Source organism: Streptomyces sp. FXJ1.172 (assembly GCF_001636945.3).
Lineage (GTDB): Bacteria > Actinomycetota > Actinomycetes > Streptomycetales > Streptomycetaceae > Streptomyces.
In genome coordinates, this window is record NZ_CP119133.2 from 8,705,282 (window position 1) to 8,820,624 (window position 115,343).

General features: G+C 70.7%; 66 protein-coding genes and 6 pseudogenes (2 of these 72 running past the window's edge). 31 read left to right on the forward strand and 41 right to left on the reverse strand.

Going from position 1 to position 115,343, the window contains the following annotated elements; translation table 11 throughout:
* The 12 genes and pseudogenes from A6P39_RS39345 to A6P39_RS39390 form a co-directional block, all read right to left on the reverse strand.
* Window positions 1-2,203, reverse strand: the start of a protein-coding gene (locus A6P39_RS39345) for an SDR family NAD(P)-dependent oxidoreductase (protein WP_443053030.1). 3,518 nt of this gene lie to the left of the window's left edge; only the first 2,203 of its 5,721 coding nucleotides appear in the window; its start codon is at window positions 2,201-2,203; its stop codon lies beyond the left edge, outside the window.
* 33 nt (window positions 2,204-2,236) lie between these two features.
* Window positions 2,237-7,549 carry a type I polyketide synthase gene (locus A6P39_RS39350; protein WP_443053081.1) on the reverse strand — a complete coding sequence of 1,771 codons (5,313 nt, stop codon included), beginning with the start codon at window positions 7,547-7,549 and terminating at the stop codon, window positions 2,237-2,239.
* Between the two features lie 72 nt (window positions 7,550-7,621).
* Window positions 7,622-9,674 (reverse strand): annotated as a pseudogene (locus tag A6P39_RS45655) (SDR family NAD(P)-dependent oxidoreductase); the annotation flags it as partial.
* Window positions 9,669-13,262: pseudogene (locus A6P39_RS39360) on the reverse strand (type I polyketide synthase); the annotation flags it as partial. The pseudogenes A6P39_RS45655 and A6P39_RS39360, both read right to left, overlap by 6 nt.
* Before the next feature lie 44 nt (window positions 13,263-13,306).
* Complete coding sequence (locus A6P39_RS39365) at window positions 13,307-18,250, reverse strand: type I polyketide synthase (RefSeq protein ID WP_443053082.1); 4,944 nt, start codon at window positions 18,248-18,250, stop codon at window positions 13,307-13,309.
* Window positions 18,251-18,304: 54 nt separating this feature from the next.
* Window positions 18,305-21,631 (reverse strand): annotated as a pseudogene (locus A6P39_RS39370) (type I polyketide synthase); the annotation flags it as partial.
* Window positions 21,632-21,729: 98 nt separating this feature from the next.
* Entirely contained in the window at window positions 21,730-35,067 is a 13,338-nt protein-coding gene (locus tag A6P39_RS39375) for a type I polyketide synthase (protein WP_331454179.1), read from the reverse strand.
* A gap of 42 nt (window positions 35,068-35,109) precedes the next feature.
* A pseudogene (locus tag A6P39_RS45660) lies at window positions 35,110-35,496 on the reverse strand (polyketide synthase dehydratase domain-containing protein); the annotation flags it as partial.
* Window positions 35,497-35,665: 169 nt separating this feature from the next.
* Window positions 35,666-38,095, reverse strand: a pseudogene (locus A6P39_RS39380) (type I polyketide synthase); the annotation flags it as partial.
* Between the two features lie 87 nt (window positions 38,096-38,182).
* Window positions 38,183-47,335 carry an SDR family NAD(P)-dependent oxidoreductase gene (locus A6P39_RS39385; protein ID WP_443053083.1) on the reverse strand — a complete coding sequence of 3,051 codons (9,153 nt, stop codon included), beginning with the start codon at window positions 47,333-47,335 and terminating at the stop codon, window positions 38,183-38,185.
* A gap of 72 nt (window positions 47,336-47,407) precedes the next feature.
* Window positions 47,408-47,644, reverse strand: a pseudogene (locus A6P39_RS45665) (acyltransferase domain-containing protein); the annotation flags it as partial.
* Between the two features lie 37 nt (window positions 47,645-47,681).
* Complete coding sequence (locus tag A6P39_RS39390) at window positions 47,682-52,994, reverse strand: type I polyketide synthase (RefSeq protein WP_275883950.1); 5,313 nt, start codon at window positions 52,992-52,994, stop codon at window positions 47,682-47,684.
* Window positions 52,995-53,294: 300 nt separating this feature from the next.
* On the opposite strand from A6P39_RS39390, the gene A6P39_RS39395 reads away from it, so the two are divergent.
* Window positions 53,295-55,007 carry a 3-hydroxyacyl-CoA dehydrogenase family protein gene (locus tag A6P39_RS39395; protein ID WP_067038918.1) on the forward strand — a complete coding sequence of 571 codons (1,713 nt, stop codon included), beginning with the start codon at window positions 53,295-53,297 and terminating at the stop codon, window positions 55,005-55,007.
* A 112-nt stretch (window positions 55,008-55,119) separates the two neighbouring features.
* On the opposite strand, the gene ccrA is transcribed toward A6P39_RS39395, so the two are convergent.
* The 3 genes from ccrA to A6P39_RS39410 form a co-directional block, all read right to left on the reverse strand.
* Window positions 55,120-56,463 carry a crotonyl-CoA carboxylase/reductase gene (ccrA, locus tag A6P39_RS39400; protein ID WP_067038899.1) on the reverse strand — a complete coding sequence of 448 codons (1,344 nt, stop codon included), beginning with the start codon at window positions 56,461-56,463 and terminating at the stop codon, window positions 55,120-55,122.
* A 10-nt stretch (window positions 56,464-56,473) separates the two neighbouring features.
* The gene (locus A6P39_RS39405; RefSeq protein ID WP_079133057.1) at window positions 56,474-59,128 is read right to left on the reverse strand and encodes a helix-turn-helix transcriptional regulator; all 2,655 of its coding nucleotides are present in this window, start codon (window positions 59,126-59,128) and stop codon (window positions 56,474-56,476) included.
* Between the two features lie 631 nt (window positions 59,129-59,759).
* Complete coding sequence (locus A6P39_RS39410; protein WP_067038898.1) at window positions 59,760-60,245, reverse strand: GbsR/MarR family transcriptional regulator; 486 nt, start codon at window positions 60,243-60,245, stop codon at window positions 59,760-59,762.
* A 133-nt stretch (window positions 60,246-60,378) separates the two neighbouring features.
* On the opposite strand from A6P39_RS39410, the gene A6P39_RS39415 reads away from it, so the two are divergent.
* Window positions 60,379-61,935 carry an MFS transporter gene (locus A6P39_RS39415; RefSeq protein ID WP_107304187.1) on the forward strand — a complete coding sequence of 519 codons (1,557 nt, stop codon included), beginning with the start codon at window positions 60,379-60,381 and terminating at the stop codon, window positions 61,933-61,935.
* 153 nt (window positions 61,936-62,088) lie between these two features.
* Entirely contained in the window at window positions 62,089-62,841 is a 753-nt protein-coding gene (locus tag A6P39_RS39420) for a thioesterase II family protein (RefSeq protein ID WP_067038896.1), read from the forward strand.
* A gap of 20 nt (window positions 62,842-62,861) precedes the next feature.
* On the opposite strand, the gene A6P39_RS39425 is transcribed toward A6P39_RS39420, so the two are convergent.
* From A6P39_RS39425 to A6P39_RS39435, 3 genes are all read right to left on the reverse strand, one after another.
* Window positions 62,862-63,893 (reverse strand): 3-oxoacyl-ACP synthase III family protein, encoded by a 1,032-nt coding sequence (locus tag A6P39_RS39425; RefSeq protein WP_234378673.1) that lies wholly within the window; start codon window positions 63,891-63,893, stop codon window positions 62,862-62,864.
* Between the two features lie 303 nt (window positions 63,894-64,196).
* Window positions 64,197-64,547 carry an antibiotic biosynthesis monooxygenase family protein gene (locus A6P39_RS39430; protein WP_067038895.1) on the reverse strand — a complete coding sequence of 117 codons (351 nt, stop codon included), beginning with the start codon at window positions 64,545-64,547 and terminating at the stop codon, window positions 64,197-64,199.
* A gap of 114 nt (window positions 64,548-64,661) precedes the next feature.
* Window positions 64,662-65,108: a DUF1772 domain-containing protein gene (locus tag A6P39_RS39435; RefSeq protein WP_067038894.1), complete on the reverse strand. Its 447-nt coding sequence runs from the start codon at window positions 65,106-65,108 to the stop codon at window positions 64,662-64,664.
* Between the two features lie 90 nt (window positions 65,109-65,198).
* On the opposite strand from A6P39_RS39435, the gene A6P39_RS39440 reads away from it, so the two are divergent.
* Window positions 65,199-65,777: a TetR/AcrR family transcriptional regulator gene (locus A6P39_RS39440; RefSeq protein WP_067038893.1), complete on the forward strand. Its 579-nt coding sequence runs from the start codon at window positions 65,199-65,201 to the stop codon at window positions 65,775-65,777.
* Window positions 65,778-65,938: 161 nt separating this feature from the next.
* Here A6P39_RS39440 and A6P39_RS39445 read toward each other — a convergent pair whose 3' ends face one another.
* The 7 genes from A6P39_RS39445 to A6P39_RS39475 form a co-directional block, all read right to left on the reverse strand.
* The gene (locus A6P39_RS39445) at window positions 65,939-67,429 is read right to left on the reverse strand and encodes a CoA-acylating methylmalonate-semialdehyde dehydrogenase (protein ID WP_067038892.1); all 1,491 of its coding nucleotides are present in this window, start codon (window positions 67,427-67,429) and stop codon (window positions 65,939-65,941) included.
* Window positions 67,430-67,442: 13 nt separating this feature from the next.
* Complete coding sequence (gene iolD, locus A6P39_RS39450) at window positions 67,443-69,326, reverse strand: 3D-(3,5/4)-trihydroxycyclohexane-1,2-dione acylhydrolase (decyclizing) (RefSeq protein WP_067038891.1); 1,884 nt, start codon at window positions 69,324-69,326, stop codon at window positions 67,443-67,445.
* A complete protein-coding gene (locus A6P39_RS39455) occupies window positions 69,326-69,514 on the reverse strand; it encodes a hypothetical protein (RefSeq protein ID WP_067038890.1) in 189 nt (62 codons plus the stop codon). The genes iolD and A6P39_RS39455 overlap by 1 nt, the downstream gene beginning before the upstream one ends.
* Window positions 69,511-70,383, reverse strand: a complete 873-nt coding sequence (locus A6P39_RS39460) for a Cgl0159 family (beta/alpha)8-fold protein (protein WP_067038889.1) — start codon at window positions 70,381-70,383, stop codon at window positions 69,511-69,513. Before A6P39_RS39460 ends, A6P39_RS39455 begins: the two co-directional genes overlap by 4 nt.
* A 4-nt stretch (window positions 70,384-70,387) precedes the next feature.
* Complete coding sequence (gene iolC / locus A6P39_RS39465) at window positions 70,388-71,359, reverse strand: 5-dehydro-2-deoxygluconokinase (RefSeq protein ID WP_067038888.1); 972 nt, start codon at window positions 71,357-71,359, stop codon at window positions 70,388-70,390.
* A 501-nt stretch (window positions 71,360-71,860) separates the two neighbouring features.
* A complete protein-coding gene (locus A6P39_RS39470) occupies window positions 71,861-72,082 on the reverse strand; it encodes a ferredoxin (protein ID WP_067038886.1) in 222 nt (73 codons plus the stop codon).
* A gap of 8 nt (window positions 72,083-72,090) precedes the next feature.
* Entirely contained in the window at window positions 72,091-73,278 is a 1,188-nt protein-coding gene (locus tag A6P39_RS39475) for a cytochrome P450 (protein ID WP_067038885.1), read from the reverse strand.
* 136 nt (window positions 73,279-73,414) lie between these two features.
* Between A6P39_RS39475 and A6P39_RS39480 the strand changes: the two genes are divergently transcribed.
* Window positions 73,415-74,068 carry a TetR/AcrR family transcriptional regulator gene (locus A6P39_RS39480; RefSeq protein ID WP_331454180.1) on the forward strand — a complete coding sequence of 218 codons (654 nt, stop codon included), beginning with the start codon at window positions 73,415-73,417 and terminating at the stop codon, window positions 74,066-74,068.
* A gap of 190 nt (window positions 74,069-74,258) precedes the next feature.
* On the opposite strand, the gene A6P39_RS39485 is transcribed toward A6P39_RS39480, so the two are convergent.
* Window positions 74,259-74,816 carry a pyridoxamine 5'-phosphate oxidase family protein gene (locus tag A6P39_RS39485; protein WP_067038884.1) on the reverse strand — a complete coding sequence of 186 codons (558 nt, stop codon included), beginning with the start codon at window positions 74,814-74,816 and terminating at the stop codon, window positions 74,259-74,261.
* Window positions 74,817-75,191: 375 nt separating this feature from the next.
* Between A6P39_RS39485 and A6P39_RS39490 the strand changes: the two genes are divergently transcribed.
* Window positions 75,192-76,247, forward strand: coding sequence for an alpha/beta hydrolase (locus tag A6P39_RS39490; protein ID WP_067038883.1), 1,056 nt, complete (start codon window positions 75,192-75,194; stop codon window positions 76,245-76,247).
* A gap of 46 nt (window positions 76,248-76,293) precedes the next feature.
* Here A6P39_RS39490 and A6P39_RS39495 read toward each other — a convergent pair whose 3' ends face one another.
* Together A6P39_RS39495 and A6P39_RS39500 are read right to left on the reverse strand one after the other, a co-directional pair.
* Window positions 76,294-76,803: a GNAT family N-acetyltransferase gene (locus A6P39_RS39495; protein WP_067038882.1), complete on the reverse strand. Its 510-nt coding sequence runs from the start codon at window positions 76,801-76,803 to the stop codon at window positions 76,294-76,296.
* 69 nt (window positions 76,804-76,872) lie between these two features.
* Window positions 76,873-77,406 (reverse strand): GNAT family N-acetyltransferase, encoded by a 534-nt coding sequence (locus A6P39_RS39500; protein ID WP_067038914.1) that lies wholly within the window; start codon window positions 77,404-77,406, stop codon window positions 76,873-76,875.
* 47 nt (window positions 77,407-77,453) lie between these two features.
* Here A6P39_RS39500 and A6P39_RS39505 point away from each other — a divergent pair, with 47 nt between their 5' ends.
* The 4 genes from A6P39_RS39505 to A6P39_RS39520 all read left to right on the forward strand — a co-directional run bounded on the left by A6P39_RS39505 (window position 77,454) and on the right by A6P39_RS39520 (window position 80,883).
* The gene (locus A6P39_RS39505) at window positions 77,454-78,023 is read left to right on the forward strand and encodes a helix-turn-helix domain-containing protein (protein ID WP_067038881.1); all 570 of its coding nucleotides are present in this window, start codon (window positions 77,454-77,456) and stop codon (window positions 78,021-78,023) included.
* A gap of 91 nt (window positions 78,024-78,114) precedes the next feature.
* Window positions 78,115-78,612, forward strand: a complete 498-nt coding sequence (locus tag A6P39_RS39510) for a GNAT family N-acetyltransferase (protein WP_067038880.1) — start codon at window positions 78,115-78,117, stop codon at window positions 78,610-78,612.
* Between the two features lie 119 nt (window positions 78,613-78,731).
* A complete protein-coding gene (locus A6P39_RS39515; RefSeq protein WP_067038879.1) occupies window positions 78,732-79,373 on the forward strand; it encodes a methyltransferase family protein in 642 nt (213 codons plus the stop codon).
* A gap of 427 nt (window positions 79,374-79,800) precedes the next feature.
* Window positions 79,801-80,883 carry a S1 family peptidase gene (locus A6P39_RS39520; RefSeq protein WP_067038878.1) on the forward strand — a complete coding sequence of 361 codons (1,083 nt, stop codon included), beginning with the start codon at window positions 79,801-79,803 and terminating at the stop codon, window positions 80,881-80,883.
* 110 nt (window positions 80,884-80,993) lie between these two features.
* Here A6P39_RS39520 and A6P39_RS39525 read toward each other — a convergent pair whose 3' ends face one another.
* On the reverse strand, window positions 80,994-81,371 hold the full coding sequence (locus A6P39_RS39525; RefSeq protein WP_067038877.1) for a hypothetical protein: 378 nt from the start codon (window positions 81,369-81,371) through the stop codon (window positions 80,994-80,996).
* A 111-nt stretch (window positions 81,372-81,482) separates the two neighbouring features.
* Here A6P39_RS39525 and A6P39_RS39530 point away from each other — a divergent pair, with 111 nt between their 5' ends.
* The 8 genes from A6P39_RS39530 to A6P39_RS39565 all read left to right on the forward strand — a co-directional run bounded on the left by A6P39_RS39530 (window position 81,483) and on the right by A6P39_RS39565 (window position 86,830).
* A complete protein-coding gene (locus tag A6P39_RS39530; protein ID WP_067038876.1) occupies window positions 81,483-81,986 on the forward strand; it encodes an LURP-one-related/scramblase family protein in 504 nt (167 codons plus the stop codon).
* A 75-nt stretch (window positions 81,987-82,061) separates the two neighbouring features.
* On the forward strand, window positions 82,062-82,763 hold the full coding sequence (locus tag A6P39_RS39535; RefSeq protein ID WP_067038875.1) for a metal-dependent hydrolase: 702 nt from the start codon (window positions 82,062-82,064) through the stop codon (window positions 82,761-82,763).
* A gap of 377 nt (window positions 82,764-83,140) precedes the next feature.
* Complete coding sequence (locus A6P39_RS45670) at window positions 83,141-83,428, forward strand: CBS domain-containing protein (protein WP_443053084.1); 288 nt, start codon at window positions 83,141-83,143, stop codon at window positions 83,426-83,428.
* Window positions 83,362-83,547 carry a hypothetical protein gene (locus A6P39_RS39545; RefSeq protein ID WP_067038874.1) on the forward strand — a complete coding sequence of 62 codons (186 nt, stop codon included), beginning with the start codon at window positions 83,362-83,364 and terminating at the stop codon, window positions 83,545-83,547. The genes A6P39_RS45670 and A6P39_RS39545 overlap by 67 nt, the downstream gene beginning before the upstream one ends.
* 118 nt (window positions 83,548-83,665) lie before the next feature.
* The gene (locus tag A6P39_RS39550) at window positions 83,666-84,214 is read left to right on the forward strand and encodes a type 1 glutamine amidotransferase domain-containing protein (protein ID WP_067038873.1); all 549 of its coding nucleotides are present in this window, start codon (window positions 83,666-83,668) and stop codon (window positions 84,212-84,214) included.
* Window positions 84,215-84,613: 399 nt separating this feature from the next.
* The gene (locus A6P39_RS39555) at window positions 84,614-85,033 is read left to right on the forward strand and encodes a CBS domain-containing protein (RefSeq protein WP_067038872.1); all 420 of its coding nucleotides are present in this window, start codon (window positions 84,614-84,616) and stop codon (window positions 85,031-85,033) included.
* A gap of 27 nt (window positions 85,034-85,060) precedes the next feature.
* On the forward strand, window positions 85,061-85,876 hold the full coding sequence (locus A6P39_RS39560; RefSeq protein WP_067038871.1) for a UdgX family uracil-DNA binding protein: 816 nt from the start codon (window positions 85,061-85,063) through the stop codon (window positions 85,874-85,876).
* 171 nt (window positions 85,877-86,047) lie between these two features.
* Window positions 86,048-86,830 carry an Fpg/Nei family DNA glycosylase gene (locus A6P39_RS39565; RefSeq protein ID WP_067038870.1) on the forward strand — a complete coding sequence of 261 codons (783 nt, stop codon included), beginning with the start codon at window positions 86,048-86,050 and terminating at the stop codon, window positions 86,828-86,830.
* 53 nt (window positions 86,831-86,883) lie between these two features.
* Here the strand turns inward: A6P39_RS39565 and ku are convergent, their stop codons facing one another.
* Together ku and A6P39_RS39575 are read right to left on the reverse strand one after the other, a co-directional pair.
* On the reverse strand, window positions 86,884-87,885 hold the full coding sequence (ku, locus tag A6P39_RS39570) for a non-homologous end joining protein Ku (protein WP_067038869.1): 1,002 nt from the start codon (window positions 87,883-87,885) through the stop codon (window positions 86,884-86,886).
* A gap of 174 nt (window positions 87,886-88,059) precedes the next feature.
* Window positions 88,060-88,413, reverse strand: coding sequence for a hypothetical protein (locus A6P39_RS39575; RefSeq protein WP_079133052.1), 354 nt, complete (start codon window positions 88,411-88,413; stop codon window positions 88,060-88,062).
* A 187-nt stretch (window positions 88,414-88,600) separates the two neighbouring features.
* On the opposite strand from A6P39_RS39575, the gene A6P39_RS39580 reads away from it, so the two are divergent.
* The 5 genes from A6P39_RS39580 to A6P39_RS39600 all read left to right on the forward strand — a co-directional run bounded on the left by A6P39_RS39580 (window position 88,601) and on the right by A6P39_RS39600 (window position 92,959).
* On the forward strand, window positions 88,601-89,038 hold the full coding sequence (locus tag A6P39_RS39580; protein WP_067038867.1) for a TIGR03618 family F420-dependent PPOX class oxidoreductase: 438 nt from the start codon (window positions 88,601-88,603) through the stop codon (window positions 89,036-89,038).
* Between the two features lie 158 nt (window positions 89,039-89,196).
* Window positions 89,197-89,319 (forward strand): hypothetical protein, encoded by a 123-nt coding sequence (locus A6P39_RS39585; protein WP_267893275.1) that lies wholly within the window; start codon window positions 89,197-89,199, stop codon window positions 89,317-89,319.
* 121 nt (window positions 89,320-89,440) lie between these two features.
* Window positions 89,441-91,255: an ABC transporter ATP-binding protein gene (locus A6P39_RS39590; protein ID WP_234378671.1), complete on the forward strand. Its 1,815-nt coding sequence runs from the start codon at window positions 89,441-89,443 to the stop codon at window positions 91,253-91,255.
* Window positions 91,256-91,397: 142 nt separating this feature from the next.
* Window positions 91,398-91,817: a YciI family protein gene (locus A6P39_RS39595; protein ID WP_067038866.1), complete on the forward strand. Its 420-nt coding sequence runs from the start codon at window positions 91,398-91,400 to the stop codon at window positions 91,815-91,817.
* Window positions 91,814-92,959 carry an RNA polymerase sigma factor gene (locus A6P39_RS39600; protein WP_067038865.1) on the forward strand — a complete coding sequence of 382 codons (1,146 nt, stop codon included), beginning with the start codon at window positions 91,814-91,816 and terminating at the stop codon, window positions 92,957-92,959. Before A6P39_RS39595 ends, A6P39_RS39600 begins: the two co-directional genes overlap by 4 nt.
* A gap of 117 nt (window positions 92,960-93,076) precedes the next feature.
* Here the strand turns inward: A6P39_RS39600 and A6P39_RS39605 are convergent, their stop codons facing one another.
* From A6P39_RS39605 to A6P39_RS39615, 3 genes are all read right to left on the reverse strand, one after another.
* A complete protein-coding gene (locus A6P39_RS39605; RefSeq protein WP_067038864.1) occupies window positions 93,077-93,997 on the reverse strand; it encodes an RNA polymerase sigma-70 factor in 921 nt (306 codons plus the stop codon).
* Window positions 93,994-95,199: an NAD(P)/FAD-dependent oxidoreductase gene (locus tag A6P39_RS39610; protein WP_067038863.1), complete on the reverse strand. Its 1,206-nt coding sequence runs from the start codon at window positions 95,197-95,199 to the stop codon at window positions 93,994-93,996. The genes A6P39_RS39605 and A6P39_RS39610 overlap by 4 nt, the downstream gene beginning before the upstream one ends.
* A 259-nt stretch (window positions 95,200-95,458) precedes the next feature.
* Window positions 95,459-96,703, reverse strand: a complete 1,245-nt coding sequence (locus A6P39_RS39615) for an LmeA family phospholipid-binding protein (protein ID WP_067038862.1) — start codon at window positions 96,701-96,703, stop codon at window positions 95,459-95,461.
* 332 nt (window positions 96,704-97,035) lie between these two features.
* On the opposite strand from A6P39_RS39615, the gene A6P39_RS39620 reads away from it, so the two are divergent.
* Complete coding sequence (locus tag A6P39_RS39620; protein WP_234378670.1) at window positions 97,036-97,818, forward strand: DUF998 domain-containing protein; 783 nt, start codon at window positions 97,036-97,038, stop codon at window positions 97,816-97,818.
* A 78-nt stretch (window positions 97,819-97,896) separates the two neighbouring features.
* Entirely contained in the window at window positions 97,897-98,661 is a 765-nt protein-coding gene (locus A6P39_RS39625; RefSeq protein WP_067038860.1) for a PIG-L deacetylase family protein, read from the forward strand.
* Window positions 98,662-98,779: 118 nt separating this feature from the next.
* On the opposite strand, the gene A6P39_RS39630 is transcribed toward A6P39_RS39625, so the two are convergent.
* The 3 genes from A6P39_RS39630 to A6P39_RS39640 all read right to left on the reverse strand — a co-directional run bounded on the left by A6P39_RS39630 (window position 98,780) and on the right by A6P39_RS39640 (window position 102,588).
* Complete coding sequence (locus tag A6P39_RS39630) at window positions 98,780-99,601, reverse strand: MerR family transcriptional regulator (RefSeq protein ID WP_067038859.1); 822 nt, start codon at window positions 99,599-99,601, stop codon at window positions 98,780-98,782.
* 97 nt (window positions 99,602-99,698) lie between these two features.
* Window positions 99,699-101,723, reverse strand: coding sequence for a non-reducing end alpha-L-arabinofuranosidase family hydrolase (locus tag A6P39_RS39635; RefSeq protein ID WP_067038858.1), 2,025 nt, complete (start codon window positions 101,721-101,723; stop codon window positions 99,699-99,701).
* 145 nt (window positions 101,724-101,868) lie between these two features.
* Window positions 101,869-102,588 carry an IclR family transcriptional regulator gene (locus A6P39_RS39640; RefSeq protein WP_067038857.1) on the reverse strand — a complete coding sequence of 240 codons (720 nt, stop codon included), beginning with the start codon at window positions 102,586-102,588 and terminating at the stop codon, window positions 101,869-101,871.
* 290 nt (window positions 102,589-102,878) lie between these two features.
* On the opposite strand from A6P39_RS39640, the gene A6P39_RS39645 reads away from it, so the two are divergent.
* Both A6P39_RS39645 and A6P39_RS39650 read left to right on the forward strand, forming a co-directional pair.
* The gene (locus A6P39_RS39645; RefSeq protein WP_067038856.1) at window positions 102,879-103,526 is read left to right on the forward strand and encodes a helix-turn-helix transcriptional regulator; all 648 of its coding nucleotides are present in this window, start codon (window positions 102,879-102,881) and stop codon (window positions 103,524-103,526) included.
* A 59-nt stretch (window positions 103,527-103,585) separates the two neighbouring features.
* Window positions 103,586-104,749, forward strand: coding sequence for a DSD1 family PLP-dependent enzyme (locus A6P39_RS39650; RefSeq protein ID WP_067038855.1), 1,164 nt, complete (start codon window positions 103,586-103,588; stop codon window positions 104,747-104,749).
* 209 nt (window positions 104,750-104,958) lie between these two features.
* Here A6P39_RS39650 and A6P39_RS39655 read toward each other — a convergent pair whose 3' ends face one another.
* The gene (locus A6P39_RS39655) at window positions 104,959-105,942 is read right to left on the reverse strand and encodes an aldo/keto reductase (protein ID WP_067038854.1); all 984 of its coding nucleotides are present in this window, start codon (window positions 105,940-105,942) and stop codon (window positions 104,959-104,961) included.
* Between the two features lie 125 nt (window positions 105,943-106,067).
* Between A6P39_RS39655 and A6P39_RS39660 the strand changes: the two genes are divergently transcribed.
* From A6P39_RS39660 to A6P39_RS39670, 3 genes are all read left to right on the forward strand, one after another.
* Window positions 106,068-106,655 carry a TetR/AcrR family transcriptional regulator gene (locus A6P39_RS39660; RefSeq protein ID WP_067038853.1) on the forward strand — a complete coding sequence of 196 codons (588 nt, stop codon included), beginning with the start codon at window positions 106,068-106,070 and terminating at the stop codon, window positions 106,653-106,655.
* Window positions 106,656-106,745: 90 nt separating this feature from the next.
* Entirely contained in the window at window positions 106,746-107,867 is a 1,122-nt protein-coding gene (locus A6P39_RS39665; RefSeq protein ID WP_067038852.1) for an acyl-CoA dehydrogenase family protein, read from the forward strand.
* A gap of 90 nt (window positions 107,868-107,957) precedes the next feature.
* Window positions 107,958-108,518 (forward strand): nitroreductase family protein, encoded by a 561-nt coding sequence (locus A6P39_RS39670; RefSeq protein WP_067038851.1) that lies wholly within the window; start codon window positions 107,958-107,960, stop codon window positions 108,516-108,518.
* 99 nt (window positions 108,519-108,617) lie between these two features.
* On the opposite strand, the gene A6P39_RS39675 is transcribed toward A6P39_RS39670, so the two are convergent.
* Both A6P39_RS39675 and A6P39_RS39680 read right to left on the reverse strand, forming a co-directional pair.
* On the reverse strand, window positions 108,618-111,140 hold the full coding sequence (locus A6P39_RS39675) for a DEAD/DEAH box helicase (RefSeq protein ID WP_079133050.1): 2,523 nt from the start codon (window positions 111,138-111,140) through the stop codon (window positions 108,618-108,620).
* 104 nt (window positions 111,141-111,244) lie between these two features.
* A complete protein-coding gene (locus tag A6P39_RS39680; protein WP_067038850.1) occupies window positions 111,245-112,168 on the reverse strand; it encodes a GNAT family N-acetyltransferase in 924 nt (307 codons plus the stop codon).
* Window positions 112,169-112,512: 344 nt separating this feature from the next.
* Between A6P39_RS39680 and A6P39_RS39685 the strand changes: the two genes are divergently transcribed.
* The gene (locus tag A6P39_RS39685) at window positions 112,513-113,592 is read left to right on the forward strand and encodes a protein phosphatase 2C domain-containing protein (RefSeq protein ID WP_067038849.1); all 1,080 of its coding nucleotides are present in this window, start codon (window positions 112,513-112,515) and stop codon (window positions 113,590-113,592) included.
* A gap of 243 nt (window positions 113,593-113,835) precedes the next feature.
* Here the strand turns inward: A6P39_RS39685 and A6P39_RS39690 are convergent, their stop codons facing one another.
* Window positions 113,836-115,343: the 3' portion of a rhamnogalacturonan lyase B N-terminal domain-containing protein gene (locus tag A6P39_RS39690; RefSeq protein WP_067038848.1), read on the reverse strand. Its footprint extends 136 nt past the window's final position; the window shows 1,508 of its 1,644 coding nt (coding positions 137-1,644); the start codon falls outside the window, past its right edge — the gene reads right to left on this strand; its stop codon occupies window positions 113,836-113,838.

A 115,343-nucleotide genomic window follows, 5' to 3' on the forward strand; every position in this document is an offset into this window, starting at 1 on the left:
TGCCGCCTTTGCCGGCGAGCGGCAGGAGTGCTTGGGAGCGGAGGGCGACGATGCGTGCGGCGTCCTCGAGGGTGAGGGCTCCGGCGATGTGGGCGGCGGCGATTTCGCCTTGGGAGTGGCCGATGACGGCGTCGGGTTGGATGCCGTGGTGCTGCCAGAGGGCGGCGAGGGAGATCATGACGGCGAAGAGTGCGGGTTGGACGACGTCGACGCGGTCGAGGCCTGGGGCGTCGTCGGTGCCGCGCAACACGTCCGTCAGGGACCAGTCGACGTGGGGCGCGAGAGCGGTCTCGCATTGGGCGATGCGGGCTGCGAACACCGGTGCGGTGTCGAGGAGTTCGCGGCCCATGCCGATCCACTGCGAGCCCTGCCCCGGAAACACGAACACCGCCCCCGGCCCCTGATGGGCCGAGCCGGACACGACTTGCGGGGTGGCGTCCCCGGATGCCAGCGCCTCCAGGCCCTTTACGGCACCGGCGAGATCCTCGGCCAGGATCACACCACGGTGTTCCAGGGCAGCGCGTGTGGTGGCGAGGGCGCGGCCGATGCCGGCGAGGTCGGCGTCGGGAGCGGACGAGAGCCGCGAACGGAGCCGTGCCGCCTGGGCCCGTAGCGCCTCGGGGCTCTTGCCGGACAGCACCCACGGGACCGGCGCCGATCCATTCTCGACGTGCGGCGCTACGGCGGTCTCGTCCGTGGCCTGGCCCCTGGCCTCGTCCTCCTCGGGACGCGGTGCCTCCTCGAGGATCACATGGGCGTTGGTGCCGCTCATGCCGAAGGAGGAGACGCCGGCGCGGCGCGGGCGGTCCGACGCGGGCCAGGCAGCCGGTTCGGTGAGGAGGGAGATGCTGCCCGACGCCCAGTCGACATGGGGCGTGGGCTCGTCCAGGTGCAGGGTGCGGGGCAGGACGCCGTGCCGCATCGCGAGGACGGTCTTGATGAGGCCGGCCATGCCGGCGGCGGCCTGCGTGTGGCCGATGTTCGACTTCACCGAGCCGAGACGGAGCGGGCGTTCCGCAGGACGGTCCTGCCCGTACGTTGCCAACAGGGCCTGCGCCTCGATCGGATCACCGAGCGCGGTGCCCGTGCCGTGCGCCTCGACCATGTCGATGTCACCGGGTGTGAGGCGGGCGTTGGTGAGCGCCTGCCGGATGACGCGCTGCTGGGAGGGGCCGTTGGGAGCGGTCAGACCGTTGCTGGCGCCGTCCTGGTTGACGGCCGAGCCGCGGATCACCGCGAGGATCTCCCGGCCGTTGCGGCGCGCGTCCGAGAGGCGCTCCACGAGCAGGGCACCCACGCCCTCCGCGAAGCCGAAGCCGTCCGCCGCAGCCGAGAAGGGCTTGCAGCGGCCGTCGGCGGCCAGCCCACGCTGACGGCTGAACTCGATGAACGCCAACGGCGACGGCAGCACCGTCACCCCGGCGACGATCGCGAGCGAGCACTCACGGGCCCGCAGCGCCTGCTCGGCCCAGTGCAGGGCGACCAGCGAGGAGGAGCAGGCGGTGTCGACCGTGACCGCCGGCCCTTCCAGACCCAGGATGTACGAGACCCGGCCCGAGGCGACGCTGGCAGAGGTGCCGGTGCCCAGATACCCCTCCACGCCCTCGGGGGCGTCGGTCACCTGTGCGCCGTAGCCGGAGGCCACGTGGCCGACGAAGACGCCGGTACGGCTGCCGCGCAGGGACTGGGGGTTGATCCGGGCCCGCTCCAGCACCTCCCACGACGCCTCCAGGACCAGCCGCTGCTGCGGGTCCATGGCGAGCGCTTCCCGCGGCGAGATGCCGAACAGGCCGGCGTCGAAGTCACCGACGTCGTGCAGGAAGCCGCCCTCGCGCGCGTAGGACGTACCGGCACGGCCGGGATCCGTGTCGTACAGGGCGTCCAGGTCCCAGCCGCGATCCGTCGGCATCCCCGATATCGCGTCACGACCCTCGGAGACCAACTCCCAGAACTCCTCCGGGGAGTCGGCCCCACCCGGGAACCGGCAGGCCATGCCGACGATCGCGATCGGCTCGCTCTGCGCCTCCTGGGTCTCCCGCAGCCGCCGGCGCGTGTCGTGCAGATCCGTGGTGACCCACTTGAGATAGTCGCGGAGCCGTTCCTCGTTCGAGAGCGCGCCGTTGCGCGGCGCGGAGGTCTCGTGCGACACGAGGCTTTCGTTCGCGGCGGACTGTTCATTCGGCATGGCAACCCCCTTGGACACGTGAAAGACGGGCGGGCACAGACACTTGGACCCTCATGGGCGGCCGAACTCCTCGCGGATGAAGTCGAAGAGGTCGTCGTCCGACGCCGACCTGAGCTTCTCGGCGACGGACTCGCCCCCGGCCGGACCATCCCCGTCGGCCGGCCGGCGGGAGTCGTTCCACCGGGAGAGCAGATCCTGCAGCCGGTCGGCGATGACCCGGTGGTCCTCGTCGGCGGCGTCCAGGGCGAACAGGCCCGCCTCGACGCGGTCGAGATCGCTCTGGAGGACGGCCACGGCGTCCGCCTCGCCCAACGCCATCTCCGTACGCAGGAGTTCGACGACCGAGACCGGCGTCGGATGGTCGAAGACCAAGGTGGCCGGCAGTGGAAGGCCCGTCGCCGAGGTCATCCGGTTGCGGAACTCGACCGCCGTCAGGGAGTCGAACCCCAGCTCCTTGAAGGCGCGGGCACCGCCGACCGCCTCGGCCGAGCCGAGCCCCAGCACCGCGGCCGCGTGCGTGCGCACGAGATCCGACAGCACCCGATCGCCCTCGGCCTTGGGCAACGCGGCGATCCTCTCCCGCAGCGCGGCGGACGCGGCGGCGTTCTCGGCCGGCTGATCGGCTCCGGGCCGTACGACGGCCTCCGCCGCCTCCGGAATCTCGTCGAACAGCCGGCTGGGCCGGGGCGCCGTGAAGACCCGGGCGAAGCGCCGCCAGTCGACATCGGCGACCGCGAGCCGGTGCTCCCCGAGATCGAGAGCGTGCCGGAGCGCGAGGAAGGGCAACTCCCATGCGTCCGCGTCCGGTTCGGCCGTTCCGGCATCCCAGGGAACGTGGACGGCTGCCCTGCCCGCGGCGCGCAGGTTGTGCGCATGGGCGTCGAGACGGACGTCCGCCATCGCCTCGGCCGCGAGCCCGGCGGCGCCGACCGCGCCGGCGAACGACGAGAAGAAGACGAAGGTGGTGTCGTCGCCCACGGGAAGCGACGCGAACATGTGCGCTTCGCCCGCGAGGCCGAGCGCTTCGGTCAGGCCGTCAGGCGTCAGCTCGCGCAGCGCGAGGACTTCCCCTCGGGCGGCGATGTGCACGACGGTCCGTACGGGCGTGTCCGCCGATCCGATCTCCTCGACCACTTCGGGCGGCAACTCCGTCGTCGGGCCGCTGTGTTGGGCATCGGTCGTCGCGTCGACGACCCGTTCCGCGCCCTCACGCACCAGCCAGGCGCCGACCTGGTCGGCCAGGGGACCTGAGGCCCCGGTGATCACGGCGGTGCCCTGTGCGCTCCATACGCGCGTCGGTGTGCCGTCGGGCAGCGGAGCGCGCACCAGACGCCGGGCGAAGACCCCCGAGGCGCGGATCGCCAGCTGGTCCTCACCGCCGGGCTCGGCCAGGACGGCCGCCAGCGAGCGGACGATGTGCTCGTCCACCGAGGCCGTCGACACCGTCGGCACCGTCGACATGGGCGAGGTCTGCGAGGGCGGCGAGGTCACGGCTTCCGTCGCGCTCGGAAGGTCGATCAAGCCACCCCACAGGTCCGGATGTTCGAGAGCCGCCACCCGCCCCAGACCCCAGTTCCCGGACTGTGAAGGACTGATGACGCCATCGGGGGAGGCCGGGACGCAGACGGCACCGCGCGTCAGACACCACAACGAGACGTCCGCGCCGATATCGCCCAGAGCATGGAGCAGAACGAGGTTGCCCTGAGCGGGGAGGAACGAGAGCACGCCGCGGGCGCCCGAGTGGTCGCCGGCGATCGCCGTGATGCGGGCCGCCGGCTCACTGGCGTCGGGGGTCTGCGGATCAACGCTCACGACGATGACTTCGGCCCCCTGACCGGACAGGCCGTCCAGGAGCGAGCGTGTCCAGTCGTCTTCTCCCCGAGCCTCGTCGACCACCGCGATCCACGTGCCCAGCTCCGGTCCCGCCGCGGCCCCCGCCCGGATCGGGACCGGGAACCAGGAGACGGCATAGCGCAGGGCATCCACCGCGGAACGTTCGCGCTGCTTCCTGCGCCAGGCGGAGAGCCCCGGGAGCACCGCGCCCCACCGGTCCACCTCTTCGCCCCTGCTCCCGTTCCACTCCAGCGTGACCGCCAGAGCGTCCAGATCCTCCCGCTCGACCGCCGCCCAGAACCGGCTCTCCGGCACGTCCTCGACGGGGGCGACGGAGTGCGTGGTCCGCGATTCGAGCCAGTAGTGCTCGTGGTCGAAGGCGTACGTGGGGAGGTCGAGGGGGTGGTCGGCAGCGGAGGGCCAGGTGACCTGAGCGCCGTGGACCCACAGCTCGGCCAGGGCCGCGCGGAGAGCGTCCGGTTCGGGGGTGTTCTTGCGGAGGGCGGAGACGGTCAGGGTGTCCGGGAGCGTGGTGCGGGCGAGGGTGGTGAGGGTGGTGTCGGGGCCGAGTTCGAGGAGGCAGGTTACGCCGTGTTGGGTGAGGTGGTGGAGGCTGTCGGTGAAGCGGACGGGTTTGCGGATGTGGTGGGTCCAGTAGTCGGGGGAGGTGAGGTGGTCGGCGGTGTGTCCGGTGGTGTTGGAGATGACGGGGGTGTGGGCGGGTTGGTAGTCGATGGTGGCGGCGATGTGCCGGAATTCGTCGAGGATGGGTTCCATGTGGGGGGAGTGGAAGGCGTGGGAGACGTTGAGGTGGCTGGTTTTGCGGCCGAGGTCACGGAAGTGGTCGGCGATGGTTTCAGCTTTTTGTGTGTCGCCTGAGATGACGGTGGTGTCGGGTGAGTTGAGGGCGGCGATGGCCACGCCTGCTGTGAGGTGTTCGGTGATTTCGGTTTCGGTGGCCTGGATGGCGATCATGGTTCCGCCGGTGGGGGCGGTTTGCATGAGTCGTCCGCGGGCGGTGACCAGGCGGGCTGCGTCGGGCAGGGTCATGACGCCGGCTGCGTGGGCGGCGGTGAGTTCGCCGATGGAGTGGCCGAGGAGGTAGTCGGGTCGCAGGCCGTAGGTGTGGGTGACGAGTCGGTACAGGGCGGTTTCGAGGGCGAAGAGGGCGGGTTGTGCGTATTGCGTCTGCTGCAGCAGTTCTGCGTCGTCGCCGAAGAGTATGTTGCGCAGGGGGCGTGGCAGGTGTGGGTCCAGGGCGTGGAAGGTCTCGTCCAGTGCGGCGGCGAAGACGGGTTCGGTGTCGTACAGCTCCCGTCCCATGCCGGGTCGTTGGGATCCCTGTCCGGTGAACATGAACGCCACCCGCCCAGACCGCACACTCCCGCAGACGACCTGGGCGCTGTCCGCCCCGCTCGCCAGCAGGTCCAGCCCCTCCAGCAACTGCTCCCGCTCACCACCGAGCAGCACGGCCCGGTGCTCCAGTACCGAACGCCCGCGGATGAGGGCCGAACCCACGTCCGCTGGCACCAGATCGGCATGAGACTCGGCGAAGGAGCGCAGGCGCAGTGCCTGGGCGCGCAGTGCCTGGGGAGTCTTGGCGGAGAGTGTCCAGGGCACCTGCGACGGCCGCTCCGTGTGCTCGACGGGCTCCGCGTCGGGGGCGGCCTCCAGGATGACGTGGGCGTTGGTGCCGCTGATGCCGAAGGAGGAGACGCCGGCCCGGCGCGGACGTTCGCTCTCCGGCCAGGACCGCGCCTCGGTGAGCAGTGCCATTGATCCGCTGGACCAGTCGACGTGCGGGCTGGGTTCGTCGACGTGGAGGGTGGGAGGCAGGACGCCGTTCCGCATCGCCACGACCATCTTGATGACGCCCGCCACGCCGGCGGCACACTGCGTGTGCCCGATGTTGGACTTGACCGACCCCAGCCACAGGGGTCGGTCCTGCTCCCGTTCCTGACCGTAGGTGGCGAGGAGCGCCTGGGCCTCGATGGGGTCGCCGAGCGTCGTGCCCGTGCCGTGGGCCTCGACCGCGTCGACCTCGGCAGGCTCGAGGCGGGCATTGGCGAGCGCCTGCCGGATCACCCGCTGCTGGGAGGGCCCGTTGGGCGCGGTGAGGCCGTTGCTGGCGCCGTCCTGGTTGACGGCGGAGCCGCGTACGACGGCGAGGACCCGGTGCCCGTTGCGGCGGGCGTCGGAGAGGCGCTCCACGAGCAGTACACCGGCTCCTTCGGAGAATCCGGTGCCGTCGGCCGAGGCCGCGAACGCCTTGCAGCGGCCGTCCGGCGCGAGCCCCCGCTGCCTGCTGAACTCCATGAACACCTGTGGCGTCGCCATCACGGTCACCCCGCAGGCCAGCGCCAACGAGCACTCGCCGTTGCGCAGGGCCTGACCGGCCAGGTGCAGGGCGACGAGGGAGGAGGAGCAGGCGGTGTCGACCGTCACCGCCGGCCCCTCCAGACCGTAGGTGTAGGCGACGCGCCCGGAGATGACGCTGGTGGCGGCTCCGGTCATCGCATATCCCTCGGCTCCCTCCGGGAGGTCCCGGGCGCCACTGCCGTAACCGGAGGCGGAGGCACCCACGAAGACGCCCGTGTCACCGCCCCGCAGGGCGGCGGGGTCGATCCCGGCGCGCTCGAAGACCTCCCAGGAGGTCTCCAGGAGCAGCCGCTGCTGGGGGTCCATGGCGAGGGCCTCACGCGGCGAGATGCCGAACAGCAACGGGTCGAACTGCCCGGCGTCGTAAAGGAATCCGCCCTGGCTCGTGTACGACGTACCGGCCCGGCCGGGATCCGGATCGTAGAGGCGGGCCAGATCCCAGCCCCGGTCGGCCGGGAAGCCGGAGACGACGTCGAGGCCGTCCGCGACCACGCGCCACAGGTCCTCGGGCGAGCCGACTCCGCCGGGGAAGCGGCAGGCCATGCCGATGATGGCGATGGGTTCGTCGGTTGTGGTGGTGGTTGTGGGTGTTGTGGTGGTCGTGCTGTTGTGTGTGCCGGTGGTTTGTTGGTGGAGGTGGTGGGTGAGGGCGTTGGGGGTGGGGTGGTCGAAGGTGAGGGTGGCGGGGAGTTTGAGTCCGGTGGCGGTGGTGAGTCGGTTGCGGAGTTCGACGCTGGTGAGGGAGTCGAAGCCGAGGTCTTTGAAGGGTTGGTCGGGGTTGATGGTGTCGGGGGTGGTGTGGCCGAGGACGGTGGCGATGTTGGTGCGGACGAGGTCGAGGAGGAGGGCGGTCTGCTCTGCGGTGGAGCGGCCCGCCAGCTTCAGGGCCAGCTCCGAGCGCTCTCCCTGGACGGCGGATTCGGCCGTACGCCGGGACACTCCGCCCACCAACTGCCGCAGCAGCGCGGGAAGTACGCCGGAACCGCCGGCGTGGCGGCGCAGCGTGCCCGTGTCCAGGGCCATGGGGACCAGCAGCGGTTCGTCCATGGTTCGCGCGGTGTCGAAGAGCGCGAGCCCCTGCTCGCTGGGCATGGGCACCAGGCCGGTACGGCTCATCCGCGCCAGGTCGGTGTCCGCGAGACCGCCGGTCATCCCGCTGGCCGACTCCCACTGTCCCCAGGCGAGGCTGGTGGCGGGGAGCTGGTGGGCGTGGCGGTGCTGGGCGAGGGCGTCGAGGAAGGTGTTCGCGGCGGCGTAGTTGCCCTGGCCGGGGCCGCCGAGGACGCCGGCGGCGGAGGAGTAGAGCACGAAGGCGGACAGGTCGAGGTGGCGGGTGAGGTCGTGGAGGTGGAGGGCCGCGTCCACCTTGGGGCGCAGGACACCCTCGAAACGGTCGGGCGTCAGCGCCGGGACGGTGCCGTCGTCGAGGGTAAGCGCAGTGGATGACGGCGGTGAGGGGGTGGTCGGTGGGGATCTGGTCGAGGAGGTGGGTCAGGGCGGTGCGGTCGGCGGTGTCGCAGGTGGCGATGGTGACCTGTGCTCCGAGGTTCCTCAGTTTGTCGACGAGGTCGGTGGCGCCCGGGGCGTGTGGGCCCTGGCGGCTGGTGAGGAGCAGGTGGCGGGTGCCGTGGGTGGCGAGGTGGTGTGCGGTGAGGGCGCCGAGGGTGCCGGTGCCGCCGGTGATGAGGACGGTGCCGTCGGGGTTGAGGGGCTGGGGTATGCGCAGGACGATCTTGCCGGTGTGGCGGGCCTGGCTCATGTGCCGGAAGGTCTCCGGGGCACGCCGGATGTCCCGTACGTCGAGCGGCAGATGCTCGAGTGCCCCCTCCTCGAGGAGTTGGACGATCTCGCGGAGGATCTGCCCGAGGCGTTCGGGTCCGGCTTCCGGGAGGTCGAACGCCTGGTACGAGACTCCGGGCAGCTCGCGGATGTCGGTCTTGCCCATCTCGATGAACCGGCCGTCTGCCGCCAGGAGTTCGAGGGAGGCGTCGATGTATTCGCCGGTGAGGGAGTTGAGGACGACGTCGACCTCGCCGAACTGCTCGCGGAAGTCGAGGGTGCGGGAGGAAGCGATGTGGTCGTCGTCCAGGCCGAGGCCGCGCAGGGTGTCCCATTTGGCGGGGGCGGCGGTGCCGTAGACCTCGGCGCCCCACAGACGGGCGAGTTGCACGGCGGCCATGCCGACACCGCCGGCCGCGGCATGGACGAGCACGGACTCCCCGGCCCGCAGACCGGCCAGGTCACGCAACCCGTAGTACGCCGTCAGGAAGGCGACGGGCACGGCGGCGGCCTGCTCGAACGACCACCCGTCGGGAATGCGCGCGAGAACCCGCTGATCGACCACGGAAGTGGTGGCGAGAGACGCCGGAAGCATCCCCATGACGCGATCGCCGACCTTGAAGTCCGCGGTGCCCGGTCCGACTTCGCTGACGATCCCCGCCCCTTCGCTGCCCATGACTCCCGAGCCGGGGTACATGCCCAGCGCGAGCAGGACATCACGGAAGTTGAGTCCGGCGGCGCGGACGGAGACACGGACCTGACCCGGACCGGCCGGCTCCAGCACCTCGGGATGAGGCACGGCGGTCAGGTCGTCCAGCGTCCCGGTGCCTCGAGTGTCGAGACGCCATGCGAGCGTGCCGCCCGGCACCGAGACGGCGCTGGCCGGATCAGCGGGCAGCAGGCGCGGTACGAGTATCTCGCCTTCACGCAGAACCAGTTGGCTCTCGGCCGAAGCGAGCGCGGGCGCGAGGAGCGCGTAGGAGGCGTCGGCGTCGGTGTCGACAAGGACGAACCGGCCGGGGCTCTCGCTCTGCGCCGACCGCAACAGCCCCCACACGACCGACTGTTCCAGACCGGGCACGGCGTCCGAGCTGCGGGCCGCGACCGCGCCACGGGTGAGCACCACCAGAGGGGACACGTCGTCAGCCTGGTCCCGCGCCAGCCAGGCCTGTGCCGTGGCGAGCGCGTTACGGGCCAGCTCGTGAGCCGCCTCGGCCCTGTCGGCCGCGGAGACCTCGGGAAGGACGTACAGCACAGCGTCCGGCAGCGCGGTACCAGCCTCCACCGCCGCGTTCAGAGCGGCGAGGCCGGCGAAGGGCTGGACCGTGGCGTCGGCGTCCCGAAGCGCCGAGACCAGGCGGGCAGAGGGCTCGCCGAGCACCGCGTACGACCGCGGGAGCGGCTCGGTGCGGACATCCACCGGCTGCCACTCCAGCCGGTACAGCGAGTCGCCCGCGGCGGGCGAGCCGGGAGCGTCGGGAAGACGGTCCGCCGACACGGGCCGGGTGACGATCGCGTCGGCGGCGAGCACCGTACGCCCGGAAGTATCGGCGACCGTGAGCGTCAACGTGACGTCCTGACCAGAGGAGAGCGGGCTCCGGGCGACGCGCACGCGCAGAGCGGACGCGCCGACGGCGTGCAGTTCGACGCCGTTCCACGCGAACGGCATGCGCAGCCGTTCACCCTCGCCGTAGAAGTCACCGAAGCCCGCCGCGTGCAGGGCGGAATCCAGGAGCGCCGGGTGCAGGCCGTACCGGCCCGCCTCATCACGGACCTGCTCGGCCAGCGCGACCTCGGCACAGATCTCGTCACCGACTCGCCATGCGGCCCTGAGGCCCTGGAACGCGGGCCCGTAGCCGTAGCCGGTGGCCGCGGCGTCCGCGTAGAAGTCCGCCACGTCGACGGGCTCGGCACCGTCCGGCGGCCAGGAGACCGGCCCGGACTCGTGGGCGCCGCTCGCCGTCGCCAGGACGCCGCTCGCGTGCCGCGTCCAGGCGGCGGACTCGCGGCCTGCCGGACGCGCGTGCACAGAGAGGGTACGGCGGCCTTCGCCGTCGGCAGCCCCGACGCCGATCTGCAGATCCACCGCACCGCCGTGTGGCAGCACGAGCGGCATCTCGAGGGTGAGTTCCTCCAGCCGGCCGCAGTCGACCTCGTCCCCTGCGCGCAGCGCCAGCTCCACGAACGCCGTGCCGGGCAGGATGACGGTCCCCGCCACGGCGTGGTCCGCCAGCCACGGAACCCCGTCACTGGAGATACGTCCCGTCAACAACGCCCCGTCCTCGCCCGCAAGACTGACGGCGGCACCCAGCAGGGGGTGGTGGGTGGCCTCCAGCCCGACGGAGGCGACGTCGCCGGTCCCGCCACGGGCGGTGATCCAGTAGCGCTGGTGGTCGAAGGCGTACGTGGGGAGGCCGATCGGGCGGCCGGTGGTCCCGGGCCAGGTGACGTCGGTGCCCTGCACCCACAGCTCGGCGAGGGCCGCACGGAGGGCAGTCGGCTCGGGCGTGTTCTTACGGAGGACGGCGGTGGCCTGCGTATGTTCCAGGGTGGTGCGGGCGAGGGTGGTGAGGGTGGTGTCGGGGCCGAGTTCGAGGAGTGTGGTGACGCCGTGTTGGGTGAGGTGGTGGAGGCTGTCGGTGAAGCGGACGGGTTTGCGGATGTGGTGGGTCCAGTAGTCGGGGGAGGTGAGGTGGTCGGCGGTGTGTCCGGTGGTGTTGGAGATGACGGGGGTGTGGGCGGGTTGGTAGTCGATGGTGGCGGCGATGTGCCGGAATTCGTCGAGGACGGGTTCCATGTGGGGGGAGTGGAAGGCGTGGGAGACGTTGAGGTGGCTGGTTTTGCGGCCGAGGTCACGGAAGTGGTCGGCGATGGTTTCAGCTTTTTGTGTGTCGCCTGAGATGACGGTGGTGTCGGGTGAGTTGAGGGCGGCGATGGCCACGCCTGCTGTGAGGTGTTCGGTGATTTCGGTTTCGGTGGCCTGGATGGCGATCATGGTTCCGCCGGTGGGGGCGGTTTGCATGAGTCGTCCGCGGGCGGTGACCAGGCGGGCTGCGTCGGGCAGGGTCATGACGCCGGCTGCGTGGGCGGCGGTGAGTTCGCCGATGGAGTGGCCGAGGAGGTAGTCGGGTCGCAGGCCGTAGGTGTGGGTGACGAGCTGGTACAGGGCGGTTTCGAGGGCGAAGAGGGCGGGTTGTGCGTACTGTGTCTGCTGCAGCAGTTCTGCGTCGTCGCCGAAGAGTATGTTGCGCAGGGGGCGTGGCAGGTGTGGGTCCAGGGCGTGGAAGGTCTCGTCCAGTGCGGCGGCGAAGACGGGCTCGGTGTCGTACAGCTCCCGTCCCATGCCGGGCCGTTGGGATCCCTGCCCGGTGAACATGAACGCCACCCGCCCAGACCGCACACTCCCGGTCACGACGCCGGGATGTGGCCGGCCGGCGCTGAGTGCGTCCAGGGCCCGCACCAGACTGTCGCGGTCGTCGCCGAGCAGGACCGCACGCTGGTCGAGAGCGGCGCGGGAGGTCAGCAGTGCCGTACCCACAGCCGTCGCGTCGAGGTCCGGACGCGTGCGTACGAATGCGGCGATCCGCTCCGCCTGTCCGCGCAGGGCCGTCTCCGACTTGCCCGACAGCACCCAGGGGATCGAGGGGCGGTCGGCGGGAGCGGGCTCCGGCAGGGGCTGGTCGGCCTGTTCGAGGATGACGTGGGCGTTGGTGCCGCTCACGCCGAAGGAGGAGACACCGGCGCGGCGCGGGCGGCCCGTCTCGGGCCACCGCCTCTGCTCGGTGAGGAGGGAGACATGGCCGGCCTGCCAGTCGACGTGCGGTGTGGGTTCGTCCACGTGCAGGGTGCGGGGCAGTACGCCATGCCGTATCGCCATGACCGTCTTGATGATCCCGGCCATGCCGGCGGCGGCCTGGGTGTGGCCGATGTTGGACTTCACCGAGCCCAGCCACAGCGGCCGGTCCTGTTCCCGCTCCTGGCCGTAGGTGGCGAGGAGCGCCTGGGCCTCGATCGGGTCGCCGAGGGTCGTGCCGGTGCCGTGCGCCTCGACGGCGTCCACGTCCGCGCCCGACAGCCGGGCGCCGGCGAGGGCCTGGAGGATGACCTGCTGCTGAGCGGGGCCGCTCGGCGCGGTGAGGCCGTTGCTGGCACCGTCCTGGTTGATGGCGGAGCCGCGGACGACGGCCAGGACCTCGTGTCCGTTGCGGCGCGCGTCCGACAGGCGCTCCAGCAGCAGCATGCCGACGCCCTCCGAGAAGCCGGTGCCGTCGGCCGCCGCGGCGAAGGACTTGCAGCGGCCGTCCGCCGCGAGCCCGCGCTGCCGGCTGAACTCCTGGAAGAGCGTGGGCAGGGCGAGGACCGCGACGCCACCGGCCAACGCGACAGAGCACTCCTCCTGCCGCAGCGCACGACAGGCGAGGTGGAGCGCGACCAGGGAGGACGAGCAGGCGGTGTCGACGGTGACGGCCGGTCCCTCCAGACCGAAGGCGTACGAGATGCGGCCGGACGCGACCGCGGGCGCCACACCCGTCATGGTGTAACCCTCGGCGCCCTCCGGCACGTCCTGGGCGCCGCTGCCGTAGCCGGACGGCGAGACACCGACGAAGACGCCGGTGCGTGTGCCTGCCAGGGAGGTGGGGTCGATGCCCGAGCGTTCCAGGACCTCCCAGCAGCTCTCCAGCAGCAGCCGCTGCTGCGGGTCCATGGCGAGGGCCTCGCGCGGCGAGATGCCGAAGAGCGCGGCGTCGAAGTCCCCGGCCGCGCTGATGAAGCCGCCGTTACGGGTGTACGACGTGCCGGACCGGCCCGGGCCGGTGTCATACAAGGTGTCCAGGTCCCAGCCGCGGTCCTGCGGGAACGACGAGATCGCGTCCCGCCCGGCGGCGACCAACTCCCACAGATCGTCGGGGGAGTTGACGTCACCGGGGAACCGGCAGCCCATGCCGACGATGGCGATGGGCTCCCAGTCCCTGGCCTCGACGGCCTTCAGGCGGCCGCGCGTCTGGCGCAGGTCGGCCGTGACCCGGTTCAGATAGTCGCGCAGCTTCTTCTCGTCGTTCGGCATTGCAGAACCTCCGTGAGGCACGTGCAGTCGGGTCGCGCTGGGGGGTGGGCAGGGCCGGCCGGCGGTCAGGCCGTTCCCAGCTCCCTGTCGATGAGCTGGAACATCTCGTCGTTGGAGACCGCCTCGAGGTCCGTGTCGTCGTCGGCCGCATCCGACGGACCGTCCTTGGTACGGGTCCACTCCCACAGGAGGGACTCCAGACGCTTGGCGATCTTGACGTGGGTGTCGGTGTCCGGCGCGTACGACGACAATGCCCGCTCCAGGTTGTCGAGTTCACCGAACACGGGGTCGGGTGCCTGAGCGTCATCGAGGCCCAGCTCCGCTCGCAGGTGGCTCACCAGTGCCTCGGGCGTGGGATGGTCGAAGACCAGCGCCGCAGGCAGACGCAGGCCGGTGGCCGAACCGATCCGGTTGCGCAGCTCCACCGCCATGAGGGAGTCGAAGCCCAGGTCGCGGAAGGCCCGCGTGGGCTCGACGGCCTCCAGCGTCGCGGCCTTCAGCGCGCCGTGGCTCATCACGGAGGCGGCGTTCTTGCGCACGATCTCCAGCAGCGTCCGGTCACGCTCCGGGCCCGGAAGAGCGGCCAGCCGGCTCAGCAGCCCGGAGGGATCGCTCTCGCCGTCCTGTGACCCCGAACCGCCAGCCGCCTCGAGGGCCGTACGGGCCTCCGCTATCAACTCGAAGCCGTGCGTGGGCCGCTTGGCGTGGAACGCCACCGCGAACCGCTCCCAGTGGATGTCGATGATCACCGGACTCGACTCGTCCCGTTCCAGGGCCTGTTGAAGGGCCGCGGTCGCGACCGCCGGGTCCATCTCATGGATTCCGTGTGTACGGCCGCGCTCCCCGACCCCGCCCTCGGCCATGCCGCCGCCGGACCAGGTGCCCCAGCCGACAGCAGTGGCAGGCCGGCCCTCGGCCCGCCACTGCTCCGCCAGCGCCTCCAGCATGGCGTTGCCCGGGGCGTAGTTGCCGAGGCCGGGCAGACCGAACGTCGAACCGAACGACGAGAACAGCACGAACGCGGACAGGTCCGTGTCCCGGGTGAGTTCATACAGGTGCACGGCGCCGCCCACCTTCACCCGGAGCACCTGCTCCATGCGCTCGGGCGACAACGAGTCGATGACCCCGTCGTCCAGGACGGCGGCGGTGTGCACCACCGCCGTCAACGGCGCATCGGACGGCACCCGTTCGCGCAGCAGCTGCCGTACGGCCTCTTTGTCGGCCACATCGCACGCGGCGACCGTGACCCGCGCGCCCTGGGCGCTCAGATCGGCGACCAGTTCCTCGGCCCCCGGTGCGTCGGCACCCCGGCGGCTCACCAGCAGCAGGTGCCCGGCCCCGCCCCGCGCCAGCCAGCGTGCGACCTGCCGGCCGAGCCCACCGGTGCCGCCGGTGACCAGGACCGTGCCTTCGGGCTTCCACTCCCGGACCACCGGCGCTTGTGCCGAGGAAGCGCGCACGAGCCGTCGTACGAAGACCCCCGATGGCCTGAGCGCCAGCTGGTCCTCGCCCTCGGGACCGGCCAGGACGCCTGCCAGGCGTGCCGCCGTCCGGTCGTCCGCGCTCTCGGGCAGGTCCACGAGCCCCGCCCACAGGTGCGGGTGCTCAAGCCCCGCCACCCGACCGAAGCCCCAGACGGCCGCCTGCCCCGGCGTACCGGGCCTGTCGGAGCCGCCCGCCGAAACCGCCCCGCTGGTCGCGCACCACACGGGCGCCTCCAGACCGAGGTCGAGCAGCGTCTGGACGAGTACCGCTGTGCCTGCCAAAGCGCCCGGCACGGAGGGAAGTTCAGGGTGCGGAGACGAATCAAGGGCGAGCAGGGACAGCACGGCGTCCGGCAACTGCTCCTCGCCCAGCACCTCTTGCACGCGCCGTCCGAGGCGCGACCGGTCGAAGCGGTCCGCGGTGTCCACGGCCAACACCACGACACGGCCGCCGCGCTGCCCGAGGGCCCGGGCGATCGCCGCGGACCAGTCGCCGTCCGCGAGCGGCTCGGGAACGACCAGCAGCCACGTGCCGGTCAGGGACGCGTTCTCGGAGACGGTCGTGGGCTTCCACGTCACCTTGTAGCGCAGGTCGTCGAGCGCCGACTGCTCGCGCTGCTTACGCCGCCAGCCTGCCAGGGTGGGCAACACCTCGCCCCACGCATCGATGGCACTGCCCGCTCCGACGGCCGCCGCGAGAGCCTCGAGATCCTCGCTCTCCACCGCCTCCCAGAACCGTGCGTCGGCCGGACTTCCCCCCATGGAGGGGGCCGCCGCCGCGCTCGGCTCCAGCCAGTACCGCTCGCGCTGGAACGGGTACGTCGGCAGGTCGAGGGGCGGAGTCCGCTCACTCCCGAGAACGGTGGACCAGTTCACCGGCAGACCCCGAGTCCATGCGGTGGCGAGTGCGGTGTGGAGCTGGGTGAGGCCGCCGTGGTCGCGGCGGAGCGTGCTGGTGATCGTGGTGTCCAGGCCGGAGTCCTGCACCGTTTCTTCGAGGGCCAGGGTGAGGACGGGGTGGGCGGTGGTTTCGATGAAGTGGCGGTGGCCGTCGCCGAGAAGAACACGAATCGTCTCTTCGAAGCGGACGGTGTGGCGGAGGTTGGTGTACCAGTAGTGGGCGTTGAGTGTGGTGCCGTCGATGGGTTGGGTGGTGACGGTGGAGTAGAGGGGGATGGTGGTGGGTTGGGGGTTGATGTCGTGGGCGGCGGTGAGGACTTGGGTGTGGATGGTTTCGACTTGGGGGGAGTGGGAGGCGTAGTCGACGGGGATGCGGCGGGCGCGGATGCCGTGTTGTTCGCAGGTGGTGTGGAGTTGGTCGAGGGCTTGGGGGGTGCCGGAGACGACGGTGGAGTGGGGTCCGTTGACGGAGGCGATGGAGAGGTCTTGGCCCCAGGGTTGTATGAGGTCCAGTGCGTGGTCGTGGGTGAGGGCGAGGGAGGTCATGCCGCCTTTGCCGGCGAGCGGCAGGAGTGCTTGGGAGCGGAGGGCGACGATGCGTGCGGCGTCGTCGAGGGTGAGGGCTCCGGCGATGTGGGCGGCGGCGATTTCGCCTTGGGAGTGGCCGATGACGGCGTCGGGTTGGATGCCGTGGTGCTGCCAGAGGGCGGCGAGGGAGATCATGACGGCGAAGAGTGCGGGTTGGACGACGTCGACGCGATCGAGGCCGGGGGCGTTGTCGTTGCCGCGCAGTACGTCGGTGAGGGACCAGTCGACGTGGGGTGCGAGAGCGGTCTCGCATTCGGTGATGCGGGCTGCGAACACGGGTGAGGTGTCGAGGAGTTCGCGGCCCATGCCGGCCCACTGCGAGCCCTGCCCCGGAAACACGAACACGGTCCGCCCCATGGGCAGCGCTGTGCCGTTCACGACGCGGGGATCGGGCGAGCCCTCGGCCAGAGCGGCCAGGGCGGCGACGCGGGCCTCTTGATCATCGGTGATGACGGCGGTGCGGTGTTCGTGGGTCGTGCGGGTGGTGGCGAGGGCGTGGGCGATGTCGGTGGGGTCGAGGTGGGGGTTGTGCGTGATGTGGGTGTGAAGGCGTCGGGCTTGGGCGCGTAGGGCGGCCGGGGTTTTGGCGGAGAGGAGCCAGGGGGTGGCGGGGAGTGGTGTGTGGGTGTTGGTGTTGGGGGTGTCCTGGGTGGGGGCTTGTTCGAGGATGATGTGGGCGTTGGTGCCGCTGATGCCGAAGGCGGAGACGCCGGCTCGGCGGGGGCGGTCGGTGTCGGGCCAGTCGATGGGTTCGGTGAGGAGGGAGACGGCTCCGGTGGACCAGTCGACCTGTGGGGTCGGTTCGTCGATGTGGAGGCTGCGGGGCAGGACCCCGTGCCGTAGGGCCATGACCATCTTGATGATCCCGGCCACCCCCGCTGCCGGACCGGCATGACCGATGTTGGACTTGAGAGACCCCACGTGCAGCGGGCGTTCCGCGGGACGCCCCTGGCCGTAGGTGGCGAGGAGTGCCTGGGCCTCGATCGGGTCGCCCAGCGTCGTACCCGTGCCATGGGCCTCGACCGCGTCGACGTCGCTCGTGGAGAGGCCGGCGTTGTCGAGCGCCAGGCGGATCACCCGTTCCTGGGCGAGGTCGTTGGGTGCGGACAGCCCATTGCTGGCACCGTCCTGATTGATCGCGGACCCGCGTACGACGGCCAGGACCCGGTGTCCGTTGCTCCGGGCGTCCGACAGGCGCTCCACGACGAGCACCGCGACACCCTCCGCCCAGTTGGTGCCGTCGGCGGCCGCGGCGAAGGACTTGCAGCGACCGTCGGCGGCCAGCCCGCGCTGACGGCTGAACTCCGTGAACGCCGTGGGCGTGGGCATCACGGTGACACCGCCTGCCAGCGCCATCGTGCACTCGCCCTGCCGCAGCGCCTGACAGGCCAGGTGCAGCGCCACGAGCGAGGACGAGCACGCCGTGTCGATCGTGACCGCGGGACCCTGCAACCCCAGCGTGTACGAGATGCGGCCCGAGGTCACCGCGGTCATGTTGCCAGTGATGGCGAACCCCTCGGCGCCCTCCGGCACTTCGGCGGCGGGCGAGACGTAGCCCGTGGCCGTCGCGCCGACGAACACACCGGTGTCCGTACCGCGGCGCCGCGCCGGATCGAGGCCCGCCCGCTCGAACGCCTCCCACGAAGCCTCCAGCATCAACCGCTGCTGCGGATCCATCGACACGGCCTCGCGCGGCGAGATCCCGAAGAACCCGGCGTCGAACTCGCCGGCGTCGTAAAGGAATCCGGCCTCCTTGACGTAGGTCTTGCCGGGAGCCTCCGCGTCCGGGTCGTACATGCCCTCGACGTCCCAACCGCGGTCCAGCGGGAACCCTGCGATGGCATCGGTGCCGGAGTCCACGAGATCCCACAGGCCCTCGGGCGAGTCCACACCACCGGGCAGCCGACAGGCCATGCCGATGATCGCGACCGGCTCGCGGCTCGCGGCCTCCGTCTCCTGGAGCTGCCGACGGACCCTGCTCAGGTCGGCGGTGGCCCGCTTCAGGTAGTCCCGCAGCCTGTCTTCGTTGTTCACCACGTCTGCCATCCCGGAGAACTCCTGTATGTCGAGAAGGGATCACCGCGGAGCGGATCAGGCACTGCCCAGCTGTTCGTCGAGGATCTGGAAGAGTTCGTCGTCCGAGGCGGTGTCCAGGGCGACGGCATCGACCTCGCCCCCGACTCCCGCGTCGGCGCCGTCGGAGGCCCCACCGCTCAAGCGCCGTTGCAGCGCGTCCAGCCGCCGGGCGACCAGCTCGCGCGTCGCCTCGTCGAACGACTGCGCCCACAGGCTGTCCTCGAGCAGATCGATGTCGCGGAGCACCGGCGGGCGCGCGGCGGCGGCGTCCTCGTCGGGCCGCAGGACGCCCGCAAGGTACTGGGCCAGCGCTTTGGGACTGGGATGGCTGAAGACGAGCGTGGTCGGCAGCCGCAGCCCCGTGGCTGCGTTGAGCCGGTTGCGCAACTGCATCGCGGTGAGCGAGTCGAAGCCCAGCTCCTTGAACGCGCGCTCCGTGTCGACCGATTCGGGCGCCTCGTGCCCCAGCACCGCGGCCACGCGCGACTGCACCAGCTCGATCAGAATCGTCTCACGGCCCGCCTCGGTCGCACCCGCCAGGGCACGCGCGAGTGCGGTGGCCGCTTCCCCGCTCTCCATCTCCTCCACCGCCACCGTCCCCGCGGCGGCGCTCACCGGGGCGGCACCCGGCTCCAGCCAGTACCGGCGGCGCTGGAACGGATACGTGGGCAGATCCACGGGCATCACACCAGAACCGGCAAGCAGTGAAGTCCAGTTGACATCGACCCCCTGGCTCCATGCGGTGGCGAGCGCGGTGTGGAGCTGGAGGAGACCGCCGTGGTCGCGGCGGAGCGTGCCGGTGACACGGGCTTCGGCTCCGGCCGCCTCGATGACTTCCTCGACGGCGAGGGCGAGGACCGGGTGCGCCGTCGCCTCGATGAAATGGCCGTGGCCTTCGGCGAGCAACTGTCGGGCGGCCTCTTCGAAGCGGACGGTGTGGCGGAGGTTGGTGTACCAGTAGTGGGCGTTGAGTGTGGTGCCGTCGATGGGTTGGGTGGTGACGGTGGAGTAGAGGGGGATGGTGGTGGGTTGGGGGTTGATGTCGTGGGCGGCGGTGAGGACTTGGGTGTGGATGGTTTCGACTTGGGGGGAGTGGGAGGCGTAGTCGACGGGGATGCGGCGGGCGCGGATGCCGTGTTGTTCGCAGGTGGTGTGGAGTTGGTCGAGGGCTTGGGGGGTGCCGGAGACGACGGTGGAGTGGGGTCCGTTGACGGAGGCGATGGAGAGGTCTTGGCCCCAGGGTTGTATGAGGTCCAGGGCTTGGTCGTGGGTGGTGGCGAGGGAGGTCATGCCGCCTTTGCCGGCGAGCGGCAGGAGTGCTTGGGAGCGGAGGGCGACGATGCGTGCGGCGTCGTCGAGGGTGAGGGCTCCGGCGATGTGGGCGGCGGCGATTTCGCCTTGGGAGTGGCCGATGACGGCGTCGGGTTGGATGCCGTGGTGCTGCCAGAGGGCGGCGAGGGAGATCATGACGGCGAAGAGTGCGGGTTGGACGACGTCGACGCGGTCGAGGCCGGGGGCGTTGTCGTTGCCGCGCAACACGTCCGTGAGGGACCAGTCGACGTGGGGCGCGAGAGCGGTCTCGCATTCGGTGATGCGGGCTGCGAACACGGGTGAGGTGTCGAGGAGTTCGCGGCCCATGCCGGCCCACTGCGAGCCCTGACCCGGAAACACGAACACCGTCTTCCCCGGCACTGCCCGGCCCGCCTCGATGGCGTGCGGTGATACGGCCTCGTCCGCGAGTGCGCTCAGCCCGTGCAGGAAAGCGGCCCGGTCGTCGGCTACGACGGCGGTGCGGTGTTCGTGGGTGGTGCGGGTGGTGGCGAGGGCGTGGGCGATGTCGGTGGGGTCGAGGTGGGGGTTGTGCGTGATGTGGGTGTGAAGGCGTCGGGCTTGGGCGCGTAGGGCGGCCGGGGCTTTGGCGGAGAGGAGCCAGGGGGTGGCGGGGAGTGGTGTGTGGGTGTTGGGGGTCTCCTGGGTGGGGGCTTGTTCGAGGATGATGTGGGCGTTGGTGCCGCTGATGCCGAAGGCGGAGACGCCGGCTCGGCGGGGGCGGTCGGTGTCGGGCCAGTCGATGGGTTCGGTGAGGAGGGAGACGGCTCCGGTGGACCAGTCGACCTGTGGGGTCGGTTCGTCGATGTGGAGGCTGCGGGGCAGGACCCCGTGCCGTAGGGCCATGACCATCTTGATGATCCCGGCCACCCCCGCGGCGGCCGAGGTGTGACCGATGTTCGACTTCACCGAGCCCAGCCACAGCGGCTGCTCCGCGGGACGCCCCTGGCCGTAGGTGGCGAGGAGTGCCTGGGCCTCGATCGGGTCGCCCAGCGTCGTACCCGTGCCATGGGCCTCGACCGCGTCGACCTGTTCGGGCGACAGACGGGCGTTCTGGAGCGCCTGCCGGATCACCCGCTCCTGTGACGGTCCGTTCGGCGCGGCGAGCCCGTTGCTGGCGCCGTCCTGGTTGACGGCCGATCCGCGTACGACGGCCAGGACCTGGTGTCCGCTGCGGACGGCGTCGGCCAGCCGCTCGACCAGGAGCATGCCCGCGCCCTCGGCCGGGCCGAAGCCGTCGGCGGACGCGGCGAACGCCTTGCAGCGGCCATCCGGAGCGAGCCCCCGCTGGCGGCTGAACTCCACGAAGCCGGACGGGTTGGACATCACCGTGACCCCGCCGACCAGCGCCGCCTCGCACTCGCCCCGGCGCAGGGCATGGGCCGCCAGGTGCAGGGCCACGAGCGACGACGAGCAGGCCGTGTCGACCGTGAGCGCGGGGCCTTCCAGGCCGAACGTGTAGGCGAGGCGGCCTGAGAGCACGCTCGCGAAGTTGCCGGTGCCGAAGTAGCCCTCGACGGCTTCGGGAACGCGGGCGTGGCCCCAGGTGTAGTCGACGTTGCTGATCCCGGCGAACACACCGGTGCGGCTGCCGGCGAACGACTCGGGCTTCAGCCCCGCGTGCTCGAACGTCTCCCAGGCGACCTCCAGCATGATGCGCTGCTGCGGGTCCATGGCGAGGGCCTCGCGCGGCGAGATGCCGAAGAAGTCGGCGTCGAACTCCGTCGCGTCATACAGGAAACCGCCCTCCCGGACGTAGTTCCGGCCGGGGCTGTCGGGGTCGGGGTCGTAGAGTTCCTCGGTGTTCCAGCCGCGGTCGTCGGGGAACTTCGAGATGGCGTCCCCGCCCTCGGCCAGCAGCCGCCACAGGTCGTCGGCGGAGTGCACCTCTCCCGGGTAACGGCAGGCCATGCCGACGATCGCGATCGGCTCCGTGTCCGAGGCCTCGGCTTCCCGCAGGCGCCGCTGCGCCTGCTTCAGGTCGGCGGTGACCCGCTTCAGGTATGCGAGGAGCTTCTCTTCCGTGCTCGGCATCCGTGACACCTCCGTACATGCCGTGGCGTGCTGATCAGGACGGTCAGGGCAGGGCGGTCAGGACAAGGCGGTCCCGATCAGGACAGCCCGAGGTCCCGGTCGATGAGATCGAACATGTCGTCGGCCGTGGCCGAGGCGAAGTCCCCCTCGGATGCGGCCTCTTCGCTCTGTGCCGCGGACTTGTCCGCGAGCTTCCACAGGAGTTCCTGGAGCCGGTTCTGCACGGCGAGCAGTAGTTCGCCGTCCGCCGAAACGTCGAAGAGTGACGCGTCCAGCCGGTCGATCTCCTCCAGGACCGGCAGCGCGGCACCCGCGGCGCCGGGCAGGAGCCGGGCTTCCAGATATCCGGCGACCGCGGCCGGAGTGGGGTGGTCGAACACGAGCGTCGCCGGTACCCGCAGCCCCGTGGCCGCGTTGAGGCGGTTGCGGAGCTGGACCGCGGTGAGCGAGTCGAAGCCGAGTTCCTTGAAGGCGCGGTTCGTGTCGACCGCCGCACCGCCCGTGTGACCGAGCACGGCCGCGGCATGCGACCGCACCAGTTCCACCAGGGCGGCCCGCCGGTCCTCCTCGCCCATGTCGGCCAGCTCCCGCGCCAGTGTGGACGCGTCCGCGCTCCCGTCCGCTTCCGCGGTCAGCTCGGCGAGCGCGCGGCGCGCCTCCGGGATCTCGCCGATCAGCGGGCTGGGCCGTACCGACGTGAAGCCGACGACGAAGCGTGCCCAGTCCATCTTGGCGACGGCCACGAACGTCTCGTCCTGCTCGACCGCGGCCACGAGTGCGGCGACGGCCCGCTCCGGCGGCATGTCGAGCACTCCGCGCCGGCCCATGTACTCCGCCGCGCCCTCGGCGGCCATCATGCCGCCCGCGGCCCAGGCCCCCCAGGCGATCGACGTCGTCGTGAGCCCGTTCGCCCGGCGCTGTTCGGCGAGCGCGTCCAGGTAGGCGTTGGCGGCCGCGTAGGCGCCGTGGCCGCCACTGCCCCACACCCCCGCGTTCGACGAGAACAGCACGAAGGCGTCGAGCGGGGTGGCGGCCAGCAGGTCGTCCAGGTGCCGGGCACCCAGCACCTTCGCGGAGAGGATCTCCGCCACCTCGGCGGGCGTCACCTCGTCCACCAAGCTCTGCTGCGGCACACCCGCGGCGTGCACCACCGCCGTCACCGGGTACTCGGCGGGCACCGAGGACAACAGCCGCTCCAGCGCGGCACGATCCGCCACATTACACGCCACGAGGGTCACCCGCGCCCCCAACTCACCCAATTCCGTGCAGAGACGGGCCGCACCAGGAGCCTCGGCGCCGCTCCGGCTGACCAGCAGCAGATGCTCCGCACCGGCGCCGGCCAGCCACCGGGCGACCCGGCCTCCCACGCCTCCGGTGCCTCCGGTGACGAGAACGGTGCCCCGCGGCTTCCAGGACCGCACCGGCGCGCCGTCACCCAGGGGGGCGCGCACCAGCCGGCGCCCGAACACACCGGACGACCGCAACGCGAGCTGATCCTCCGCACCGTGCTCGGCGAGGACTCCCGCCAATCGGGTGGCCACCTGCTCGTCCACACCGTCCAGCTGCCCGGGCAGATCGATCAACCCGCCCCAGCGAAGCGGCTGTTCCAGCGCGACGACCCGGCCCAGACCGGCCACCGCCGCCTGCTCGGGTACGGAGTGCTCCGTACCGGACACGGACACCGCCCCGCTCGTCACACACCACAACGGCGCGTCGACACCCGCGTCACCCAGCGCCTGCACCAGGGCGATGGTCGCCGCGAGGGCCCGGGGTACGGCGGGGCGGTCCGACTCCGCGGTACCGGCCCCCGGCGCGAGCAGGGACAGGATCCCGGCCGGCCGAGCCCCCTCGGAGAGGTGCTCGCGCAGACGTCCGGCCAACATGTCCCGGTCGAGCTGTTCGGTCTCGACGGTCAGCACGCTCACCCGGGCGCCACGCGAGGCCATGACCCGGCCGACGATCCGGCTCCACGAACTGTCAGCCGACTCCGCCCCCACCACCAGCAGCCAATCGCCGCTCAGAGCAGGCAGGTTGGGGACGGTGACCCTGCGCCAGGAGATCCGGTAACGCCAGCTGTCGAGTGCCGAGTACTCCTTCTGCCGCCGTCGCCAGCTCGACAGCGAGGGCAGCACCGCACTCCACGACAGGGCCTCACCATTGCCGTTCAGACTCAGCGCCTCGGACAGCGCCTCAAGGTCCTCCCGCTCCACCGCGTCCCAGAAGCGCGCGTCCGTATCGTCGGCAGGGCTCTCCGGGAGCGCCGCTGGCGCCGATTCCAGCCAGTAGCGCTGGCGTTGGAAGGGGTAGGTGGGGAGGTCGGGTTGGTGGGGGTGGGGTGGTGTTGTGGTGTCGGGGGTCCAGTTGATGGGGAGGCCGTGGGTCCAGGCGTGGGCGAGGTTGGTGTGGAGGTGGGTGAGGGTGCCGTGGTGGCGGCGGAGGGTGGGGGTGGTGGTGGCGGTGGGGTGGGTTTCGTTGATGGCGGGGAGGAGGACGGGGTGGGGGCTGATTTCGAGGTAGTGGGTGTGGCCGTGGGTGGTGAGTGTGTGGAGGGTGTCGGTGAATTGGACGGGGTTGCGGCAGTTGTCGTACCAGTAGGTGGGGGTGAGGTGGGTGCCGGGGGTGGGTTGGGTGGTGACGGTGGAGTAGAAGGGGATGGTGGTGGGTTGGGGGGTGATGGGTGCGAGGAGGTCTAGCAGGGTGTCGTGGAGGGGGTCGATCTGGGGGCTGTGGGAGGCGACGGTGGTGGGGATGATGCGGGCGCGGGCGTTTTGGGTGTGGGCCCAGTTGAGGAGGGTGTGGAGGTCGGGTTCGGGGCCGGCGATGGTGCAGGTGGTGGGGCTGTTGGTGCCGGCGATGGTGAGGCGGCCGTGGTAGGTGGTGAGGTGGGGTTGGACTTGGTGGGCGGGGAGGTTGAGGGTGGCGATGGCGCCGTGGCCGGTGAGGTGGTCGGCGAAGAGTTGGGAGCGCAGGACGATGATGCGGGTGGCGTCGTCGAGGGTGAGGGCTCCGGCGATGTGGGCGGCGGCGATTTCGCCTTGGGAGTGGCCGGTGACGGCGTCGGGTTGGATGCCGTGGTGCTGCCAGAGGGTGGCGAGGGAGACCATGACGGCGAAGAGGACGGGTTGGAGGATTTCGATGCGGTCGAGTGGGGGTGCGTCGTCGGTTTGGCGTAGGGCGTTGGTGAGTGACCAGGTGACGTAGGGGGTGAGTGCGGTTTCGCAGTCGGCGATTTTGTTGGCGAATATGGGTGAGGTGTCGAGGAGTTCGCGTCCCATGCCGGTCCATTGGCTGCCTTGTCCGGGGAAGACGAACACGGTCTTGCCGCGGTGTTCGGCGGTGCCCGTGACCACGCCCGCCCCCGGCTCTCCCGCGGCGAGCGCCTGAAGCCCGTCCAGCACGCCCTCGCGGTCCAGGGCCAGGATCGCCCCCCGATGGTCGAGTGCGGCGCGGGATACGGCGAGCGACGAAGCCACCTCCGATACCGGCACGTCGGGGTTCCCTTCGAGGTGAGCGTGGAGCCGGTGGGCCTGGGCCCGCAGCGCTTCGGCGGTGTTGCCGGACAGCAGCAAGGCAGGCACGGAGGCGTCGGTGGGCGGCAACTCTGTGTCGTCCGCAGTGTGTTCGAGGATGACGTGGGCGTTGGTGCCGCTGATACCGAAGGAGGAGACAGCGGCTCGACGCGGGCGATCCCCCGCGCCGGGCCAGTCGACCGGTTCCGTGAGCAGGGTGACCGTGCCGGAGGACCAGTCGATGTGCGGAGAGGGCTCGTCCACGTGCAGGGTGCGGGGCAGCAGCCCGTGCCGCATCGCCATGACCATCTTGATGATCCCGGCCATGCCCGCGGCGGCCTGGGTGTGGCCGATGTTGGACTTCACCGAGCCCAGCCACAGCGGCCGGTCCTGTTCCCGTTCCTGGCCGTAGGTGGCGAGGAGTGCCTGCGCTTCGATCGGGTCGCCCAGTGCGGTCCCGGTGCCGTGGGCCTCGACGGCGTCCACGTCCGCACCGCAGAGCCGGGCGTTGGCGAGGGACTGCCGTATCACGCGTTGCTGCGACGGTCCGTTGGGTGCGGTGAGGCCGTTGCTGGCACCGTCCTGGTTGACGGCGGAGCCGCGTACGACGGCGAGGACCCGGTGCCCGTTGCGTCGCGCGTCGGACAGCCGCTCCACCAGAAGCACGCCCACGCCTTCGGAGAATCCGGTGCCGTCGGCCGAGGCCGCGAACGCCTTGCAGCGACCGTCCGGCGACAGCACCCGCTGCCTGCTGAACTCCACGAATTCAAGAGGCGTCGCCATGACCGCGACACCGCTCGCGAGCGCCATCGTGCACTCGCCGTTGCGCAGCGCCTGGGCGGCGAGATGGAGTGCCACCAGGGACGACGAGCAGGCGGTGTCGACCGTGACCGCGGGCCCCTCGAGACCGAAGGTGTACGCCACGCGCCCCGAGGCGACGCTCGAGGACGTGCCCGTCCCCAGGTAGCCCTCGATGTCCTCGGGTGTCCGCTGCAACCCCGTACCGTATCCCGTGTTGACCGCGCCGACGAAGACGCCGGTCTGACTGCCGTGCACGCTCCGGGGGTTGATGCCCGCCCGTTCGAGCACCTCCCACGAGGCCTCCAGCAGCAGCCGCTGCTGGGGGTCCATGGCGAGGGCCTCGCGCGGCGAGATGCCGAAGAGCTGCGCGTCGAAGTCGGCGGCGTCGTAGAGGAACGCGCCGGAGCGGGTGTACGACGTGCCCGGCCGTTCCGGGTCCGGGTCGTACAGGCCCTCCAGGTCCCAGCCGCGGTCGACGGGGAACTCGGAGACGACGTCACGGCCTTCGAGGACGCACTGCCACAGGTCGTCGGGCGAGTCGATCCCGCCGGGGAAGCGGCAGGCCATGCCGATGATGGCGATGGGTTCGTCGGTTGTGGTGGTGGTTGTGGGTGTTGTGGTGGTCGTGCTGTTGTGTGTGCCGGTGGTTTGTTGGTGGAGGTGGTGGGTGAGGGCGTTGGGGGTGGGGTGGTCGAAGGTGAGGGTGGCGGGGAGTTTGAGTCCGGTGGCGGTGGTGAGTCGGTTGCGGAGTTCGACGCTGGTGAGGGAGTCGAAGCCGAGGTCTTTGAAGGGTTGGTCGGGGTTGATGGTGTCGGGGGTGGTGTGGCCGAGGACGGTGGCGATGTTGGTGCGGACGAGGTCGAGGAGGAGGGCGGTCTGCTCTGCGGTGGAGCGGCCCGCCAGCCTCTGGACGAGTGCCGAGGTCTCCGCCGTGCCCTGCGCCGCGGCCGTACGCCGTGCAGGAACCCGCACCAGCTCGCGGAACACCGACGGCAGCACTCCGCCCGCGTGCTGCTCGCGCAACGCCCCCGCGTCGAGCCGTACGGGAACCAGAAGGGCCTCGTCCTCCCGCAGCGCCGCGTCGAACAGGGCCAGCCCGTACTCCGGGGACATCGGCAGCAGGCCCGTGCGGCCGATGCGCGCCAGATCCGTCCGGTCCAGGTGCCCCGTCATTGCGCTGGCCTGCTCCCAGTGTCCCCAGGCGAGGCTGGTGGCGGGGAGGCCTTGGGCGCGGCGGTGCTGGGCGAGGGCGTCCAGGAAGGTATTGGCGGTCGCGTAGTTCGCCTGGCCGGGGCCGCCGAGGACGCCGGCGGCGGAGGAGTAGAGCACGAAGGCGGACAGGTCGAGGTGGCGGGTGAGGTCGTGGAGGTGGAGGGCCGCGTCCACCTTGGGGCGCAGGACACCCTCGAAACGGTCGGGCGTCAGCGCCGGGACGGTGCCGTCGTCGAGGGTGCCGGCGCAGTGGATGACGGCGGTGAGGGGGTGGTCGGTGGGGATCTGGTCGAGGAGGTGGGTCAGGGCGGTGCGGTCGGCGGTGTCGCAGGTGGCGATGGTGACCTGTGCTCCGAGGTTCCTCAGTTTGTCGACGAGGTCGGTGGCGCCCGGGGCGTGTGGGCCCTGGCGGCTGGTGAGGAGCAGGTGGCGGGTGCCGTGGGTGGCGAGGTGGTGTGCGGTGAGGGCGCCGAGGGTGCCGGTGCCGCCGGTGATGAGGACGGTGCCGTCGGGGTTGAGGGGCTGGGGTATGCGCAGGACGATCTTGCCGGTGTGGCGGGCCTGGCTCATGTGCCGGAAGGTCTCCGGGGCACGCCGGATGTCCCGCACGTCGAGCGGCAGATGCTCGAGTGCCCCCTCCTCCAGGAGCCTGACGACCTCACCCAGCATCTCGCCGATCCGCTCCGGACCAGCCTCGGCCAACACGAACGCCTGGTAGGACACTCCGGGCAGCTCGCGGATGTCGGTCTTGCCCATCTCGATGAACCGGCCGTCTGCCGCCAGGAGTTCGAGGGAGGCGTCGATGTATTCGCCGGTGAGGGAGTTGAGGACGACGTCGACCTCGCCGAACTGCTCGCGGAAGTCGAGGGTGCGGGAGGAAGCGATGTGGTCGTCGTCCAGGCCCAGGGCGCGCAGGGTGTCCCATTTGGCGGGGGCGGCGGTGCCGTAGACCTCGGCGCCCCACAGACGGGCGAGTTGCACGGCGGCCATGCCGACACCGCCGGCCGCGGCATGGACGAGCACGGACTCCGCGGCCCGCAGACCGGCCAGGTCACGCAACCCGTAGTACGCCGTCAGGAAGGCGACGGGCACGGCAGCGGCCTGCTCGAACGACCACCCCTCCGGGATCCGTACGACGGTACGGTGATCGACGACCGCAACCGCACCGAAGGACTCGGGGATCAACCCCATGACCCGGTCGCCCCGCGTGAACCCGGTGGCGCCAGGCCCTACTTCGGTGACGATCCCGGCACCTTCGCTGCCCATCGTCGCCTCGCCCGGATACATGCCGAGAGCGATCAGCACATCACGGAAGTTGAGGCCCGCGGCGCGCACCGCGACACGTATCCGGCCCGGTTCCAACGGCTCTGTGGCCGCGTCGGTCTGAAGCAGCGCCAGGCCTTCCAACGTGCCCGAACTGTGCGTGTCCAACCGCCAGCCGGAGCCCTCTTCCGGGAGGGCGAGCGCACCGGCCGCCGTGCCCCGCACGAGACGAGGAGCGAACAAGACGCCGTCCCGGACGGCGAGTTGCGCCTCGTCGCCCGCAGCAGCCGCGTTGAGCACGGCGGCGGACGTCTCGCCACCATCGCTGTCGACCAGGACGAACCGCCCCGGGTTCTCCGCCTGCGCGGAGCGGATCAGCCCCCACAGCGGAGCCGACACCAGGTCACTCACCTCGTCGCCGGGCAACGCGGCCACCGCGCCCCGGGTGAGCACGATCAGGCGCGAGGACTCGAACCGCTCGTCACCGAGCCAGGCCTGCACCGAGTGCAGCAGGTCGTACGCGGCACGGCGCACGCCCGCCGCGATGCCCGCCGAGTCGGCACCGGCGTCGACACAGGAGTCGACACAGGACAGGAGGACAGCGTCAGGCACAGCGGCCGAGCCGTCCAGCACGTGGCTCAGCGGAACGGGTTCTGCCGAGCCATCGGCGGCGGCCGGGACACGGACCCATGTGACGCGGTAGAGAGATTCCAGGGCGTTGCCCGGACTCTGCCGAAGCTGCGCGGCGGAGAGCGGACGCGACACCAGGGCCCGTACGGAGGCGACCGGCCGTCCGGTGGTGTCGGCCAGCGACACGGTCAGGGAATCGTCACCGGTCGGCGAGATCCGGACGCGGAGCGCGCCCGCGCCTACCGCGTCCAGTGTGACCCCGCTCCACATGAACGGCAGCCGCACCTGCGCGCCCGCACCCACCTGGCCGAGCAGTGCGGCGTGCAGGGCCGCGTCCAGCAGCGCGGGGTGGAGGCCGTACGCGGAGGCGTCCTCCCGCATCAGCTCCGGCAGCGCGACCTCGGCGAAGAGGTCCTCGCCGAGCCGCCAGGCGGCCTGCAGGCCCTGGAACGCCGGGCCGTACCCGTAGCCGGCGTCCGCGGCCTCCGCGTAGAAGCCGGTCACGGAGAGGGCCTCGGCGCCGGCGGGCGGCCAGGCCGCGTCGGAGGTCGCGTCGGAATCCGTGGTGAAAGAGGTGTCGGAGGCCACGGAGGCAAGGCCGCCGTCCCGGCCGGATCCCTCCGTGACGGCGAGCACGGCACTTGCGTGCCGCGTCCACAGGACGTCGTCACCGTCGTCCTCCGGCCGTGCGTACACGCCCAGTTCACGTCGGCCCTGCCCGTCGGGAGTGCCCAGGGCCAGCTGGAGTCGTACGGCCCCGCGCTCGGGCAGGACGAGCGGGGATTCGAGTGTGAGTTCCTCGACCAGGTCGCAGCCGACCTCGTCCCCGGCCCGCAGCGCCAGCTCGACAAAGGCCGCACCGGGCAGCAGGACCGTGCCGGCCACCGCGTGATCCGTGAGCCACGGCAGCGCCTCCCGGGACAGCCGCCCGGTCAGCAGGGCACCGTCCTCGGTCGCCAGACGCACGGCCGCACCGAGCAAGGGGTGACCGGCACCCTCCAGACCCAGTACGGACGCATCGCCGGACGCCCGGCTCGTGGGCTCCAGCCAGTAGCGCTCCCGCTGGAACGCATACGTGGGCAGATCGATGTGCCGCGCGGGACGCCCGCCGAGCATCCCGATCCAGTCGACCCCCACTCCGCGCACCCATGCCATGGCGAGCGACGCACGGAACCGCTCCAGCCCGCCCTCGTCCCGCCGAAGCGTCCCGACGACCACGGCCTCGCGTTCCACGGCGCCGGCAGTCTCCTCGACGGCCATGGTGAGCACCGGGTGCGCGGTGGCCTCGACGAACGCGTTGTGGCCGTCGCCGAGAAGAACACGAATCGTCTCTTCGAAGCGGACGGTGTGGCGGAGGTTGGTGTACCAGTAGTGGGCGTTGAGTGTGGTGCCGTCGATGGGTTGGGTGGTGACGGTGGAGTAGAGGGGGATGGTGGTGGGTTGGGGGTTGATGTCGTGGGCGGCGGTGAGGACTTGGGTGTGGATGGTTTCGACTTGGGGGGAGTGGGAGGCGTAGTCGACGGGGATGCGGCGGGCGCGGATGCCGTGTTGTTCGCAGGTGGTGTGGAGTTGGTCGAGGGCTTGGGGGGTGCCGGAGACGACGGTGGAGTGGGGTCCGTTGACGGAGGCGATGGAGAGGTCTTGGCCCCAGGGTTGTATGAGGTCCAGGGCTTGGTCGTGGGTGAGGGCGAGGGAGGTCATGCCGCCTTTGCCGGCGAGCGGCAGGAGTGCTTGGGAGCGGAGGGCGACGATGCGTGCGGCGTCGTCGAGGGTGAGGGCTCCGGCGATGTGGGCGGCGGCGATTTCGCCTTGGGAGTGGCCGATGACGGCGTCGGGTTGGATGCCGTGGTGCTGCCAGAGGGCGGCGAGGGAGATCATGACGGCGAAGAGTGCGGGTTGGACGACGTCGACGCGGTCGAGGCCGGGGGCGTTGTCGTTGCCGCGCAGTACGTCGGTGAGGGACCAGTCGACGTGGGGTGCGAGAGCGGTCTCGCATGCGGTGATGCGGGCTGCGAACACGGGTGAGGTGTCGAGGAGTTCGCGGCCCATGCCGGCCCACTGCGAGCCCTGCCCCGGAAACACGAACACCGTGCGGGCCACGTCCAGCGCCGTGGCCTGGACGACGCCGGGATGGGACGTTCCCTCGGCGAGGGCGGTGAGGGCGTCGCTGAAGTCCGGGCGGTCGGCGGCCACGACGACGGCGCGGTGCGTGAACGCGGCCCGGCCGGCGGCGAGGGCGGTCGCGACGGCGGCCGGGCTCAGGTCCGCAGCCTCGTCGGACTCCGCGAAGGCACGCAGCCGGACGGCCTGGTCGCGCAGGGCGTCAGCAGTCCGGCCGGAGAGGACCCAGGGGACGACGTCGGCCGTGCCGTCGGACAGTGCTTCCTCCGCCGGTTCGGCGGTGAGCGGCGCCTGCTCCAGGATCACGTGCGCGTTGGTGCCGCTGGCGCCGAAGGAGGAGACACCGGCGCGGCGCGGGCGGTCCGACGCCGGCCAGGCGACCGGTTCGGTCAGGAGCGAGACGGCTCCGGAGGACCAGTCGACGTGCGGGGTGGGCTCGTCCACGTGCAGGGTGCGGGGCAGCAGCCCGTGGCGCATCGCCATGACCGTCTTGATGATCCCGGCCATGCCGGCGGCGGCCTGGGTGTGGCCGATGTTGGACTTCACCGAGCCCAGCCACAGCGGCCGGTCCTCAGGACGGTCCTGTCCGTAGGCAGCCAGCAGGGCGTCGGCCTCGATCGGGTCGCCGAGCGTCGTACCGGTGCCGTGTGCCTCGACCGCGTCGATGTCGCCGGGCGCGAGGCGGGCGTTGGCGAGCGCCTGGCGGATGACGCGCTGCTGGGAGGGGCCGTTGGGTGCGGTCAGGCCGTTGCTGGCGCCGTCCTGGTTGACCGCGGAGCCGCGTACGACGGCCAGGACCCGGTGTCCGTTGCGCCGGGCGGCCGACAGACGCTCGACGAGCAGCACGCCCACGCCCTCGGACCAGGCCGTGCCGTCCGCGGCCGCCGCGAAGGGCTTGCAGCGGCTGTCCGGGGCAAGCCCGCGCTGCCGGCTGAACTCGGTGAACAGCACCGGCGTGGTCATCACCGCCACACCACCGGCCAGCGCCAGCTCGCACTCGCCGTTGCGCAGCGCCTGGGCGGCCAGGTGCAGGGCGACCAGTGAGGAGGAGCAGGCGGTGTCGATGGTGACGGCCGGTCCCTCGAGGCCGAACGTGTAGGAGACGCGGCCCGAGACGACGCTGGAGGAGGTACCGCTCAGGTAGTGTCCCTCGACGCTCTCGGACGCGATGTTCGAGGCGTACTCCTGGTACATCGCTCCGGCGAAGACGCCGGTCCGGCTGCCCTTGAGTGTCGTCGGATCGATGCCCGCCCGTTCGAAGACCTCCCAGGACGTCTCCAGGAGCAGCCGCTGCTGCGGGTCCATCGAGAGGGCCTCGCGCGGGGAGATGCCGAAGAATCCGGCGTCGAAGTCGGCGGCGTCGTAGAGGAACCCGCCCTCGCGGGCGTACGACGTGCCCGGGCGGTCCGGGTCCGGGTCGTAGAGGCCCTCCAGGTCCCAGCCACGGTCGGCGGGAAACGCGGAGACCGCGTCACCGTCCTCCGTGACCAGGCGCCAGAGGTCTTCCGGTGAGCGGACGCCGCCGGGGAAACGGCAGGCCATGCCGACGATCGCGATCGGCTCGTCGGCGGCGGCCGCGACGACCGGCACGGGTGCCGTGGCCGCCCTCGCGGCTCCGGTGAGTTCGGTGCGCAGATGACGGGCGACCGCGGTCAGCGAGGGGTGGTCGAAGACCAGGCCGGCGGGGAGCCTGAGGCCGGTCGCCGCGCCGAGGCGGTTGCGCAGCTGCACCGCGGTGAGCGAGTCGAAGCCGAGCGTCTTGAACGGCTGGGACGCGTCGAGCGAGGAGGGGTCGGGGTGTCCGAGGACGGCTGCCGCCTCGCCCCGGACCAGCGAGAACAACTCCCGTTCCTGCTCCGCCTCCGGAAGGCCCGAGAGGCGCTGGAGCAGCGCGGAGCCCTCGTCGTCCGTGCCGGCCGCGGCGGCACGCCGTACCGGCACGCGTACGATCCCGCGCAGCACGCCGGGCAGCATGCCGTCCTGCGCCCGGCGACGCAGCACCGCCGGATCCAGCCGCGCGGCCACCAGTGCGGGACGGTCGGCGCGCAGCGCGGCGTCCAGCAGCGCGAGACCTTGCTCCGCGGGCATGGGCAGCACACCGGACGCCGCGATCCGGGCCTCGTCGTGCTCGCCGAGGTGCGCTCGCATGGCGCTGGACGGTGCCCAAAGGCCCCAGGCGATCGACACGGCGGGCAGCCCCCGCGCCCGGCGCCGCTCGGCGAGCGCGTCGAGGAAGGCGTTGGCGGCGGCGTAGTTCCCCTGCCCGGCGTTGCCGAGCACACCGGCCGCGGACGAGAAGAGCACGAACGCCGACAGGTCCAGGTCCCGGGTCAGTTCGTCGAGGTGCACGGCCGCGTCCGCCTTGGGCCGCAGCACCCGGTCCACGTGTTCCGGCGCGAGGGCCGCCACGGTGGCGTCGCTCAACGCGCCGGCCGCATGCACCACCGCGGTCAGCGGATGCCCCGCGGGAATGTCCGCGAGCACCCCGGCCAGCGTCGCACGGTCCGACGCGTCGCACGCGGCGAAGGACACCCGGGCGCCCAGCGAGTCGAGTTCCGCGGCCAGCTCCCCGGCACCCGTGCCGTCCGCTCCCTGGCGGCTCAGGAGCAGCAGATGCCGTACACCGTGTTCCACGACGAGGTGCCGGGCCACGAGCCCGCCCAGCGTGCCGGTGCCACCCGTGATCAGCACGGTCCCCTCGGACGAGAACACGGGCCGGGCCTCCGGGGCGCCTTCCGGCGACTGCTGCGGTCCCGGCAACGACGGTACGGACGCCCGCACCAGCTGGGGCGTCAGCAGGGCGCCGTCGCGCAGCGCTGCCTGGTCGACCCCGGAGGCCGCCAGACGGCGTACCGCCTCCTCGGGGACCTCGGCCGTGTCGGTGTCGAGCAGCAGGAACCGCCCCGGGTTCTCGGACTGCGCGGAGCGCATCAGACCCCACAGCGCGGCCTGGGCGAGGTTGTCGACGTCCTCATCGGGCAGCGCGGCCACCGCGCCACGGGTGACCACGACCAGACGCGCCGCGTCGAGCCGCCCGTCGCCGAGCCAGGACTGCACGGCACCCAGCAGCACGGACGTCTCCTCACGGACCTCCTCCGGCAGCGGACCGCCACTGCTGTCACCGCAGCGCAGGAGGACGAGATCCGGGGCCTCTGCTCCGGAGTCCAAGGCCTCGAGGAGCGAACCGACGGTGGAGTACGAGGCCGTGACGGGCTCCGTGGCCTCGGCACCGGCATCACCCCAACGGAACGTGTCCGCTGGGGAGTTCGCTGCGCGGAGGGCGACCCAGTCGACCTGGTAGAGGTTCTCGTCCCCGGCCGGACGGGCACTTGCGCGTACCTGCTCCTCGGTGACCGGAAGCACGGTGAGCCGGTCGACCGTGACGACCGGACTGCCGGCACCGTCCGTGGCCACGAGCGCGAAGTCGCCCTCGCCCACCGGGGAGATCCGCACCTTCAGCTCCGTCGCGGAGGCGGCGTGCAAAGTGACGCCTGACCAGACGAACGGCAGCCGGACCGTCGTGTCACCACCTGGCGCGTCGAGGAGCAGAGCGTGCAGCGCGGCGTCGAAGAGCGCGGGGTGGAGACCGTAACCCTCGGCCTCCTCGTGCTGGTCGCGGGGCAGTACGACGTCGGCATACAGATCGGAGCCGAGCCGCCAGGCCCTCCGCAGTCCCTGGAACGCCGGACCGTACCCGTAACCGGCGCGCTCGGCCTCCTCGTAGAACCGCTCGGTGTCCAGGAGCCGCGCGTCCGCGGGCGGCCGGCTCACCATGGGCACGGCGGTGCCCGGGGCTTCGGCGACGAGCGTCGCCGTCGCATGGAGCCGCCAGGGCGTGGTGGGCGCGTGCGGGTTCTCCGGGCGCGAGTGGATCTGCACGGTGATCTGCCCCGCCGGACCGTCCGGGGCGACCGTGATCTGCAGCTGCGTCGGGATCTGCGCGTCGAGGGCGAGAGGAGCCTCGAGCGTCAGCTCCTGGATGTGCGGGGCGGACGTGTACTGCGCCGCATGGAGGGCCAGTTCGGTGAAGGCGGTCCCGGGCAGGAGCGAGGTCCCGTGCGCGGAGTGGTGCGCCAGCCATGGGTGCGCATGTGCGGTGAGACGCCCGGTCAGGAGGAGCCGGCCCGTCTCCGCGTCCTGGATCGCGGCCGTCAGCAGGGGGTGATGAGTGGCGTGCAGACCATGCGCGGTGGGGTCGTTGGAAGCAGCCAGCTCGGTGAGCCAGTAGCGTTGGCGTTGGAAGGGGTAGGTGGGGAGGTCGGGTTGGTGGGGGTGGGGTGGTGTGGTGGTGTCGGGGGTCCAGTTGATGGGGAGGCCGTGGGTCCAGGCGTGGGCGAGGTTGGTGTGGAGGTGGGTGAGGGTGCCGTGGTGGCGGCGGAGGGTGGGGTGGTGGTGGCGGTGGGGTGGGTTTCGTTGATGGCGGGAGGAGGACGGGGTGGGGGCTGATTTCGAGGTAGTGGGTGTGTCCGTGGGTGGTGAGTGTGTGGAGGGTGTCGGTGAATTGGACGGGGTTGCGGCAGTTGTTGTACCAGTAGGTGGGGGTGAGGTGGGTGCCGGGGGTGGGTTGGGTGGTGACGGTGGAGTAGAAGGGGGTGGTGGTGGGTTGGGGGGTGATGGGTGCGAGGAGGTTGAGGAGGGTGTTGTGGAGGGGGTCTATTTGGGGGCTGTGGGAGGCGACGGTGGTGGGGATGATGCGGGCGCGGGCGTTTTGGGTGTGGGCCCAGTCGAGGAGGGTGTGGAGGTCGGGTTCGGGGCCGGCGATGGTGCAGGTGGTGGGGCTGTTGGTGCCGGCGATGGTGAGGCGGCCGTGGTAGGTGGTGAGGTGGGGTTGGACTTGGTGGGCGGGGAGGTTGAGGGTGGCGATGGCGCCGTGGCCGGTGAGGTGGTCGGCGAAGAGTTGGGAGCGCAGGACGATGATGCGGGTGGCGTCGTCGAGGGTGAGGGCTCCGGCGATGTGGGCGGCGGCGATTTCGCCTTGGGAGTGGCCGGTGACGGCGTCGGGTTGGATGCCGTGGTGCTGCCAGAGGGTGGCGAGGGAGACCATGACGGCGAAGAGGACGGGTTGGAGGATTTCGATGCGGTCGAGTGGGGGTGCGTCGTCGGTTTGGCGTAGGGCGTTGGTGAGTGACCAGGTGACGTAGGGGGTGAGTGCGGTTTCGCAGTCGGCGATCTTTTTGGCGAACACGGGTGAGGTGTCGAGGAGTTCGCGTCCCATGCCGGTCCATTGGCTGCCCTGTCCGGGGAAGACGAACACGGTCTTGCCGCGGTGTTCGGCGGTGCCCGTGACGAGGTGGGCGGAGGGTTGCCCCGTCGCGAGCGCCTGAAGCCCCTCCAGCACATCCTCACGGCCCTCGGACAGCACGACAGCCCGGTGCTCCAGGGCCGATCGCGTGGACGCGAGGGAGAACCCGACCTCATGCAGGTCGAGTTGGGGATGCGACTCGACGAAGGCGCTGAGCTGCGCGGCCTGGGCGCGCAAGGCCTGCGCCGTCTTGCCCGACAGAACCCAGGAAATGGGCCCACTGCTTGATCCCGCCGACACGTCGGGCGATGATTCCTCGCTCGGCGCCTGTTCCAGGATGACATGGGAGTTCGTACCGCTGATGCCGAAGGAGGAGACGGCGGCCCGCCGGGGCCGGTCACCCGGCTGCCATTCGACGGATTCCGTGAGCAGGGCGACCGTGCCGGACGACCAGTCGATGTGGGACGAGGGCTCGGCCACGTGCAGGGTGGGGGGCAGGAGCCCGTGCCGCATCGCCATGACCATCTTGATGATCCCGGCCATGCCCGCGGCGGCCTGGGTGTGGCCGATGTTGGACTTCACCGAGCCCAGCCACAGGGGCCGGTCCTGTTCCCGTTCCTGACCGTAGGTCGCCAGCAGCGCCTGCGCCTCGATCGGATCGCCCAGTGCGGTCCCGGTGCCGTGGGCCTCCACCGCGTCGATGTCGTTCGGCGCCAACCGGGCGTTGGCGAGGGCCTGCCGTATCACCCGCTGCTGCGACGGTCCGTTCGGGGCGGTGAGGCCGTTGCTCGCCCCGTCCTGGTTGACGGCGGAGCCGCGTACGACGGCCAGGACCCGGTGCCCATGGCGCTGGGCGTCCGACAGCCGCTCGACGAGCAGCACACCCACGCCCTCGGAGAACCCCGTGCCGTCGGCGGTCGCGCCGAACGCCTTGCAGCGGCCGTCCGGCGACAACACCCGCTGCCGGCTGAACTCCACGAACTCCACCGGGTTGGGCATGATCGTCACACCGCCCGCCAGCGCGAGCGAGCACTCGCCGTTGCGCAGCGCCTGAACGGCGGAGTGCAGCGCCACCAGTGAGGAGGAGCAGGCGGTGTCGACGGTGACCGCGGGTCCTTCGAGCCCGAAGGTGTAGGAGATCCGGCCGGAGATGATGCTGCCGATGTTTCCGGTCAGCGCATGCCCTTCCACCCCCTGCCGGGCCTGTTGCATTCCCACCAGATAACCGAGGTTTCCGGCGCCGACATAGACACCCGTGTCGCTGCCCCTGAGTGAATCCGGTGCGATTCCCGCGCGTTCGAGTGCCTCCCAGGAAACCTCCAGCATCAGGCGCTGCTGCGGATCCATCGCAAGGGCTTCGCGTGGGGATATGCCGAAGGGTGCGGGGTCGAATTCCGCCGCATCGGGGAGGAATCCGCCGGACCGGGTGTACGTCGTGCCGGAGCGGTCCGGGTCGGGGTCGTAGAGCGCGTCGAGATCCCAGCCCCGGTCCGTGGGGAATCCGGTGATGGCGTCACGGCCCTCCGCGACCAGCTCCCACAGGCGTTCCGGGGTGTCGGCGCCGCCGGGGAACCGGCAGGCCATGCCGACGATGGCGATCGGCTCCTGGTCCTTCTCCTCGACCGCGCGCAACCGCTGCCGCGTCTCGTGGAGGTCGGCGGCGACCCGCTTCAGGTAGTCGACCAACTTGTCCTGGTTAGCCATGTGACGTGCTCCTCCCATGAGCAAGCCGCGGACGGCGGTATCCCGCGTTCAGGAGACCCCGAGTTCGTTGTCGATGAAATCGAGGACCTCGTCCGGCGTCGCCGCCTGGAGCCGGTCCGTGACACTGGTCTGCGCAGCGGAGTTCTGTGTTTCCTTCCATTTCGCCAGGAGCAGTTCCAGGCGGCTGGTGATCGTGCCCCCGTCCTGTCCGCCGGCCACGGCCGTGGCGAGCGCGGACTCCAGCCGGTCGATTTCCCCCAGCAGGGAAACGGGATGTGGGGAACCGGCCGGAGCCAGCGTCTCCAGCAGATGACCGGCCAGGGCCTGCGAGGTCGGGAAGTCGAAAATGAGCGTCGAGGGCAGGCGGTGCCCCGCCGCGGCGCCCAGCCGGTTGCGCAGTTCGACCGCGGAGAGAGAGTCGAAGCCGATCTCCTTGAACGAACTGAGTGGGTCCACCGAGGCCGGCGAGGCATGCCCGAGCACCGCCGCGACATGGGATCGCACCAACTCCAGTACCGCCGCGCGCTGTTCGGCCTCGTTCAAGCCCCTCAACCGCTCTGTGAACGAGGGTCCCTCGGCCGCGGCCCCGATCGTTGCCGCCGTACGCCGCGCGGGCCCCGCCGGTCGTACGAGGTCCCGCAGCACGGCCGGAAGCGCTCCCTCCGCCTCCCTCTCGCGCAGCGCCTTCAGGTCCAGGCGGGCGGGTACGAGCAGGGCCTCGGCTCCGGTGCCGGCGTCGAGGAGCGCCAGGGCCTGCTCGGTCGGCATGGGGCGGATGCCGGCCCGGGACAGCCGGGCGAGATCGGCCTGCGACAACTCTCCGGTCATGCCGCTGGCCTGCTCCCACTGTCCCCAGGCGAGGCTGGTGGCGGGGAGGCCTTGGGCGCGGCGGTGGTGGGCCAGGGCATCGAGGAAGGTGTTCGCCGCGGCGTAATTGGCCTGGCCCGGGTTGCCGACCACGCCCGCGACGGAGGAGAAGAGGACGAAGGCGGACAGGCCGAGGTGGCGGGTGAGGTCGTGGAGGTGGAGGGCCGCGTCGACCTTGGGACGCAGGACGGCGTCGAGTCGTTCGGCGGTGAGGGTGGTGAGCAGTCCGTCGTCGAGAACGCCGGCGCAGTGGATGACGGCGGTGAGGGGGCGGTCGGCGGGGATCTGGTCGAGGAGGCGGGCCAGCGCGGCGCGGTCGGCGGTGTCGCAGGTGGCGATCGTGATGTCGGCGCCGAGGCCACGGAGTTCGTCGGCGAGTTCCGCCGCGCCGCCGGCCTGCATGCCCTGGCGGCTGGTGAGCAGGAGGTGGCGGGTGCCCTGGGTGGCGAGGTGGTGTGCGGTGAGGGCGCCGAGGGTGCCGGTGCCGCCGGTGATGAGGACGGTGCCGTCGGGGTTGAGGGGCTGGGGTATGCGCAGGACGATCTTGCCGGTGTGGCGGGCCTGGCTCATGTGCCGGAAGGTCTCCGGGGCGCGCCGGATGTCCCGCACGTCGAGCGGAAGGTGCTGCAGCACACCCTCCTCCAGGAGCCGGACAACCTCCCGGAGGATCTCCCCGAGGCGTTCAGGCCCGGCCTCCATGAGGTCGAAGGCCCGATAGGCCATACCGGGGACGCTTCGGACGTCGGTCTTGCCCATCTCGATGAACCGGCCACCCTCTGCCAGGAGTTGAAGAGAGGCGTCCACGTACTCGCCGGCGAGGGAGTTGAGGACGACGTCGACCTCGCCGAACTGCTCGCGGAAGTCGAGGGTGCGGGAGGAAGCGACGTGGTCGTCGTCCAGTCCCAGGGCGCGCAGGGTGTCCCATTTGGCGGGGGCGGCGGTGCCGTGGACCTCGGCGCCCCACAGACGGGCGAGTTGCACGGCGGCCATGCCGACACCGCCGGCCGCGGCATGGACGAGCACGGACTCCCCGGCCCGCAGACCGGCCAGGTCACGCAACCCGTAGTACGCCGTCAGGAACACCGCGGGCACGGCAGCCGCCTGCTCGAACGACCACCCCTCCGGAATCCGTACGAGCATCCGCTGATCCGCGGCGCAGACCGTCCCGAAGGACAGCGGAAGCATCCCCATGACTCGGTCGCCCACCCGGAAGTCCCCCGCCTGCGGCCCGACCTCGGTGATGACCCCTGCCCCCTCACTCCCGAGGGACAGCTCACCCGGATACATGCCGAGCGCCATCAGGACGTCACGGAAGTTGAGCCCGGCCGCCCGCACGGACACCCTCACCTGGCCCGCACCAAGAGGGTCGAGAACCTCGGGGCAGGGCAGCAGTTCCAGACCGTCGAGCGTGCCGGGGCTCGTGGTGCCCAGCCGCCAGGCGGGGACACCGGACGGCGGGTCCAACTCGTCGTCACCGTCCCGTCGAAGCAGCCGAGAGGTGAGCAAGCGTCCTTCTCGCAGGGCGAGTTGGGACTCGTCTGCAGCGATGGCCGAGGGCAGGGCGGCATACGATGCCGCGTCGTCGTCGATGTCCAGCAGCCGGAGGCGCTCCGGGTGCTCGGACTGCGCCGACCGGAGCAGGCCCCACACGGCGGCGTGCGTCAGATCGCCGACGTCCTCGCCGGTGCGCGTCGCTACGGCGCGGTTGGTCACTACGACCAGGCGAGCGTCCTGCAGCGCCTCGTCCGCCAGCCAGGCCTGTACATCGGCGAGCGCCCGAGCGGTGGCCCGGTGGACGGTGGCGGCCAGACCGTCGCTGTCCACCGGGTGCGGGGAGTCGTAGGGCAACAGCACCACGTCAGGCGCCCTCTCACCGTCGATGATTGCCGCACGGAGCGCCGCCAGGTCGCAGTAGTGGCGCACGGATTCGCTCAAGTCACGGAAGGCGGACGCAAGTTCCGAGGAATCCGACGCCACCACGGCCCAGTCGCCCACGACGTCCGCCGTACCCCGCTCGGCGGCAGGCAGCGGAGACCAGCCGACACGGAACAGGGCGCCGGAGTCGGCCTTGGCACTGACGGCCGCATGGAGCTGCTCGTCGGAGACCGGACGCAGGACGAGCGAACCGATCGACGCGACCGGTCGCCCGGCCGTGTCCGCCGCCGCCACGGAGAACACATCGTCGCCCGAAGGGGAGATGTGCACCCGCAGCTGCGTCGCCCCGGTCGCATGGAGGCTCACATCGCTCCAGGAGAACGGCAGCCGGGGCGACGACAGTGTGTCCGTGCCGTCCAGGAGGACGGCGTGCAGGGCCATGTCCAGCAACGCAGGGTGTATGCCGAACTCGCCCTGCTGGCGGCCGACGTGACCAAGCTCATCGGGAACGGCCAGTTCCGCGTAGATGTCGTCGCCCAGACGCCAGGCGGCGCGCAGCCCGCGGAACGCGGGGCCGTACCCCTTGCCGGGCCCGTCGTAGAAGGCCTCGACCGCCATGGGCACCGCGCCCGCGGGAGGCCAGGCGGACAGGCCGGCAGGCTCGGATGAGTCGTCCCCGGACAGGGAACCGCTCGCATGCCGGATCCACGCCGAGTCACGCTCGCCGTCGTTCTCGGCGCGCGCGTACACCTGGAGGGCACGGCTTCCGTCGGCATCCGGCGCGCCGACGAGCAGTTGGAGCTGCACCGCGCCGTGTCGGGGCAGGACGAGCGGTGTCTCCAGTGTGAGTTCCTCGATCCGCGTGCAGCCGACCCCGTCACCAGCACGCAGCGCGGCCTCCACGAACACCGTGCCCGGGAGTAGTACCGTCTCGGCCACTGTGTGGTCGGCCAGCCAGGGATGCGTCCGCAGGGACACCCGACCGGTGAACAGATGCTGCCCGGACTCCGCCAGCACGGACTCCGCGCCGAGCACGGGATGGTTGGTCGCCCCGAGCCCCAGCCCCGCGGCGTCACCGCTGGCACCGGATGCCGGCGGGAGCCAGTAGTGCTGGTGGTCGAAGGCGTAGGTGGGCAGGTCGACCGGGCGGCCGGTGGCCCCGGGCCAGGTGACGTGGGTGCCGTGGGTCCAGAGTTCGGCGACGGCGGAGCTGAGGGCCTCCGGTTCGGGGCGGTCCTTTCGGAGGGTGGAGACGGCGAGTACGTCGTCGAGGGTGGTGCGGGCGAGGGTGGTGAGGGTGGTGTCGGGGCCGAGTTCGAGGAGTGTGGTGACGCCGTGTTGGGTGAGGTGGTGGAGGCTGTCGGTGAAGCGGACGGGTTTGCGGATGTGGTGGGTCCAGTAGTCGGGGGAGGTGAGGTGGTCGGCGGTGTGTCCGGTGGTGTTGGAGATGACGGGGGTGTGGGGGGGTTGGTAGTCGATGGTGGCGGCGATGTGCCGGAATTCGTCGAGGATGGGTTCCATGTGGGGGGAGTGGAAGGCGTGGGAGACGTTGAGGTGGCTGGTTTTGCGGCCGAGGTCACGGAAGTGATCAACGATGGCTTGTGTGGCGTGCGTGTCGCCTGAGATGACGGTGGTGTCGGGTGAGTTGAGGGCGGCGATGGCCACGCCGGGGAGGAGGTGTTCGGTGATTTCGGTTTCGGTGGCCTGGATGGCGATCATGGTTCCGCCGGTGGGGGCGGTTTGCATGAGTCGTCCGCGGGCGGTGACCAGGCGGGCTGCGTCGGGCAGGGTCATGACGCCGGCTGCGTGGGCGGCGGTGAGTTCGCCGATGGAGTGGCCGAGGAGGTAGTCGGGTCGCAGGCCGTAGGTGTGGGTGACGAGCTGGTACAGGGCGGTTTCGAGGGCGAAGAGGGCGGGTTGTGCGTACTGTGTCTGCTGCAGCAGTTCTGCGTCGTCGCCGAAGAGTATGTCGCGCAGGGGGCGTGGCAGGTGTGGGTCCAGGGCGTGGAAGGTCTCGTCCAGTGCGGCGGCGAAGACGGGTTCGGTGTCGTACAGCTCCCGTCCCATGCCGGGTCGTTGGGATCCCTGTCCGGTGAACATGAACGCCACCCGCCCAGACCGCACACTCCCGCAGACGACCTGGGCGCTGTCCGCCCCGCTCGCCAGCAGGTCCAGCCCCTCCAGCAACTGCTCCCGCTCAGCGCCGAACACCACAGCCCGGTGCTCCAGCGCAGCCCGCGTCGTGCGCAGGGCGGTGCTCACCGCAGCGGCGCGCAGGTCGTCCCGTTCCCGTACGTACGAGGCGAGCCGCTCCGCCTGAGCACGCACGGCCGTGCGCGACCGGCCAGAGATCACCCACGGCGCGGCACCGGCAGCATCCTCGCCGGGCTCGTCCGGGACCGGCGCGGCCGCCTCGAGGATGACGTGGGCGTTCGTGCCGCTGATGCCGAAGGAGGAGACGCCGGCCCGGTGCGGGCGCCCCGTCTGCGGCCAGCTGGTGTTCTCGGTGAGCAGGGATACGGCGCCCGCGTTCCAGTCGACGTGCGGGGTGGGCTCGTCCACGTGCAGGGTGCGGGGCAGCAGCCCGTGGCGCATCGCCATGACCATCTTGATCACACCGGCCACACCGGCCGCGGCCTGCGCGTGTCCCATGTTCGACTTCACCGAGCCCAGCCAGAGCGGGCGGTCCTGCGCCCGCTCCTGCCCATACGTGGCCAGCAGTGCCTGGGCCTCGATCGGGTCGCCGAGCGTGGTCCCCGTACCGTGGGCCTCGACCGCGTCCACATCCCTCGGTGCGAGGCGGGCGTTGGCGAGGGCCTGGCGGATGACGCGCTGCTGGGAGGGCCCGTTGGGTGCGGTGAGGCCGTTGCTGGCGCCGTCCTGGTTGACGGCGGAGCCGCGGACTAAGGCGAGGACCCGGTGTCCGTTGCGGTGGGCGTCGGACAGGCGCTCCACCAGCAGCAGTCCCACACCCTCCGACCAGCCCGTGCCGTCGGCCGCCGCCGCGAAGGACTTGCAGCGGCCGTCCGCCGCGAGCCCCCGCTGCCTGCTGAACTCGATGAAGACACCGGGCGTCGCCATGACCGCGACGCCGCCCGCGAGCGCCAGGTCGCACTCGTCGTTGCGCAGGGCCTGGCAGGCGAGGTGCAGGGCGACGAGGGACGAGGAGCAGGCCGTGTCGACCGTGACCGCAGGGCCTTCCAGACCGTAGACGTAGGCGATGCGGCCCGAGACCACGCTGCCCTGCGTTCCGGTGAGGGCGTAGCCCTCGACGCCTTCGGGGAGCCGGTTTCCGGGGCCCGTGTAGTCGTGGTGCATGAGACCGGCGAAGACACCGGTACGGCTGCCCTTGAGGCCCGTGGGGTCCAGGCCCGCCCGCTCGAACACCTCCCAGGAGGTCTCCAGGAGCAGCCGCTGCTGCGGGTCCATGGCGAGGGCCTCGCGCGGCGAGATGCCGAAGAAGCCGGGATCGAAATGCCCCGCGTCGTAGAGGAATCCGCCCTCACGGGCGTACGAGCTGCCCGGTCGGCTGGAGTGCGGATCGTAGAGTTCGTCCAGGTCCCAGCCGCGGTCCGTCGGGAAGCCGTCGATCACGTCCCGGCCCTCGGCCACCATCCGCCACAGGTCCTCCGGCGAGTGCACGCCGCCCGGGTAGCGGCAGGCCATGCCGACGATCGCGATCGGCTCGCCGTCGGCCGCGGTGCTCGTGACCGGCCGCGGCCGGTCCACGCCGGCCGGAGCGGTGCCCAGGACCGCGGAGCGCAGCCGGCGCACGACCGAGGTGAGCGTCGGGTGGTCGAAGACGAGCGTGGCCGGCAGACGCACCCCGGTCGCGGCGGCGAGCCGATTGCGCAGCTCGACCGCGGTGAGCGAGTCGAAGCCGAGTTCCTTGAACGCCCGCTCGGCGTCGATGGTCTGCGGCGAGCGGTGCCCGAGCACGGCCGCGACATGGCCGCGCACCAGAGCCAGCAGCTCCTCGTCGCGCTCGGCCTCGGTGAGCTGGGCCAGACGGGCGGTGAGCGCGGTGCCGTCGGAGTCCGCGCCGGCACGGGAGGCCCGTCGTACCGGCGTACGGACGAGACCGTGGAAGAGGTGAGGGAGCAGACCGGAGCCGGCTCGTTCGCGCAGCACGGCGCTGTCCAGCGCCACCGGCACGAGCAGGCCGTCCGCCGAGTCCGCGGTGGCCCGGTCGAGGAGACTCAGGCCCGTGTCGGACGGCAGCGGGCGGACCCCGGAGCGTGCCATCCACGTCAGGTCGTCCGCAGAAAGGTGGCCCGTCATGCCACTGCTCTCCGCCCACAGACCCCACGCCAGCGACACCCCGGCCAGCCCCTCTGCACGTCGCCGCTCGGCGAGCGCGTCCAGGAAGGCGTTGGCCGCGGCGTAGTTGGCCTGGCCGGGGTTGCCGAAGACGCCCGCGATGGAGGAGAAGAGCACGAACGCGGAGAGGTCCGCCCCCCGTGTCAGTTCGTGCAGGTTCACGGCCGCGTCGACCTTGGGCCGCATCACTTGCTCCAGACGCTCCGAAGTGAGCGCCGCGACCACCCCGTCGTCCAGGACGCCCGCCGCGTGCACGACACCGGTCAGCGGGTGCTCCCGTGGGATCCCGGCCAGTACGCGGGCCAGTTCGTCCCGGTCCGCCGCGTCACAGGCCACCACGGATACCTCCGCGCCCAGTTCGCCGAGTTCCGCGATCAGCGCGGCGGCGCCTGGAGCACCGGTGCCCCGGCGACTGGTGAGCAGCAGACGGCGTACGCCGTGCACGGCGACCAGGTGACGGGCCACCAGGCCGCCCAGCGACCCGGTGCCGCCCGTGATGAGCACGGTGCCGGCATCGGGCCAGGACACGCCGGACCCGCCGGAGGTCGTATCCGCCCCCGCCCGGCGCAGTCGCGGGACCCGGACCTCGTCCCCGCGCACGGCCACCTGGGGCTCGTCCGTACCGAGCACGGCCGCCACCGCGTTCACGACCGAGCCCGCGCCGGACTCCACGTCGACGAGCGCGAACCGTCCCGGGTTCTCGGCCTGCGCCGACCGCAGCAGCCCCCACACCGGCGCGGACGCGAGATCGACGCGCCCGCCGTCCTCGCCCGCGGACACGGCGTCACGGGTCACGACGACCAGACGCGACGACGCCGTGCGGTCCGAGGCCAGCCAGTCCTGTACGACGCCGAGGACGCGCGCGACGGTGGCGTGGGCCGCGCCGGCGACCCGATCGCCGCCGGTGTCCGGTACGACGGGCAGGAGTACCGCGTCCGGCACCGGTTCGCCCGCGTCGAGCGCGGCGTTCAGCCGGGTGAGATCCGGGTAGCGGCGGACGGCGGGCCCGAGGCCGAGGTCGTGCCCGTGGCCCGTGTCCCAGCCGTCCGCGTCGATGACGGCCCAAGTCTCCTGAACGCCGAGGGGGGTTGAGGCGACGTCCGCGGCTGCGGTCGGCTCGGTCCAATCGATCCGGTACAGGTCGTCGTGGCGTGTCGCGTTCGCTCCGCGCAGCTGCTCGGGCGAGACCGGCAGCAGCGTCAGGGACTCGACGGTCGCGACCGGCCGGCCGGCGGGGTCGGCCAGAGCCAGCGACACGGAGTCCGCGCCGGTACGTGTGGCCCGTACACGCAGCGACGTGGCACCGACCGCGTGCACCCGCACACCGGACCAGACGAACGGCAACCGAACCGGAGCCGTACCGCCCACGGAGTCCACCAGCGCGGTGTGCAGGGCCGCGTCGAAGAGCGCCGGATGGATCGCGTACCGGCCCGCCTCCTCCGCCTGCTCCTCGGACAGCCGGACGTCCGCGTAGACCTCGTCGCCCAGCCGCCAGGCCTTTTCGAGCCCCTGGAAGACGGGCCCGTACTCGTATCCGGTGACGGCCGCGTCCGCGTAGAAACGGTTCACCATGAGCGGCTCCGCACCACGAGGCGGCCAGGCCGTGAGGTCCGCCGACGGCTCACCGTGCCCCTCGGCGGAGACGGTGCCCGTGGCGTGGTGGGTCCACGGAGCGTCTATGTCGGCTGCGTCCTCCGGCCGGGAGTAGATCTGCACCGTGCGCTCTCCGCCTTCAGCGGGCGCGCCCACGACGAGCTGGAACCGCACGGGCGCGGTCAACGGGAGAGGCGCGTGCAGCGTCAGTTCCGCGACGGTCGGGCAGCCCACCTCCGCACCCGCGTGGAGGGCGAGTTCGGTGAAGGCGGTACCCGGGAGCAGTGGAGTCCCGTGTGCCGTGTGGTCGGTGAGCCAGGCGTGGGTGCGAGGGGCGATGCGGCCCGTGAGGGTCAGCTGGTTCGTCTCTGCGTTGTGGAGTGCGGCGGTGAGCAGCGGGTGTTCCGCGGGGTGAAGACCGTAAGCGGTGGGGTTGTTGGCCGTGGCGGGCTCGGTGAGCCAGTAGCGTTGGCGTTGGAAGGGGTAGGTGGGGAGGTCGGGTTGGTGGGGGTGGGGTGGTGTGGTGGTGTCGGGGGTCCAGTTGATGGGGAGGCCGTGGGTCCAGGCGTGGGCGAGGTTGGTGTGGAGGTGGGTGAGGGTGCCGTGGTGGCGGCGGAGGGTGGGGGTGGTGGTGGCGGTGGGGTGGGTTTCGTTGATGGCGGGCAGGAGGACGGGGTGGGGGCTGATTTCGAGGTAGTGGGTGTGTCCGTGGGTGGTGAGTGTGTGGAGGGTGTCGGTGAATTGGACGGGGTTGCGGCAGTTGTTGTACCAGTAGGTGGGGGTGAGGTGGGTGCCGTCGGTGGGTTGGGTGGTGACGGTGGAGTAGAAGGGGGTGGTGGTGGGTTGGGGGGTGATGGGTGCGAGGAGGTTGAGGAGGGTGTTGTGGAGGGGTCTATTTGGGGCTGTGGGAGGCGACGGTGGTGGGGATGATGCGGGCGCGGGCGTTTTGGGTGTGGGCCCAGTCGAGGAGGGTGTGGAGGTCGGGTTCGGGGCCGGCGATGGTGCAGGTGGTGGGGCTGTTGGTGCCGGCGATGGTGAGGCGGCCGTGGTAGGTGGTGAGGTGGGGTTGGACTTGGTGGGCGGGGAGGTTGAGGGTGGCGATGGCGCCGTGGCCGGTGAGGTGGTCGGCGAAGAGTTGGGAGCGCAGGACGATGATGCGGGTGGCGTCGTCGAGGGTGAGGGCTCCGGCGATGTGGGCGGCGGCGATTTCGCCTTGGGAGTGGCCGGTGACGGCGTCGGGTTGGATGCCGTGGTGCTGCCAGAGGGTGGCGAGGGAGACCATGACGGCGAAGAGGACGGGTTGGAGGATTTCGATGCGGTCGAGTGGGGGTGCGTCGTCGGTTTGGCGTAGGGCGTTGGTGAGTGACCAGGTGACGTAGGGGGTGAGTGCGGTTTCGCAGTCGGCGATCTTTTTGGCGAACACGGGTGAGGTGTCGAGGAGTTCGCGTCCCATGCCGGTCCATTGGCTGCCCTGTCCGGGGAAGACGAACACGGTCTTGCCGCGGTGTTCGGCGGTGCCCGTGACCACGCCCGCCCCCGGCTCTCCCGCGGCGAGCGCCTGAAGCCCGTGCAGCACGCCCTCGCGGTCCTGGGCGACCACTACGGCACGGTGGTCCAGGGCATCCCGGCCGGTCGCGAGCGTGAATCCGACATCCGTCAGCGAGAGGTCCGGGCGGTCCGCGACGAACGACCGCAACCGTTCGGCTTGTTGACGCAGTGCCTGCGGGTCGGCGGCGCTGAGGACCAGCGGAGGCGCGTCCGCGGCTGCCGCCCTGCTCGGGACCGTCGTACGCTCGTCGCCGAAGTCCCCGTCATCCAGGGCGTGTTCGAGGATGACATGGGCGTTGGTGCCGCTGATGCCGAAGGACGAGACGCCTGCCCGGCGGGGGCGGCCGTCCGGCTGCCAGTCCACCGGGTCGGTGAGCAGGGAGACGGCGCCCGCGGTCCAGTCGATGTGGGGGGAGGGCTCGGCCACGTGCAGGGTGCGGGGCAGGAGCCCATGGCGCATCGCCATGACCATCTTGATGACGCCCGCGACACCCGCGGCGCACTGCGTGTGCCCGATGTTGGACTTCACCGAGCCCAGCCACAACGGCCGGTCCTGCGCACGGCCTTGTCCGTACGTCGCCAGCAGCGCCTGCGCCTCGATCGGGTCGCCCAGCCGGGTGCCGGTACCGTGCGCCTCGACCGCGTCGACATCGGCGGGGGCGAGCCCGGCGTCGGCGAGGGCCTGGCGGATGACGCGTTGCTGAGCGAGACCGTTGGGTGCGGTGAGGCCGTTGCTTTCGCCGTCCTGGTTGACGGCGGAACCGCGGACGACGGCCAGGACCCGGTGCCCGTTGCGCCGTGCGTCGGAGAGGCGTTCCACCAGCAGCATGCCCACGCCCTCGGCCCAGCCGGTGCCGTCGGCGGTGGCTGAGAAGGACTTGCAGCGGCCGTCGGGGGACAGCGCGCGCTGCCGGCTCAACTCGACGAACATGCCCGGCGTGGCCATCACGGTCACCCCGCCGGCCAGGGCCAGTGTGCACTCGCCGCTGCGCAGCGCACGGCAGGCCATGTGCAGCGCCACCAGCGAGGACGAGCACGCCGTGTCGACGCTCACCGCGGGCCCCTCCAGGCCGAGCGTGTAGGCGACGCGGCCCGACGCCACGCTGGGTGTGCCGCCCGTCAGGAGGTAGCCCTCGGTGCCTTCGGTGCCCTGGTGGAGCCGCGGGCCGTAGTCCTGGAACGTGGTCCCGACGTAGACACCCGTGCGGGAGCCGCGCAGTGACCCCGGTGCGATGCCGGCCCGCTCCAGCGCCTCCCACGACGTCTCCAGCACCAGTCGCTGCTGCGGGTCCATGGCGAGGGCCTCGCGCGGGGAGATGCCGAAGAACCCGGCGTCGAAGTCGGCGGCCCCGTCGAGGAATCCGCCCTCGCGCACGTAGTTCTTCCCGGTCCGCGTGGGATCGGGGTCGTAGAGGGCGTCCATGTCCCAGCCGCGGTCGGCGGGGAAGTCGGAGATCGCGTCGCCGCCCTCGGCCACCAGTCGCCACAGCTCGTCGGGCGAGGTCACGCCGCCGGGATAGCGGCAGGCCATGGCCACGATGGCGATCGGCTCGTCGGCCGTGGCCGGAGCCGCTGGTGCTTCGAGCGCGGCCGACGGTTCACCGCCGAGGACGAGCGAGCGCAGGTGTTCCGCCAGCCGGGCCGGTGTCGGACGGTCGAAGAGGAGCGACGGTGCGAGGGCGAGCCCGACGGCGCGGGTGAGCCGGTCGCGCAGCTCCACCAGGGTGAGCGAGTCGAAGCCCAGCCCCTTGAAGGTCGTGCGGGCGTCGACCTCGTCGGGAGTGTCGTGCTCCAGCACGGCCGCGACCTGGGCCCGTACGAGGTCCAGGACGGTGCGCTCCTGATCGGCCGGTCCCAGCTCTCGCAGGCGCAGCCGCAGCTCAGGGGTCCCGCCGTCGTCGGTCGTGGGCCGGGCGTCCGGCTCCTTTGGCACGGTCGTGGCGTCGTACGACGGCGTTGTGGCCGCCTCCGTGTCCGAGGGCCGGGGGATCCAGTACCGGCGGCGCTGGAAGGCATAGGTCGGCAGGCCGACGCGCTCGGCGCCGCAGCCGTCGTAGAACCGCCGCCAGTCGACGGACACCCCGTGCACATGCAGCCGGGCCAGGGCCCCGGCCGCCGCGCGGACCTCCGGCCGCGAGCCGCGCAGCACGGGCACGAAGGCCGTGTCCGGTGAGGTGACGCAGTCCCGGGCCATGGAGGTCAGGACGCCGTCCGGGCCGAGTTCGACGAACGTGGACACGCCTGCCGTCTCGAGGGCGCGCATCCCGTCGAGGAAGCGGACGGCCTCGCGGGCGTGGCGCACCCAGTAGTCCGCCGAGCAGATCTCCTCGGTGCTCGCCGGGCGTCCGGTGAGGTTGGACACCACCGGGATGCGCGGGGCGTGGTAGGTCAGCCGGCTCGCTGTGTCCCGGAACCCGTCGAGCATGGCGTCCACGCGGGGTGAGTGGAAGGCGTGGCTGACCTGCAGACGCTTGGTCTTGCGGCCCTCGGCCCGCCAGCGCGCGGCGAGTTCGAGGACCGCGCCCTCGTCACCGGCGACGACCATGGATGTGGGTCCGTTGACCGCGGCGAGCGAGATCCGCTCCTCGTGTCCGGCGAGCGCGGCCCGGACGTCCTCCTCGGTGGCCTGTACGGCCATCATGGCGCCGCCCGTGGGGAGTTCACCCATGAGACGGCCCCGGGCGGCCACCAGGGCGCAGCTGTCCTCGAGGGACAGCACACCGGCCGCGTGGGCCGCCGCCAGCTCACCGATGGAGTGCCCGACCAGCAGGTCCGGGGTCACGCCCCAGTGCCGCAGCAGCCAGTACAGGGCCGTTTCGACGGCGAACAGGGCGGGCTGGGTGTACTCGGTGCGGTGCAGCAGCGCCGCCTCGGGCGAACTTTCCGCCGCGAACACCACGTCCCGCAGCGGGACTTCGTGTCCCAGGTGGGCGTCGAGCAGCGTGCACACCTCGTCGAACGCCCCGGCGTAGACGGGGAACGCCTCGTGCAGCTCGCGTCCCATCGCGGCGCGCTGACTGCCCTGCCCGGAGAACAGGAACGCCGTCCTGCCGTACAGCGGTTCACCCCGCACCACCTGTGCGGAGGTCCGGCCGGCCGCCAGCGCGTCCAGCGCGGACACGACGCCGTCCCGGTCTGTCGCGAGCAGCACCGCGCGATGCTCGAAGGCGGTGCGGGTCGTCGCGAGCGAGTGGGCGAGATCCAGCGGCCGGACGGCGGGCGCGGCGTCCACCGTGGCCCGCACCGCACGGGCTTGCGCGTACAGCGCCTGTTCGGTGCGGCCCGAGACGGGCAGCAGCAGCACCGGGCTTCGGCGGGCCGGCACCTCGGAGGTGGAGGCGGCGGGCCGCGGGTCCGGCTCCGGTTCGGAGAGCACCAGGTGGCAGTTGGTGCCGCCCATGCCGAAGGAGCTGACGCCCGCGATCAGTTGACGCTCCGCACGCGGCCACGACTCCAGTTCCGTCTGCACACGCAGGTTGAGTGCGTCGAGAGGTATGTCGGGGTGGGCGGAGGCGAAGTTGAGGTTCGGGACGAGGCGGCGGTGGCGCACGCACAGCGCGGCCTTGATCAGGCCGGCGATGCCCGCGGCACCCTCCAGGTGCCCGATGTTGGTCTTGGCGGAGCCGACCCGGAGAGCGGTCCCGGTGTCCCGGAACACCGCGCCGAGCGCGGCCGCCTCGACCGGGTCGCCGCGGCGGGTGCCGGTGCCGTGCAGTTCCACGTACTGCACCTCGGGCGGGGTGACGCCGGCCCGCTCCTGGGCGAGCCGGACGACCTGTTCCTGTGCCTCGCGGCTCGGCACGGTGAGCCCCTCGGTGGCTCCGTCGTTGTTGACCGCGCTGCCGCGGATCACGCAGTACACGAAGTCGCCGTCGGCGAGGGCGCGGGCGAGCGGCTTGAGGACCACGAGGCCGCCGCCCTCACCGCGCACATAGCCGTTGGCCCGCGCGTCGAAGGTGAAGCAGCGCCCGTCCGGGGACAGCCCGCCGAAGCGTGCCTGCATGAGTGAACTGCCGGGCACCAGATTGAGATTGACCCCGCCCGCGACGGCGAGCGTCGACTCGCCGTGCCGGATGCTCTGGCAGGCCTCGTGCACCGCGACCAGGGCCGAGGACTGCGCGGTGTCGAGCGTCAGACTCGGGCCTCCCAGTCCCAGCACATACGAGAGCCGGTTGGCGATCATGCCGCGGTGCAGTCCGGTCGCGGTGTGCCGCCCGATGGACGACTCGCCGCCCTGTCGGGTGAGGGCGGCGTAGTCGTCCCAGACGGCGCCGACGAACACACCGGTGGCCGTGGCCGCGAGATCGGACGGCACGATGCCCGCGTCCTCCAGGGCCTCCCAGCCCAGCTCGAGCACCAGGCGCTGCTGTGGGTCCATGGCGGTCGCCTCACGGGGCGAGAGCCCGAAGAACGACGGATCGAACCCGCCCACGTCGTCGAGGAACGCACCCCACCGCGTGCCCGGGTCCGACGCGTCCTCGGCGACGGGCCAGCGTTCCTCGGGGACACGGGTGACCGCGCTGACACCGTCGCGCAGCAGTCGCCAGTACGCCCGCGGGTCGGGTGCCTGCGGAAAACGGCAGGACAGGCCGATCACCGCGATCGGTTCGTGCCGCCCTGCCGAGGTGTTCTCCTGCGTGCGTACCGCGGAATCCACATGCCCTCCCGCATTCCCCGTACTCGGAAAGTCCGACGGACCTGGAAAGACCGAAGAAAAGCAGCGCGCTCCGCGGACAAACCGGTATGCGCGCCTGGGTCGGAGCGTAGGAGGGTGTGATCGGCGGACCAACCCCTAACCATCGCGCGGTGACTGTGGGGGAGATAGGGGGAAGTTCAGGGGTGGGCTGCTGGCCTGCAGGTTCGTAGCGTATCCGGGTATACCCAGGCTGCCTCTCACATCGGTCCCGTTGCTTGTTCTCCCCGTCCCAACGGTCCATTGACGAAAGGACTCATGGGCATGGCACAACAGCGTTTCTCCACGGTCGCGGTCGTCGGGCTCGGAATAACGGGCTCCGTTTTTGTCGCATTGCTGGCGCGCGCCGGGCACCGGGTCATCGCGGTCGATGTGGACGACAAGGCCCTGGAACAGGGCCGGTCCCGGACACCGGGCGCCGACGGCATCGAGTTCACCACGCGCTTCGCCGACATCGCGCGCGCGGACCTGGTCATCGAGGCGGTCCCCGAACGGGCGGAGCTGAAACGGCGGATCCTCACCCGTGCCCACGAACTCTGCCCGGGCGACACGGTGTTCGCGACGACCACGACAGCCCTGTCCGTCACCACCCTCGCCTTCGAGTCCGGCCGGATGACGAAGACGATCGGGCTGCACCTCTTCCCCATGGCCCCCGACGGGGGCGCCGGCGCGGTCGAGCTGATCGCCACGCCCGTCACCCCGCAGGCGCTGCTCGACGACGTCCGCGACCTGCTGCACGGCCTCGGCTCCACCGCCGTGTCCGGTACCGACAGCCCGGGTTTCGTAGGCGGTGCCCTCGCGATGCTGTACCTGAACGGCGCGGCCGCCATGTACGAGCAGCGGTACGCCACGAAGGAGGGCATCGACGCGGCCATGACCCTGGGCTGCGGGCTGCCCATGGGCCCGCTCGCCCAGCTCGACGCCATGGGGCTCGACACCGCGCACGCCACCCTCGAAGCGCTCTACCAGCGCACGGGCGACCGCAGTTTCGCCCCCGCCCCCGTCCTGGCCCACCGGGTCGCGGCGGGACTGCTGGGAGTGAAGTCGGGGCGGGGCTTTCACGACTACGGCGGCGAGAGCGCCGGCGACGCACGCGCGGCGGCACCGGCCGCCCCTCCGCGCGGGGTCCGTACCGTCGGCGTCGTCGGCTCCGGCACGATGGCGACCGGCATCGCCGAGGTCTGCGCCCGCTCCGGGCACCCCACGACCCTGGTCGCCCGCAGCGAGGTCAAGGCGAAGGAGGCACTGGCGGCCGTCGAGCGCTCACTGGAGCGCCAGGTCCGCCGGGGCCGGCGTACCCCCGGGGAAGTCGCCGCGACCATGGCCCGGCTCAGCGGTGGGCCGGCGTTCGAGGCGCTCGCCGACTGCGACCTCGTCGTGGAGGCCGTCGCCGAGGACCTCGCCGTCAAGCGAGGCGTGTTCGCCGAGCTGGACCGGGTGTGCCGGCCCGGAGCGGTGCTCGCCACCTCCACCTCCAGCCTGCCCGTCGTCGAGTGCGCGACCGCCACCGGGCGCCCGCAGGACGTGCTCGGCATGCACTTCTTCAACCCCGCGCCGGTCATGAAGCTCGTGGAAGTCGTACGGACGGTGCTGACCGCCGAGGAGACCGTGTCCACCGCTCACGCGGCCGCCGCCGCGCTCGGCAAACGGCCCGTGGACTGTTCGGACCGGGCAGGATTCATCGTCAACGCCCTGCTCTTCCCGTACCTCAACCGGGCGGTGGGCATGCTGCGCGAAGGGGTGGCCACCGCTGACGAGATCGACACCGTGATGACGGCCGGACACGGATTCCCGATGGGCCCCTTCCAACTGCTCGACGTGATCGGCCTCGACGTCTCACTGGCCATCCAGCGCACCCTCCACCGCACCTTCCGCGAACACTCGCTCGCTCCGGCCCGCCCCCTCGAACAACTCGTGGAGGCGGGCTACTTGGGCCGTAAGACGGGGCGCGGCTTCCGGTCGTACGCGGGCGTCTAGGGCCACGTCCGGCGACGCGCGGGCCGAACACAGCGAACTGCCCGGTGCAACGTGACCGTCGCACCGGGCAGTTCGCTCGACCTCGTATGCCGCTGTCTTCAAGGCCCCTGCATCACAGCGGCGTTGCGCGAAACCGGTTGAGGGCCGGAAGGTGGCGCCGCCGTGTCTCCTGGTCGCGTACGCCCAGTCCCTCGGCGGGCGCCAGGCACAGGACGCCGACCTTCCCGCTGTGCCGGTTGGCGTGCACCTCGCGCGCGGCCTCGCCCGTCGCCATGAGCGGGAAGACGGTGGACAGCGTGGGGTGCACCATGCCGCGCGCTATCAGCCGGTTGGCCTCCCACGCCTCGCGGTAGTTGGCGAAGTGACTGCCCACGATGCGTTTCAACGACATCCACAGGTACCGGTTGTCGTACTGGTGCTGGTAGCCGGCCGTGGACGCGCAGGTCACCACCGTGCCACCGCGGCGCGCGACATAGACGCTGGCACCGAAGGTCTCCCGGCCCGGGTGCTCCACGACGATGTCCGCATCCTCCCCGCCGGTCAGCTCCCGGATCCGGGAGCCGAAGCGCCGCCACTCCCGGGGATCCGGGGTGTTCGCGTCCTTCCAGAAGCGGTAGCCCTCGGCCGCGCGGTCGATGACGAGTTCGGCACCCATCGACCGGACCAGCTCGGCCTTGTGCGGGTCGGACACCACACACACCGGTATCGCCCCGCCGTTGAGGGCGAGTTGGGTCGCGTACGAGCCGAGGCCGCCGCCGGCGCCCCAGATCAGCACCACGTCGCCCTGCTTCATCCCGGCGCCGTTGCGCGAGACGAGCTGCCGGTACGCCGTGGAGTTGACCAGGCCGGAGCAGGCGGCCTCCTCCCAGGTGAGGTGGTCCGGCATCGGCATCAGCTGGTTGGCCTTGACGAGCGCCAGCTCGGCCAGGCCGCCGTAGTTGGTCTCGAAGCCCCAGATCCGCTGCTCGGGGTCGAGCATCGTGTCGTCGTGCCCGTCGGGGGACTCCAGCTCGACCGACAGACAGTGGGCCACCACCCGGTCGCCCGGCTTCCAGCGCCGCACCCCGGGACCGGTGCGCAGCACCACCCCGGACAGGTCCGAACCCAGTATGTGGTACGGCCGGTCGTGGCGGGCCCTGTCCGGGCCCGAGCGCGCGTAGCGCTCCAGGAAGGTGAAGGTGGGCAGGGGCTCGAAGATCGCGCTCCACACGGTGTTGTAGTTGATCGCACTCGCCATGACGGCGATGAGCGCCTCGCCGGGCGCGGGCAGCGGAGTCGGCACCTCCTGGATGTGCAGGGACTTGCGCGGGTCCTTGTCCGCGGTCGCGAGCCCCTCGAACATGCCCGCCTCGTCCTTGCGGACCACCGCCCCGCGATAGTGGTCAGGCACCGGCAGGGCGGCGAAGTCCCGGTCCACCGCGTCCTCGGACAGTACGGCACTGATGATCTCTTCCACCCTGGTCCCCCTATGTGGCGATGGACTGGCAGTCGTTCTCGTGCAGGCTGAACTGCAGGTCCGGCGGCAGCTGTTCACGACGGGTGATCTCCAGCTTCCGGTAGACCCGGGTGAGGTGCTGTTCCACCGTGCTCACGGTGATGTAGAGCTTGGTCGATATGTCGCGGTTGGTGTAGCCGCAGGCGGCCAGCGCGGCGACGCGCCGCTCGGACTCGCTGAGCTTGCCGGCGGCGGACGGGGCGGCGGGCCGCTCGGCCGGCCAGCGCTGCTGCGCCGGCCCGGCCTGGGCGGGAACGCCGTACCGCGCGCCCGCCCACGCCGTGGCCCCGCACTCCCGGGCCATGTGCCGGGCCCGGCGCTTGGCCGCCGCGGCACGCGTGGCGTCACCCAGCGCCTGCTGCGCGTCCCCGAGGGCGTCCAGGACACGGGCCATCTCCAGCCGGTCCCCGGAGGCCTGGATCGCCTCCACCGCCTTGGTCAGCAGCCGGGGACGCAGCTTGGCGTCCACGGTCATCGCACGCAGCCGCAGGGCCACACCCCGCACCCGCGAGTTGACCGCGTCGCGCATCTGTAACTGGTCGTTGATGAGCCGCTCCGCCTGCTCGGGCTCGCCCAGATCCAGCCAGGCCTCGGCGGCATCCGTGCGCCACGGCAGCAGCGCCGGCCGGTCGACTCCCCAGCGCACCGCGAGACGGCCGGCGTCGAGGAAGTCACCGAGCGCGGCGTGCGCTCGGTTGGAGGCGAGGTAGTAGCGCCCCCGGGCCCGCAGGTACCGCAGGCCGTAGACGTTCTTGAACAGGGCTTCCGGGACGGACTGGTTGAGCCGCCGCGCCGCGGACTCGTAGTCGCCCATCGCGGTGTGCGCGAGCACCAGGCTCGAGATGGGGCCGCCGATGAAGAACGGCCCGGAGTGCTCCGGTACCGCCTCCAGTGCCTGCCCGGCGAACAGGGCGGCGTGGGTGAGCCTGCCCTGGTGCAGCGCGATCTCGGCGCGCAGCGAGGCGAACAGCACCTCCCAGCCGGGTGCGCAGCGCCGCCTGGCCTCGACGAGGAACGCGTCACACCAGTTCTCGGCCAGGTCCACGCGATCGTGGTGGATGAGCGACTTGATCGCGGTGATGACGGCGGTGAGCGTCGTGTCCGTCAGCGGTGACACCTGGAGGAACCGCTCTATCACCGCGGGGGAGGCGGGATCGGGACGCCCGGGGTGCAGGCTCGGCAGCCGCGCGTCACGCGCCTGGGCCTGCGGGACGTCGTGCAGCGGGAAGTGGACGTCCCACTCCCACGGATGCATGATCTCGGTGTCCGTCGGCAGGGCCCGGCCGGGACCGGCCAGCTCCTGCAGTCGCCCGAGGGCATGACGTGCCTCGTCGAGGCGGCCGTTGGCGATGAGCAGGTTGGCCAGCGGGGTGATGAACGGCGCCGGCAGCAGTCCGGACCACAGCGCGGACAGGGACTGCGAGAGATACGGGTCCTCCGCGGTGGCCGGGTTGATGCGCCAGGCCACGCAGGCGAGCCGGACCGTGATCTCGGCCCGGGTCCGTGCGTCGGTGCAGCCGGCATGGGCCAGTTCCAGACAGGCGATCGCCTCCCGCGCGCGGTCGGCGGCGAGCGCCTCCTCGGCGGCTCCCTTGAGTGCGGTGACACCCCAGGTGTCCACCGTGTCCCCGCCCGCGAGCAGGTGCGCGGCGACCTCGCCGACGGAGGCCCCCTGCCGGTGCAGCAGCGCGGCCGCCCTGAGGTGCAGGGCGCGGCGGTCGGCGTGGGTCAGGCTGTTGAGCACCGCCGCCCTGGCCAGGCAGTGACGAAAGCGGCGGTTCTCGGTGATGCCGGCGCCGTCGAGGGCGTGCTGGGCCTGGACCAGGTCATTCGCCGACAGCCCGGCGAGCGGCCCGAGCAACTCGCGGTACTCGGACTCGCCCAGGACGGCCAGCGCCGCGGCGGCGTCGCGCATACGGGTGCCGCCGCGGTGCAGACAGGTGAGCACGGCCCGGCTGAACGAGACACCGGGCTCCGCGCGTTCACCGGAGGTGCCCGGGAACCAGCGGGCGGCCAGGTGGTCCTCGACGAGGGCGCGCAGCAGCAGCGGATTACCGCCGCTGGCGGCATGCAAATCGCTCGTCAGCTCCGCGTCGGCTTCCACATCGGGATGCGCCGAGAGCATTCCGGCCACGCCGACGAGGCTCAGAGGACTCAGCCGGACCCGGCGGAAATTGGGCTGACGCAGTAATTCGGTGTCGAACGTGGGGTCCTGCGGAACCCGCGACAGCGACTGGGTGAAGAGCGTCAGAATCCGGCTCTTGCGGGTGTGGCCGACGAGATGGAGAAGACAGTGCAACGATTCGACGTCCACATGGTGCAGATCATCGACACTCACCACCACCGGAATGCGGACGGCGAGATTCCGCACGATGGCGCCGAACTGTCCGTAATTTCCTTGGCCAAGGGTGGCGAGGATTCCCTCGCGCGCGCGTTCGGGAAACGACCGGCAGTCGATGAGTTGGCGTACGACACCTAACGGTGTGCTGCTGCCGGACAGGGATCCTGCGGCGTGCAGGATCAGGGCGCCCCGAGCGGCCGCGTACTCGCCGATCCCCTCGAGGGCCGTGCTCTTTCCGCAGGCCACCCCGGCTTCGATGAGCACCGTCCGGGAGTCGCCGGACACCACTTCCTCGAATGCGGCTTGCAGGGCAAGCCAATCTGTTCGTTGTTCTAAGAATTCCATGGCAGAGACACGAACCCCCGATTTTTCGGCCGGCCTCGCGCTTCCGAGCCGGCTGTTTCCCCGGCGTGCACGTCCTGGGCTTGCTGGCGCACGGACTTCCTTGTGCGGCGCACAGTGACTGTGGACCGACGAGATGCAATCTCGAAAGTCGGCTCTCGTCAACGTGGCGTCTGACGGACCATTAACATCTTTGTCTGAAAAGCATCTGTCGCAGGAGTGGGGATCTGGTACCTTCCACGCACCGCGCCTCACGGTCGAGTCGGTTGTGGTCGCTGAATTCGCAGGCGGGAGCGGTGAATGCCCCGGTGTGCCGTGTGGTCGACCGGATGGCGGCCGGATGTTCGTCGTCCGCCTGTCCGAAAGGGATGCTATGTCAACCGGTAGGCGCGATGGTGTGGGTATCCCGCAGACCTAGGGGTCGATAAGGGTATGGATAGGGGTGCCCTATTGCGGGAGAACGGAACGCTCCAGCGCCGTTCCGGCACACTCGGCCGGACCGTGTTGGTGTGGTGTGTGATGTGAGGGTTTGATGTCGGTCGACGCCGGGCGGGCGGAGGTGCCCGATTCGGCGTCAGTTGCTTGCCTCCTGTTGTCGCCAGCGTTCCAGCATTTCGGAGAGTTCCTTCTGCATGAACTCGAAGAAGGGCAGCGTCGCCGCGAGCTTGGCCCCGGCCGGGGTGTCCGCGCCGAGCGCGCCGATCCCCTCGCGCAGACTGTCCTCCCAGCGGACGAGTTCGTGGTCGCGGCGGCGCATCAGCTCGTACCAGACGTTGCTGTCGACCCGGAAGTGATCCTGCCGGGCGCCCGGTTCGCGCTCGCGGATGGCGAGGTTCACCTGGGTGAGGTAGCGGACGGCTCCCGAGATGGCGGCGGGGCTCACCTGAAGCTGCTCGGCCAGTTCTCCCGCGGTCAGGTGGTCGGAGTCCGAGGCGAACAGCGCCACGAAGACCCGGGCGGGCATGCGCGGGAAACCCGCCTCGGTCAGCGCGGCCGCGAAGCGCTCGATGAACCTGAGCACGGCCTCCTGGTCACGGGCCTGCGCGGGCTTGTCGGTCACCCTGCGTCGCCTCCCTCTGGTTGTTGCGTGCGGCTGAGAGTTTACAGCATTCATTGACTTCACGAATGTGTGAAACTAATGTCGTGCATGAAAGACGTGGCACATCAGGAACAACCTAAGGATGGATGCCGACATGGCCGTCTCAAGTGCCCGACGGTGGTGGGCTGTAGGCGCCCTCGCCCTCAGTGCGCTGGTGGTGGGTCTGGACACGACGGTCCTGAACGTGGCCCTGCCCACGCTCGCCACCGATCTGCAGGCCTCGACCAGCCAACTGCAGTGGTTCGCCAACGCGTACAACCTCGTCTTCGCGGCGGTGCTGCTGCCGGCCGGGCTCTCCGGCGACCGCTTCGGTCGCAAGAAACTGCTCGTCGCGGCGCTGGTCCTGTTCGGCGCCGCTTCCGTCGGCTGTGCCTACTCGGGCTCCACGGACGCACTGATCTGGTGGCGGGCCCTGCTCGGCCTGGGCGCCGGCTTCATCTTCCCGCTGTCGCTGTCCGTGCTCCCCGTGATGTTCGACGACGAGGAGCGGCCCAAGGCCATCGGCATGGTCGTGACCGCGAGCGCGCTCGGCCTCCCGCTCGGCCCGATCGTCGGCGGCTGGCTGCTCGACAACTTCTGGTGGGGCTCCGTCTTCCTCATCAACGTCCCGATGGTGGCCCTCGCGATCGTCGCCGTGGCGCTGCTCATGCCCGACTCCCGCAGCCCGGAGCCTCCGGGGCTCGACCTGGTCGGCGTGCTGCTGTCCAGTGCGGGCCTCGCCGGGGTGACGTACGGCGCCATCGAGGCGGGCGAAAAGGGCTGGGGGAACGGCACGACCCTCGCGCTGCTGATCGGCGGCCTGGTCCTGGTGCTCCTGTTCGTGGCCTGGCAGCGCATGCTCGGTGCCCGGCCGGGCGGCAAGCCGCTGGTGGACCTCTCCCTCTTCAGGGCTCCCGCCTTCACCTGGGGCGCCGTGATGGCGATCGTGCTCTCGTTCGCCCTGTTCGGCCTGCTGTTCACCGTGCCGCAGTACTACCAGGCCGTCCTCGGCACCGACGCGCTCGGCACCGGCCTCCGGCTGCTGCCCATCATCGGCGGCATCATCGTGGGCGCCCGGGTGGGCGGCAAGGTGGCCCCCAAGGCGGGCTCCAAGGGCCTGATCTCGGCCGGCTTCCTGCTGATGGCCGTAGGCCTGTTCATGGGCGCGGTGACGAAGACCGGCACCTCGTACGGGTACGCGGCCACCTGGATCGCCATCGTCGGCCTCGGCACCGGTCTCGCGCTGCCGCTGGCCGTGGACTCGGCGCTCGGCGCACTGCCGACCGAGCGCAGTGGCGTGGGCTCGGCCGTCATCCAGACGGTCCGTCAGGTCGGCGGCACCGTCGGCGTCGCGATCCTCGGCACGGTGCTCACCAACGCCTACCACAGCCACCTCGAGGTCGGTGCGATCCCGGCCCCGGCCGGGGACGCGGCCCGCGAGAGCGTCTCCGCCGGCGTCGTCGTCGCCAAGAAGCTGCACTCGACGAGCCTGCTCTCCAATGTGCAGGACTCCTTCGTCCACGGCATGAACGTGATGCTCATCGTGTGCGGCGCGATCGCCGTGGTCGGCACCGTGCTGGCCGTCGCCTTCATTCCGCGGCAGACCGTGCGGGCGGATCAGGGCGCGGACGGCGTCGCACCCACCGACGCACAGGCGAGGGGCGCGCTCTAGCGAACCCCCTCTCGACTGCCGACGGCCCGGCCGGAATCCCCCGACGGTCGGGCCGTCGGCCCTTGCCCGGAAAAAATAGGGGTTTCACGCCGCCCGCTCCTTGGTTAGCGTCACCGCGAGGTGTCCGGAACTCCAGGAAGCGGGGGCAGTCGGTTGAGCACATCATCGGTGGACAGCGGCACGTGGATACGGCAGTACCGCACGGCCTTGCCGGGATCGCCCCGTCTCGTCTGCTTCCCGCACGCCGGCGGTTCGGCCAGCTTCTACTTCCCCGTGGCCGCCGGACTGAGTCCGGACATCGACGTCCTCGCGGTGCAGTACCCCGGCCGGCAGGACCGCAGGGACGAGCGGCCGCTGGACGACATCCGCCGCCTGGCCGACCGCGTCACCGAGGCCCTCGGCCCCTGGCGCGACGAGCCGCTGCACCTGTTCGGGCACAGCATGGGCGCCGTCATCGCCTACGAAGTCGCCCTCCGCCTCGCGGAGTCGACCGGCTCCGGCCCGGCGGCGCTGTACGTCTCGGGCCGCCGCGCGCCGACCACCCAACGCGTCGAGACGGTGCATCTCCGGGACGACGCGGGCATCGTACGCGAACTGAAGTCGCTCGCCGGGACGGAGGCGGCGCTGCTCGCCGACGACGACGTCCTCGCCATGATCCTGCCGGCGCTGCGCGCCGACTACCGCGCGATCGAGACCTACGAGCACCGCCCCGCGGCCCCGCTGCCTTGCCCGGTGACCGTGCTGGTGGGCGACAGCGACCCGAAGGTCACACTCGCCGAGGCCGAGGCCTGGCGGCAGCACACCGACGGCGACTTCGACCTGCGCGTCTTCGAGGGCGGCCATTTCTACCTCACCACCCACCAGACGGACGTACTGAAACTGCTCCGCGAACGGCTCAGGGGCTGACCCGGCACGGGCGCCGTTCGTCAACGGGCGGACCGGGCCCGCGCGTCCCAGCGCACCAGGGCGGTGCCGATCGACATGCCCCCGCCGAACCCCGCCAGCAGCACGGTGTCCCCGTCACCGAGGAGGCCGCCGCGTCGGGCCACGTCGAGAGCGAGCGGCACGGAGGCCGCACCCGTGTTGGCGTGCTCGGCCACCGTGAGATGGGTGCGCGCACGAGGCAGACCGAGCAGGGGCACGACATCCTCGAGCATCGCGCCGTTGGCCTGGTGCGGTACGAAGTGGTCCACATCGTCCGGGGCGGTGTCGCATGCCGCGAGCAACCGCCGTATTCCGGCGGGGAGTTCGGACGCGACGAAGTCGCGTACGGCACGGCCGTGCATCCGGAACCAGTGCTCGCCCGAGGCGAGCGTCTTCTCCGAGGCGGGCTTGCGGCTGCCGCCCGCGGGAACGCCGATCATGTCGTGGTGCTCGCCGAAGCCGGTCAGGTCCGATCCGACGATTCCGTACCCGTCCCGCACCGGACCGAGGACCACCGCTCCGGCCCCGTCGCCGAACAGCACCGCCGTACGCCGGTCGGACGGATCGATGATGCGCGAGTACACCTCCGCGCCCACCACCAGGCCGTACCGCGGGGCGCGTGTCGCGTCGGCGGACAGCAGGGCGGCCGCGACGACCAGCCCGTACACGAAACCGCTGCACACGGCGTTGACGTCGAACGCGGCCGCGCCCGTGGCGCCGAGGCGGTGCTGAACGAGGCTCGCGGTGGCCGGCTGAGGGTGATCGGGAGTCGATGTCGCCACCACGATCCAGCCGAGGTCCGTGGCCTCGACGGCGGCGTCGGCCAGCGCGGCCGCGGCGGCGGCCACGGCCAGGTCGGAGGTCGCCTCGTGTTCGGCGGCGTACCGGCGCTCCCTGATCCGCGTCTTGCGTACGATCCAGTCGTCCGTCACCCCGGCGCGTGCGGCGACGACGGAGTTGGGCACGGCGGCGACGGGCAGGAATGAGCCGGTCCCGCGAATGCCGATGCCGAACGGTCCCCGTTGAGCGGTCACAGGCTGCTCCCAGTCGATGGCCCACGCGGGCCCAAGCGCTCTTCCGAGGGTAGGAATCGGCGGCATGGACCGGTAACCCCTAACGTGCGCAGCCGCCCCCTTATCGCACCGCGGCTCATGGGGCGTCCGGCCACCGCCGGTCGTCCGGGCGCCGGATGCGGACTCGGTGGGGGCGCCTCGCCTTTCCCGGCGGGCGCTGACTGGCGCATACCGGCACACTGGGCTGCCATCAGCTTCACGATTCGGAGCCGCCCGAGGGAGGGCAGCCTTCTCGGCTGACCTCCCTCGGTCACAGCTGCCGTGTCATACGTCGATCTGCTGGAAGATGTGCGGGTACGACACGATGTCGTCGGGGGACTCGGCCACCATGCGCTGGAACTCCGGGCTGCCGAATGCCCTGGCGAGCGCCTCGGTCGACTCCCAGACCGCGACGTTCATCAGAAGCTGACTGTCCGCCGTTCCCTTGTGCATCTGCAGGGAGACGAATCCCGGTTGAGCCTTCATGAACTCGGCCTGCCTGCGAAAGAGGGCCAGGAACGATTCAGTCCGCTCCTTCGGGACGACGAAGGTGTTGGCCAGGACGATGGGCCCGGTCTCCTCCTTGAACTGCGCGAACATCGGCGTGTGCGGGTCGAGACTCTGCAGCTTGGCCATTTTCGGCACTTCCTCTCGCTATCGGTCGGTGGGTGTCGCTGGGATCCACGTCCTGCGGATGCCGGCGGAGTCCGAGGGTGTTGGTGTCCGGGCCGGGCGGGTGAGCCCGTGGACTCAGGTGAGGGCGGCGACCAGCAGGGCGAAGGCGGCGATGATGACGGCGACGCGGACGTAGTGGTAGCGGTTCCAGCGGTTCAGCTGCTGCTTCCAGTCCTCGGGCCGGTTCTCGGGGGTCCACGTCTTGTTCCGGTTGTTGATCGGGACGAGCAGCAGGATCGACATGATCACGCTGAGGATCAGCAGCCCGGCGGCGGTGACGACGAGGCCGGTGCCGTGGTGGTGCCATCCGGCGATGGCCCAGATGACGGCGAGGACGAGCGAGCCCATGTACCAGACCGGCATCACGGCCCCGAGCATCCGGCCGCCGTGGGCGTGGCCGAGTTGGCCGCTTTCCTCCGGGAGGGCATTGAGGATCGGATTGATGACGAAGAGGACGGAGAACTCCACCCCCACCATCACGCCGACGACCACGGTGGTGACGACCTCGAGCGCGCTGAGCATGATGACCCTCCCGGTATCTAGCGTTGCTAGCTGATGAGGCAACGCTAGTACTGCTGCCGCTCTCTTGTCTAGCGATGCTAGGATCGAGTCATGTCGGTACAGGAACGCAAACAGCGCGAACGGGCGGAGCGCGAGCGCCTCATCGTGGCGACGGCCCGCGAACTCGCCGAGCAGCAGGGCTGGGACGCGGTCACCACCCGCCGGCTCGCCGAGCGCATCGAATACAGCCAGCCCGTCCTCTACAGCCACTTCCGCGGCAAGCGCGAGATCATCGGCGCCGTCGCCCTCCAGGGCGCCACCGAGATGGCCGTGGCGGTGCGGGCCGCGACCGCCGCTGCGGACGGCCCGCGCGCCCGGGTGTACGCCCTCGCCCACGCCTACCTCGACTTCGCCGCACGCAACCCGGCGGTCTACGACGCCCTCTTCCAGCTCGACGGCGGTCTCGCGTACGCACAGGAGGACACCCCGGAACCTCTCAAGGACGCTTTCGCCGCGCTGCTGGAGTGCCTCGGCGAGGTCGCCGGGGACGGTGTCGACCCGGGGCTGTTCACCGAGGTGTTCTGGGCGTCCCTGCACGGGGTGGCGACCCTGACCAGGTCGGGACGGCTGCCGCCGGAGGAAACCGAGCCGAGGGTGGAGCTGCTGGTGGACCGGCTCGCCATGCTCTGACACACCATCCCGGCGGGCACGCAGCCGGAGCCCGCGGGCCCCGCCGCCCGCCTGCGGCAACCCTTTCGCCAACCCCCTCACCCACGACGGCGACTTCGGCATCCGCGAGGCCCTGCGTGAGACCTACCAGGGCGTCACCGACCACGTCGGCCGGCGCTGGATCAGTTCGAGGTGGGGAAGTTGAAGCCTGCGCCGGTGTGCTGTTCGGTGTGGGGCCAGCGGGTGGTGATGACCTTGGGGCGGGTGTAGAAGCGGATGCCTTCGGGGCCGTGGATGGGGGAGTCGCCGATGAGGGAGTCCTTCCAGCCGCCGAAGGAGTAGTAGGACATGGGGACGGGGACGGGGACGTTGACGCCGATCATGCCGACGTTGACGCGTCGCTGGAATCGGCGTGCGGCTTCGCCGGAGGCGGTGAACAGGGCGGTGCCGTTGCCGTAGGGGTTGGCGTTGATGACGTCGATCGCTTCGTCCAGGGTGTCGACACGGACGATCGCCAGGACCGGGCCGAACAGCTCCTGTTGGTAGGCGTCCATGTCGGTGGTGACGTGGTCGAGCAGGCTGGGGCCGGTGAAGAAGCCGTTTTCGTGGCCGTCGATCTTCAGTCCGCGGCCGTCGACGATGACGGTGGCGCCCTGGGCGTGGGCGGTGGTGACGGCGTTCTCGACGCGTTCCTGGGCGGTCTTGGTGACCAGTGGGCCCATGTCGGTGCCGGGTTGGTCGCCGGGGCCGACCTTGACCTCGCGGGCCTTGCGTTCCAGTACCCCCACGAGGTTGTCGGCGGCGTCGCCGACGGCGATGGCGACGGAGAGGGCCATGCAGCGTTCGCCGGCGGAGCCGTAGGCGCCGGCGGTGATGTGGTTGGCGGCGAATTCGAGGTCGGCGTCGGGCAGGACGACGGCGTGGTTCTTCGCCCCGCCGAGCGCTTGGACCCGTTTGCCCTCCGAAGTCGCCTTCTCGTGGACGTACTTGGCGATCGGTGTGGAGCCGACGAAGGAGACTGCTTCGACACCCGGGTGGGTGAGGATGGCGTCGACGGTGGGCTTGCCGCCGTGGACGACGTTGAAGACGCCGTCGGGCAGGCCGGCCTGTTGGTAGAGCTGAGCGACGAAGTTGGCGGCGGAGGGGTCGCGTTCGGACGGTTTGAGGATGAAGGTGTTGCCGGTGGCGATGGCGATGGGGTGCATCCACAGGGGGACCATGGCGGGGAAGTTGAAGGGGGTGATGCCGGCGACGACTCCGAGGGGCTGGCGGAAGTCGTGGACGTCGATGCCGCGGGAGACCTGGTCGGAGAAGGAGCCCTTGAGGATGTCGCCGAGGCCGCAGGCGAACTCCACGACCTCGCGGCCGCGGATGATCTCGCCGCGGGCGTCGTCGACGGTCTTGCCGTGCTCGGCGGAGATGATCCGGCCGAGTTCTTCCTCGTGCTCGACGAGGAGTTGGCGGAGGTTGAACATGACCTGGGTGCGCTGGGTGAGGGAGGACTCCGACCAGGTCTCGAAGGCCTTCGTGGCGGCCCGGACGGCGATGTCGACGGTGGCGGCGTCGCCGAGGACGACCTTGGCCCGTTCCTGACCCGTGGCGGGGTTGAACACCGGCTGGGTGGCGGTGCCGGGCACGGTGTTGCCGTCGATCCAGTGCTGGATGGTGTTCACGGGAGAGGTGTCCTTACAGGTAGTGCCGCTGGGTGTGCTTGCGGTCGGCGTACGTCGTGTACGCGTTCTGGGTGGTGTCGAGGGCGGAGGCCTGGCTGACCGGGACGTCCCACCAGCCGTGTGCGGGCGGGTTGGGTCCGTGGAGGTCGGTCTCGACGTGGACGACGGTGGTGCGGGTGGCGGCTTTGGCCTTCTCCATGGCGGAGCGGAACTCCTCCAGGGAGGCGGCGTGCAGGACGTCGGCGCCGAGGGAGGAGGCGTTGGCGGCCAGGTCGACGGGGAGGACCTCGCCGTCCAGGAGGCCTGAATCGCCGTTGCGGTAGCGGTATTTGGTGCCGAAGCGCTGGGAGCCGAGGGACTCGGAGAGGGCGCCGATGGAGGCGAAGCCGTGGTTCTGGACCAGGACGATGATGACCTTCAGTCCTTCGGAGACCATGGTGACGATCTCCTGGGCCATCATCAGGTAGGAGCCGTCGCCGACCAGGACGACGACCTCGCGGGTGGGGGCGGCCATCTTGGCGCCGACACCGGCGGCGATCTCGTAGCCCATGCAGGAGTAGGCGTACTCGACGTGGTAGGCCTTGGGGTCACGGGCCCGCCACAGCTGCTGGAGATCACCGGGCATGGATCCGGCGGCGTTGATGACCACGGCACGGTCGTCCAGGACGTCGTTCAGCGCACCCAGGAGCTGTGTCTGGGCGGGCACCTCGCCGGTATTGCGGTCGGGGGCCAAGCACTCCTCCTCGATCTCCCTGGTGCGGGCGATGAGTTGGCGCGTCCGGTCGCGGTATTCCTGGTCGACTTCCCAGTCGGCGAGTGCTCCGGCGAGGGCCTGGATGCCGAGGCGGGCGTCGGCGACCAGCGGTTCGGCGGAGTGTTTGACGGCGTCGAGGCGGGCGACGTTGAGGTTGACGAAGGTGACGTCGGGGTTGGCGAAGACGGTGTGGCTGGCGGTGGTGAAGTCGGAGTACCGGGTGCCGATGCCGAGGACGACGTCGGCATCGCGTGCCAGTTCGTTGGCGGCGTGGGCGCCGGTGGAGCCGATGCCGCCGACCGCGCGGGGGTGGTCCCAGGGGACGGCGCCCTTGCCGGCGTGGGTGTCGGCGACGGGGATGCCGGTGGCCTCGGCGAAGGCACGCAGTTGGGTCTCGGCACCGGAGTAGACCGTGCCGCCGCCGGCCACGATCAGCGGTCTCTTGGCGTTCCTGATGAGCGTTGCGGCGCGCTGGACGGCGCTGGGCTCCGGCACCGGGCGGCCGATGTGCCAGACCCGGCGCCGGAAGAAGGAGAGGGGCCAGTCGTGGGCCTCGGCCTGGACGTCCTGGGGGAGTGCGAGGGTGACGGCGCCGGTCTCGACCGGGTCGGTGAGCACCCGCATGGCCGCGAGGGCAGCGGGGATCAACTGTTCAGGGCGGGAGATGCGGTCGAAGTACTTGGACACGGCGCGGAAGGCGTCGTTGACGGTGACGTCGCCGGCCCGGCTGTCTTCGAGTTGTTGCAGGACGGGCTCGGCGACTCGCGTGGCGAAGATGTCGCTGGGCAGCAGCAGTACGGGCAGCCGGTTGGTGGTGGCCAGGGCCGCGCCGGTGATCATGTTGGTGGAGCCGGGGCCGGTGGAGGCGGTGCAGGCGAAGGTGGCCAGGCGGTCGCGCATCTTCGCGTAGGCGACGGAGGCGTGGACCATGCCCTGTTCGTTGCGGGCGAGGTAGTAGGGCAGATCGGCCTCGCCCGTGGTCGCGGCCTGGAGGAGGGCCTGGCCGAGGCCTGCGACGTTGCCGTGGCCGAAGATGCCCCACACGCCGGGGACCAGCCGCTGTTCCTGGCCGTCGCGTTCGCTGTACTGGCTGGCCAGGAAGCGGACCAGCGCCTGGGCAGTGGTGAGCCTGATTGTTTCCATCACTCGTTCTCCTGGGCTCCGAAGGGCAGCCGGCCGTCGGTGACTGCGTGGAACACCCCGGCTCGACCAGCGAGTTCGAAGATCTGGCCGTCGGTTGCGACCGTGCAACGGTCTTCCAGCGGCAGGATCAGGAATTCGCTGTTGCCGGTGGCCAGTTGGTGGCTGGGCAGGTGGTGTTTGTTGCTCACAGCAGGCTCACCGCCTTGTCGACCGCTCCGGCGACGTCGCCGCCCGCGGGGTAGAGCAGGGAGCGGCCGACGACCAGGCCCTGCGCGGTGGGGAGTTTGAGGGCCTTGCCCCAGGAGGCGAAGGCCGCGTCGGGGTCGCTGACCTCGCCGCCGAGCAGTACCGCCGGGAGGGTGGAGGAGCCAAGCACGCGTTCCATGCCGGGCACGACCGGCAGCTTCAGCCAGGTGTAGGCGCTGCTGCGGCCCAGGCCGGAGGCGATGGTGACGGACTTGATGACGGCCTCGGTGGACAGGTTGTTGCGGATCTTGCCGTCGTGCCATTCGGAGAGGAACGGTTCGACCATTGCGATCAGTTGGCGGTCGTTGAGTTCGTTCACCGCGCGGGCGGTGTTCTCCAGGACGGACGGGGTGGCGGGGTCGCACAGGGCGATACGGGTGAGCGTCTTGCCGCCGTCGAAGCCCATCGCGGCGATGGTCCGGGCGTCGTAGCCGGTGAACCGGTCGTCGATCTCGAACACCGAGCCCGCAAGGCCGCCGCGGTTCATCGAGCCGAAGACGCTCTTGCCGTCCAGGACACCGAGCAGGAGCAGGTCCTCGAGGATGTCGGCGGTGCCCAGCACCCCCGTCACGCCCGGGCGCTGCAGCGCGATGCACAGCCGGTCCAGGAGTCCGGCGCGGTCGGCCATGGCGGTCGGGTTGGCGCCGACGGCGTTGGCGCCGCGTGCGGGGTGGTCGGCGGCGATGATCATCGTCTTGCCGTGCTCGCCGAACAGCGAGGTCGCCTTCACCCGGCGGGCGGCCGCCTCGGCGACCGCGCCGGGGTTGGTCACCCGCGCGTTCACGATGCGGTTCACATGGTCGGGCAGCACGTCGTCACGCCTTTCGTCCGGTGGTGGGGGCCAGGGCGGCCTCGCGGAGCTTGGCCTCGACCTCGGCCGCGGCCGGCATCGCCTCCGCGCAGGCCAGGCGGCCCGCGACGATCGCGCCGGCGGCGTTGGCGAAGGCGATCGTGCGCCGGGTGTCCCAGCCCGACAGCAGGCCGTGGCACAGCGCCCCGCCGAAGGCGTCACCGGCGCCGAGCCCGTTGACCACCTCCACCGCGACCGGCGCCACCTCCACGGCCCTGCCGCCGCGGTCCATCGCCAGCACACCCTTGGGGCCCTGCTTGACCACCGCCAGCTCGACACCGGCGGCCAGCAGCGCCTGCGCGGCGGCATACGGCTCGCGTTCGCCGGTGGCGACCTCGCACTCCTCGCTGTTGCCGACGGCGACCGTGGTGTGCCGCAGCGCCGTGGCGTAGCAGGCGCGGGCCCGGTCCGGGGCGTGCCAGAACATCGGCCGCCAGTCGAGGTCGAAGACGGTGATCCCGGCCCTGGCCCGGTGCTCCAGGGCGGCAAGGGTGGCCGAGCGGCTGGGCTCCTCGCTCAGGCCGGTCCCGGTCATCCAGAACACGCGCGCGCCGCGCACCGCGTCCAGGTCCAGCTCGCCCGGGCGGATGTCCAGGTCGGGGGCCTTGGGACGGCGGTAGAAGTAGAGCGGGAAGTCGTCCGGCGGGAAGATCTCGCAGAACGTCACCGGGGTCGGCGCGATGTCCGACGTCCCCACGAAGCCGGTGTCCACGCCGTAGCCGTCCAGCGCGGTGCGCACGAAGTCCCCGAACGGGTCGCGGCCGGTCTTGGTGATCACGGCGGCCGTGTGTCCGTAGCGGGCGGCGGCCACCGCGACGTTCGTCGGCGACCCGCCCAGGTACTTGCCGAACGACGTGACCTCCGCCAGCCCCACACCCGTCTGAAGCGGATACACGTCCACTCCCACACGGCCGATGGTCAGCACCTCGAACGGCATTTCGCGGTTTCCCTTCACTCCGGGGGACTCCGTGGAGTCGTACAGGCGAGAGTTCGCCCCAGCGCGCGCTTAGTACGTGCTGATCCAGCACGATGGTCCATGTTCATATGTCATGTCAATAGGTCGAGGTTGGAGAGCGTGAGAGAGTACTGGCCTGTTGCAGGAGCCGCGCATGCCGAAGCCGCCCGGTGGGCGGCTTCGGGGCGTTCGGGAGCCGGATCGGCGTCGGCTCTGCGATTGATGTACGACAGTCGGGACACGCGGTTCCAGCAGGCCTGCGGCGCAGCGGTCGTTGCCGCCGATGGCTACTCCACCGAAGAGTCCGGCGCACGCGCCGCCCACGACCTCCTGCGCGGCAACCGCCTGCCCATGTCCGCACCGGGCATCTCGCCGCCGGCGACGTGGAAACTGCGGGGCTGCGTTCGCAGGATCTTCTGCGCAGGGCCCGATCTCCCTATGTGCAGGGCCCTGACCTTGCTATTCGCGGGGCCCTGATCCTTCTTATGTGCGGGGCTCGATCTCCCTTCCCTCCGCGTCCCGGACCGTGATCGCCAGCATCGGGCAGATGTCGGCGGCCTCCAGGGCGCGGTCGTCGTTCTCCGCGATGTGCTCGTTCACGGGGTGCGCGTGGTCGGCGTCGAGAGCGAACAGGTCCGGTGCCGCTCCGGCGCACATCCCGGAGCCGATGCAGCGACCGGAGTCGATGTGCAGCTGCCAGCTCATGGGCCGTCTCACCAGCCCACCGGCAGGACGCGGGGACCGCGTACCAGCATCTCGGTCTTCCAGGTGATGTCGCCGGCGACGTGCAGCCGGGGGAACCGTGCCATCAGCGCGCCGATGGCCTCCTGGAGTTCGAGGCGTGCCAGGGGAGCCCCGAGGCAGTGGTGCACACCGTGGCCGAAGCCCAGGTGGGCGTTGCCGCTGCGGGAGATGTCGAGGGCGCCGGCCTCGGTGAAGCGCAGCGCGTCGCGGTTGGCCGCGCCGACGGCGACCAGTACCGGTTCCCCGGTGCGCACCAGCGTGCCGCCGACCTCGGTGTCCTCCTTGGCGTAGCGGGGCTGACTCGCGCCGCTGCCCAGGGGGACGAACCGCAGCAGCTCCTCGATCGCGCTGGTGATGAGTGTGGGCTCGGCGCGCAGTCGGGACAGCGCCTCGGGATGGTCGAGGAGGGTGAGAACGAAGTTGGGGATCTGGGTGGCGGTGGTCTCGTGGCCGGCGACGAGGATGCCCACGCACAGGTCGACAAGCTCCAGCTCGGACAGCCGGTCGTCGTGATCGCGCGCGTCGATCAGAGCCGTCATCAGATCGTCCTGCGGCTGCGCACGGTGGGCGGTGATCAGCTGGGCCATGTACGCCCGCAGCTCGTCGCGATTGCGGTCGAACTCCTCGGCGGTCAGGGAGCTGGTGGACAGCGCCGCGTCGCTCCACGTACGGAAGCGCGGGCGGTCCTCCTCAGGCACCCCGAGGAGTCGGCAGATCACCGCGACCGGGATGGGCAGGGCGTAGTGGTCGACCAGGTCGACCGGGGGCCCCGCCGCTTCCATCTCGTCCAGCAGCGTGGACGTCAACTCCTTGACGTTCGGGCGGAGTTTCTCGACCTGGCGGACGGTGAAGGCCTTGGCGACCAGGGACCGCAGCTGGGTGTGGTCGGGCGGATCCATGCTGAGGATCCCGCTGTCCCGCCGGCCTTCGGAGGCACGCGGCTCGTCGTGTTCGAGGGCCAGGGCGCGGCTGAAGCGCTGGTCGCCGAGGACCAGCCGGGCGTCCGCGTAACGGGTGGCCAGCCAGGCCGGCTCCCCGTACGGCAGCTGGACGCGCAACAGTCCTGGGGTGTCACGGGCACGTTCGTACGCCTCGGACAGGGCCAGGTCCCGGCTGGAGTTGAAGGGATAGGCGAGGGGGGTGTCGATTGCCGTCACTGCTGCCTCCCTGGTGTAAGCACGCGCTTACAACGCTAGGAGGTGCTCACCGGGCGGTCAACGACGCTAATCGGCCGTTACGCTGTCGGCTCCTCGGCAGGCGCGAGCGGGCTCACGGCGGCAGAAGGAGCACAGGGTGGACACCAGCGAGCACACGCGGGATGAGGAGCGGCCCGGCGGCGGCCCGCTGAACGAGGACCTTCCGCACCGCCCGCGTGACGCCCGGGGTACCCGTACGCGCATTCTCCACGCGGCCGGCGCGGTCTTCGCCGAGCGTGGGTACGAGGCCGCGACGGTCCGTGACATCGCTGGCCGTGCCGGGGTGAACCAAGCGCTCATATTCCGCTATTTCGGATCGAAGAAGGCCCTGCTCACCGAGGTCATGGCGCAGGGGGGCAAGGAGCAGTTGCGCCAAACCCCGCCGGAGCGGCTGTTCGAGACCGCGCTGCGCGGTGTCCTGGAGGAAGGCGGCAAACCCGACTCCGACCGGTTGCTGGCCGTCTACCTGCGCTCGATCGGCAGCGCCGACGCCGCCCCGGACACCGTCCGCGCGCTGGGGGAGGAGTACGCCGCCGCGCTCGCCGGTCTGTCGTCGGCCGACGACAGCGAGCTGCGCGCCCAGCTCGCCATGGCCTGGCTGCTCGGCATCGGCCTGATGCGGGTCGTGGTCGGCCAGGAACCACTGGCGAGCGCGGAACCGGACGACATCTGCGGCCACGTGCTCACGGCGCTCGAAGGGCTCCTGCGGGACGGGAAGGCGCCCGGGGGCCGAGCGGATGCAGGGGAGTGAGTACGGCCGAGCGCGCCGGCGAACCCTCAGCCGGTCGTGGCGGAGCGCACACCGAGGCCGGTGAGGAGCGCGGTGAGGACGCGGGTGATCCGCGCCCCTAGCGGGTGTCGTTTGGATCATCCCGGCGTCGTGGGGTCTGGCACGCCCTGGCTGTATTGCCCACGGATCACGCAGTGGCGTTCACCGTGTATCAGAACGCCCACCGTGTATGGGTGTAGACCCCGTCGCGCCTGCCGAAGCCGTACGCCGTGTCCGGGACCACCGCGAACACCATCGCGCGCCCCTTGCGGAACGCGTCCCCGATCCCGTGGAAGGTGCCCTCGGGCGAGGTGATGTGCGCCCCGTACTTCGCCTCGTATGCGGCGATGACCTCCTCCAGCAGGGCGGGATCGGCGACCGGCTCGGCCTGGCCCACGACCACGAGGTCAAGGCCTTCGCTGAGCGAGTTGCCGCCGGTGGTCAGTGCGCAGTGGCTGTCGTGAGCGAGGTTCCTCGCCTTCTGCTCCTCCGCGCCGGTGGAGAAGTACAGCGCCCCGTCGTGCCAAGCGGCGATCACGGGGGTGACGTGCAGCCGGCCGTCGGGTCGTACTGTGGACACCCAGAAGATCTCGGCGGCGGACAGCCGCCGCTGGGCCTCGGACCAGTCGGTGGCGGTGACGTCCGCGGCACCCGGGCGGGGGTTGAGCGCGGAGCTGTAGCGGGAGTCCAGCTCGGACGTGGGCTGCTTGGCGGGTCCCTGTTTCGGCATGGCGGATCTCCTTTTCGTCCCTTCCATGAAGACCGGTTGCCCGGGCGGAAGTCATCGCCACGCCGACGCATTGCACCGTCCGGGTGATGCCGAACGCATCCGTATGCACTTTGACCTGCGCCACAGCCTGGCCGGCCCTCAGCACCGGGAGATCCTGACGGCCTGCGCACGGCGGGACGCGGACGCCGCACTCGCGGCGGCCCTCGAGGCTCAAAGGTGTGACGGAGGTCTCGAAACGGCAAGGCGAAACGGGGCGCAGGCTGCTCGCAGGCGGACGGTACGGGCGTCCGGATCACGGTTTTGTCGACGCGCCCAACCGTGATTCCGCGGCGCACGTCTAACACTGTGCAACATCGACCTGCTGGGGGATTGCCCATGAGTCTGACGGGGACGCCGTTTTTCGTCCTGCTGATCGCGGCCACCGCATTGTGCGTGGCCGGCACCATGGTGCTCTGGTCACGGCTCCGGGGGCCCCAGTCGCTGCGCTGGCTGCTCCGGCTGACCATGATCGGCCTGTGCCAGCTCACCGCGATCTCGGTGGTCGCGACCTGGATCAACAACGACTACGGCCTCTACGCCTCCTGGGACGACCTGCTGGGCAGGGACAACGCGCCCGTCGCCATGCCCGGCCCGCCGCCCGACCGCGCGAAGTTCACCCACAGCGACACAGGGATGCTGGACACCTACTTCCGTGGTCAGCACTCACAGCTGTCCGGGCAGGTCATCGTATGGACGCCGCCGCAGTACAACCAGCCCCGATACCGCCACACGCGCTTCCCGGTCGTGCTGCTCCTGCACGGAGTGCCGGGCAGCCCCGCATCCTGGCTGGAACACGGCGGCATGCCCGGGGACTTCCAGCGCCTGATGAACGCGGGCACCTCACACCCGTTCATCCTGGCCATGCCGGTGGTCGACCCGGGCGGTGTGGACACCGACTGCACCGATCAGCCGAACCGGAAGGTCGCCACCTGGATGGCGCGTGACGTGCCGGAACTGATCAGCCACAAGTTCCGCACCCTCCCCGGCGCCAGGAGCTGGGGCGTCATGGGCTTCTCCACCGGAGGCTTCTGCGCCGCGGGGCTGCCCTTGGCCTACCCGAAGGTCTTCGGAGCCGGCGCCGCACTGGATCCCGACCCGTTGACCGGCGACACGGGCGTCATCACGGACCCGGTGTCACGCGAACGCACCAGCCCAACGTACATGGTCAGGCACAGCACCGCATCGGTGAGCCTGTTCCTGGCCACATCGGCCGAGGACCGGCTCAGCCCGCCGCACTACATCCAGCAGTTCGCGAAGGCGGCCGCCCCCACCGGGGTCCGGACGCAGACCATCGTGCTGCCCGACGGCGGCCACAACTACAACACCTGGACACGGTTGTACCCGGCGGCCTTCAGCTTCCTCAGCCACCACACCAGCGCACCGAAGGGATGACCGAGCCAGGTCCGGCGCCGGCGGCATCCGCGCGCTGCGAGGTGGATCAGATGCCGAACGGCGCGGCATAGCGCACGACGCCGCTGGGCAGCGGACGGCCCGGGTCCAGGGTGAGGGCCATCAGGGCCTCGTCGGGGACGTCGATGCTGACGCCGATGCCATGCTCCGAGGCCCGGCCGAAGCCGAAGCGCGAGTAGAACGACGGGTCTCCGAGGACGACGACGTGGCACTCGCCCCTGCCCTCGGCGGCCTGGAGGACGGCGTGGACGGCGGCAGAGCCGGCGCCGGTGCGCTGATGTCCAGGGCGTACGGCCACGGGTGCCAGACACAGCGCCGGGGTGTCTGCGATGTGGCAGCGCGTGAGGAGGGCATGACCGACGACCGTACCGTCCGCGGCCGTGGTGACGACGGACAGGCCCTCGATCCAGGAGGCGTCGGCGCGCAGCGCGTCCACGAGGTCGGCCTCCAGAGGAGTGCCGAAGGCCGCGAGGTTGACCTCGCGGATGGCGGGGATGTCGCCGGGCGCCTCGGCGCGCGTGGTCCAGGCGTTGACCATGGGGAGGGACACCTCTTCCTGTTGGTGTTCGTGCGGTCGTCTCGGCTCCGCGCCACACGCGAAGATCGGTCACCGTACCTGAGGGTCGTGCCCCGCGGTCAGCGTGCGTTGCATGAGGAAGGTGTCGATCCAGCGGCCGTGTTTGTGGCCGACCCCCACCAGGTGGCCGGCGTCTGTGAAGCCGAAGCGGCGGTGCAGGGCGCGGGAGGCCTCACTGCCGGTGTCGGCGATGACGGCGATCATCTGCCGCATGCCCGCCCTGGCGGACTCGGTGATGACCGCCTCGAGCAGGGCCGTGCCGAGGCCCAGGCCGGTGGCGTCGGGCGCGAGGTAGATGGTGTCCTCCACCGTGTTCCGGTACGCCGGCTTCGGACGCCAGGGCGACGCATGGGCGAAGCCGGTCACCGCTCCGTCCGACTCGGCGACGAGAAAGGGCAGTTTCCGTCCGGACAGGTCGTCCAGCCGTTGCTTCCAGTGGGCGACGGTCGGCGGGATCTCCTCGAAGGTGGCCACGCTGTGGCGGACGTAGTGCGTGTATATGTCGGCCACGGCCTTGAGGTCGGAGGCGGTCGCCGTGCGGACGGTCGCCGGGACTGCTGTCATCTCGAGCACCCATTCCTCTATAGCGAAGAGATGGCTATTATAGAGGAATGCTGGATCTCGTGACCCTGGGCGGCCGTGTGCAGAGGCTGCGGCACGGGCTCGGCCTGACTCTGCAGCAGCTCGCGGATGCGGCCGCGGTGAGTGTGAGCATGCTGTCGTCGGTCGAGCGCAGCCAGAAGGCGCCCACCGTCGTCGTCCTCGCGCGCATCGCCGACGGCTTGGGCGTCCCGCTCGCCGAGCTGGTCGCCGAGCCGGACGACCTGCGCGTGATCGTGCGCCGCGCCGCCGAGCAGGACACGGTCGAGGAGCCGGGTGGCTGGCGCCGGACGATCCTGACCCCCGTGGTGCCCGGGGTGAACTTCGAGTGGATCCGTACTGTCCTGCCCCCGGGCTGCGACGCCGGCGAGTTCCCCGCCTATGCCTCGGGCTCGCATGAGTTCATCGCCGTGGAATCCGGCACCCTGCGCCTCACACTGGCCGACCGGTCCGTGGACCTCGGTGCCGGTGACTCGGTGTACTTTGCGGCCGACGTCATCCACAGCTATGCCAACCCCGGACCGACACCGTGCTCGTACTGCGTCGCGGCACTCATCATGCGTCCCCGGGGCGCGAGGTAAGGCTCCCGGAGGCGCCCCGTCCTTCTGCGGACCGGTGACCGAGTCGGTGGGGAAAGGGGGCACTGTCGGACCCTTGAACTAGCTTGGGCGCATGACGTCTCTCATACTCGCGCCGTGGTCCGATCAAGGGCTCGACGTGCTCCATCGGCAGAACACCGCCGAGTTGATGGAACACCTCGGAGGCCCGGAGACCGCCGAACAGCTTCTGCGCCGTCACGAGCGGTACTTCAGCCTTGCCGATGGCCAAATGTTCCTGGCAGTCCTGGACGGCCGGGCGGTCGGCTCGGTCGGGTACTGGACGCGGGAGTGGGACGGGCAGCGGATCTACGAGACCGGGTACGGCATCCTCCCCGAGTACCAGGGCCGGGGCTTCGCGGCCGAGGCCGTTCGTCTCTGCGCTGAACGGGCCGCCCGGGAGGGTTCGCGCCCATGGCTGCATGCTTTCCCCTCCGTGCACCATGGCGCGTCCAACGCGGTGTGCCGGAAAGCGGGATTCGAATTGCTGGGAGAGTGCGAGTTCGAGTATCCGCCCGGAAATTTCATCCGGTCCAATAATTGGCGGCTCGCGCTCAGCGGTCCTCGGTATTGAATTCCGGCGGCTTCGGTGCCGAGGCGGCCCGACTCCATCTGAGGGTGGAGACGGGTGGGGCGCGTCCATCGACCCGTGGGTGGTGGTCATGCGTGGTGCTCCCGGAGCACCCTTGAGGCATGGGATCGCTTCATTCGGCGCTGGTCGTGCTCATCGGAATCTGCGTCCTGGTCTTTTACGCAGCCTGGATCGTCGGTGCCGTCTACTTCGGCGTGAAGAGCCACGCCGGTGTGCGCGGCTGGTGGCGCGGACAGCGGCGTACGTTCCCCCGCCGGGTCCTCCTGGTCGCGGGTGTCTACGTGTTCTCCGTTCTGCTCAGCCACTCGCGAAGCTTCTGGCGGCACCTGCGGTACTGGCAACCCGAGCTGGCCCTCCTGGGGGCCGCGCTCGCCGTCGCCTCCACCGCCCTGCTGCTGTGGGCCCGGTGGGTGCTGGGCACGATGTGGGCCAGCGTCCCCACGGTCCGGGAACACCACGAACTCCGCACGGACGGCCCCTACGGGCTGGTCCGCCACCCCATCTACACAGGCCTGCTCGGCCTCGTCACCGGCGGCATGCTGGCCTGTGGCTTCGGCGTCTGGGTGGCCGTCCTCATAGTCGCCGTTCCCTGGCTGCTCCTGCGGGTCCGGGCCGAGGACCGTCTGATGGCCGGGCGGTTCGGCACGGCCTACGAGGCCTACCGCGCCCATGTCCCGGCACTGATTCCCTGGATCCGGCACGGGGGCTCACCCGCCGCCCCTGTGCGCGGCGCCCGCTCATGAAGCATCCCGCTGAGGCGTGAGAACCTCCGCATGCCCGCCGGAATCGAAGGTGCGGCGGCGTCAGGTCATCGATGGGCCAAGAGTGCTCTAAATCAAGGACGGCTGGTCCGTATTCCGGACGGAATCGCTGCATACCGGCCAGCCGGCGGTGAACCGAGCGTGGGCAGTCGGCGCGGCGGCCGGCACTGTGCGTGACGCCGGGTACGGGGGCGGGGGCTCGGAGTGCGAAGACGGGAGAGGCTCCGGGCTGACCGGTGTACCGGATCTCCGGCCGGAATCCTTCCTTGTTAGGGCGGGAGCGGATCGCCATACTCGTCGGCGTTTGGCATGGGCACGTCCGATCCCCAGGTCGAGGCGTCCCCGTGATTCGCACTCCTCCGGCCCCGGCCCGTCGAGCGGACGGGGCAACCCCCACTGGAGGCTTCACATGACGCAACGCCGAACGACTCTCACCACCCGCGCGCTGACCGGAGCGAGCGTCGTCGTCCTCACGGCCGGCGCGGCCCTGCTCCCCGGTGCCGGATCGGCCGCGGCCGCCCCCGCGTCCGCAGCGGCCACCCCGTCCGCGGCCCGAGCCGCGTCCGCCGCGGCCCTCGTCGCACGGCTGGGTGACCGCGCTGCCGGTTCCTACTACGACGCCGCGGCCCACCAGTTCGTCGTCAACATCACCGACCCGTCCGCGGCGAGCCAGGTCCTCGGCACCGGTGCCGTGCCCAGAACCGTGCGCTACACCACGAGCCAACTCCACGCCGCGCTCGGCACGTTGACCCAGCGGGCCCGGATCGCGGGCACCGCCTGGTCGATCGACCCCCGCCAGGACAAGGTGGTCGTGACGGTCGACCCGACGGTCACCGGTGCCAAGCGCACCCGGCTGAACTCCGTGATCCACTCGCTCGGCGACAAGGTCCTCGTACGGCGGGCCACTTCCGCGTTCAAGCCGCTGATCGCGGGCGGCGACGCCATCTGGGGCAGCGGCGTGCGCTGCTCCCTCGGGTTCAACGTGACGGTGAACGGCGCCCCGTACTTCCTGACCGCGGGGCACTGCGGCAACGCCTCCTCGACGTGGTCCGACTCGCAGGGCGGCGGGGAGGTCGGCCAGACCGTCGACTCACAGTTCCCCGGTACCGACTACGCCCTGGTCCAGTACGACGACTCGAGCAGTGACCACGCCAGCGTCGTCGACCTCTACGACGGCAGCAGCCAGCAGATCACCCACGCCGCCGACGCCTACGTGGGCGAGTCGGTCCAGCGCAGCGGCAGCACCTCGGGCGTCCACGGCGGGACGGTCAACGGGCTCGACGCGACCGTGAACTACCAGGAGGGCTCGGTCTCCGGCCTCATCGACACCGATGTGTGCGCCGAACCCGGCGACAGCGGCGGCGCGCTCTTCGACGCCGACGCGGCCATCGGGCTGACCTCGGGTGGCAGCGGTGACTGCACGTCCGGCGGCGAGACCTTCTTCCAGCCGGTGCCGGCGGCGCTGAGCGCGGAGGGGGCCACTCTTCCGTAGCCACCGGCTGCCCGTGACGCCGTATCCGTCGCGCATGCGCCTCAACCGGCCCTCGATCGAGGCCGGTTGGGGCCTTTGCGTGTCCGGGGTGCCGTAACCGGCTCTTCGCGTCAACGCCTCCCACGGAAGGCCCGGCGAATGAGGTGGATAAGCAGCCAGACGACCAGGACGATGAAGAGGATCACGAGGATCACGACGACCAGGAGGAAGATGCCGAGCTTCTTGAGAAAGCTCTTCTTCTTCGTCTTCGTCCTGCGAAGATGGACCGCCGATGCGTGATGTGTGGAAGTGGTGCGCCTTAGGCGGATGGTGGATGCGGCGCCCGGAAACGCCGTGACGGCGCGTACGGTGCCGGTGGTCGCCGTGGTGTGCCGAGCGGCGGCCGGTGCCGCGGCGGCCGGCGTCACCGCCAGACCGAGGCCGAGCAGCAGCGTCAGGAGTACGGCAGCGACGCGGCCCTTACGGCCCTGCCGACGTGTGAGGGTCATTCATGTCCTCCCCGTGTGATGTGCGGATGCGGTTGCTGTCTTGCGCAACGCCGCAACTATTATCGCGTCGGGCAATGGTTCTTCCTATCGGCGGATCTGGACGGGGTTCTCATGCGTTACCTGGTACGCGACCGCATGCTGGCTTTCCACGAGGAGGCATGGGTCGAGACGGAACACCGGGAGAAGCTGTTCAAGGTCGACCGCAAACTGCTGCGGCTGCGCACCACGTTCGACTTCGTCGACACCGAGGGCAATCAGGTGGCGAGCATCGTCAAGAAGGCGCTCACCTTCCACCACACGATCCTCATCAAGCAGAACGGCGAGACCGTGGGCCGCATCAGCAAGCGGACGTTCCGGATCTTCGCCGACCGCTTCAAGGTGAGCCTGCGCGGCGGGCGCCGGCTGCGCATCGCCGGCAACCTCTGGGACCGCGAGTTCGACATAGCGGACGACAGTGGCACCCTGGCCCACATCTCGCGCCGCTGGTTCACCATCCGCGACGCCTACGCGATCGACGTGATGAGCGAACCGGACTGGCTGCTGCTGATCATCCTCGCAGTGTGCGTGGACCACATCATCGAGGACCGCGAGGGTGAACAGCTCACCAACCTGTGACGCACGCACATCATTGACACTCGAACATGGACGCGCCGTTGCCGCGGCGCCGAATCGGGGGAGAACTACCGCACCATGATGGGCCATTCGCACGCCGTGAGCGGCGCCCTGCTGTTCGCCGGCACCGCTCCGTACCTGCCACCCGCGCTGCTGCACACGCACCTGTCGCCCCAGGAGATGCTCATGGGCACGGTACTGTGCGCGGGCGCCGCACTTCTGCCCGACCTGGACCACCACGACGGCACGATCGCGAACTTCCTCGGTCCGGTCTCGCGACTGCTGTGCCGCTTTGTCGCCTTCGTCTCCGGAGGCCATCGCCACGCCACCCACTCCCTGTTCTTCGTCGCCTTCATGGCTGTGGGCACCTGGGCCGGAATCGCCTATCTGGGCAGGCCGTTCACGCTCGGGATGTGCTTCCTCCTGCTGGCGCTGGCGGTACGGGCACTCAATCTCTGCCCGCCCGGCCATGGTTTCCATGCCTGGGGCACCAATGTGGCCCTGGCCGCTCTGGGCACCGCGGCCATCGCCAAGTTCATCCCCTCCGCTCCTGGTTGGCTGCCCTACGTCATCGGACTCGGCTGCCTGGCCCATCTCCTCGGAGACTCCATCACCAAACAGGGCGCACCCTGGCTGTGGCCGCTGAAGACGCGCTACGAGATCGTGCTGATCAAGAGCAGCGGCAACAAGCTGGAGACCGAGATACTGACGCCGCTGATGGGCGCCGGGACCATCGCCCTGCTCTGGCTGACCGTCCTTTCGCCCCACCCCCTGCACTGAACCTCCGCCAACGTGAAGTCACCGGTCCAACGGCGACGGCGAGTTCGTCCCGCTCGGCCCGTACCTCCGCCAGCGGTTTGGCCAGTTGCTCCTGCCCCGCCAGCACCGGTCCTGCCACCACAAGATCGTGGACACACGACCTCCCGGCCAGCGGGGTGCCGGCCGTCAGGTCGTGGAACTCACGCACGTGCCGGGCGACCATCACCAGGCTCTCGTCGGATGGCACAGAAGCAGGTCGTTGCGGATCAAGTTGGCATGTGCAAGGAGTGCGCACGCGGTGAGTCGTACGACACGGGGTACCCGACCGAGGAAATCGGCGAGTGCGCCGTATCGGAGCGTTGAAGGGGGCCGAAATGGCCAGGACAGTGCGTGACGTCATGGCCGGTGCTCCGACAGCCGTGACTGCCGAGGCCTCTGTGACCTCAGTGGCTCAGGTGATGCGCGACCAGGGCATCGGCCTGGTTCTGGTGATGGACGACGACGATCTGATGGGGTTGGTCAGTGATCGTGACCTCCTGGTCGGCGCCGTCGCGGACGGAGCCGACCCCCAGCGGATGCCCGTCGCCCAGGCCCTGCACGGGGAGCTGATCACGTCGACGTGGACGAGGACCTGGAGACGGCGACGAAGACGATCCGCGAGCACTCGGCCCGGTATGCCGCGGTGATCGAGGACGGTGCACCCGTGGGCCACGTCTGCGCCGACGATCCGGCTCGCGAGGTGACCTCGGCACCCACGGTGGCACCGACGCCGGACCTCCACAGCAGCGTCGACCCCGGCGAATGAGAGAGCACGACGACAGGTATCGACAAGAACAGGAAAACGACAAGGACACGTATCGACAAGGACAGGAACCGAGAGCGTCAGCAGAGGGGGGCGACCGGGAAAGGAGAGCAGGTCCATCATGCGTATCGCGTTTCTGACGGCGCCCGAGGGCGTCGAACAGGTGGAACTCACCGAGCCCTGGCAGGCGGCCCTGGCGGCCGGGCATGATCCGGTGCTGGTGTCGACCGGCTCCGGCGAGGTTCAGGCCTTCCATCACCTCGACAAGGCGGACACGTTCACGGTGGACGCGGTCGTCGGCGATGTGTCCGCGGAGTCGTTCGGCGGCCTGGTGCTGCCGGGCGGGGTGGCCAATCCGGATTTCCTGCGGATGAATGACAAGGCCGTCGCGTTCGTGAAGGAGTTCTTCGAGCGGGGGCGCCCGGTCGCCGCGATCTGTCACGCGCCCTGGACGCTCGTCGAGGCGGACGTGGTGCGGGGGCGGGAGCTGACCTCGTGGCCGAGCCTGCGGACCGACATCCGCAACGCGGGCGGCACCTGGGTCGACGAGCAGGTCAAGATCTGTGACCACGGGCCCAACAAGCTGGTCACCAGCCGGAAGCCGGGCGATCTGAAGGCGTTCTGCGAAGCCTGTCTGGACGTGTTCGAGGAGGAGGCGGCGGGACAGTGAATGCGACGAGGCGCGGACTTCAACCGGCGTGACCCGTGGGAGGCGATCAGGGCGGGAGAGTTCCCGGAACGGGCACTCGGTGCCGTCCAACTCGGGGCGGAGGGCGATGAGTTCGCTTTCGACTTCGATCTGCTCGACGCCAGAGGCCCACCGGATGACGGCCGACCTGAGCGTGGTGACGGACGCTGCCCCGGACCCCGCGAGCCCGGAATCCGTACGGGCCCTCATGGCCGCCGTCGCGGCACATCGCCACGGGAGCCTCCCACCAGCCCGGTGCGGAATGGGCCACGCCGCTCCCGGCATCGCGCGACGGACCGAGGGTACCCGGGGGCCGGGATGCCGGACCGGACGTCCTGCCGCTTCCGGCGCCCTGCGTTTGCGGATCGTGAGGGAGGAAGCATGACCCAGCAGGTTCGCGAGATCATGACGACGGACCTTGTCACGGTGGCCCCGCTGACATCGGTGATCGACGTCGCCCAGCTGATGCGTCGTGAGGATGTCGGCGACGTCCTGGTGGTCGACGAGGGCCGGCTGCGCGGCGTGGTGACCGACCGGGACCTGGTCGTCCGCGTCATGGCGGAAGGCGGCGCCGTCGGCGACCGGACGGTGGTGAGCGCGTGCAGCGACGATCCGGTCACCGTCGCTCCCGATGACGACATCGATCAGGTCATCGGCCTGATGCGGGAGCGGGCGGTGCGCCGGATCCCGGTGGTCGAGCACGGCCACCCCGTCGGAATCGTCTCCTTGGGAGACCTGGCCATCGAACGGGATCCCGGCTCCGCGCTCGGAGACATCAGCGCGGCCCGGCCCGATGCATGAGGTGGACTTCTTGAGGGATGACATGTCATGGCCGGAACGGATACCGAGGTAAAGGACGCCAGCGGGCATGACGCGACGCCCTTCCTCCCGGGACGGCGCGCAGGTCTGCCGGGGCTGCGGAAGGCGGCCGCGCGGTGTCAGGGCTGCCCGCTGTACCGGGAAGCCACCCAGACCGTGTTCGGCGAAGGCGACACGTCCGCACGCGTGCTGCTCCTCGGTGAGCAGCCCGGGGACCAGGAGGACCGGCAGGGCAGACCGTTCGTCGGCCCCGCCGGCAAGGTACTGAGGCGGGCGCTCGCAGACGCCGGCATCGATCCGGAGCGGGTGTACGTCACCAACGCGGTCAAGCACTTCAAGTTCACGATTCCCGAAGGCCGCAAACGCCGTATTCACAAGGCTCCGAACCTTCGCGAGATGACGGCCTGCCGGCCGTGGCTCGTGGCGGAGCTGAGGGTCGTGTCACCGGAGGTGGTCGTCGCGCTCGGCGGGACGGCGGGCAAAGCCCTGCTCGGCTCGGGATTCCGGGTGACCGAGCAGCGCGGCATGCTCCTGTCCTGGCCGGGCCTCGGCGAGAGCGGCGAAGGCGACGTAGACGCAGATGCAGAAGGAGAAGGACACGGAGAAAGAAGCGGTACGGGCGAGGCCGAGGAAGGGATCAGGGCGCTGGTGGCGACGATCCACCCGTCCGCCGTGCTGCGCGCCGACGACGCCGACCGCACGAAGGTCTACGACGGCCTTGTGGGCGACCTGCGACTCGTGGCGGACCTCCTGGCGGAAAGCGACAGCGACGGCGACGGCGACGGCGACGACGACGGCCACGCCCGACCGGGCGAGGACGGATGACCTTGCCGCCCCGGCCGGTCGGTTCCATGACTTGGTCGAGACATACGGGGTGACGGTTCGGGTACCCGACCGGCCAAGAGCCGCCGGGTCGGACACCGCGCCGCCAGCCGTAGGAACCGGCCGCGTGGCGCAGCGGTTCGTACCCGCCCTGACATGCTCCGGGAGGCAGGCGTGCCGGAGTTGCCTGACGTCGAGAGCTTTCGTCGCGTACTGAACACCTGTTGCCGCGGCCGACGCGTACGGCGCGTCGAGGTGCGTGACGCGGGCGTGCTGCGCGGGGTCACCGCGAAACGTCTGCGCCGGGAAGTGGAGGGGCAGCGGCTCGGCCGGCCGCGACGCCATGGGAAGCTGCTGGTCGTCCCGATCGGCGATGGCCCGGCTCTCGTCTGGCACTTCGGCATGACGGGCGAGCTGCTGAGCGCCTCGGCGGACGACCCACCGGCGACCCATGACCGGGTCGTCCTGACCTTCGACGACGAACGGCAGCTGCGCTACCGGGACCAGCGCAAACTGCAAGGCATACGCCTGTCCCCGAACCCGCGGACGCTGGAGCGGCTGCTGGACGAGCTGGGCCCCGATGCCCTAGACATGACACGCCCGGACTTCCTGGACCTGCTCACCAGACACAGAGGAGCCGTGAAGGGCGTGCTGATGGACCAGTCCCTCATCGCCGGGCTCGGGAACCTGCTCAGCGACGAGATCCTCTGGCGGGCGCGGGTGGCACCCCGGCGTCCGGCGCGGGACCTCGACGACGCTGAGGCGCGGCACATCTTCACGGCGATGCGGCGCGTGCTCGCCACCGCCACTCGTGACGGGTGCGTGCCGCCGCGCCGGACCTGGCTCACGGGCCGTCGCGACGACGCGGAACCGGAGTGTCCCCGCTGCGGCGCACGCTTGCGTTCCTCGCGTGTCTCCGGCCGCCGTACCGTCTGGTGCGAGAACTGCCAGCACTGAACGGGGCACAGCGTCGGGCGGAGGGCTCGGCGCATACTCGTCGGGTCCCCGCGTCACGACGCCTGGGCATGGCCGCGTGTGCCGGCACGGGAGAGCGCTCTGAGAAGCTCCTCGCGGCTCATGGCGGAGCGGCCCTTGACGCCGGCCTCAGCCGCCATGGCGTACAGCTGCGACTTGGTCAACGAGTCGAGTGAGGCCTGCGCCTGCCGCCGGGCCCGGCGAGTGGTGGCCGCCTTCTTCGACGTGCCGCCCTTGCCCTGCGACGTTCCGTGTTTCTTCGACTCCGCGCGGTCCACGCTGGCCCGGAGCACCGCCATGAGATCCACGACGTTGGTGGCCTCGGCCGGCTGCTCGGCCTTCTCGACGCTCTCGCCCTTCGTCTTGGCCGCGACCAGTTCCTGCACCTTGTCGTGAAAGGTGTCGTGGAAATCCTGCGGATCCCATTCCATACTCAACGAGTCGATCAGCTGCTCGGCCATCTTCAGCTCGCGGTCGGCCAGTTTGACCCGCCCGGGAAGATCGTCGATCTCTGCGCGCGGATCACGGATTTCATCCGCCCAGTGCAAGGTGTGCAGGGACAGAATTCCGGATTCCGCCTTCACCGCAACCAGATACTCCCGGTTTCGCATGACAAAGGTGGCGACCCCGGCCTTGTTCGCGTCTTCCAGGGCCTTCTCCAGCACGGCATACACCTTCTGGTGCTGCTCGCCCTTGGGTCCCAGATAGTACGTCCTGTCGAAGTAGACCGGCTCGACATCCGCCAGGTCGACGAATCCGGTGATCTCCAGTTCCCGGGAACGACCGGGCGCGATGTCCTCCAGTTCCTCCGGCTCGAGGATCACGTAGACGTCGCCCGCGTCCACCCCCTTGACGATATCGTCCAGCGGCACTTCCTCGCCCGTACGCTCGTTCACGCGTTTGTTGCGTACGCGATCCGAGGTGCCGCGCTGAAGTTGACGGAATCGGATGGTGTGGCTGTCCGTAGCCGTGTACAACTGGACCGGCAAGGACACCAGGCCGAAGGTCAGAACACCGCTCCACACAGCACGTGCCATGCCGAAACCGCCCTCCGTGAACAGATGTCACCAGCAGGAGCGAGGGCCGGTGAAATTCTTGACCAGCCGGTATGAAACATCCTTTTCCTCCGCGGTTTTCCTCCGCTTCGCGGGTACCCGGGGGAGCGCGACGCATACGGTCGTCTCGCGGCGATGCGAATCCGAATCGGGAGATCAGTCGCCGGGCCGGAATCGGAGGGCCGACCAGGTGTCGTCGATGGCGATCTGCCGCACGGGTCGCACGCCCCGCTCGGAAAGCGCCGCGGCCAGGGTGTCGCGGTCCAGATCCGTGCCGAGCTTCCCGCCCTTCGGATAGGCCACCCAGGCGAGGGCGTCGCGTCGCGCGGCGGCGAGCGCCGCCTGCGCACCCGCCCCGAGAAGGTCGCCGGAGGTGGTCACGAAGGCGAGCACCGCGTCGGCCGTAGCCGCGTCACCCGCGGCTTCGATCTCCAGGTGGACGTCGTGCGGCTTGCCCAGTACCACGACGCTCTGATCGGGCTTGATCTGCAGCTTGCTGATGACGGACACCCGCCACATCCTGCCACCACAGGCGCGGCGTCGCGCGCCGGGCAGGCCAAGCCCTCCTCCGCCCCGGGCCACCCCCGAGAAACATCCGTCTTCCGAACGCTCGGCACCCGCGTGCGGCACCGGATCCGGGCGCGAACGGGTGTGACAGAGTGGCCGTGCAAGAGGTGATCAAGAGCAAGGAGCTTCCATGGCTGCGGAGTTGAACGAGACGGTGCGCAAGCGGCTGGAGGAGCCGAACTTCTGGTACGTGGGCACGGTGACGCCGGACGGGGCGCCGCATGTCACGCCGATGTGGGTGGGTCTGGAGGACGGGCTGATCGTCTTCAACACCTCGGTCGGCCGGATCAAGGAGGAGAACCTCCGCAACGACGCCCGTGTCCACCTCTCGCACGCCGACGCCGAGAACCCCTACGACCGTGTGCAGATCTCCGGTCGCGCGGTGCGCTTCGTGGAGGGCGAGGAGGCCGAGCGCGGCATGGACCGGCTGGCCCGCAAGTACCTGGGCCTGAACGGGTATCCCTGGCTGATCGAAGGCGAGCAGCGGGTTCATGTGCTGGTCGAGCCGGACCGAGTGCGCCACATCATCGGCGTCGAACCGTTCCGGCCGGGAGTCATCCCTTCCTGAGCCGTCACTCGCCTGTGGATTTGGTAAGGGAATATAGCTCAACGCTCACCTTCCCTCTTGAATGAGGCATCGGCCGCCCCCGTAATCACAGGTGCAACACAAGGAGAAGTCAGCGGCGAGCAGCGCCGATTGACGGCCCATCGGGAAGGGATACCAGTATGTCCTTCGCCAAGATCACGCTGGCCAAGAAGGCCAAGAAGAAGGAAGGCGGCGCCGCCGCCAAGGCCAAGCACCACAAGAAGAAGCACCACCGCAAGCACAAGAAGGCCGCCGCCAAGTAGCGAGACCTGGCGGAACACGACCACACAGGCAGAGACCGTGCCGGGGTCCGTGCGCGCAGCACATGTGCGCGACGGATCCCGGCACGTCGTCGGATCGGGCAGTGCCCAGGAGGCGCCGGTCATGCACACCGCAGCACCCCCCACCATGTCCGCGGCCGGCTCCGGGGTGGAAGCCGCGGCCGGTACCTCATCGCGGATGCGTCACGCCCGTATCTCACCACTGGCCGCGTTCCGTACGTTCTGGCCGCTGGTCAGCGTCAACCGTGCGGCCGTACTGATGTCCGCCGTGCTGCTGGTGGTCTCCGCCGGGTGCGACGCGGGCGCCATCGGCATCGTCGGCGTCCTCACCGACGACGTACTCACCCCTGGCGACCTGGCTGCCTTCTGGGGGCCCGCCGCCCTCTGGCTGGGGCTCGCCGCCGCCGGTGCGGTCGCGTCCGCGGCGGGCGGGTATCTGGCCGGCTGGACCAGCGAACACTTCCTGCTGGGCCTGCGCGACCGGGTCTTCCAGCACCTGCAACGCGTGCCCCCGGACGCCCTGGACCGCTTCGGCACCGGCGACCTGGTCTCCCGGCTGACCGGCGACATCGAGACCGTCGAGTCACTGGTGGCCTCCGCGCCCGTCGAACTGATCACCTCTGCCGTCGGCGCGGTGGTGTTCGGTGTGGCGGCGTTCTGGACCAGCTGGCAGCTGGCCCTGATCACCCTGGCCGCCGCTCCGCTGATCTGGTTCGGCGCCCGCTGGTTCGGCACCCTGATGCGTTCCGCCACCCGCGCCGAACGCGACAGCAACGGCCGGCTGGCCACCCTCCTGGAGGAGAGCCTGGCCAACATGCCCCTGGTGCAGGCCTACGGCCGGCAGCAGGCCGAGCACAGCAAGGTGCACCGTGAGGGACGCAGCTGGATGCGCGCCGGGCTGCGCCAGATCCGGCTGTCGTCGGTGTACGGGCCGATGGGCGAACTGGTCGAGACCCTCAGCGTCCTCGCCGTGATCGGCGCCGGGGCCTGGCAGATCTCCGAACACCACCTCAGCGTCGGAGGCCTGCTCTCCTTCGCCGCCTTCCTCGGCTATCTCCACCCCAAACTCCAGGAACTGGGCGAACTCGTCGTCAGTGCCTCCTCCGCGACCGCCGCCTGCGAACGCCTCATCGAGGTGCTGCGCACCGGCACGGTCCACGAGAGCGCCCCGCGGCCGGACGTCCCGCCGCTCGCCGAGCCGGTGCGCGGCGCCGTCACCTTCGAGGACGTCGGCTTCTCCTACCCCGGCAGCGGCCAACCCGTACTCGACCGGGTCCGCCTGGACATCGCCCCTGGCCTGCTCGTCGCGGTCACCGGGCCCAGCGGCACCGGAAAGTCCACCCTCGGCAAGCTGCTCCTGCGGTTCCACGAGCCGTCCCGGGGCCGCATCCTGCTCGACGGCCGGGACATCGCCGAACTCCCGGTGGACGAGGTGCGCCGGCACATCACCCTGCTCCCGCAGGACAGCATGCTCTTCGACGGCACGGTCCGCGAGAACATCACCTACGGCCGACCCGACGCCACGGACGCGGACGTGCTCGCAGCCGCCGTCGCGGCCGACGCGCACGACTTCGTCAGCACGCTGCCCGACGGCTACGACAGCCCCGTAGGCAAACGCGGCAACAACCTGTCCGGCGGCCAGCGCCGCAGGATCGCCCTTGCGCGGGCCATGCTCCGCACGGCACCCGTGCTGATCCTCGACGAACCCACGGCAGGACTCGACGACGACTCCACGGCCCGCATCATGGCGCCCCTGCGCCGGCTCACCGCCGGGCGCACGACCTTCCTCATCACCCACGACCTGCGCCTGACCGCACAGGCCGACCTCGTCCTCCACCTCACCGACGGCACCGCAGTCATCACGGCCCCGGGCCAGACATGGACCACCGGAAACACACCGGAGCACGAGGCGGCTTGAGGGACGACGCGGGAAACGTGCCTCGCCCCTGACGGAAGATCCCAAAAAAATTTCGGGCGGCGATGTCGAGAACCCGTGGCCGGCTTCGTCCCAGGGGTGAACGCGGCCACAATGGGTCGCACCAGCACCGAGGAGAGACACCATGGCCAAGTACCTGCTGCTCAAGCACTACCGCGGCGCTCCGGCAGCGGTGAACGACGTGCCCATGGACCAGTGGACGCCGGAGGAGATCTCGGCGCACGTGCAGTACATGAACGACTTCGCGGCCCGGCTCGAGAAGACCGGCGAGTTCGTCGACGGCAAGGCGCTCGCCCCCGAGGGGATGTGGGTCCGGTACGACGGTGAGGGGCGCCCGCCGGTCACCGACGGCCCATTCGCCGAAACCAAGGACCTCATCGCCGGCTGGATGGTGATCGACGTCGACAGCTACCTGCGCGCCGTCGAGCTGGCCGGGGAACTGTCGGCCGCTCCCGGGGCGGGCGGGAAGCCGATCCACGAGTGGCTGGAGGTGCGTCCGTTCCTGGCCCCGCCGCCCACCATCACGGAGTGCCCCCATCGATGAACGAGGCCCTGCTCCGCAGCCTCACGCCGAGCGTGCTCGCCGTCCTCGTCCGCCGCGGAGCCGACTTCGCGGCGGCCGAGGACGCCGTGCAGGACGCGCTGGTCGAGGCGGTCCGGGTGTGGCCGGCCGACCCGCCGCGCGATCCGAAGGGCTGGCTGGTGACCGTGGCCTGGCGCCGGTTCCTCGACGCGACCCGCGCGGACACCGCCCGCCGCCGGCGTGAGGACCTCGTCGACGAGGAGCCGGCGCCCGGGCCCGCGTCCGCGGTGGACGACACCCTCCAGCTCTACTTCCTGTGCGCCCACCCGTCGCTGACACCGTCGTCCGCGGTCGCGCTCACGCTGCGCGCCGTCGGCGGGCTGACCACCCGCCAGATCGCCCAGGCCTACCTGGTGCCCGAGGCGACCATGGCCCAGCGCATCAGCCGGGCCAAGCGAACGGTCTCCGGCGTGCGGTTCGACCAGCCCGGCGACGTCGCCACCGTGCTGCGCGTCCTCTACCTGGTCTTCAACGAGGGCTACTCCGGCGACGTCGACCTCGTCGCCGAGGCCATCCGGCTGACCCGGCAGCTCGCGGCCCAGATCGACCATCCCGAGGTGGCGGGGCTGCTCGCCCTGATGCTGCTCCACCACGCCCGGCGCGCCGCCCGGACCGCGCCGGACGGCAGCCTGGTACCGCTCGCCGAGCAGGACCGCGGCCGGTGGGACACCGAGTTGATCGCCGAGGGGGTCGGGATCCTGCAGGCGGCCCTCGCCCGTGACCGGCTGGGTGAGTTCCAGGCCCAGGCCGCCGTCGCGGCACTCCACGCCGACGCACCCACCGCCGAGGAGACGGACTGGGTGCAGATCGTCGAGTGGTACGACGAACTCGCGCGCCTGACCGACAGCCCGGTCGTCCGGCTCAACCGCGCGGTCGCCGTGGGCGAGGCCGACGGACCGCGGGCCGGCCTGGCGGCGCTTGCGGTGCTGGACGCCTCACTGCCCCGCTACACCGCGGTGGCGGCGTATCTCCACGAGCGTGACGGCGACCTGGTCACGGCGGCACGGCTGTACGCCGAGGCGGCCCAGAAGGCACCCGACCTCGCCGAACGCGACCACCTGACACGCCAGGCCGCTCGGCTCAACTCCCGTCGGCGTCGCTGACGGGGCGCATGGCAGAGACCGGGATTCGTCGCCGACCGGGAGGGCGGCCGGCCGCGTTCGCGCTGTTGCGCCGGCCGCCGTACATCACGGCCGAGGCGTCGTCGTGGCAGGAGGGCCTCACCGGGTGCCGATGTCGTAGGTGGTGCCGTCGTTGATCGCCTGGAGTTTGTCCGGGTTGGCCACGTTGTGGATGGCGGTGATACGGCCGTCGGTGTCGAAGTCGAAGGTGACGGTGGCGATCACGCGTCCCGGGCCGCTGAAGACCATGCCCGGTTCGCCGTTGATCTCCAGGAGTTCGGCCTTCATGTCGGTGGGCTGGACTCCTTGATAGGTCACGGTGCCGATGGCCGCGAACCAGGCCGCCACCGTGGCCGCGCCCACGACCGGGCGCAGGGCCTGACGGACCTTGCCGCCGCCATCGGTCCACAAGGTGACGTCCGGGGACAGCAGTTCCAGCAAGGCGTTGACGTCGCCGCCGGTCGCGGCGGCGAGAAACCGCTCGGTGGCCGCACGCTGCCGCGACCGGTCCGCGGCGAAGCGCGGCCGTCGGGCCCGAACGTGCTCACGGGCCCGGTGCGCGGCCTGCCGTACCGCGGTTTCGGAACGCTCCACCGCCTCGGCGATCTCGGCGTGGCTGAAGTCGAAGACCTCCTTCAGCACGAACACCGCACGCTCCAGCGGGCTGAGCGTCTCGAGCACCACCAGCATGGCCATCGACACCGACTCGGCGTCCGTGACGGCCTCGCAGGCGTCCCCGCCGGTGAGGATGGGCTCCGGCAGCCACGGCCCCACATACGTCTCCCGCTTGTGCCGCGCGGACCGCAACCGTTCCAGCGCCAGGTTCGAGACGATGCGTGTCAAATAGGCCTTGGGGTCGGCCACTTGTGAGCGGTCCGCGGCGGACCACTTGATCCAGGCGTCCTGGACCGCGTCCTCGGCGTCGGCCGCGCTGCCGAGGACGCGATAGGCCACGGAGAACAGCAGCCGCCGGTGCTCGTGGAAGATCTGCTGGTCCGGGTGGGTGGACAGGGCGGTCACTTGGTCCTCCTGACCCGCGTGAACCGGCCCCCGCGGGGCCAGATCGCGCCCGAGGCGGGCATCTTCTTCATACGGCCGTACGTCGGCCAGGGGGAGGCAGTCACCGTCTCCTTGTACCTGACCGCCATGCGGCCGGTCAGGCAGATTCGGCGGGGGCTGTCATCGGGCCGTGTGAACTGCACCACGGCGTCACCGCGTCCCAGGCTCACCGGCGTGTGGTAGTAGCCGAAGCGGAACGGCTTGGGCTGCCTGCCCCTGAGCACCCGGTCGATCGACAGCGCGGCGTGCACCCCGGTCGGCATGCCCCCTTGGCAGGTGCCGTGCATGACGCCGTAGCCCTGGCGGATCGCGGCCGCGTCACCGATCGCGTACACCTCGGGGTGGGACACCGACCGCAGCGCGGCGTCGGTGACGATGCGTCCGCGCTCGTCGACGGCCAGCCCCGCGGCGGCCGCCAGCGGCGACACCCGCGTACCGCTCGTCCACAGGACCGCGTCGGCGGTCACGCTTTCCCCGCCGGCCAGTTCGACCGCACCGGGCAGCACCTTCACCACCTCGACCCCGGAGCGCACCTGGACGCCCAGCCGGTCGAGCGCCGCGTGCACATACGCCCTGGCCTTGGCATTCATGGCCGCACCGGGATCGGCCCGGCCCAGCAGCACGACGGTCGACTCCGGGTGCCGTCCGGCGATTTCCGCGGCCGACTCGATGCCGGTCAGTCCACTGCCGACGACCACTACCGTGCCGCCCTCGAGCCGCGCCAGCCGGTCGGCCAGCAGCTCGGCGTCCTGCACGCCGCTCAGGGTGTACGCGTGCTGCTCGGCGCCGGGCACCGCCGACGTGTCGGCGACCCCGCCGAGCCCGTACACCAGCGTGTCGTAGTGCAGCACCCGGTCGTCGTCGATCCGTACGGTCCGCGCGTCCGCGTCCACCGCCGTGACCCAGCCGCGCACGAACCGCGCCCCCGTGCCCTCGAGCAGCTCCGGAATGCTCAGGTCGGCCAGCCGCTGACCGGTCGCCGTCATGTGCAGCCGCATCCGCTCGGTGAACCGCTCCTGCGCGTTCACGACCGTCACCTCCGCGCCCCGGCGCCCCTTCACCCGGGCCGCGAGCTGGACGGCAGCGGCCATGCCCGCGTACCCCGCCCCCAGCACCACCACACGGTGCGTGCCCGCCCTGCCGGTCTCCCGCTGTGCGCTCATCGTTGCGTCCTCCTCGGCTCGCCTGCTGACGCCCACCAGATGGGAGCAGACGGCCCGCCCGTGACATGAGGAGGATGTGATGCGCACCACAGTCGTGGAGGCGCTCACGGACTTCAGGCGCCTGTCACTCGCGGATGGTGCTGTTCACCGGATCCCTTCGGCACCGCGCCACCTGTATCTGTCCGGGTGGCGCGGTGCGACCGCGGCACTGCCCATGCCCCGCCGCTCCTGTCGCATCGCCCTTGCACGGCGGGCGGGTTCAGTGGCCCAGGAGCAGTCCCGCCCCCGAGACGTCGGCACGTATGCCGTCCTTGCCGACCGTCACACGCTCGAGGCGCAGAGCGCCCGAAGGTGGTTTCGGGAGCTGGAAGGCGAAGGAGAAGCGGTCGGCGATCTGCGGGCGGGTGAGCTTGGTCAGCGCGGGGAGCAGGGACGGATCCAGGCCCAGCTTCTCGAGGACCCACGGGTGGGCGAGTGCCACGTCCACCAGGTTGATGCTGGTCAGATCGTGCAGGAAGCGTGGCGCGCCGGTGAGTTGGTGGAGCTTGTCCTCGTCGTGGAGCGCGGCGCTCACCGCGCTGTCGGGCACGCCCAGGCGGTGCACGATGGCAGGGAGTGCGAGCAAGGCCTTGATCTTCTCGGCCTCCCGGGTGAGGCGGCGCGCGGTGGCGCTGGTCAGGTGGAGGCCTTCGGTGGGCCGGGTGCCGGGCTGGTACGTAGCGAGGTCGTCGATGTCGAGCCGTATGCCGTCCACGGAGGTGGCGATGCCGCGCTCTCCGTCGAGCCGGACGCGGGCGTCGGCCCGTACGCTCAGGTCGCGGCCCGCGATGTGCAGGGTGCCGTGTGCCCGTATGGTTCCGGGTCCTTCGGCCGTGAACGCCAGCTGCGAGGCGCCGAGTTCGCGGTTCATGTCGGCGAAGGACAGCAGGACCTGACCGTGCGCCTGCCGGACGAGTGCGCCGCGTACGGTGGTTGGTCCGTCGCCGTCGATGCGTATGTCGTCTGCGGTGGCGGTGACCTCGGTGAGCGTGACCCGGTGCGCCGGGATGTCGGGCACGGTGATCCGGACCGAGTCCAGGCGCCGGGCGGCCAGCTGGGTGAGGAAGGGAAAGCCGCCGATGTGCACCTCGGGGGCGGCCGCGAGATGCAGCTTGTCCTTGAGCTGCTGGGAGGCCTTGTGCTCGGCGTAGAGCAGCGCCCAGCGGTCGGCCAGGGTGACGAGGCAGGCGAAGGTCAGTGCCCAGACGAGGAATCGGACCAGGGTGGGCAGGCCGGTGGCGCGATTGCGACGGCGGCTGCCACGCCTGTGATTGGGCGGGGCCCAGGGCTCTTCGGCATCGTCGTCCTGCCGGGTCGCCGCGCTGTCCTCGGTGAGGAAGTCGTCCAGCGAATGGTCTGCCAGCGAAGCGAGTTCGTCGTACGGATTGCGGCCGGGCGGAACCATCCTGGTGGGAGGTCCGTCGGACTGATCAGCTTGATGCGTCGGTATGTGGGGGGTACGCATCGGTAGATTTGATCATATAGTCGGCCCCGTTCTGCAAGTGCTACTTGAAGTAAGGCGCGAAATCGGCCACTGCACGGCCGGTACGGGACCCGGGACCCGGGACCCGGGATGCGGGGACGCCGTTTGGCCGCTCACGGCGGCATCGTCGGCCAGAAGCCGTTCCCCTGGTGCCCCCGCGCGTGCGAAGCCGTACGGGGGAGCCCCCATCGACGTACCGGCACAAGGCGTACGAGATGTCTCGTATATGCACGGACGTCGCGTACGGTAGTAAGTGCATTTTTTCGACGGCGACGGGCAACGGCACCGGTGCGAGCTGGACGGAATTGGTTCTCTTGCGAAGATGTCTGGCACGGGGCGCGGCTGCGGCGGCAGCGTCGGTGCTGCTGTGCGTCGCCGCCGTCCTCTACAACGACTGGCTGCTGCAGTTCTGCGTGACCACCGGCCTGCCTCAGGCCAGCTCCTACGTCAGTGAGACCTTCGCGGCGGATCAGCCGCACCGGCTGCTGTTCGGCACGGTGGAACTGGCCTGCTCCGCGGCGGTGATCGCCGGTGCGGCGCTGGCCGCACGCTCCGCGCCGTGGGGCCTGACCCTGGCAGGCTGGGGCGCCGTGGCAGCATTCGGCGGATGCTCCGTCCTGGACGTGCTGCTGCCGATGGGATGCGCGCCCTCGGTGGAGCACGGCTGCCCGCCCGACAACATCCAGCACACCACCACCAGCGGCCTGGTCGAATTCACGCTGTTCGCTTCCATGGCGCTGTTCGGCCTGGCGGCGCGCCGCCCCGGCCCCGGCCGCCCGGAGTCGGCCGCGGGCCGCTGGGCGCCGTACCTGATGCCGGTGTCGATGGCATCGGCGATCGCCACCGTCGGCCCCTACCTGGGGCATCCCGGCGGCCAGGGCATCGCCCAGCGCATCCATCTGGTCAGCATCGCGGCATGGTTCATCCTTCTCGCTGCCGAGGCACGCGGAGCACACCCCCTGTCGTGGCGTCAGGAGAGGGAAGCCGGGAGCGCACGGGGCGGCATGAGGGAAGTCCCCGCCGGCGTCGGTCCGCTCAGCTCGCTGCCGGACACTCGCCCCAGTGGTCGGCACGGCCGGCCCCCCGAGGGAGAGTGACTTCCTGCGGCTCGGCCCTTTGCCCCAGCGGCCGTGGTGCGCAGGACAGCGATGGCTGCCGTGGTCCAGGATGGCTGCATGGCGACCATCCTTGCTTTTCACGCACATCCGGATGACGAGGTGCTCCTGACCGGTGGCACGCTCGCCCGGGCCGCGGCCGATGGGCACCGTGTGGTCATCGTGGTCGCCACGGACGGCCTCATGGGCGCCACCCCGGAGGGCGAGGCACCGCGGCTGGGGGAACTCCGGGCGAGTGCGGCCGTGCTGGGTGTGGCGCGTGTGGTGCACCTGGGATACGCCGACAGTGGACACGGACCCGTGCTCCATCCGGATCCGCCGGACCGGACACGTTTTGCGCGGGCGGACACGGAGGAGGCGGCCGAGCGGCTGGCCGACATCCTCCGTGCCGAAGGCGTACAGCTCCTCCTCAGCTACGACGCCCGGGGTGGATACGGCCACCGCGACCACGTCAAGGTGCACCAGGTCGGCAAGCGCGCCGCCGAGCTGGCCGGGGTGTCCCGGGTGCTGGAGGCGACGATGCCGCGCGACGTGGTGGACCGCTTGGTCAGGCTCGTCCGCCTGCTGAGGATCCCGTTCCGGTACGACGCGGACGCACTGCGCAGCGCCTACAGCCCCCGCGCCGCCATCACTCACCGGATCGATGTCCGACGGTTCGCCCGGCAGAAACAGGCCGCACTCGCCGCGCATCGCTCAGAGGTGTCCGGGACGGGCCGGCTGGCTCCCGTCATGAGGCTGCTGATCCGTCTGCCGACTCCCGTCTTTGGATGGCTGCTCGGCCGGGAGTGGTTCGTGGAGTCGAGGGCGGGGACCAGCGCCAACTGACGAGTGGCGATCCGGTCGCGGACTCCGGCAACCGCGCGCGCAACGCCGCCAGGTCCACGTCGAGCAGCCGACCTGCCCACGGGGTTGCCGACCGGGAAGACCGTCGCGGTGCCGTGGATCAGGCCTGGGCCACCGGTGCCTGCAGTTCCGTAACCCAGTCGTCGTGGTTGTCGGGGCACTCCAGGTTGATCTCGCGGGGGTATCCGGTCGACTGGTAGCCGTTGGCCTCGATCCAGCGGGCCAGGGTCTGGGCGGTGGGGAGAACGGTGTCCATCGAGCCGCGGTGCACGATGGTCGCCGCCTGGTCGACGGACGGCAGGTCGAGGATGCGCAGGCCGTCGTCCCGGAGCGGCGCGGAGACCTGGACGGCGGCGTGCACGCTGATCCTGCCATCGCCCTCCGGGGCGTCCTCGTAATAGGCGACGCCGGGGCCCGTGGGGGTGATGCCTGCCGCCTCCAGGCGCCGGAACAGCTCGTCGTAGAGCGGCCCTATGACCGGACCGATGTGCTCGGGCTCGAAACTCGTGGCGGTCGCGGTCAGCTCCGCCACCCGGACGGCGGGGACGTTCTTGATGACGACGTCGTTCGTGGGCATGTGGCCCTCACTCTCGATCGCTCGGAGCCTCGCCTCGACCCGGACCAGCCGTGCGCCTGCTGCGGCCACGGCAGTCTCCAGTTCGGCCCGCCGCAGCCGCAGCATGCCGCGCAGTTCCCCGGCACTGACCTTCTCGTCCACGATGTCGCGGACCTGCTGAAGGGTGAAGCCGAGGTCCTTGAGCGCGATGATCCGGTTGAGGCGGGCGAGTTGGGCGGCGGTGTAGTGGCGGTAGCCGCTGACGGGGTCGACGTGGGCCGGGTGCAGCAGACCGGTCGCGTCGTAGTGGCGCAGCATCCGGACCGAGACACGGCCGTGTCTGGCGAAGTCTCCGATGGTGAACATGATGTCTCCGAGTTGACCGCCTGACACGGTGTGAGGGTCAAGCCAGGGTCGCGAGGCCGTGCCCGCTGCGGTCCGCGCGGGCACGGCCGGTGCGGTATCAGCAGGTGGAGCCGGTCTGGGTGAGCAGGCCGAGACGCCACGGCAGGTTGTTGTAGTCGCCGCTCGCGCTCGGATCCAGGCCCTGGTACAGGTACTGCAGGTGGCAGGCCGGGATGGTCAGTGTCTGGTCGTACCCGGCCCGGATCATCTCACCATGGCTGATGTCCTTGGTCCAGGCGCCGGACGGGAAGGCCACGTTGCTCGCCCGCGTGAACGGATTGCTCTCGGACGCGGCGAGCGGGCTCCAGGAGCCGGTGAGGCTGCCCGAGGTCCAGGAGCGGAAGTAGCGCCGCCCGTCCGAGCCGATCGCCTCGACGAGCAGCAGGTACTGATTGCCGCCCTGCACCTTGTAGACGTTGCTCGCCTCGAACAGGGCGTATTTGTCGGAGTCCTGAGCGGCGATGACGGTGTTGGTGAAGCCGTTCGGGAACTGGCCGACGGTGGTCTGCGAGCGGTAGAGGTGCCCGTTGTCGTCGGAGGAGAACAGGAAGCAGTGCACGCTGTCGCAGATCACCCAGATGTCGACCCAGTAGCCGTTGCCGATGTGCTGCTTGATGATGTCGGGCATCGACGCGTAGAAGTTGCGGGGCGCGCTCCAGCCGTCGGGGTTGCTGATGTCCGGATTGGTGGAGTACGAGGCGTTGCCCGTCTGGTAGACGAGGTACCACAGCTTCTGCGGCGCGTAGTAGAAGACCTGCGGTGCGGCCCGGTATCCGGTGCCGATGGCCGAGCGGTCCAGGTAGTGGTGGGTGGCCGCGCCGGCCTGCGACCAGTCGCTGAAGCTGAGGTAGACCAGGCTGTAGCCGGAGGAGCTGGCCACGCTGGCGAAGACGTGCCACTTGCCGTTGAAGCGGACGATGGACGGATCCTTGATCCCGGCGATCTGGTGCGTGGCGTCCGGCTTCGGCGCGATCAGCGGGCCGCTGGAGGACCAGCTGAAGCTCGACGGCAGCGCTGCGGCGGCGGATGTCCGCGTGGCTGCCGTACCGCCGAGGGCGGACAGTACGGCGCTGTACGCCGGTTTCTTGTTGCCGGCGGCGTCGAACAGCAGCGGGCTGTCGCCGCTGCGCCAGGAGTCGCTGTCGCGGATGCCCCACACGCTGATGCCGGTGCAGCGGGCGACGCCCATGCACGCCTTGACCGTGTCCGCGTACGCCGTCGCCGGGGCCCGGGCGATGTCCAGCTCGGTGATCTGTACGTCCACGCCGAGCGCGGCGAAGTTCGACAGGGTGGCGCCGAAGCTCGCGGGCGGCCCGGAGCTGCCGAAGTGGCTCTGGAAGCCGACACAGTCGATCGGTACGCCACGGGACTTGAAGTCGCGCACCATGCGGTAGACGGCCTGGGTCTTGGCGTCGGACCAGTTCTCGATGTTGTAGTCGTTGTAGCAGAGCTTGGCGGCGGGGTCGGCCGAGCGGGCGGTGCGGAAGGCGTCCTCGATATAGCCGTCGCCGAGGACCTTCTGGAAGACGGAGGCCCGGCGCGCACCACTGCTGCCGTCCGCGAACGCCTCGTTGACCACGTCCCAGGCGTAGATCTTCCCCTTGAAGTGACTCTCTTCCGTGGTGATGTGATGGCGCATCACGCCGCGCAGCGTGGTGGCGTCCGTGATCGCCGAGACCCAGCTGGGCAGTTGGGAGTGCCAGACCAGGGTGTGGCCCCGGACGCGCTGTCCGTGGCCGGTGGCGTGCGCGACGATCTGGTCCGCGGGGGCGAAGTTGAAGGAGTCCCGGGAGCGCTCCGTGGTGTCCCACTTCATCTCGTTCTCGGGTGTGACCGTCGTGAACTCGCGGTCGAGGATCGTCGTGTACGTCCCGTCACCGAGCTTCCCGCCGGCTACCGCGGTGCCGAAGTACCGTCCGGACTGGGCGGCTTGGGCGCCGAGCGTGCCGGCCCGCACCGGTGCGGGCTGGGCGCCGGCCGTTCCGGTGGTGGCCGCGAGCGTGGCGGCGACGAGTGCGCCCAGCAGCGCGCTCAGGCGTCGGCCGGGCCGTCGGTGTTTCGCCGCAGGTAATGGCGTGAGCATGACAGTACCCTTCGTCGGAGTTCGGTATGCCGAACGGCGATCGATGTTCCGGATGCAGGGGATGATAGGAGGGGGTGACGGGGCGTCAATACCCCTCGCATCATTCGAGGTTCGGAGCGAAATATTTCGAAGACCGGGCGTCTGTCTATCGCAGGTGATCGGCGCCCAGACCGTTCGAGAGTGCGCGGGCGCAGGTCCTGACGGCGGAGAGCACGGACCCGCACACCTTGCCGTCGTCGCAGATGCGCTCGCTCGCTCCTGTGGCACTCACCGCGGCGACAACGGCCTTCCGCCTGTCCCGGATCGGTACCGCGACGGAGAGCATGCCGGCGCACGCCGGTGCGGGGGCGCAGGCCCAGCCCTGGTCGCGCACGCTCCGCAAAATGTGCTCAGGAGCCGCCGGAGCGCCGGACGGCCTCGGCCTGTGGGCGTCCAGAACCATGCCCAGGGCGCTCCTCTCGAACGACGCCACTGTGCCGGTCTCCGGTATGAGATCGGCGGCGCCGGGCCGAAAGACATGATGGACGATCAGCACGCCCGACGGATGGGGCACGCCCACGTGCACCGTCTCTTTGGTGACCCTGGCCAAGTCGTCGGCCCACACGAGGGCGTGGGCGCGTATGTCGTGGGTCTGGAGGTAGCTGCCGCCCATCCGCGCCAGTTCCGCGCCTAACCGGTACTTGCCGGACGTCGGGTCCTGCTCGACGAAGCCCTCCTGGCGGAGCGTGTGCAGGATGCCGTACACCGTGCCCTTCGGCAGACCCAGGCGTGAGGCGGTGTCGGAGAGGCCGAACTGGCGCTCACCCGTGGCGAGAAGCCGCAGCACTGCCGCGGCTCGGGACAGGGACTGGATGGGACCCGGCATGTAGCCGCCTCCGTTGGCTCGGCCGACGCCGCTGGGCGCCGCTTCATGGCACTGCGAGCGTGAGTGTGCCATGCACCCATCGCGGCGGGGGAGCGGATGCGCAATCTTCGGACCCCAGGTAACTGCACGTCAGGGTCTTGGCACCCGCCGTCTCTCTCGGCCTGGCCGGCGGCTTCGCGGTACGGCTCTACGGCTCGCCCCCGTCGTCCTTAGACTGCAAATATAGATCTAGACAATTCGGCTAGGTGTGGATAGTCTGCTGCCCAGCAAGCGCCTCTGATGAAGGAACCATGAACCACGCCGCACGCACACAGGCCGCATCGGACGAGCACCTCATCCATGAGGCCGAGAAGATCGCCGTTGCGCTGGGCCGCATGTTCCCCGGGCTCTGCGAGGTGGTCCTGCACGATCTGCGTGACCCGCAGCACGCGATCCGGACGATCGAGAACAACCTCTCCGGCCGCCAGGTCGGGGACTCCGCGACCGAGCTGGGCCTGGCCCGCATCGCCGACCCGGACTACCCGAGCGTCCTGCAGAACTACCCCAACCAGTTCCCCGACGGCCGCCCCGCGAAGAGCACCTCCATCGGCATCAAGAACACCCGGGGCGAGTACATCGCGGCCCTGTGTCTCAACCTCGACGTGTCCGTGCTCTCCCCGGTCACACTCGCCCTGGCCAACCTGGTCGCCACGGACAGCGAACACCCTGACCACCCCCTGGAATCACTGCGGGACCGCAACGCACGCGAACTGCGCCAGACGGTCGAGGCTTTGGCGGCGGAACGCGCGGGCACCCCGAGGTCACTGAGCCGAGCCGACAAGAAGGCGCTCGTACGACAGCTGCACAGCGACGGCTACTTCCACTCGCGCGACGCCGCCCAGACCATTGCCGACCTGCTCGGTGTGTCCCGGGCGACCGTCTACAACTACACCAAGTGAAAGACCTTGACGGCGACAGCGCTCGGCCCGGACCTTCTGAGGAAACTGGACGTCACCCCATGCACACCGCCCCCGTCATCGCCCAGACGCTGGCCGACCCCGACACCCCGTTCGCCGTTGTCGACGTACACAGGATGCTGCGCAACATCGAACGGCTCGCGGCCAAGGCGGACCGGCTCGGCGTCGTGCTGCGCCCGCACGTCAAGACGGCCAAAAGCCTCGACGTCGCGGCGCTCCTGCACAGCGGCGCCCCGTGCCCGGTCACCGTGTCCACCCTCGCTGAGGCAGAGGCCTTCGCGGACGGGGGCTACACCGACATCACGTACGCCGTCGGCATCGATCCCCACAAACTGCCCCGGGTGATCGCCCTGTTGCGTAGCGGTGTCACACTGCGCATCCTGCTGGACAGCACCGAACAGGCCACCGCCGTGGCGGAAGCCGCCCGCCGGGCCGGTATCGGCATTCCCACCCAGATCGAGATCGACTGCGACGGCCACCGCGGCGGCCTCAGGACCGACGCCCCCGCCCTCACCCGCATCGGCCGGATCCTGCACGATGCCGCATGCCTGGACGGCGTGCTGACCCACGCGGGCGAGTCCTACTTCGCCTACAGCGCCGAGGAGCAGCGCCAGGCCGCGAAGAACGAACGGGACACCGCCGTCACGGCGGCCGGCCGACTGCGCGCCGCCGGCCTGCCCGTGCACACCGTCAGCGTCGGCTCCACACCGACCGCCCACGCTGCCGAGGACCTCACCGGCGTCACCGAACTGCGCGCCGGCAACTACGTCTTCTTCGACCTGGTCATGGCCGGCCTCGGAGTCTGCCGGACCGACGACCTGGCGCTGTCCGTCGTCGTCACCGTCATCGGGCACCGGCCCGAGTACGGATGGATCGTCACCGACGGCGGCTGGATGGCCATGTCCCGCGACCGCGGGACCTCCGCACAGGCCCGGGACCAGGGCTACGGCCTGGTCACCGACCTCGACGGCACCCTCGTCCCGGGCCTCGTGATGAGCGCCGCGAGCCAGGAACACGGCACCCTCACCGTCCGCGACGACGCCGTCCTGCCCGACCTTCCCATCGGCACCCGGCTGCGGATCCTGCCCAACCACGCCTGCGCCACCGCGGCACAGCACCGCGGCTACCACGTCATCGACAGCAGCCGGCCCACGACCGGCGCGCCTGCCGTCGAGGCCGTCTGGAGCCGCGTCAGCGGCTGGTGACCGTGTGCCCGAGCCCGGCGCCCGCCGACGTGAGCGCCCGGGCGGTCTCCACCCCGATTCCGGAACCGGCTCCGGTGACCCCGGCCCGGCGGCCGTGCAGGTCCGATCACCTCCGCGGCGGTTGTGGCCGAAGGCGTGGGGTGTCTGAGAATCGGACATGAACGCCGGGCCATGCGAACGGCGGGACGGCGTGAGAGCGCCGGCGGCTCTCAGCCGTTGAGCGTCCCCATGAATTCGGGCGCGTAGCGGTCGCCGGTGACCACGCCGTGAGGGGCGACCGCCTCGATCGCGGCGAGTTCCTCCGCGGTGAGGGTCACCTCGGTCGCGGCGACGTTTTCCTCGAGGTAGCGGCGGCGCTTGGTGCCGGGGATGGCGACGGCGCCCTGGTGCTGGACCCAGGCGAGTGCCAGCTGGGACGGCGTCACGTCCTTGGCAGTGGCGATGCGACGGACCGCACGGACGACGTCGAGGTTGCGGTCGAAGTTCTCGCCCTGGAACCGGGGGTCGGTACGGCGCCAGTCGTCCTCGGCGAAATCGTCGGGGCTGGTGATGGCGCCGGACAGGAAGCCACGCCCCAGCGGGGAGTAGGCGACCAGGCCGATCCCCAGCTCCCGGAGGGTGTCGAGCACCCCGTCGTGCTCGATCCCGCGCTCGAAGAGCGAGTACTCGGTCTGGACGGCGGTGAGCGGGTGCACGGCGTGAGCACGCCGGATCGTACCGGCGGACGCCTCGCACACACCGATATGACGGATCTTGCCCGCGGCGACCAGCTCGGACAGCGCACCGATCGTCTCCTCGACCGGCACGTCGGGGTCGATACGGTGCAGGTAGTACAGGTCGACATGGTCGGTGGCCAGGTGCCGCAGCGAGCGTTCGAGCGCTCGGCGCACGTACTCGGGCCGGCCGTTGAGACCGAGCGCAGTGCCGTCGTCGGTGATCTCGACACCCGTCTTGGTGGAGACGACAGCGGCATCACGGCGCCCGGCCAGCGCCTCGCCGAGGAGCTGCTCGTTACGGAAGGGGCCGTAGCTCTCGGCGGTGTCCAGCAGGGTGACGCCCAGCTCCAGCGCGCGGTCGATGGTGGCCAGCGACTCCGTCTCGTCGGTGGCGCCGTAGAAGGCGCTCATGCCCATGCAGCCGAGGCCCTGGGCTCCGACGGTCAGGCCCTGGCTGCCCAGTGCGCGGTGTTCCATGAGGTTTCTCTCCACTCGATGACCAGCTTGGTGACCAGCTGTGTAACTAACTGGATAGATACACACGGTAGGTGCCGGGATCGCCGGTGTCAATAACTAGATAGTTACTTGCTAGGGTGGTGGACATGCCACGCGATTCCAGTGCCACCAAGGCCCGGCTGCTCGACGCCGCCTTCAGTGAATTCGCCGCCTATGGCATCGCCGGGGCCCGGGTGGACCGGATCGCCGAGGCCGCGGGCGCGAACAAGCGGCTGATCTACGCCTACTTCGGCAACAAGGAGCAGTTGTTCGACGAGGTGCTGCGGCGGGCGCTGGCGGCCGGCGCAGAGTCGGTGCCGTTCGACGTCGACGACCTGCCGGGATACGCGGGCGCGATCTTCGACCACCTGGTGGCCCGGCCGGACCTCATGCGCCTGCGCCTGTGGAAGCTCCTGGAACGCCCCTCCGCCACCGAGTTCGAACCGGAGGCGTTCGAGCGCAAGACCGCCGCAGTGGCGGACGCGCAACAGCGTGGCGACCTCGCTCGGGAGATGCCCCCCGTCGATCTCCTCACCATGATCCTCGCCGCGGCCCAGGCGTGGTTCTGGGCCGCGGAAGGGGCTGACGCGCAGGCGAGCGGGTCGGGGTGGTCACCGGAGCGGCTGGCCGAGCACCGCGCGGCCGTGGTGGAGGCCGCCCGCCGGATCAGCGAGCCGAAGAACGCCGACGGGTAGTCCCTTTCAGGGCAGCAGAGCGCTTGCGGAGCCCTGGCGTGGAGGCGAGGCGGAATCGGAATCCGCCCGGCAGTGCGAGGAGAATCGCTCATGACGCGGACGCCGTCGGAACTGGACCGCGTGCTCACCGTGGTGGCGCAGCGGCGGGCCGAATTCGAGGAGAAGCGGCACATACCGCGCGATGTCGTGGCCGAATTCAAGCAGGCCGGGATCTACCGGGCGAGCACCCCGAAGCAGTTCGGTGGCGACGCCCTGCCCCCGGCGGAGTTCCTCCGCCTCATCGAGCGGATCTCGGTCGTCGACGGATCGGCCGGCTGGGTCGCCAGCTTCGGCTCCTCCCTCATCTATCTAGCGGCACTCCCACGGGACACCCAGGCCGAGCTGTACGCGGACGGACCCGACGTGGTCTTCGCCGGCGGCCTGTTCCCCGTGCAGGCCGCGGAACGGGTCGGCAACGGCTACCGGTTCTCGGGCCGCTGGAAGTTCGCGAGCGGCTGCAACGGCGCGGACATCCTGGGCGTCGGCATCAAGGGCGGCGAGCAGAAGGCTGGACGCCCGCTCACCGCGCTGCTGCGGCCCGACCAGGTGGAGATCGCCGAGAACTGGGACGTCATCGGTCTGCGCGGCACCGGCAGCCACGACCTCGTCGTCCACGAAGCGGTCGTACCCGAGGAGTGGACGTTCGTGCGCGGCGGCGAGCCCACCGTCGACGAACCGCTGTACCGCTACCCGAGCGTCCCGTACGCGGCCCAGGTCCTGGCGGTCGTCGGCCTCGGCGTCGCCCGCGCCGCGCTCGACCATGTCATCGCGCAGGGCGGCCGCTCCGGCTACACCGGCGCCCCGAAGCCCGCCGAACGGGCCACGTACCGCATCGCGGTCGGCCAGGCCGAGGCCCAACTCCGGTCCGCCCGTGCCTTCTTCTACGAGATCACCGAAGAAGTGTGGTCCACGGTCGAGGCGGGCGACCGCGCGACCCCCGAACAGGCCAGCCTGCTGCGACTCACCGCCGCCCATCTCGCCAAGACCTCCAGCGAGGTCGTACGGGCCGCCTACCAACTCGCCGGCATCTCCGCCATCGCCGACGACAGCCCCATGCAGCGCTACCTGCGCGACGCCTCGGTGGTGCCGCAGCACGCCTTCCTCCAGGAAGGCATGTACGACGGCGCAGGCGCGGTCCTGATGGGCGTCCAGCCCTTCCCCGGCTACCTCTGAAAGGCATCACCACCCGGGCGGCCGACTCGGGACCCGGTCCGCCGGCTTCCGGCCGGAATACGCCCGTACGGTGGCCGGTTGCACCGGGACATGCAACGTGATCCCGAACCGCCCGCCGGCCTTCATCCTCTGCTGGCGGGCCGGTTCAGCCCCTACCGGTTCGACCCGTCGGCCGCCGTCGACGACCACTCACTGGGCTTGCTGCTGGAAGCAGCGCGGTGGGCACCGTCCGCCGGAAACTCCCAGCCATGGGGCTTCTTCACGAGCCGGCCCGGTGAGCCGAAGCACGAACTGGTGGTGCGCCACCTCGCGCCCAGCTCGGCCCGGTGGGCGACGGACGCAGGTCTCCTCGTCGTGACGCTGACGCGACGCCACGTCGGCGACACGCAGCTGCTCTACTCCGAGTTCGCGGACTATGACCTCGGTCAGGCCATCGCCCACATGACCGTCCAGGCTCAGGCGATGGGGCTGGCCGCCCACCAGTTCCGCGCGTTCGACCTGGAGGGCCTCACCAAAGAGCTGTGCCCGAACCCGGGATGGGCGATCATCTCCATGATCGCGCTGGGAAAGGCGGCCGGAGAACCGCCGCAGACCCGCGACCGGCGCACCGTCGCCGATCTGCTGTCCGCCCCGTGGGCGCCGTCGGAGTAGTGGCGCGACCGGCCGAGAAGGACAGCGAGGCCGTCCCGGAGGAGGTGTTGCGCAGGGCAGGGCGGCGCGTGTCCGCCCGCACCCGGAAGGCGCCCTGACTCACGTCCACCGCATGCCGATCGCCGTGAGTTGTTCGACGCGTTCGGGGGTGAGGGCCGCGGCCCGGGAGCGTTGGTTGCTGATCCATGCCCCGAGCTTGACGTCCTGCTCCAGGTGCCGGCCGTCACCCCGGGCCACGGCGATGGTCTCGATGTGCTTGCGCGGGACCTGCAGGTGTCCCTCGCGCTGGAAGTACTGGCGGGCGGCGGTGTAGTACATCGTCCACCTGTCGCTGTGGCTCCGGCGCGCCTTCGGCTTCTCGTCCTCGCCGGCCGGCCGGATGCCGAGGATGTGCTCGAGCATCCATTGCTGGACGGTGGTGAGTCTGCCGTGGCCGAGGTGCTGCTGGTGCACCCAGCGTCCGAGGTCCTCGCCCTGGTACACGACCTCGCCCGGCGACGTGGGCAACGAGCCGCCGGCTTCGAGGTGTTGCCGGGTGAGGTGGAAGGCGCGTTGCCAGTCCAGTGGCCAGGCGGGGCACCAGGAGGGGTCGATGTCGTCGAGCTGCTCGCGTCGTTCCTCCGGCAGGGCGCCGGTCGTGGAGTGGACGGGGAGTCCTTCGGCACGCCGCCGCTCGAGTTCGGCGGCCTTGCGCGCGGCGGCCCTCGCGTTCTTCAGGAAGATCCCGACCTTGTAGCCCTGGTGGGTGGCGTCGAGCGGGGCGAGGGCGTGGCCGTGTTCAGCGGCCCAGCCGCGGACGGCGGCGATGCCCTGCTCCCAGGAGGTGTCGTGGTGGGACCAGATCATGCCGAGCTTCTCGAGCTGTGCGACACGCTCGGAGTCCAGACGGCCGCGTGCGTGGGCTCGTCGGGCGTCCGCGGTCCACTGCCCGAGCGGGTACCCGGCCAGCGCACGCGGCCATCCCGCTCCTTCCGCGTCGTGTCCTTCGGGGACACGGTAGGTGAAGGGGACGTTGAGGTCGCCGTGGAGCCGGGTGTAGTGGACGGCGGCCTGGATGCCACGGCGCCAGTGGGCGCGTTCGGGGTTGAGGACACGGAGGCTGATGAAGGCGGCGAGGTGTTCGGGGTCGCGCGGGGTGGAGAACTTCAGCAGTGCCCGTGCCGGCGCCGACAGGTGACCGTCGTCTTCGGCACGGTCGGTGTCGTGATCACCGGTGCGGGTCTGCACGCCTTTGGCGCGGCTCTGCGCCTGTGGTTCGGCAAGGCGTTCGACGATGCGTGCGTCGTGCGCCCGCAGGGCCGCGAGGAGTTTGGCGAGTCCGTCGTAGGCGCGGGAGGTGAGAAGGTTGTCGGGTGTCTCGCCGGGGCCGAGGAGGACGGGGACGACGAGGGAGGCGAGCTTGCCGTGGCCGGGCCGGGTGCGCAGGGCGCGGCCGACGGCCTGGACCAGGTCGGGCATGGAGCCCCGGACGTCGGCGAAGTAGACGCTGTCGCAGGCGTGGGTGTCGACGCCCTCGCCCAGCACCTTCACCGAGCCCAGGAAACCCCTGTCCACGGCCGTCCCGTCGTCGGTGGTGCCACGGGCGAACTGGTCGAGGACGCGCCGGCGGTGTCGGGGCGTGTGGTCGCCGCACAGCCACTGCGCCCAGACCCGCCCCGGATACCGCTCCGGTTCGGCCGCGTGCAGGCGCCGGGCGACGTCCGGGAGTCCGGCGGCGAACGCTTCGGCTTCCTTGACCATGTGGTGGAAGACGAGGGTGCGGTGGAAGTCCTCCTCGGTGCAGGCCTTCACCAGCGCGGTCTGCAGGGCCGCGAGCCGGGCCCCGCGGACGGCGTCCGAGTAGCCCTCGATGCCGAGGAGTTGGGCGGCCTGGAGGTGGGTGTCGGTGACGTCGACGCACACCACCTGATACGGGGCGCAGATGCCCCGGTCGATGGCGGCCGACAGCGTGAGCGTGAAGCACCGGCTGCCGAACGGACCGTCCGGGTCGTCGTCCATGGAGGCGACCAGCTCTCCGGGCACCCCCCGCTCCGCGCTCTCGCTCTCGTCGTCGGGCTGCCACAGGCGGGGTGTGGCCGTCATGTACAGCCGCCGCAACGCCGGGATCCGGGTGTTGTCGTGCACGACCGCCCACGGTTTGCCGATCCGCCCAGAGGTGCGGTGGGCCTCGTCGACCACGATCAGATCCCAGCCCGGCAGCCCGGCGGCGTGGGCTCGTTCCAGGGTTCCCAGTCCCAGCGACGCATACGTCGCGAACACCGTCACCTTCTCGAACGGCCCGACCCAGGCGATCAGCTCACCCACATCCGTCGTGTTCGGGAAGGATGCCTGGTCCCCGCGCAGGGAGGACACCCCGATCACTGGCCCCCTGCGCCCGCCCTCACGCCAGGCCGCCTCGGTCTGCGCGAGCAGATCCAGCGAGGGGACGAGTACCAGTACCCGGCCCGCTCGCAACTCCTCCGCACCGCGCACCGCCACCAGAGTCTTGCCCGACCCGGTCGCCATGACCACCTGGGTCCGCAGCCCCCGCTCCGGCACCGTCGCCCCGGCCGGCAACTCCAGGGCGCGCAGGACCGCGTCCACCGCTTCACGCTGGTGCGGACGAAGCTCCCGTACTGCCATACCCAAGGGCCTTCTGCTCGAGGCGACTGCCTGATGAAAGGCAGCCTAATCCAACGTGCTCCGTCGCCATCAGCGGCGCCAGACGCCCTTGAGCCGGTGCGCCGTCATGACGACCGGGCCGGGGTGCGGGGAAGCCCGATGGCACGGGACTCCTCTATGACGTGGTAGCCGGCGCTCGTATAGAGGCTCATGGCCACTTCGTTGCCACCCCATACGGTGAACATCAGCGACGAGTCGCCGGCCGCGAGCGTCGCCTGTTCGCCGGCCTTCATCGCGGCCCGCCCGTACCCCTTGCCGCGGTGCTGCTCCTGGACGTGCAGGGAGTAGCCGTAGGTGACCCCGGGGAGGTATCCGTGCTTCAGCCAGCCGGTGCCGATCCTTTCGCCGGCCGCCTCGAGCACGAGGAACGTGTTGCCGGGTGTGGCCAGGCCCTCGGGGATCAGGTCGGCGAAGTCGCGCTCGGACTTGAGCACGGCCTCCTCGGGGCTGAGGGCTCCCGACCGGACGATGCCGGCGATGTACGAGTCCTTCTCGGAGGCGAGCCACTCGGGGTACTCGGCCCGAGTCATCGGCCGCGCGGTGATGCCGTCGAGCGGTTGCGGCGGGGAACCGACGGACCGCGTCCTGACCTGGCCGAGGACGGAGTAGCCGTCGAACAGCGCGCCGGCGGTCTCGGTGAGCCGTGTGTACAGTCGGCGTGCGCCGCGCTCGGCGCACCAGTCCTCGGCCCACTCCAGGGCGCCCTGCTCGAGTCCCCGGCCGGCGTGGGACGCATCGACGCGGAGGTCGCCGATGAGGCCCTCGGGTGTCCCCTTGTCGTCGCTCACGATCACGGCGACGTGTCCCACTCGGGTACCGGCGTCCGTGATCTCGGCGACGGTCCAGTTGCCGATGCCGTCGCACGCTCTGGTGAGCATGCGCTCCGCGGCGGCCGTTCCAAGTCCCGCCGCCGCGTACGAGGCGCGCAGCCGCCGCTCGAAGTCCTTCCGCCAATGCGTGTGATCACCGAGGATGCTGAATTCCGTCACTTGATCACCCTAGCTGCGTTGTCATGGACCTGAACGCACACGTTCGGTGTGCTGTGGCAGTGGTGACTGCAGTGTCATGGGGGGCGGTTGTGCTTGGAGGGCTGTGGGCGTGTACGGCCGCGGAGAGGATCGAGGCGCGGTGTTCGGCGGCGTTTCTCGGGCCGGAACACACCTCGGGCCACACGGGAGCCCGGCCGGTCGCCAAGGGCCGGTCCGACGCCCGCAGCCGGGGTGCGACCGGAATCGACCGGCGCGTGTGCGGCGCACGTTCGGTTGACCTTCACCTTGGGGCAGGCCGCAGCATCGGTGGGGCCGGGCGCCGTGCTCGGCATGAGGAGGGCGGGATGGGACTGTTGACCATCGGGGTGTTCGCGAAGGCGTCCCGGCTGTCGCCGAAGGCACTGCGTCTGTACGACGAGCTGGGCCTGCTGACTCCCGCTCGCGTGGACCCGGCAACCGGCTACCGCCTATACGCCCCACAGCAGTTGGAGCAGGCCCGGCTGGTCGCCTGGCTCCGGCGGCTGGGGATGCCCCTGACCCGCATCCGGTACGTCTGCACGCTGGAGCCCGGCCCGGCGGCCCGCGAGATCCGCGCGTTCTGGGCCCGGGTGGAGGCGGACACCGCCGCCCGGCGGGACCTGGCCGCCTTCCTCATCGACCACCTGTCCCGGAAGGATCCCGTCATGGCCTCGACCGCCCGGCCCCTGCACATCCGCTACGCCGCCCTGTCCGACACAGGCCTTGCCCGCGAACGCAACCAGGACACCGCCTACGCCGGCTCCCGCCTGCTGGCCGTCGCCGACGGCTTCGGCACCACCGGAGCCCCCGCGAGCGCCGCCGCCGTGGAGGCGCTGAAGCACCTGGAGACCGACAGCATCCCGGCCGGCAGCCTCCTCGACGTCCTGGAAGACGCCGTTGAACAGGCCCAGCAGGCCGTGCACGGCGCCGCCGCGGCCGGCTCCCGCCCCGAAGAGGCCGGTACGACCCTGACTGCGATGCTGTGGACCGGCTCGCAGATGGCGCTCGTCCACATCGGTGACTGCCGGGTCTACCTCCTGCGTGACGGGAGGCTGTTCCAGATCACCCACGATCACACCGTCGTGCAGTCGATGGTCGACGAAGGACGCCTCACCCCGGAAGAAGCGATGTCCCACCCCCAGCGGTCCCTGCTGGTGCGCGCGCTGGGCCGGGGTGCTGACGGCACCCCCGACATGCGCCTGCACGACGCCCTGCCCGAAGACCGGTACCTGGTGTGCTCCGACGGCCTGTCCACCGTCGTGGCGACCGAGGAGATCCGCCGGGCGCTCTGCGGCACCAGGGAGCCCGAACAGGCCGTGCGCGAACTGATCGCCCTCGCCAACGGCTCCGGCGGCCCCGACAATGTCAGCTGCGTCGTGGCGGACGTGATGGAGCCCCAGCAGTAGCAGGCCGGGGGACTGCCCGCCGCAGAAGAAGTCCAGAGCTTCCGGCGTCTGGTGCGGACTCGCAGGCCGCGCCAGACCCGAAGTGGCACGTCCATGGCACGAGCCTGAATCCGCCGCCAGGCCTGTCCGACTGTCTCGCCGATCACCCCGACGCGGTCCACAGCCCCACGCCCGCTCGGCGGGCGCGGCGCACCGCTCCGTAACCGCAGGCACGATCGAGCCGCCCGCGGCCCGTCCCCGGGATCAGTACATCTCCACGCAGTCGTAACTCATGCCCGGACTCAGATAGGCGCTGCCGCTCGAGCCGCTGATGACGTTGATGGTCAGCGTGTTGGTGCCGACGACGAACGCACCGGCCGGGACGGAGTAGCTGAACAAGGTGTTGTTGCCGCGGTAGGTGCCGATGGTCAGGCTGCGGGAACTCGGCTGGCCGGAGGCGCCGCGTGCGGACGAGGTCCAGTCGTTCACGGTGATCCGGGGCCGGCCGCCCGCGTAGGCGGCGGTGATGCCGATGCGGACCGTGCGGGCCGCGATCTGGGCGGAGGTGAGGGTGAAGACCACCTTGGTGGGGTTGTTGACGTCCTTCCACTGGTAAGCGGGGAAGTCGGCGGCGGAGCTGCTGCCCACGGTGTAGGTGGTCGGCCCCCAACTGCTCATCCGCGCGTCGGAAGGGTGCATGGAGGTCAGCCGGGAGCCGTTCCCGAACGACGCCGGTGTGCCGTTCCACTCGCCGATGCGGAAGAGGGCGGCGGGCGTCGTCCAGGTGGACGTGATGTTCTGGCCGGTGGTGGCGGTGCCCGCCGACACCGTCACCGTGCGGGTGGCGACGGCCAGTTCGTCCTGGTACAGCGTCTGGGTGTACGTACCCGGCTTCATCATCGGGCTGCTGAAGTTGCCGGTCGAGGCGTCGGGCGTGCACCAGTACTGCGCCGTGTCGTTGGCGAAACCGACCAGGACGGCCGAGCCGCTCGCCGCGCCGGACGCCTTTCCCCTCACATAGCCGCGTCCGGAGTCCGCCACCGCGCCGCGCAGCCCGAGCCCGTACAGGAAGCTCATGTCGGGGGCGCTGGGCGTGCTCGTGCCGCCGACCATGAGCGCGTAGGGCCCGTACAGGACGCCGAGCCGCTGGTTCTCGGTCTGGTTGTGCGCGGAGTACAGGTAGTTGTACAGCTCGATCGACGAGTCCGTGCCCTGCTGCTCGATGTCGCGGAAGAAGGGTCCGCCGGCGCTGCTCTCCCGGTTGCCATACACCATGTGGACGCCGATGCCGCCGCCCGTGACACCGCGCGGGGTCAATTCCAGGGCGCGGCGGTTGGAGTAGTACTTCGAGCGGGTCTGGCTGCCGACCTGGTAGATGTCCGAGGACTCGATGGCCGTGCCGCCGCTGATGTCGGACGAGGTGTTGATCGTGCTGAGGACGGAGCGGTTGAGGTACTGGATCCAGCGGAGTTCGCCGCCGCCCGCGGAGTCCACGTAGGTGGCCATGTAGATGGTGTTCCGGCCGCTCGCCACGACGAAGTAGTGGACCAGGGTGCCGCTGCCGTACCAGTTGGTGACCGACTCGGTGACGATGATGTAGTCGCCGGTCTGTGCCGCGGTGACCGTCGCCGAACCGCCCAGTCCCGACTCGACGTGGGACCCCTTGGTCCCGGAGGGCTGGAGTTCGGTGTCGTTGTAGTTCAGGGACGTCATGTCGCCGTTGCTCTGGCTGATCCTGAAGGTCAGCCCGGCGCCGGTGTTCACGGTGTAGT

Excerpts from the sequence above, each read along its gene's own strand:
- A6P39_RS39350 (WP_443053081.1), bottom strand. The coding sequence starts at position 7,549 with ATGACCGGCGGTCTCGCGGACACCGACCTGGCGCGGATGAGCCGTACC.
- A6P39_RS39395 (WP_067038918.1), top strand. The coding sequence starts at position 53,295 with ATGGCACAACAGCGTTTCTCCACGGTCGCGGTCGTCGGGCTCGGAATA.
- A6P39_RS39415 (WP_107304187.1), top strand. The coding sequence starts at position 60,379 with ATGGCCGTCTCAAGTGCCCGACGGTGGTGGGCTGTAGGCGCCCTCGCC.
- A6P39_RS39430 (WP_067038895.1), bottom strand. The coding sequence starts at position 64,547 with ATGGCCAAGCTGCAGAGTCTCGACCCGCACACGCCGATGTTCGCGCAG.
- A6P39_RS39435 (WP_067038894.1), bottom strand. The coding sequence starts at position 65,108 with ATGCTCAGCGCGCTCGAGGTCGTCACCACCGTGGTCGTCGGCGTGATG.
- A6P39_RS39440 (WP_067038893.1), top strand. The coding sequence starts at position 65,199 with ATGTCGGTACAGGAACGCAAACAGCGCGAACGGGCGGAGCGCGAGCGC.
- iolD (WP_067038891.1), bottom strand. The coding sequence starts at position 69,326 with ATGGAAACAATCAGGCTCACCACTGCCCAGGCGCTGGTCCGCTTCCTG.
- iolC (WP_067038888.1), bottom strand. The coding sequence starts at position 71,359 with ATGCCGTTCGAGGTGCTGACCATCGGCCGTGTGGGAGTGGACGTGTAT.
- A6P39_RS39470 (WP_067038886.1), bottom strand. The coding sequence starts at position 72,082 with ATGAGCTGGCAGCTGCACATCGACTCCGGTCGCTGCATCGGCTCCGGG.
- A6P39_RS39485 (WP_067038884.1), bottom strand. The coding sequence starts at position 74,816 with ATGCCGAAACAGGGACCCGCCAAGCAGCCCACGTCCGAGCTGGACTCC.
- A6P39_RS39490 (WP_067038883.1), top strand. The coding sequence starts at position 75,192 with ATGAGTCTGACGGGGACGCCGTTTTTCGTCCTGCTGATCGCGGCCACC.
- A6P39_RS39495 (WP_067038882.1), bottom strand. The coding sequence starts at position 76,803 with ATGGTCAACGCCTGGACCACGCGCGCCGAGGCGCCCGGCGACATCCCC.
- A6P39_RS39500 (WP_067038914.1), bottom strand. The coding sequence starts at position 77,406 with ATGACAGCAGTCCCGGCGACCGTCCGCACGGCGACCGCCTCCGACCTC.
- A6P39_RS39505 (WP_067038881.1), top strand. The coding sequence starts at position 77,454 with ATGCTGGATCTCGTGACCCTGGGCGGCCGTGTGCAGAGGCTGCGGCAC.
- A6P39_RS39510 (WP_067038880.1), top strand. The coding sequence starts at position 78,115 with ATGACGTCTCTCATACTCGCGCCGTGGTCCGATCAAGGGCTCGACGTG.
- A6P39_RS39515 (WP_067038879.1), top strand. The coding sequence starts at position 78,732 with ATGGGATCGCTTCATTCGGCGCTGGTCGTGCTCATCGGAATCTGCGTC.
- A6P39_RS39520 (WP_067038878.1), top strand. The coding sequence starts at position 79,801 with ATGACGCAACGCCGAACGACTCTCACCACCCGCGCGCTGACCGGAGCG.
- A6P39_RS39525 (WP_067038877.1), bottom strand. The coding sequence starts at position 81,371 with ATGACCCTCACACGTCGGCAGGGCCGTAAGGGCCGCGTCGCTGCCGTA.
- A6P39_RS39530 (WP_067038876.1), top strand. The coding sequence starts at position 81,483 with ATGCGTTACCTGGTACGCGACCGCATGCTGGCTTTCCACGAGGAGGCA.
- A6P39_RS39535 (WP_067038875.1), top strand. The coding sequence starts at position 82,062 with ATGATGGGCCATTCGCACGCCGTGAGCGGCGCCCTGCTGTTCGCCGGC.
- A6P39_RS45670 (WP_443053084.1), top strand. The coding sequence starts at position 83,141 with ATGGCCGGTGCTCCGACAGCCGTGACTGCCGAGGCCTCTGTGACCTCA.
- A6P39_RS39550 (WP_067038873.1), top strand. The coding sequence starts at position 83,666 with ATGCGTATCGCGTTTCTGACGGCGCCCGAGGGCGTCGAACAGGTGGAA.
- A6P39_RS39555 (WP_067038872.1), top strand. The coding sequence starts at position 84,614 with ATGACCCAGCAGGTTCGCGAGATCATGACGACGGACCTTGTCACGGTG.
- A6P39_RS39560 (WP_067038871.1), top strand. The coding sequence starts at position 85,061 with ATGGCCGGAACGGATACCGAGGTAAAGGACGCCAGCGGGCATGACGCG.
- ku (WP_067038869.1), bottom strand. The coding sequence starts at position 87,885 with ATGGCACGTGCTGTGTGGAGCGGTGTTCTGACCTTCGGCCTGGTGTCC.
- A6P39_RS39580 (WP_067038867.1), top strand. The coding sequence starts at position 88,601 with ATGGCTGCGGAGTTGAACGAGACGGTGCGCAAGCGGCTGGAGGAGCCG.
- A6P39_RS39585 (WP_267893275.1), top strand. The coding sequence starts at position 89,197 with ATGTCCTTCGCCAAGATCACGCTGGCCAAGAAGGCCAAGAAGAAGGAA.
- A6P39_RS39590 (WP_234378671.1), top strand. The coding sequence starts at position 89,441 with ATGCACACCGCAGCACCCCCCACCATGTCCGCGGCCGGCTCCGGGGTG.
- A6P39_RS39595 (WP_067038866.1), top strand. The coding sequence starts at position 91,398 with ATGGCCAAGTACCTGCTGCTCAAGCACTACCGCGGCGCTCCGGCAGCG.
- A6P39_RS39600 (WP_067038865.1), top strand. The coding sequence starts at position 91,814 with ATGAACGAGGCCCTGCTCCGCAGCCTCACGCCGAGCGTGCTCGCCGTC.
- A6P39_RS39610 (WP_067038863.1), bottom strand. The coding sequence starts at position 95,199 with ATGAGCGCACAGCGGGAGACCGGCAGGGCGGGCACGCACCGTGTGGTG.
- A6P39_RS39615 (WP_067038862.1), bottom strand. The coding sequence starts at position 96,703 with ATGCGTACCCCCCACATACCGACGCATCAAGCTGATCAGTCCGACGGA.
- A6P39_RS39625 (WP_067038860.1), top strand. The coding sequence starts at position 97,897 with ATGGCGACCATCCTTGCTTTTCACGCACATCCGGATGACGAGGTGCTC.
- A6P39_RS39630 (WP_067038859.1), bottom strand. The coding sequence starts at position 99,601 with ATGTTCACCATCGGAGACTTCGCCAGACACGGCCGTGTCTCGGTCCGG.
- A6P39_RS39635 (WP_067038858.1), bottom strand. The coding sequence starts at position 101,723 with ATGCTCACGCCATTACCTGCGGCGAAACACCGACGGCCCGGCCGACGC.
- A6P39_RS39640 (WP_067038857.1), bottom strand. The coding sequence starts at position 102,588 with ATGCCGGGTCCCATCCAGTCCCTGTCCCGAGCCGCGGCAGTGCTGCGG.
- A6P39_RS39645 (WP_067038856.1), top strand. The coding sequence starts at position 102,879 with ATGAACCACGCCGCACGCACACAGGCCGCATCGGACGAGCACCTCATC.
- A6P39_RS39650 (WP_067038855.1), top strand. The coding sequence starts at position 103,586 with ATGCACACCGCCCCCGTCATCGCCCAGACGCTGGCCGACCCCGACACC.
- A6P39_RS39655 (WP_067038854.1), bottom strand. The coding sequence starts at position 105,942 with ATGGAACACCGCGCACTGGGCAGCCAGGGCCTGACCGTCGGAGCCCAG.
- A6P39_RS39660 (WP_067038853.1), top strand. The coding sequence starts at position 106,068 with ATGCCACGCGATTCCAGTGCCACCAAGGCCCGGCTGCTCGACGCCGCC.
- A6P39_RS39665 (WP_067038852.1), top strand. The coding sequence starts at position 106,746 with ATGACGCGGACGCCGTCGGAACTGGACCGCGTGCTCACCGTGGTGGCG.
- A6P39_RS39670 (WP_067038851.1), top strand. The coding sequence starts at position 107,958 with ATGCAACGTGATCCCGAACCGCCCGCCGGCCTTCATCCTCTGCTGGCG.
- A6P39_RS39675 (WP_079133050.1), bottom strand. The coding sequence starts at position 111,140 with ATGGCAGTACGGGAGCTTCGTCCGCACCAGCGTGAAGCGGTGGACGCG.
- A6P39_RS39685 (WP_067038849.1), top strand. The coding sequence starts at position 112,513 with ATGGGACTGTTGACCATCGGGGTGTTCGCGAAGGCGTCCCGGCTGTCG.